Origin of the sequence: Labrys sedimenti (genome assembly GCF_034424805.1) — a bacterium.
Taxonomy (GTDB): domain Bacteria; phylum Pseudomonadota; class Alphaproteobacteria; order Rhizobiales; family Labraceae; genus Labrys; species Labrys sedimenti.
Genome location: NZ_JAXOUF010000021.1, coordinates 1 through 92,740 on the forward strand (window position 1 = coordinate 1; position 92,740 = coordinate 92,740).

Annotated in this window: 87 protein-coding genes; 32 read left to right on the forward strand and 55 right to left on the reverse strand. The window is 64.7% G+C overall.

Annotated features, from left to right (window positions below; all coding sequences use genetic code 11):
• Positions 1–115: 115 nt before the first annotated feature.
• A complete protein-coding gene (locus U1R88_RS30205) occupies positions 116–379 on the forward strand; it encodes a hypothetical protein (protein WP_322434624.1) in 264 nt (87 codons plus the stop codon).
• A 73-nt stretch (positions 380–452) separates the two neighbouring features.
• On the opposite strand, the gene U1R88_RS30210 is transcribed toward U1R88_RS30205, so the two are convergent.
• The 4 genes from U1R88_RS30210 to U1R88_RS30225 all read right to left on the reverse strand — a co-directional run bounded on the left by U1R88_RS30210 (position 453) and on the right by U1R88_RS30225 (position 5,080).
• Positions 453–1,352 carry a carbohydrate ABC transporter permease gene (locus U1R88_RS30210; protein WP_068294510.1) on the reverse strand — a complete coding sequence of 300 codons (900 nt, stop codon included), beginning with the start codon at positions 1,350–1,352 and terminating at the stop codon, positions 453–455.
• Between the two features lie 7 nt (positions 1,353–1,359).
• A complete protein-coding gene (locus U1R88_RS30215; RefSeq protein WP_322434625.1) occupies positions 1,360–2,298 on the reverse strand; it encodes a carbohydrate ABC transporter permease in 939 nt (312 codons plus the stop codon).
• 226 nt (positions 2,299–2,524) lie between these two features.
• Positions 2,525–3,841 carry an ABC transporter substrate-binding protein gene (locus U1R88_RS30220; protein WP_068294513.1) on the reverse strand — a complete coding sequence of 439 codons (1,317 nt, stop codon included), beginning with the start codon at positions 3,839–3,841 and terminating at the stop codon, positions 2,525–2,527.
• 168 nt (positions 3,842–4,009) lie between these two features.
• The gene (locus U1R88_RS30225; protein ID WP_322434626.1) at positions 4,010–5,080 is read right to left on the reverse strand and encodes an ABC transporter ATP-binding protein; all 1,071 of its coding nucleotides are present in this window, start codon (positions 5,078–5,080) and stop codon (positions 4,010–4,012) included.
• Between the two features lie 368 nt (positions 5,081–5,448).
• Here U1R88_RS30225 and hslU point away from each other — a divergent pair, with 368 nt between their 5' ends.
• Complete coding sequence (hslU, locus tag U1R88_RS30230; RefSeq protein WP_322434627.1) at positions 5,449–6,750, forward strand: ATP-dependent protease ATPase subunit HslU; 1,302 nt, start codon at positions 5,449–5,451, stop codon at positions 6,748–6,750.
• Positions 6,751–6,978: 228 nt separating this feature from the next.
• Positions 6,979–7,782, forward strand: coding sequence for a MetQ/NlpA family ABC transporter substrate-binding protein (locus tag U1R88_RS30235; protein WP_322434628.1), 804 nt, complete (start codon positions 6,979–6,981; stop codon positions 7,780–7,782).
• Between the two features lie 75 nt (positions 7,783–7,857).
• Here U1R88_RS30235 and U1R88_RS30240 read toward each other — a convergent pair whose 3' ends face one another.
• From U1R88_RS30240 to U1R88_RS30250, 3 genes are all read right to left on the reverse strand, one after another.
• Entirely contained in the window at positions 7,858–8,565 is a 708-nt protein-coding gene (locus U1R88_RS30240) for a class II aldolase/adducin family protein (RefSeq protein ID WP_322434629.1), read from the reverse strand.
• A gap of 384 nt (positions 8,566–8,949) precedes the next feature.
• Positions 8,950–9,231: a translation initiation factor IF-1 gene (gene infA / locus U1R88_RS30245; protein ID WP_068294521.1), complete on the reverse strand. Its 282-nt coding sequence runs from the start codon at positions 9,229–9,231 to the stop codon at positions 8,950–8,952.
• A 36-nt stretch (positions 9,232–9,267) separates the two neighbouring features.
• Positions 9,268–10,575 (reverse strand): DEAD/DEAH box helicase, encoded by a 1,308-nt coding sequence (locus U1R88_RS30250; protein WP_068294523.1) that lies wholly within the window; start codon positions 10,573–10,575, stop codon positions 9,268–9,270.
• A 647-nt stretch (positions 10,576–11,222) separates the two neighbouring features.
• Here U1R88_RS30250 and U1R88_RS30255 point away from each other — a divergent pair.
• Both U1R88_RS30255 and U1R88_RS30260 read left to right on the forward strand, forming a co-directional pair.
• A complete protein-coding gene (locus U1R88_RS30255; protein WP_322434630.1) occupies positions 11,223–11,570 on the forward strand; it encodes a tetratricopeptide repeat protein in 348 nt (115 codons plus the stop codon).
• Positions 11,571–11,680: 110 nt separating this feature from the next.
• Positions 11,681–13,279: an inorganic phosphate transporter gene (locus tag U1R88_RS30260; RefSeq protein WP_322434632.1), complete on the forward strand. Its 1,599-nt coding sequence runs from the start codon at positions 11,681–11,683 to the stop codon at positions 13,277–13,279.
• A gap of 188 nt (positions 13,280–13,467) precedes the next feature.
• Here U1R88_RS30260 and U1R88_RS30265 read toward each other — a convergent pair whose 3' ends face one another.
• Both U1R88_RS30265 and U1R88_RS30270 read right to left on the reverse strand, forming a co-directional pair.
• A complete protein-coding gene (locus U1R88_RS30265) occupies positions 13,468–14,190 on the reverse strand; it encodes a copper homeostasis protein CutC (protein ID WP_322434633.1) in 723 nt (240 codons plus the stop codon).
• Positions 14,187–15,101, reverse strand: a complete 915-nt coding sequence (locus U1R88_RS30270) for an ROK family protein (protein ID WP_322434634.1) — start codon at positions 15,099–15,101, stop codon at positions 14,187–14,189. The genes U1R88_RS30265 and U1R88_RS30270 overlap by 4 nt, the downstream gene beginning before the upstream one ends.
• A 194-nt stretch (positions 15,102–15,295) precedes the next feature.
• Between U1R88_RS30270 and U1R88_RS30275 the strand changes: the two genes are divergently transcribed.
• A complete protein-coding gene (locus U1R88_RS30275) occupies positions 15,296–16,285 on the forward strand; it encodes a LacI family DNA-binding transcriptional regulator (RefSeq protein ID WP_322434635.1) in 990 nt (329 codons plus the stop codon).
• A 328-nt stretch (positions 16,286–16,613) separates the two neighbouring features.
• Here the strand turns inward: U1R88_RS30275 and U1R88_RS30280 are convergent, their stop codons facing one another.
• From U1R88_RS30280 to U1R88_RS30340, 13 genes are all read right to left on the reverse strand, one after another.
• A complete protein-coding gene (locus tag U1R88_RS30280) occupies positions 16,614–17,405 on the reverse strand; it encodes a transporter substrate-binding domain-containing protein (RefSeq protein ID WP_322434636.1) in 792 nt (263 codons plus the stop codon).
• A gap of 19 nt (positions 17,406–17,424) precedes the next feature.
• Positions 17,425–18,342, reverse strand: a complete 918-nt coding sequence (locus U1R88_RS30285; protein ID WP_322434637.1) for an isoaspartyl peptidase/L-asparaginase — start codon at positions 18,340–18,342, stop codon at positions 17,425–17,427.
• Between the two features lie 8 nt (positions 18,343–18,350).
• Entirely contained in the window at positions 18,351–19,085 is a 735-nt protein-coding gene (locus tag U1R88_RS30290; RefSeq protein ID WP_068294570.1) for an amino acid ABC transporter ATP-binding protein, read from the reverse strand.
• A 1-nt stretch (position 19,086) separates the two neighbouring features.
• Positions 19,087–19,758 (reverse strand): amino acid ABC transporter permease, encoded by a 672-nt coding sequence (locus U1R88_RS30295; protein ID WP_322434638.1) that lies wholly within the window; start codon positions 19,756–19,758, stop codon positions 19,087–19,089.
• A complete protein-coding gene (locus U1R88_RS30300; protein ID WP_322434640.1) occupies positions 19,758–20,429 on the reverse strand; it encodes an amino acid ABC transporter permease in 672 nt (223 codons plus the stop codon). Before U1R88_RS30300 ends, U1R88_RS30295 begins: the two co-directional genes overlap by 1 nt.
• 263 nt (positions 20,430–20,692) lie before the next feature.
• Complete coding sequence (locus tag U1R88_RS30305; RefSeq protein WP_322434642.1) at positions 20,693–21,649, reverse strand: ABC transporter substrate-binding protein; 957 nt, start codon at positions 21,647–21,649, stop codon at positions 20,693–20,695.
• A 180-nt stretch (positions 21,650–21,829) separates the two neighbouring features.
• A complete protein-coding gene (locus U1R88_RS30310) occupies positions 21,830–22,732 on the reverse strand; it encodes an OmpA family protein (protein WP_322434643.1) in 903 nt (300 codons plus the stop codon).
• Between the two features lie 11 nt (positions 22,733–22,743).
• On the reverse strand, positions 22,744–25,443 hold the full coding sequence (locus U1R88_RS30315) for a DUF4384 domain-containing protein (protein WP_322434645.1): 2,700 nt from the start codon (positions 25,441–25,443) through the stop codon (positions 22,744–22,746).
• 10 nt (positions 25,444–25,453) lie between these two features.
• On the reverse strand, positions 25,454–25,645 hold the full coding sequence (locus U1R88_RS30320; RefSeq protein WP_322434646.1) for a hypothetical protein: 192 nt from the start codon (positions 25,643–25,645) through the stop codon (positions 25,454–25,456).
• Between the two features lie 10 nt (positions 25,646–25,655).
• Positions 25,656–27,149, reverse strand: a complete 1,494-nt coding sequence (locus tag U1R88_RS30325; RefSeq protein ID WP_322434648.1) for a DUF4384 domain-containing protein — start codon at positions 27,147–27,149, stop codon at positions 25,656–25,658.
• A gap of 8 nt (positions 27,150–27,157) precedes the next feature.
• Positions 27,158–28,762: a caspase family protein gene (locus U1R88_RS30330; RefSeq protein ID WP_162275238.1), complete on the reverse strand. Its 1,605-nt coding sequence runs from the start codon at positions 28,760–28,762 to the stop codon at positions 27,158–27,160.
• Positions 28,763–28,986: 224 nt separating this feature from the next.
• Entirely contained in the window at positions 28,987–29,913 is a 927-nt protein-coding gene (locus tag U1R88_RS30335) for a c-type cytochrome (RefSeq protein WP_322434649.1), read from the reverse strand.
• A gap of 341 nt (positions 29,914–30,254) precedes the next feature.
• The gene (locus U1R88_RS30340) at positions 30,255–30,689 is read right to left on the reverse strand and encodes a c-type cytochrome (RefSeq protein ID WP_322434650.1); all 435 of its coding nucleotides are present in this window, start codon (positions 30,687–30,689) and stop codon (positions 30,255–30,257) included.
• A gap of 446 nt (positions 30,690–31,135) precedes the next feature.
• Between U1R88_RS30340 and U1R88_RS30345 the strand changes: the two genes are divergently transcribed.
• The 12 genes from U1R88_RS30345 to U1R88_RS30400 all read left to right on the forward strand — a co-directional run bounded on the left by U1R88_RS30345 (position 31,136) and on the right by U1R88_RS30400 (position 43,754).
• Entirely contained in the window at positions 31,136–32,017 is an 882-nt protein-coding gene (locus tag U1R88_RS30345) for an AraC family transcriptional regulator (RefSeq protein ID WP_322434651.1), read from the forward strand.
• A gap of 62 nt (positions 32,018–32,079) precedes the next feature.
• Positions 32,080–33,168, forward strand: coding sequence for an alcohol dehydrogenase catalytic domain-containing protein (locus U1R88_RS30350; protein WP_068295811.1), 1,089 nt, complete (start codon positions 32,080–32,082; stop codon positions 33,166–33,168).
• Between the two features lie 195 nt (positions 33,169–33,363).
• Entirely contained in the window at positions 33,364–33,951 is a 588-nt protein-coding gene (locus U1R88_RS30355) for an acyl carrier protein phosphodiesterase (RefSeq protein ID WP_322434652.1), read from the forward strand.
• 88 nt (positions 33,952–34,039) lie between these two features.
• Entirely contained in the window at positions 34,040–34,546 is a 507-nt protein-coding gene (locus U1R88_RS30360; RefSeq protein ID WP_322434653.1) for an invasion associated locus B family protein, read from the forward strand.
• 497 nt (positions 34,547–35,043) lie between these two features.
• The gene (locus U1R88_RS30365; RefSeq protein WP_322434655.1) at positions 35,044–36,477 is read left to right on the forward strand and encodes a L,D-transpeptidase family protein; all 1,434 of its coding nucleotides are present in this window, start codon (positions 35,044–35,046) and stop codon (positions 36,475–36,477) included.
• Positions 36,478–36,615: 138 nt separating this feature from the next.
• Positions 36,616–37,239 (forward strand): PadR family transcriptional regulator, encoded by a 624-nt coding sequence (locus tag U1R88_RS30370; RefSeq protein WP_322434656.1) that lies wholly within the window; start codon positions 36,616–36,618, stop codon positions 37,237–37,239.
• A 230-nt stretch (positions 37,240–37,469) separates the two neighbouring features.
• Complete coding sequence (locus U1R88_RS30375) at positions 37,470–38,843, forward strand: FAD-dependent oxidoreductase (RefSeq protein ID WP_322434657.1); 1,374 nt, start codon at positions 37,470–37,472, stop codon at positions 38,841–38,843.
• An 87-nt stretch (positions 38,844–38,930) separates the two neighbouring features.
• Positions 38,931–39,743, forward strand: coding sequence for a class I SAM-dependent methyltransferase (locus tag U1R88_RS30380; protein ID WP_322434658.1), 813 nt, complete (start codon positions 38,931–38,933; stop codon positions 39,741–39,743).
• A 224-nt stretch (positions 39,744–39,967) separates the two neighbouring features.
• The gene (locus U1R88_RS30385) at positions 39,968–40,894 is read left to right on the forward strand and encodes a class I SAM-dependent methyltransferase (protein ID WP_322434659.1); all 927 of its coding nucleotides are present in this window, start codon (positions 39,968–39,970) and stop codon (positions 40,892–40,894) included.
• Positions 40,891–41,745: a TrmH family RNA methyltransferase gene (locus U1R88_RS30390; RefSeq protein WP_322434660.1), complete on the forward strand. Its 855-nt coding sequence runs from the start codon at positions 40,891–40,893 to the stop codon at positions 41,743–41,745. The genes U1R88_RS30385 and U1R88_RS30390 overlap by 4 nt, the downstream gene beginning before the upstream one ends.
• A gap of 10 nt (positions 41,746–41,755) precedes the next feature.
• The gene (locus U1R88_RS30395; RefSeq protein ID WP_322434661.1) at positions 41,756–42,754 is read left to right on the forward strand and encodes an Lnb N-terminal periplasmic domain-containing protein; all 999 of its coding nucleotides are present in this window, start codon (positions 41,756–41,758) and stop codon (positions 42,752–42,754) included.
• Between the two features lie 136 nt (positions 42,755–42,890).
• Positions 42,891–43,754, forward strand: a complete 864-nt coding sequence (locus U1R88_RS30400) for a hypothetical protein (RefSeq protein ID WP_322434663.1) — start codon at positions 42,891–42,893, stop codon at positions 43,752–43,754.
• A gap of 42 nt (positions 43,755–43,796) precedes the next feature.
• On the opposite strand, the gene U1R88_RS30405 is transcribed toward U1R88_RS30400, so the two are convergent.
• The 6 genes from U1R88_RS30405 to U1R88_RS30430 form a co-directional block, all read right to left on the reverse strand.
• Entirely contained in the window at positions 43,797–44,465 is a 669-nt protein-coding gene (locus tag U1R88_RS30405; RefSeq protein ID WP_322434664.1) for a class I SAM-dependent methyltransferase, read from the reverse strand.
• On the reverse strand, positions 44,462–46,084 hold the full coding sequence (locus U1R88_RS30410; RefSeq protein ID WP_322434665.1) for a Mur ligase family protein: 1,623 nt from the start codon (positions 46,082–46,084) through the stop codon (positions 44,462–44,464). Before U1R88_RS30410 ends, U1R88_RS30405 begins: the two co-directional genes overlap by 4 nt.
• Positions 46,084–46,878, reverse strand: coding sequence for an alpha/beta fold hydrolase (locus U1R88_RS30415; protein ID WP_322434667.1), 795 nt, complete (start codon positions 46,876–46,878; stop codon positions 46,084–46,086). The genes U1R88_RS30410 and U1R88_RS30415 overlap by 1 nt, the downstream gene beginning before the upstream one ends.
• On the reverse strand, positions 46,872–47,705 hold the full coding sequence (locus tag U1R88_RS30420; RefSeq protein ID WP_068295786.1) for a M15 family metallopeptidase: 834 nt from the start codon (positions 47,703–47,705) through the stop codon (positions 46,872–46,874). Before U1R88_RS30420 ends, U1R88_RS30415 begins: the two co-directional genes overlap by 7 nt.
• 133 nt (positions 47,706–47,838) lie before the next feature.
• Complete coding sequence (locus U1R88_RS30425) at positions 47,839–49,170, reverse strand: 8-oxoguanine deaminase (RefSeq protein WP_322434669.1); 1,332 nt, start codon at positions 49,168–49,170, stop codon at positions 47,839–47,841.
• A 185-nt stretch (positions 49,171–49,355) separates the two neighbouring features.
• Complete coding sequence (locus U1R88_RS30430; protein ID WP_322434706.1) at positions 49,356–50,579, reverse strand: acyl-CoA dehydrogenase; 1,224 nt, start codon at positions 50,577–50,579, stop codon at positions 49,356–49,358.
• A 79-nt stretch (positions 50,580–50,658) separates the two neighbouring features.
• On the opposite strand from U1R88_RS30430, the gene cobD reads away from it, so the two are divergent.
• The gene (cobD, locus tag U1R88_RS30435) at positions 50,659–51,672 is read left to right on the forward strand and encodes a threonine-phosphate decarboxylase CobD (RefSeq protein ID WP_322434671.1); all 1,014 of its coding nucleotides are present in this window, start codon (positions 50,659–50,661) and stop codon (positions 51,670–51,672) included.
• Between the two features lie 102 nt (positions 51,673–51,774).
• On the opposite strand, the gene U1R88_RS30440 is transcribed toward cobD, so the two are convergent.
• Complete coding sequence (locus U1R88_RS30440; RefSeq protein ID WP_322434673.1) at positions 51,775–52,491, reverse strand: glutathione S-transferase family protein; 717 nt, start codon at positions 52,489–52,491, stop codon at positions 51,775–51,777.
• Positions 52,492–52,593: 102 nt separating this feature from the next.
• Here U1R88_RS30440 and U1R88_RS30445 point away from each other — a divergent pair, with 102 nt between their 5' ends.
• The 3 genes from U1R88_RS30445 to U1R88_RS30455 all read left to right on the forward strand — a co-directional run bounded on the left by U1R88_RS30445 (position 52,594) and on the right by U1R88_RS30455 (position 55,675).
• Positions 52,594–53,493 carry a LysR substrate-binding domain-containing protein gene (locus tag U1R88_RS30445; protein ID WP_322434674.1) on the forward strand — a complete coding sequence of 300 codons (900 nt, stop codon included), beginning with the start codon at positions 52,594–52,596 and terminating at the stop codon, positions 53,491–53,493.
• Positions 53,494–53,569: 76 nt separating this feature from the next.
• Positions 53,570–54,049: an OsmC family protein gene (locus tag U1R88_RS30450; RefSeq protein ID WP_322434675.1), complete on the forward strand. Its 480-nt coding sequence runs from the start codon at positions 53,570–53,572 to the stop codon at positions 54,047–54,049.
• Positions 54,050–54,286: 237 nt separating this feature from the next.
• The gene (locus tag U1R88_RS30455; protein ID WP_322434676.1) at positions 54,287–55,675 is read left to right on the forward strand and encodes an aspartate aminotransferase family protein; all 1,389 of its coding nucleotides are present in this window, start codon (positions 54,287–54,289) and stop codon (positions 55,673–55,675) included.
• A 208-nt stretch (positions 55,676–55,883) separates the two neighbouring features.
• On the opposite strand, the gene U1R88_RS30460 is transcribed toward U1R88_RS30455, so the two are convergent.
• The 5 genes from U1R88_RS30460 to U1R88_RS30480 all read right to left on the reverse strand — a co-directional run bounded on the left by U1R88_RS30460 (position 55,884) and on the right by U1R88_RS30480 (position 60,971).
• A complete protein-coding gene (locus U1R88_RS30460; protein WP_322434677.1) occupies positions 55,884–56,780 on the reverse strand; it encodes a carbohydrate kinase family protein in 897 nt (298 codons plus the stop codon).
• Positions 56,777–57,793 (reverse strand): SIS domain-containing protein, encoded by a 1,017-nt coding sequence (locus tag U1R88_RS30465; protein ID WP_322434678.1) that lies wholly within the window; start codon positions 57,791–57,793, stop codon positions 56,777–56,779. Before U1R88_RS30465 ends, U1R88_RS30460 begins: the two co-directional genes overlap by 4 nt.
• Before the next feature lie 4 nt (positions 57,794–57,797).
• On the reverse strand, positions 57,798–58,649 hold the full coding sequence (locus tag U1R88_RS30470; protein WP_425545504.1) for a carbohydrate ABC transporter permease: 852 nt from the start codon (positions 58,647–58,649) through the stop codon (positions 57,798–57,800).
• Complete coding sequence (locus U1R88_RS30475) at positions 58,649–59,530, reverse strand: carbohydrate ABC transporter permease (protein WP_425545505.1); 882 nt, start codon at positions 59,528–59,530, stop codon at positions 58,649–58,651. The genes U1R88_RS30470 and U1R88_RS30475 overlap by 1 nt, the downstream gene beginning before the upstream one ends.
• Before the next feature lie 196 nt (positions 59,531–59,726).
• A complete protein-coding gene (locus tag U1R88_RS30480) occupies positions 59,727–60,971 on the reverse strand; it encodes an extracellular solute-binding protein (protein ID WP_425545501.1) in 1,245 nt (414 codons plus the stop codon).
• 183 nt (positions 60,972–61,154) lie between these two features.
• Here U1R88_RS30480 and U1R88_RS30485 point away from each other — a divergent pair, with 183 nt between their 5' ends.
• Positions 61,155–62,387: an ROK family transcriptional regulator gene (locus tag U1R88_RS30485; protein ID WP_322434681.1), complete on the forward strand. Its 1,233-nt coding sequence runs from the start codon at positions 61,155–61,157 to the stop codon at positions 62,385–62,387.
• Between the two features lie 73 nt (positions 62,388–62,460).
• On the opposite strand, the gene recF is transcribed toward U1R88_RS30485, so the two are convergent.
• From recF to trpS, 5 genes are all read right to left on the reverse strand, one after another.
• The gene (gene recF, locus U1R88_RS30490; RefSeq protein ID WP_322434682.1) at positions 62,461–63,585 is read right to left on the reverse strand and encodes a DNA replication/repair protein RecF; all 1,125 of its coding nucleotides are present in this window, start codon (positions 63,583–63,585) and stop codon (positions 62,461–62,463) included.
• A gap of 210 nt (positions 63,586–63,795) precedes the next feature.
• Positions 63,796–64,914: a DNA polymerase III subunit beta gene (gene dnaN, locus U1R88_RS30495; RefSeq protein WP_322434683.1), complete on the reverse strand. Its 1,119-nt coding sequence runs from the start codon at positions 64,912–64,914 to the stop codon at positions 63,796–63,798.
• Positions 64,915–65,138: 224 nt separating this feature from the next.
• Positions 65,139–65,336, reverse strand: a complete 198-nt coding sequence (locus tag U1R88_RS30500) for a hypothetical protein (protein WP_322434684.1) — start codon at positions 65,334–65,336, stop codon at positions 65,139–65,141.
• 75 nt (positions 65,337–65,411) lie between these two features.
• Positions 65,412–66,032 (reverse strand): glutathione S-transferase family protein, encoded by a 621-nt coding sequence (locus tag U1R88_RS30505; RefSeq protein ID WP_068297385.1) that lies wholly within the window; start codon positions 66,030–66,032, stop codon positions 65,412–65,414.
• 128 nt (positions 66,033–66,160) lie between these two features.
• A complete protein-coding gene (gene trpS, locus U1R88_RS30510; protein WP_322434686.1) occupies positions 66,161–67,201 on the reverse strand; it encodes a tryptophan--tRNA ligase in 1,041 nt (346 codons plus the stop codon).
• A 265-nt stretch (positions 67,202–67,466) separates the two neighbouring features.
• Here trpS and U1R88_RS30515 point away from each other — a divergent pair, with 265 nt between their 5' ends.
• On the forward strand, positions 67,467–69,167 hold the full coding sequence (locus U1R88_RS30515; RefSeq protein WP_322434687.1) for a saccharopine dehydrogenase family protein: 1,701 nt from the start codon (positions 67,467–67,469) through the stop codon (positions 69,165–69,167).
• Between the two features lie 31 nt (positions 69,168–69,198).
• Here the strand turns inward: U1R88_RS30515 and U1R88_RS30520 are convergent, their stop codons facing one another.
• Both U1R88_RS30520 and U1R88_RS30525 read right to left on the reverse strand, forming a co-directional pair.
• Complete coding sequence (locus U1R88_RS30520) at positions 69,199–69,456, reverse strand: hypothetical protein (RefSeq protein ID WP_322434688.1); 258 nt, start codon at positions 69,454–69,456, stop codon at positions 69,199–69,201.
• Between the two features lie 90 nt (positions 69,457–69,546).
• Positions 69,547–70,272, reverse strand: a complete 726-nt coding sequence (locus U1R88_RS30525; protein ID WP_322434689.1) for a DUF1223 domain-containing protein — start codon at positions 70,270–70,272, stop codon at positions 69,547–69,549.
• A 361-nt stretch (positions 70,273–70,633) separates the two neighbouring features.
• Between U1R88_RS30525 and efp the strand changes: the two genes are divergently transcribed.
• A complete protein-coding gene (efp, locus tag U1R88_RS30530; protein ID WP_068297398.1) occupies positions 70,634–71,200 on the forward strand; it encodes an elongation factor P in 567 nt (188 codons plus the stop codon).
• 168 nt (positions 71,201–71,368) lie between these two features.
• Here efp and pyrF read toward each other — a convergent pair whose 3' ends face one another.
• The 4 genes from pyrF to U1R88_RS30550 all read right to left on the reverse strand — a co-directional run bounded on the left by pyrF (position 71,369) and on the right by U1R88_RS30550 (position 74,757).
• Complete coding sequence (gene pyrF, locus U1R88_RS30535; protein ID WP_322434710.1) at positions 71,369–72,067, reverse strand: orotidine-5'-phosphate decarboxylase; 699 nt, start codon at positions 72,065–72,067, stop codon at positions 71,369–71,371.
• Positions 72,063–72,680 (reverse strand): class I SAM-dependent methyltransferase, encoded by a 618-nt coding sequence (locus U1R88_RS30540; RefSeq protein WP_068297404.1) that lies wholly within the window; start codon positions 72,678–72,680, stop codon positions 72,063–72,065. The genes pyrF and U1R88_RS30540 overlap by 5 nt, the downstream gene beginning before the upstream one ends.
• A gap of 78 nt (positions 72,681–72,758) precedes the next feature.
• Positions 72,759–73,901, reverse strand: a complete 1,143-nt coding sequence (gene queG, locus U1R88_RS30545; protein ID WP_322434690.1) for a tRNA epoxyqueuosine(34) reductase QueG — start codon at positions 73,899–73,901, stop codon at positions 72,759–72,761.
• Between the two features lie 163 nt (positions 73,902–74,064).
• Positions 74,065–74,757, reverse strand: a complete 693-nt coding sequence (locus U1R88_RS30550; protein WP_068297410.1) for a glutathione S-transferase family protein — start codon at positions 74,755–74,757, stop codon at positions 74,065–74,067.
• Between the two features lie 476 nt (positions 74,758–75,233).
• On the opposite strand from U1R88_RS30550, the gene U1R88_RS30555 reads away from it, so the two are divergent.
• The 3 genes from U1R88_RS30555 (at position 75,234) to U1R88_RS30565 (ending at position 78,490) form a co-directional block, all read left to right on the forward strand.
• Complete coding sequence (locus U1R88_RS30555; protein ID WP_322434691.1) at positions 75,234–76,445, forward strand: MFS transporter; 1,212 nt, start codon at positions 75,234–75,236, stop codon at positions 76,443–76,445.
• Positions 76,446–76,487: 42 nt separating this feature from the next.
• Positions 76,488–76,709 carry a hypothetical protein gene (locus U1R88_RS30560; RefSeq protein WP_322434692.1) on the forward strand — a complete coding sequence of 74 codons (222 nt, stop codon included), beginning with the start codon at positions 76,488–76,490 and terminating at the stop codon, positions 76,707–76,709.
• A 335-nt stretch (positions 76,710–77,044) separates the two neighbouring features.
• Positions 77,045–78,490, forward strand: coding sequence for an amidase (locus U1R88_RS30565; protein ID WP_322434693.1), 1,446 nt, complete (start codon positions 77,045–77,047; stop codon positions 78,488–78,490).
• 247 nt (positions 78,491–78,737) lie between these two features.
• On the opposite strand, the gene pheS is transcribed toward U1R88_RS30565, so the two are convergent.
• Positions 78,738–79,820 carry a phenylalanine--tRNA ligase subunit alpha gene (pheS, locus tag U1R88_RS30570; protein WP_322434695.1) on the reverse strand — a complete coding sequence of 361 codons (1,083 nt, stop codon included), beginning with the start codon at positions 79,818–79,820 and terminating at the stop codon, positions 78,738–78,740.
• Positions 79,821–80,162: 342 nt separating this feature from the next.
• On the opposite strand from pheS, the gene U1R88_RS30575 reads away from it, so the two are divergent.
• Together U1R88_RS30575 and U1R88_RS30580 are read left to right on the forward strand one after the other, a co-directional pair.
• Positions 80,163–80,507 (forward strand): metalloregulator ArsR/SmtB family transcription factor, encoded by a 345-nt coding sequence (locus tag U1R88_RS30575; protein WP_202908551.1) that lies wholly within the window; start codon positions 80,163–80,165, stop codon positions 80,505–80,507.
• Positions 80,508–80,688: 181 nt separating this feature from the next.
• Positions 80,689–81,516 carry an LOG family protein gene (locus U1R88_RS30580; protein WP_425545502.1) on the forward strand — a complete coding sequence of 276 codons (828 nt, stop codon included), beginning with the start codon at positions 80,689–80,691 and terminating at the stop codon, positions 81,514–81,516.
• A gap of 3 nt (positions 81,517–81,519) precedes the next feature.
• Here the strand turns inward: U1R88_RS30580 and U1R88_RS30585 are convergent, their stop codons facing one another.
• The 6 genes from U1R88_RS30585 to U1R88_RS30610 all read right to left on the reverse strand — a co-directional run bounded on the left by U1R88_RS30585 (position 81,520) and on the right by U1R88_RS30610 (position 86,208).
• Complete coding sequence (locus U1R88_RS30585; RefSeq protein WP_322434697.1) at positions 81,520–82,164, reverse strand: hypothetical protein; 645 nt, start codon at positions 82,162–82,164, stop codon at positions 81,520–81,522.
• 191 nt (positions 82,165–82,355) lie between these two features.
• Positions 82,356–83,771 carry a DUF6880 family protein gene (locus tag U1R88_RS30590; RefSeq protein ID WP_322434698.1) on the reverse strand — a complete coding sequence of 472 codons (1,416 nt, stop codon included), beginning with the start codon at positions 83,769–83,771 and terminating at the stop codon, positions 82,356–82,358.
• Positions 83,772–83,902: 131 nt separating this feature from the next.
• On the reverse strand, positions 83,903–84,256 hold the full coding sequence (gene rplT, locus U1R88_RS30595; RefSeq protein WP_068297422.1) for a 50S ribosomal protein L20: 354 nt from the start codon (positions 84,254–84,256) through the stop codon (positions 83,903–83,905).
• Between the two features lie 37 nt (positions 84,257–84,293).
• Positions 84,294–84,494 (reverse strand): 50S ribosomal protein L35, encoded by a 201-nt coding sequence (rpmI, locus tag U1R88_RS30600; protein ID WP_068297425.1) that lies wholly within the window; start codon positions 84,492–84,494, stop codon positions 84,294–84,296.
• Positions 84,495–84,745: 251 nt separating this feature from the next.
• Positions 84,746–85,222: a hypothetical protein gene (locus U1R88_RS30605; RefSeq protein ID WP_322434699.1), complete on the reverse strand. Its 477-nt coding sequence runs from the start codon at positions 85,220–85,222 to the stop codon at positions 84,746–84,748.
• Positions 85,223–85,266: 44 nt separating this feature from the next.
• Positions 85,267–86,208, reverse strand: a complete 942-nt coding sequence (locus tag U1R88_RS30610) for a GlxA family transcriptional regulator (protein ID WP_322434700.1) — start codon at positions 86,206–86,208, stop codon at positions 85,267–85,269.
• Positions 86,209–86,308: 100 nt separating this feature from the next.
• Between U1R88_RS30610 and U1R88_RS30615 the strand changes: the two genes are divergently transcribed.
• The gene (locus U1R88_RS30615; RefSeq protein ID WP_425545503.1) at positions 86,309–87,139 is read left to right on the forward strand and encodes an SDR family NAD(P)-dependent oxidoreductase; all 831 of its coding nucleotides are present in this window, start codon (positions 86,309–86,311) and stop codon (positions 87,137–87,139) included.
• 84 nt (positions 87,140–87,223) lie between these two features.
• Here the strand turns inward: U1R88_RS30615 and pnp are convergent, their stop codons facing one another.
• The 3 genes from pnp to U1R88_RS30630 all read right to left on the reverse strand — a co-directional run bounded on the left by pnp (position 87,224) and on the right by U1R88_RS30630 (position 91,041).
• Positions 87,224–89,371: a polyribonucleotide nucleotidyltransferase gene (gene pnp / locus U1R88_RS30620; protein WP_322434702.1), complete on the reverse strand. Its 2,148-nt coding sequence runs from the start codon at positions 89,369–89,371 to the stop codon at positions 87,224–87,226.
• A gap of 254 nt (positions 89,372–89,625) precedes the next feature.
• Complete coding sequence (rpsO, locus tag U1R88_RS30625; RefSeq protein ID WP_068297434.1) at positions 89,626–89,895, reverse strand: 30S ribosomal protein S15; 270 nt, start codon at positions 89,893–89,895, stop codon at positions 89,626–89,628.
• 237 nt (positions 89,896–90,132) lie between these two features.
• Entirely contained in the window at positions 90,133–91,041 is a 909-nt protein-coding gene (locus U1R88_RS30630) for a DUF4261 domain-containing protein (protein ID WP_322434704.1), read from the reverse strand.
• A 133-nt stretch (positions 91,042–91,174) separates the two neighbouring features.
• On the opposite strand from U1R88_RS30630, the gene U1R88_RS30635 reads away from it, so the two are divergent.
• Complete coding sequence (locus U1R88_RS30635; RefSeq protein ID WP_068297437.1) at positions 91,175–92,620, forward strand: sensor histidine kinase; 1,446 nt, start codon at positions 91,175–91,177, stop codon at positions 92,618–92,620.
• The last annotated feature ends 120 nt before the right edge of the window (positions 92,621–92,740 follow it).

Here is a 92,740-nt window from a genome sequence, read left to right on the forward strand (position 1 = left end):
AAACGCTGTTTTGCTCTCGCTCTTTGGTTCGACGCGTCTTTGCGATTCGAGATGATTCCGTCTAATCGCAAAACGCTCTAATAGCGGAGAATCCCGGTCCTGAACCGGAGGCGGCATGAAGGGCAGATTCGATCTCAGCGCCTATGACAGCGCGACGCAATTGCTGATGCATCTGGTGGTGCTGCTGGCATGCCTCGTCGCCAGCGCGCTGGTCTGCTTCGGCCTCGTCGCGGTGAGCGCGCCCTTCGTGCTGCTGCAATGGATCGGCTTCTTCACCCTCGCCAAATTCGTCTATTTCGTCGTCGCCTATGTGCTGTTCGGCGGATCTTTCATCGACCCGCTCGAACAGATGTATGAGGAGCGGCGCAACCGACGCTGACACCAACTCTTCCCTGAACCGCAGGAAAGGCGTCAGCGGTTCGGAGAACACCCGGGCCATTGGTCCGGAACTCCTACTCCTTCACCGCACCCGTCATCGACGACACGTAATAATCGACGAAGAAGGAATAGAGGATCACCACCGGCAGGGAGCCGAACAGTGCCCCGGCCATGAGGGATCCCCATTCGAAGATGTCGCCGCGCACCAGCTCGGTCAGCACTCCCACAGGCACGGTCTTGTTCTCGGAAGACTGGATGAAGGTCAGTGCGTAGATGAACTCGTTCCACGACAAAGTGAAGGCGAAGATGCCGGCCGAGATCAGGCCCGGCACCGCCAGCGGCAGGATGACCCTGACCAGGATCTGCCAGCGCGAGGCCCCATCCACCAGCGCGCTTTCCTCCAGCTCGTAGGGAATCGAGCGGAAATAGCCCATCAGCAGCCAGGTGCAGAAGGGGATCAGGAAGGTCGGATAGGTGACGATCAGAGCCAGCTTGGTATCGTAGATACCGAGCTTGAAGACGATGAAGGCGAGCGGGATGAACAGGATCGAGGGCGGCACCAGATAGGCCAGGAAGATCAGGAGGCCGACGATCCGCGATCCCCTGAAGCGGATGCGCTCGATCGCATAGGCGGCGAGCACGGAAGCGACAAGCGCCAGCGCCGTCGCGCCCACCGAGACATAGATCGTGTTGAGCAGCCAGCCTGGATAGGACGTTTCGAACAGGAGATAGCGGATATGTTCGAGGGTGGGGCCCACCACCCAGAACGGGCTGTAATTGGCATAGTCGGTCAGCTGGTCGTTGGGCTTCACCGTGGTGATCGCCATCCAGTAGAACGGGAACAGCAGCACGATGACGAAGACCAGCAGCGGCAGGTAGACGGTCACCACCCGCCGGGGCAGGCTGGAGAGATAGCCCATGCCCTCGACGTGGTCGGCGAGCGGGGCGGTAGCTTGGTTTGAGCTCATCGTCATGCCTCCGCTATTCCCCGCCGCCCTGCTGCCAGCGCCGGCGCTGCAGGCCGAAGAAGCTGAACAGGATCGCCGCCAGCAGGAAGGGCACCATGGCCACGGCGATGGCCGCGCCTTCGCCGAGCTGGCCGCCGGGAATGCCGCGCTGGAAGGAAAGCGTCGCCATCAGATGGGTGGCGTTCACCGGTCCGCCCTTGGTCAGCACATAGATGAGCTGGAAATCGGTGAAGGTGAACAGCACCGAGAAGGTCATCACCACGGCGATGATCGGTGTGAGCAGGGGCAGCGTGACATGGCGGAAGCGCTGCCAATTCGTGGCGCCGTCGAGCGAAGCCGCCTCCTGCAGCGAGGGCGAAATCGTCTGCAGCCCGGCCAGCAGCGAGATGGCGACGAAGGGAATGCCGCGCCAGACATTGGCGACGATCACCGAGATGCGGGCATTGATGGGATCGCCGAGGAAGTTGATCGGCTGCTGGATCAGGCCGAGCTGCATCAACGACCAGGAAATGATCGAGAACTGCGAATCGTAGATCCACCAGAAGGCCAGCGCCGACAGCACGGTGGGTACGACCCAGGGCAGCAGTACGATCGCCCGGAACAGCGATTTGAAAGGCAGATGCTGGTTGAGCAGCAGAGCGAGCCAGAGGCCGAGGCCGAATTTCAGGGCCGAGGCGACGACCGTGTAGACGATGGTGTTGAACACCGACAACCAGAACACCGAATCGGCCCAGAGGAACTCGTAGTTCTCCAGACCGATGAAAATGCCCTCGCGCCCGATCTTGGTATCGGTGAAGCCGAGCCAGACGCCGAGGCCCAGCGGGTAGGCCAGCAGGCAGATCAGGAACACCGCGGCCGGCAGCATGAAGAGCGTGCCAAGCATGCCCTTGCTCTGCGCCAGCCTGGCGAAGGCGGAAGGTCGCGGCCGTGGTCTCGATGTCGCGATGCTCATGAGGTGCCTTGGTGGGAGGGAAGGAGGAAGGAGGCTTTACCCCTCATCCCCCTGCCGGGACCTTCTCCCGCAAGGGGAGAAGGGGATTGTTTTGGGAGCGTCGAGCCGTAGTGAAGGTTGCTTGGTCGACCCAACCTCTCAGGATCCAGTCCCTTCTCCCCTTGCGGGAGAAGGTGGCGGCAGCCAGATGAGGGGTACAAGCACCACGATACTGCTCCTGGCGACCTCACACCCGATAATAGCGATTGGCGCGCTTCTCGGCCTGGGCCGCCGCATCCTCCGGCGACATCTGGCCGGTCACCGCGACCGCGTACATGTCGACCAGTACGTAATCGGCCATCACGCCGGCCGAGGCATAGCCGAGGGGACCGGCATAGCCATTGGGCCGCAGTGTTTCGGACGCATGCGAATAGGGCTCATGGATCGGATCGGCCTTCCAGACCGGATTGGCGGCGAAAGCCTTCAGCGCCTGGCAGCAATAGGCGCTGGATCCGCTGATCCAGGCATTCATCTGCGGTTCCTCATACATGAACTTCAGATAGGCCTTGGCCGCCTCGGGATATTTGGAATGCTTGAACAGCAGCGCCGACGTGGTCTGGTGCAGTTCGATCTTCTGCCCGACGGGACCGACCGGGAAGTTGACCGCGCGGATATCGGCCGCCAGTTCCTTGAGCTTGGCGTCCTTCTTGGCGGCGTAATAGAGCGAGACGCCATTGGCCGTCAGCGAAACCTGGCCGGCGAGGAAGGCCCGGTTGTTGTTGATGTCCAGCCAGCTCTCGGTGCCGGGAATGAAGGTCTCGTAGAGCGACTTGGCATATTTGATCGAGGCGATGGTCTCGGGCGAGTTGATGGTGACCTTGCCGCTCTCGTCGACCATCTTGCCGCCATGGCTCCACAGCAGCCAATGGGCATAGTTGTTGCCGTCGCCGACCGCCTTGCCGTGGGGGAAGCCGGCGGGCGTCCCCTTGGCCTTCAGCGCCTTGCACAATTCGAGGAAGCCGGCGGTATCCTTGGGAAACTCGCTGAAGCCGGCCGCCTTCATGTGGCTGTCGCGGTAGCAGATGGCATTGCCGATCGCCGCCAGCGGCAGGGCGATGAACTTGCCCTCACGCGTGGCATAGCCCTTCAGGCCGTCATACCAGCCGCCATATTTGCCGCCGAGATAGGTGCCGAGCTCGGTGAGGTCGGTCAGCTTGTCGGGATATTGATGGGCATCGTCGAACCAGCACAGCACGATGTCCGGACCCGAGCCGACATTGGCGGCCACGGCCGCCTTCGGACGGATGTCCTCCCAGCTTTCCTTGTCGACTCGGACCTGCACGCCGGTCGCCTCGGTGAACTTCTTGGTGTTGGCGAGCCAGGCGTCCTCGTCGCCCTGCACGAAGGGGGTCCAGCGCAGCACGCGCAGGCTGGCGCCCTCTTCGGGCTTGTAGGCGGGCTCGGCGCCCTGTGCGAAAGCCGGCCCGATGCCGAACCGGCCAAAACCGGCGGCCGCGGCGAGACCTGCGGAAGCAGTGAGCAGATCACGTCTGTTGATCGTCATCGAAGTCCTCCCTGGCAATGGCAACTTATATTTATAGGCAGATCGGCAGAACCGAGGACAACGCAGCTCTCCTGCGACGTCCATGGGAAATGGCCCGGCCTACGCTGGCACGGCGCTCATCCCGGCGGCCCGAAGGCCAAACCGTTTTCGGACGGCTGAAGAGGCCGCTCAGGCGGCCGGCTCCAGCCGACGCCCGTTTTCGGCGTCGAACAGATGGGTCGAGCCGACATCGATGGAGACATTGATGGTCTCGCCGGGCTGTGCCGCCACGCGCTCGTGGAAGACGCAGGCCACGTCCGTGCCCGCGAGCTTGGCCATCATATGGGTTTCCGATCCCGTCGGCTCGGTGACCACGACGGTCAGCGGAATACCGCCGGCGCTCAATCGCAGGCTTTCGGGCCTGAGGCCGTAGATCAGCGGCTTGTCGGTCGCCTGCCGCGGCGCCCGCGCCGGCAGCACGCTGCCATCCTCGGCGATGAAGCGGCTGGAATCGCTGGGATCCAGCTTGCCCTTGATGAAATTCATCGCCGGCGAGCCGATGAAGCCGGCCACGAACAGATTGGCCGGCTGGTCGTAGAGATCGAGCGGAGCACCGATCTGCTCGACGATGCCGTCATGCATCACCACGATCTTGTCGGCCATGGTCATGGCCTCGATCTGGTCGTGGGTGACATAGACGGTCGTCGTCTTCAGGCGCTGGTGCAGTTCCTTGATCTCGGCGCGCATGGCGACGCGCAGCTTGGCGTCGAGATTGGAGAGCGGTTCGTCGAACAGGAAGACCTGCGGGTCACGCACGATCGCCCGGCCCATGGCAACGCGCTGGCGCTGGCCGCCGGACAATTGGCGCGGATAACGGTCGAGCAGCTTGGAAAGGCCAAGGATTTCGGCGGCCGGCTTCACGCGCTTCTCGATGTCGGCCTTGCTGGCGCCCTTCAGCTTGAGCGAGAAGCCCATATTGTCGGCCACGCTCATATGCGGATAGAGCGCGTAATTCTGGAACACCATGGCGATGTCGCGCTCTTTGGGCGGCAGGTTGTTGACCACGTCCTTGCCGATGCGGATCTCGCCGTCCGAGATGTTCTCCAGGCCCGCCAGCATGCGCAGGAGCGTGGACTTCCCGCAGCCCGAGGGGCCGACCAGGATCACGAACTCGCCATCGGCAATCTCGATATCCACGCCCTTGATGACGGGGTGGGTCCCGAATGATTTCCTGACATTGACGAAGTCGACTGACGCCACGACGTTTCCCCCAAGCAAAAGGATGATGAGCCCGATCACCGCCACCAAGGCGGCATTTCTGCCTTTTCGGCCTCTTTCGGACCGTTGCGAACACCTAAAAGGCCTGCCGGAGCCGACCCACCATCGGTGCAGACGGTCCCCACAGGCGGCGGCATCCTGACGGTGGGACAAGACTCCTGTCAAGGCAAAGAGCCCATCATCCCTCACAAATCTTCAGACCAATATACCCTGGGACGGAGGTTGCGTTATCATCATACCGCCCTCGCGCCATTCGCTTCGCGCAATTGCGGGGTCGGCTTCAATTCTCGATGCTGGATTTTCGCGTTTCAGCCATTATGTAGCAGCTTTACCCTTCCTCCCGAGTGCCTATGTCCAATTTCTCCCCCCGCGAAATCGTCTCAGAACTCGACCGCCACATCGTCGGCCAGCACGACGCCAAGCGCGCCGTCGCCATTGCCCTGCGCAATCGCTGGCGCCGCCTGCAGCTCGACGAGACGCTGCGCGAAGAGGTGATGCCCAAGAACATCCTGATGATCGGGCCGACCGGCGTCGGCAAGACCGAGATTTCGCGCCGCCTTGCCAAGCTTGCCAATGCGCCCTTCCTGAAGGTGGAAGCGACGAAGTTCACCGAAGTCGGTTATGTCGGGCGCGACGTCGAGCAGATCGTACGCGATCTCATCGATATCGGCATAGCGCTGGTGAAGGCCGAAAAGCGCAAGGAAGTCCAAGCCAAGGCACATCTGGCCGCCGAACAGCGCGTGCTCAACGCCCTGGTCGGCGCGACGGCGAGCCCGGCGACCCGCGATAGTTTCCAGAAGAAACTGCGCGCCGGCGAGCTCGACGACAAGGAAATCGAGATCGAGATGAAGGACACCTCCTCGCCTTCCTTCGAGCTGCCGGGCCTGCCGCAGGGCCAAATGGGCGTCGTCTCGATCGGCGACATCTTCGGCAAGGCCTTTTCGGGGCGCACCAAGACCAAGCGCACCACGGTCAAGGACAGCTATGACCAGCTGATCCAGGAGGAGGCTGACAATCTGCTCGACCAGGAGCAGATCGTGCACGAAGCCATCCGGCAGGTCGAGAACAACGGCATCGTCTTCCTCGACGAGATCGACAAGATCTGCGCCCGGGAAAACCGCGGCGGCGCCGACGTCAGTCGCGAGGGCGTGCAGCGCGACCTTCTGCCGCTGATCGAAGGCACCACCGTGTCGACCAAGCACGGTGCAGTGCGCACCGACCACATCCTCTTCATCGCCTCGGGCGCCTTCCATGTCGCCAAGCCTTCCGACCTCCTGCCGGAATTGCAGGGGCGCCTGCCGATTCGGGTCGAACTGCAGGCACTGACCCAGGACGACTTCCGCCGCATCCTCACCGACACGGAAGCCAGCCTGATCAAGCAATATGTGGCGCTGATGGGTACCGAGAACCTTGAGCTCAGCTTCACGCCCGAGGCCATCGACGCCATCGCCGCCATCGCGGTGCAGGTGAACGCCACCGTCGAGAATATCGGCGCGCGCCGGCTACAGACGGTAATGGAACGCATCCTCGACGAGATCTCCTTCACCGCCCCCGACAAGGGCGGCGAGAAAGTGACGATCGACGCCGACTATGTGCAGAAGACGGTGGGCGACCTCGCCAAGAACACCGATCTCAGTCAGTTCATCCTGTAAAGTTCATACGGTTGGCAGCCGGTCGTGAATGCAACTGCCTGACAAGCAAGGCCGCGACCTCCCTCCCCACGAAGCTGGGGAGGGAGGTCGCGCCTCATTCTACCCAGTTTCGGCTACCCTGCCCTATCGTCTCTTGGTTCAAAGACTCTATAAATATATAATTTTTATGGATTTAATGAACTGACTTTTCTACCATCGCATCGATCCATCCCTTCGGAGAGTTTATCGATGCCTTCCTCCCTCACCCGCCGCTCCGTCCTGGCGCTGGCCGCCGCTTCCCTGTTCGCCGCACCCGCGGCCGCCCTCGCCTCATCGACACGCATCCGCATCGGCGCCACGCCCGGGCCGATGGCCGAGACCCTGGAAGCGGCCAAGCCCGTTGCCGCCAAGTTGGGCCTGGACATCGAGGTGATCGAATTTTCCGACTATGTCGTGCCCAATGCCGCGCTCGATGCCGGGGAGATCGAGGCCAACGCCTTCCAGAACCAGCCTTATCTCGACAACCAGATCGCCGACCGCGGCTACAAGATCGTCGGCATTGCCCCGATCATCAATTCACGCCTGGGTGTCTATTCACGCCGGCACAAGGCCTGGAGCGAGGTGCCCGACGGCGCTACCATCGCCATTCAGAACGACCCGACCAATGGCGGCCGCACGCTCCTGTTGCTGCGCGACAAGGGCGTGATCAGCCTCAGGGACGGCGTCGGTTACAAGCCGATCGTCGCCGACATCACCGCCAATCCCAAGCAATTGCACTTCCTGGAGGTCGACGCGGCCCAGACGCCGCGCTCCCTCGACGATGTCGATGCCGCAGCCGTCAATGCCAATTATGCCGTCACCGCAGGTCTCGATCCGACCAAGCAGGCCTTGATCCTGGAAGAACTCAAGCCGCAATACACCAACCTGATTGCCGTACGCACCACCGACAAGGACAAGCCCTGGGTGCCGCTCCTGGCGCAATCCTATCGCTCGCCCGAGGTCCGGGACTTCGTCCTGGCCAAATACAAGGGCGCCTATGTGCCGACTTGGTGAACCCCGGACATCGCAGGGCGGGGTCCCGGCAAGTCGCCGGGCGCCTCCGCCTTTACTCCGCCAGGACTTCGAAGCTTATGGCTTCTTGTCCTGCAGGCCGTAGCTCTTGAAGCCCTCGACCACCTCAGTGATCTCGCTGTCGGGCAGGATGTTCGCGCCCCCGATCTGAAGGGCGTGGTAATATTGCTTGGCCAGCGTTTCCAGTTCATGGGCCAGCCACATCGCCTTGTCGAGGCTGGAACCGACGGCGATCATACCGTGATTGGCGAGCAGGCAGCCATTGCGGCCTTCCAGGGCCTCGAGGGCGAAACGCGACAATTCCTCCGAGCCGTAACGGGCATAGGGCGCACAGCGTATGTCGGGGCCGCCGAAGGCTGCGATCATGTAGTGGATGGCCGGGATCGGCTTGTGGGCAATGGCGAGGATGGTGGACCAGGTGGCGTGGGTATGCACCACGGCGCCGGCATCCGGGCGGCCCTTGAGGATGTCGAAGTGGAAACGCCATTCCACCGAGGGCTTCAGCGGTCCTTCCCAGGCGCCATACTCGCCCTCGAAGGGCATGGCGGCGATCATCTCCGGTTCCATCTCGTGATAGGGGATGGCCGACGGGGTGATCAGCATGCGGTCGCCGCAGCGAGCCGAAATATTGCCGGACGTGCCTTGGTTGAGGCCGTTGGCATTCATCCAGCGGCATTTGTCGATGATGGCACGGCGCAGGCCCAGTTCGTCTTGGCGTGGGTCGTCTTGGCGCGGATCGTCTTGGCGCGGATCGTCTTGGCTCATGGCGGATCTTCCGGAATCGAGGCTGTGCCATCGATGCGGAAGAAGGGCCCGGGGTGGCAAGCCAAAATTGTCGAATGAGCGATATTGAGCGCAGGAAGCCGGCGCGCCGGTCTCCAGAGCCTGACTCGATAATCGCAAACAGAACCGAGGAAGGCTGAGTTTTATCATGCCCGGGCTTATCCCGGGCATCCAGATACGGCCACTGATGGAGATTGCGGCCCTAATTATACCGGACAGCTTGTCCGGTGGGGGGGCGAAGCGCTGCAATGACAAAAGTCGAGTTTTACCGACTTTTCGGTCAGGCTCCGAAGACCGGCACGTCAACCCGCGCCCTCCGGCAAAGGAGGGCGTGGGCGGGCCTGAAGACCCGCCTACCGAATCCGATCAGCGGCGGCGCATATTGCCGCCGCCGCGCTGCGGCGGACGGGGGCCGGACGAAGCGCGCTCGTCCTTGTGGCGGAAGATGATACGCCCCTTGTCGAGGTCGTAGGGCGACATCTCGACGGTGACGCGATCGCCCTCGATGGTCTTGATGCGGTTCTTCTTCATCTTGCCGGCCGTGTAGGCGATCATCTCGTGGCCATTGTCGAGCTTCACGCGGAAACGGGCGTCCGGCAACACTTCGGAAACCTCGCCTTCAAATTCCATCAGTTCTTCTTTTGCCATGTGCAAATCCTGTTGGGAAAATGGAATGCCGCGCCCTTAGGCGGCGCGGCGCTGATTGTTGCGGCCACCCGGACGCCGCGAGCGCCCCGGGCGCGGTTGGCCCGAATGAGACTTTTCCGGCTGCCCGTTGTTGCGGGGCTTGCCATTCGGCTTGCCCTGATGCGGATGGCGCGGACCGCGTTCGCCGTGCTTCTGGTCGGCTTCGAGGCCCTGCACCGGAGCGGCCACCATCAGCGGCTTCTTGGTCAGGCGCTCGATCGCCTTGAGCTCGTCGCGCTCATTGGGATCGCAGAAGGAATAGGCAATGCCGCTGCGCCCGGCCCGGGCCGTACGGCCGATGCGGTGCACATAGCTCTCGGCATCCACCGGCATCTCGAAATTGACGACATGGGTGATGTCGTCGACGTCGATGCCGCGGGCGGCGATGTCAGTCGCCACCAGGATGCGCGTGGAGCCCGAGCGGAAATCCTCCAGCGCCTTCTGGCGGGCATTCTGCGACTTGTTGCCGTGGATCGCCGCCGAGGGGATACCGGCCTTGTCGAGATGGCCCGAGACGCGGTTGGCGCCATGCTTGGTGCGGGTGAACACGATGACGCGGCTCATCGCCGGATCATTGAGCAAATGGAGCAGCAGCGAGCGCTTCACCGAGGCCGGCACGTGATAGACGTGCTGGTCGATCTTGTCGACGGTCACCACCTCGGGCGTCACTTCGACATGCACGGGATTGAGGAGGATCTCCTCGCCGAGCTTCTTGATCGTCTTCGGCATCGTAGCCGAGAACAGCAAGGACTGGCGCTCCAGCGGCGTCTCGTCGACGATCTTGAGCACGTCGCGCGAGAAGCCCATGTCGAGCATGCGGTCGGCCTCGTCGAGCACCAGGATCTCCACCTTGTCGAGGCGAACCTTGCGCTGCTGCTGCAGGTCGAGCAGGCGGCCGGGGGTGGCGACAAGGATGTCGACACCGTCGGAGAGCGCCTTGACCTGCGAACCCTGGCTGACGCCGCCGAAGATCACGGCGATGCGGAAGCCCATATGCACGCCATAGGCGCGGAAGCTCTCGTCGATCTGGATGGCGAGCTCACGCGTCGGCGCCAGGATCAGGGCGCGCACGCCCTTGGGGCCGGCGCCATGGCGCGACTTCGACAGGCGCTGCAGGATCGGCAGCGCGAAGGCGGCCGTCTTGCCGGTGCCGGTCTGGGCCAGGCCCATCATGTCGCGCCCTTCGAGAAGGGCGGGAATCGCCTTGTGCTGGATCGGGGTGGGGTTCTTGTAGTCGGCGGCGTCAAGCGCACGCAAAAGCGGCTCGGCAAGGCCGAGCGCTGCAAAAGTTACTTCGGAAGTCACATTAAATCCTTCATGCCACGCTCGTCGATCGGACAGCAGCGCGGCCACCGTCCGGGTCCGCGATCACAGCCCGTCTTCAGCCGCAAAGGCATGATGAAACGGTACGGCGATATCGCGACCCACGCGCGGATGGGAGCAGCGGAATGTTGTTGGGGACGGCCGGGAGGTGAGGCACTGCTTCTGAAAAAGCCAAAAACCAGCGCGCCGCGCGAACCCCCGAGCGGTCGTTACACGCGGTTGCTGCGCTTTTTGCAGCGCAAAGTCAAGAAAAAAGCGGAGAAAGGGCAATCGCGGCGATGGAAAGGAGGACGGAAGGCCCATCCTGGCATCACAGGCGTCTCGGCTGCTCTTCCGTTCCCGCAAGCGTGCCGCCTCCAGATGCAGGCGAGATGCCTGCAATCCCGCCGGATTCTATGCCATCGTGGGGCGCAAGCTGGCCCTCGAGCGCCTAAAGAACTGACAGCGCCCAAGCTGCAAACGTCGCCCCCCCCCCGGCCCTCTAACGCAACGTCATGGACATTCCCTGACGTTGCTGTTCATATACGCTTAGATTCTTTCGAGCGTGACTCGGGACCCTGCGGCGGATGAAGGAGGGCTTCGCCGTACTCCCGGTAGGTTCCGCCGAAATGCAAGGGCGTTCCGTCAGCATGTCCGAATCCGAAACCACGCCTGCCGATGCCAGCCCGGCAAGGCCCGACGACCGGGACTTCGACAGGGCCATCGCCGAATTCAGCAGGGCGCTCGAACGCAGCCCCGATGCCGTCGACGCCTTGTACGAACGGGCCCTCGCCTATCACCACAAGCGATCCTTCCCGCAGGCTATCGCCGATTATGACAGGGTGATCGCGCTCGACCCCGGCCATGCCGATGCCCTCTTCAAGCGCAGCGTCGTGCATCGCCAGTTCGGCGCCTTCGACAAGGCCACCGCCGATTTCGACCGGGCCGTACAGCTCCTCTGGCGCCAGCAGGCGTTTTCCCCCGCGAAAGAGGCCTGACCGACCCGCCTTCTTCCTTGCCCGCGGCGCAAGGTTAACATTTTGTCATCTAAGCTTCACGAACCCCGCCTAAGGGTCGCCAGACCATGGAAACACGGGGATGTTTGGTGATGACGGACGTTACATCGGGCCAAAGGAGCGGCCATCCGCTCGATAGGCCTAGCTCTCTCGGCAACCTGCCCAATATCGTGATCGCCCTGATCCTGCTCGGGGGCCTGGGCTATGTCTGCTACGCGCTGGTCGCCGATCTTACCGGCGCGGTGGCCGTGCCCTGGATCCTGCTCGGCCTTGCCCTGCTGATCGCGCTCGGCTTCGAGTTCGTCAACGGCTTCCACGATACCGCCAATGCGGTGGCGACAGTAATCTATACCCATTCGCTCCCCGCCGAATTCGCGGTGATCTGGTCGGGTTTCTTCAACTTCCTCGGCGTACTCACGGCGAGCGGTGCGGTGGCCTTCGGCATCATCTCGCTGCTGCCGGTGGAACTGATCATGCAGGTCGGCTCGAGTGCGGGCCTTGCGATGGTCTTCGCACTTCTGATCGCCGCCATCGTCTGGAACCTCGGCACCTGGTATTTCGGCCTGCCGGCCTCGAGCTCCCACACCATGGTCGGCTCGATCATCGGTGTCGGCCTCGCCAACCAGTTCCTGGCCCCCGCCGGCTCGGCGACCAGCGGCGTCGACTGGTCCCAGGCCAAGAATATCGGCCTTTCCTTGCTCATTTCGCCCCTGTTCGGCTTCTTCCTGGCGGGCGCCCTGCTGCTCCTGATGAAAACCGTGGTGCGCAACAAGGCCCTCTATGTCGAGCCGAAGGGCAGCAATCCGCCTCCGTTGTGGATCCGTGGCCTTCTGATCCTGACCTGCACGCTGGTCAGCTTCTTCCATGGCTCCAATGACGGCCAGAAGGGCATGGGCCTGATCATGCTGATCCTGATCGGCGTGGTGCCCACCGCCTTCGCGCTCAACCGCACGCCCGACATCAACTATCTCGAAACCTACAAGGCTGCGTCGACCGCGGCCGGTTCGGTCCTGGGCAACTACATCAAGCCGGGCGTGGCGGTCGCTCCCGCCGATGCCAAGGTCAAGGTCGCCGAGGCGGTGCGCACGCGGACCTGGAGCGACGAGACGACACCGGCCCTCAAGATCTTCATCGAACAGACCACCTCCCAGCTCTCGCCCTACGGTTCGGCCGCGGCGGTGCCCGCGGGACTGGTCTCCAACACCCGCAACGACATGTATCTGATCGGCGAGGCCCTCAAGCTGATCGATTCCAAGAAGCTGCTGCCGGTATCGGATGCCGACCTGAAGGCGATCAAGACCTATCACACCGCCACCGACAACACGACCAAGTTCATCCCGACCTGGGTGAAGGTCGCCATCGCCCTGGCCCTCGGCCTCGGCACCATGGTGGGCTGGAAGCGCATCGTCGTGACGGTCGGCGAGAAGATCGGCAAGACCCACTTGACCTACGGCCAGGGAGCCTCGGCCGAGATCGTCGCCGCGGCGACGATCGGCGCTGCCGACTATCTCGGCCTGCCGGTCTCCACCACCCATGTGCTGTCTTCGGGTGTCGCCGGCACCATGGCGGCCAACGGTACGGGGCTGCAGATGTCGACGGTCCGCAACCTGATCATGGCCTGGGTGCTCACCCTGCCCGCCTCGATGGCATTGTCCTTCGTGCTCTTCGTGGTGCTGCGCCAGATCATCTGAGACCCTGCGCCTTCTTCGTTGGAATGGCCGCCCCGGGGCGGCCATTTCTTTTCGAAGCACTGACAAAGAGTAAAAAGCGCCTGATTTGCACCGTTGCCCTGCCCCTCACCCTTACCCCCGCCCCTTGCGGGGGGAGAGTAAGGGTGAGGGGCAGCTCAATCGGGGCTGAATTCATTCGCCCGGTTGACCTAAGCTGCCGCCATCGCATCCCGGAATGACCGGACGATCTCGACGCTGGTCTGGCGCCGCCCGCCCACCGCAAAGCCGAGGCGGACGGCATCGGCGCTCCATGGCTCCCCTTCGGCCGAACAGGAGCTGTGCACCTCGGTGACGGGAAGCGCCGCCAGCAGCGCTGCAATATTGGCCGGCGTCAATCCCGAACCCGGCATGATGCCGATGCGACCTCGGGCCGCCCGATGCAGGCGCACCAATTCGTCCAGGCCCGCGGATGCGCCAGCCGCCCCGCCCGATGTGAGGATGCGCTCGAAGCCGAGCGCGATGGCCGTCTCCAGCGCGGCCGGCCGGTCAGGCACCAGATCGAAGGCGCGATGCAGCGTGGTGCCGAGCCCCCTGGCATGCACCCGCAGGCGCGACAGCAGGGCTTCGTCGAGCCGGCCATCCGGCTGGGAGGCGCCCAATACGACACCGGCCAGCCCGGCGCCGCCCGCCGCCTCGATATCGGTGAGCATGATCTCCCCTTCCCGGGCGGAGAAGACGAAATCCCCGGCCCGCGGCCTGATCATGGCATAGGCCGGGATCGGTGCCTGCGCCGCTAGGCGCATCAGGCCCGGTGACGGCGTCAACCCGCCGAGTTCGAGCGCCGAACACAGTTCGATGCGGTCGGCGCCGCCTTCGATCGCGGCTTCGAGGCTGCGGGGATCGGCGACACAGATTTCGAGCAAGGCCGTCATGGACGTTCTCCCTGATGGGCCAAGAGGGCCGCGCCTATCAATCCGGGCTCCGGCGCCAGAAGACTCGGCACCAACAGCGGCCCGCCGGATCGCCGCAGGATGCGGCGGCGCACGGCCTCGTCCAGCCTTGCGATCAGTTCCGGTACGCTGGCGAGGCCACCGCCGACCGGCACGATATCGGCGCCGATGATATTGACGGCCAAGGCCAGGGGCGAGGCGACAAGATCGACTTGGCAGGCCACCGTGCGGGCCGCGGCGGCATCGCCCGCGCGCCAGGCGCTGATGATTTCCGTGCTCTCGCATTCGTCGCCGGTGAGATGGCGATGCAGCCTCTCGAGGCCGCGCGCGCCGCCGATCGTGTCGACACACCCCTTCTGGCCGCAGCCGCAGGCAAAGCGCGGAATCACGGCCGGCGGATCGCCCGCCTCGAGCGCCGCCACCGGTCCGTGTCCCCATTCCCCCGCAAAGCCGCCGGCGCCGGCGAGGATCCGCCCGTCGATGACCACACCGCCGCCGATGCCGGTGCCGATGATGATGCCGAAGACGATGCGATGCCCACGCCCGGCACCCTGCACCGCCTCGGCGAGGGCAAAGCAATCGGCGTCATTGGCGACGTGCACAGGCACGCCTAGCCGCTCGGCCAGGTCAGGAGCCAGCCGCCGCCCGTCGATGCAGGGAATATTGGCACAGGTGATGATCTGGCTGTGCGGATCGACCACGCCGGTGATGGACAAGGCGATGACATCCCCTGCCCCAGCCGAGCCTTGCCGCCTCAGATCCGCGAGCGCACGCGCAAAGGCTTCGAAATCGTCGAGCGGCGTCGCAACCCGTGCAAAGGGATGGATCTCGCCTTGCGGCGAGGCAATGGCCGCCTTGATGGCGGAGCCACCGATGTCGAAGCAGATCGTCATTGACAGAAGAAACCTTCCAAACCGTTGTTTCCTGTATTAGGGCGTGGCGTCAGCTATGATTTCGCATTCCCCTAGAGCAAAGCGCGTTTACACAGCGACGCTGCGTTGCTCTGACTCTTTGGTTCGACGCGTCTTTGCGATTCTTGGCGATGCCGCCAAATCGCAAAACGCTTTGGAGGAGCTTATAAGGCCGCATGAGGCGCAAGGCAGCACCGACCATCAGCGACGTGGCCGCCCTCGCCGGCGTCTCCAGGGCCGTCGCCTCGCGCGCGCTCTCCGCCTCCAAACGACCGGTATCCGGCGACAAGCGCGACCGCGTCCTGGCAGCGGCCGCCGAGCTCGGCTACCGCGTCAACCTCCTGGCACAGAGCCTGACGACCAAGACCGTCAATCTCGTCGCCGTCCTGGTCAACCACATTCATGACCTTTCCGACCTCGATCTGTTCGACCTGCTGCTCGCCGAGATCCAGGCGGGCGGGCGACAGGTCATCCTGGTGCGGGTCGGCTCCACCGACAAGGTCGAGGAATTCCTGCGCCAGGGCGTGGCCTATCATGTCGATGCCGCCCTGGTGTTCTCCGATTTCGCCGATGCCGCGACGGTGAGGCGCATGTTCCGCTCCGACCTGGTGATCATGCTCAACGGCCGCCACGATCATCGCTCGCCCGCCATCATCCCGGACGAGGCCGTCGGCATCCGTCAGGCGGTTGCCGACGCCGCTGCCAAGGGTGTGAGGCGTGCCAGCCTGGTGACCGGCCGCGCGAGTTCGCTGGTTGAGCAGGCACGCATCGGCCTTTATCGCCAGGCCTTCCAGGTCCACGACATCCAGTTGCTGCGAACCTTGCAGGGCGACTATTCCTATCGTTCCGGTCACGCCCTGGCACCGGGACTGATCGAAGGCGGCCAGCCCGACGCCGTGTTCTGTACCTCCGATGCCATGGCCATGGGCATCCTCGACGTCTACCGGATGGATTTTCCGGGCAACCGGCCGGCGCGCTTCCGCCTCTATGGCTTCGACAATCTCTCTTTGCTCGATTTCGAGGCCTATCCGATCTCCTCGATCGGCTACGACAAGGCGGCCTATGTCTCCCGCATGCTGGGCCTGCTCAACGAGGCTCCGGCCGGCGGAGGCACGTTCGAGCCGGAACTGGTGCCGACCCGCTACGTGCCGCGCCTGACGGGGTGAGATAGGGCTCTTGCCACCTCGACAGGGATAGCGACGCACAAGGAAGCGCTATTGCCTTCTCCCCTTGCGGGACCTGGCACTTCCCATGGAAGTGCCTTGGGTGGCATTGCGCAGCAATGACGGATGAGGGGAGACACGTGATCTTGCCAAGTATTCGCCAACACCCTTCATCCGCCCTGCGGGCACCTTCTCCCACTAGAGCAAAGCGCAGTTTCTCCGAACCGCACTTTTCTCTAACTCTCCGTTCCGACGCGTCTTTGCGATTCTTGGTGACTCCGTCAAATCGCAAAAAACGCTATAGGGGAGAAGGGAGATGCGCCCCTCCCCTTCACCACAGGGGGGTCAGCTTGGGCGGATTGGCCTTCTCCCCCCACCATTTCTTGTAGTTGGCCTCATAGGCGCCGGACTGGATGTAGTCGGAGACGAACATGTCGAGCCAGCGCACGAATTCAGGATCGCCCTTGGCCACCGCAATGCCAATGGGATCGTTGGAATAGAGCCCCGGCAGCGTGACCAAAGAGGGGTTCTTGGTGGCGAGATAGTCGAGCAGGGATGAATCCTCGATCGCCGCGTCCACGCGCTTTTGCTGGAGCTGCAGCACACCATCGGGCGCGAATTGGTCGACATAGACGAGATTGGCGGTCGGCACCGCCTTCTTGAGGAAGCTCTCGCCGGTCGTGCCGCGCCCGACCACCACCGACTTGCCGCCGAGGTCTTCCAGCTTGGCGATGCCGGCGTCGGCCTGCACCAGGATGCGCAGGCCCGCCCGGTTGTAGGGGATGGAGAAGTTCACCGTCTTGGCCCGTTCCAGCGTGGCCGAGGTGTTGGCGACCACGATGTCGAGCTGTCCGGAGACCAGCATCGAGATGCGAGCATCGCCGGAGACGTCGGTAAATTCCACCGGCACGCCGAGCTTTTCGGCGAGAAGATTGGCGACGTCGACGTCGTAGCCCACCGGATTGTTCTGGGCGTCGCGGAAGCCGATCGGTTCTCCGCCCAGCGAGACGCCGATCCGTACGCTGCCACGCGAGCGGATGTCGTCGAGCTTGCCGGCAAACGCCGGCAAGGCGGCGCAGGCGGCGATCGCCAAACCCAGCAATACAGGCAGAATCTTCTTCATGATTGTGCACTCCCCTCTGTCAGATCGTTCTTGCCGGCCGGAGCTCTGGCTCGACCATGGTATCGTCCCACAGCCAGTAGCGGATCTCGCCCTCGCAGCAGAAATTGACCACCTCATGACGGCCCTCGGCATCGGCCGCATGGATGACCACGCCGCCGAGAAAGCCCTCGCGGAGCTCGGCGAGTTCCTCCACGGCGAGATCGACGGCCTCGCGCAGCGAGTGGCCAAGCTTGAGGGCGAGCACGATGGTGCGCGCGGTGGCGCAGCGCATGGTCATCTCGCCGGTATGGGTGCAGGCGGCGGCGCCATAGCGGCTGTCGGCATAGAAGCCGGCGCCGGGAATGGGGCTGTCGCCGAGGCGGCCCGGATATTTCCAGGCCCAGCCCGAGGTGGACGTCGCCGTATGGATGCCGCGCCGGGGATCGGCGCTGAGAAAGACCGTGGTGTCCCTCACTCGTTCCGGATCAGTGATCGCGCGCGATAAAGGCGCAAGCGGTATGTCGGGAAAACGCGCCAACTGCTCAGGCTCGAGTTCGGTTTCGAGCCGTTGGCGCCAGACGCGCCTGGAATCCTCGATCAGCACCTCATCGACGGAGAAACCGATTTCACTCGCAAAGCGCCGGGCGCCCGCTCCCGTCAGCATGACATGGGGCAGGCGTTGCATCACGGCCTGGGCCAAGGCAGCGACCGGGATGGTATCGGGTACGGCGCCGACAGCCCCCACCTCCCTCGTGGTGCCGTTCATCACGGCGGCATCGCATTCCATTACGCCCAGCATGTTGGGCCAGCCGCCATAGCCGACGCTGCGCACGCGCGGTTCCGCCTCGACCCGGCCGATGCCGGCAACCATGGCATCGAGGCTATCGGCACCGGCCCGCAGCATCTCGACCGCGAGCGGGAATCCAGGCCAGGCTTCGGCATTGGCAAGGAGCAGCATGATGGAGCCTAATCTTTCCGCATTTTCGAAAGGAATTGCGCGATGCGCGGATGGTCGCGCCCGACCTCGGGGGCGAAGAAGGCATCGGTCGGCAAATCGACCAGCAGCCTTCCATGTTCGAGGAAGACGATGCGGTCCGAGATGCGACGGGCGAATTCCACTTCATGGGTGACGAACAGCATGGTGGTGCCGGTACGGGCGAGCTTGGCCAGGATGGCCAGGACCTCCGCGGTCATTTCCGGATCGAGGGCGCTCGTCACCTCATCGAGCAAGAGATAGCGCGGGTTCATGGCGAGCGCCCGGCAGATGCCGACGCGCTGGCGCTGGCCGCCGGAAAGCTGGGCCGGATAGGAGGCCGCCTTGTCTCCCATGCCGACCTGCTCCAGCAGGACGATGGCGCGATGCTCGGCCTCGGCCCGAGCCTGGCGCAGCACTTCCAGCGGAGCCAGGGTGATGTTCTGCAGCACGGTCAGATGCGGATAGAGGTTGAAGAGCTGGAACACCGTCGCCGAGCGCTTGCGCGCCTCGGTGAGGTCCCGCGGCTTGGACACGTCGAACTCGTCGATGGTGATGCGGCCGGCGTCGAGCTTCTCCAGCCCGTTGATGCAGCGGATCAGGGTGGACTTGCCCGAGCCGGACGAACCGAGCACGGAGACGACCTGCCCGGGTTCGATGGCGAGGTCCACGCCGTCGAGCACGCGGTGCGAGCCGAAATCCTTGCAGACTTTCTCGACTTTCAGCACGTCAGATACCCCTCCAGGCGCTATGGGCCCTCAGCCTTGCCTCGTAGCGCGCGCCCAGCAGAGCCAAGGTCTTGGCCGCCGCGTAGTAGAAGAGGCCGACCACGGTCCAGACCACGAAGGGCTTGAGGGTACGCAGGTTGAGGATGTTGCCGACCTTGGTCAGGTCCATCACGCCGATCACCGAGATCAGCGAAGTGACCTGGAGCTGGTTGACCAGCAGCCCGGTCAGCGGACCGATGGCGAAGGCCGTGGCCTGGGGCGCGACGACATGCTTGAGCACTTGCCAACGGGTGAGGCCGAACACCCTGGCGGCCTCGAGCTGATCGCGCCCCACGGCGTCGATGGCGGCGGTGGCGATCACATAGACGAAAGCAGCGGTGTTGCCGGTCAGGGTGATCGACGCCGCCGTGACGGGCGTGACATTGATCTTCAGGAAGGCCGGCAGGCCGAAGAAGACCAGGAAGAGCTGCACCAGCACGGGCGAGTTCTTCAGCAACTCGGTCACCGCCGTCAGCACAGGATTCAGCCCCGGAATACGGTAGAAGCGCAATCCCGCCAGCAAGGCGCCGAGCGCGAGCCCGGCCAGCGTGGTGCCGACGAACAGGCCGAGGGAGACGCCGAGCCCCTGCGCCAGCAGCACCAGATCATAGGGCGTGAACTCGGTGTAGCGCATCAGCGGACCGCCTCCATCATGTCGCGGTTGAGACGGCGATGGATGAGGCCGATCACGAGCGAGATGAGGTAGGTCATGGCGGCATAGAGGACGAGCAGCACCGCGTAGACCTCGAAGGGACGGAAGGTGTTGGAGGCCACGATCTTTGCCGTGCCGGTCAGCTCGTTCAGCGTGATGACCGAGAGGATCGAGGAGGTCAGGATCAAATTGACGAACACCGAGCCGAGCGGCCGGATCGAGGTGCGCAGGGCAATCGGCATGACGATGCGGGTGAAGATGGTACGCTTCGACAGGCCGCTCACTTCCGCCGCCTCCAGAATACCGGTGTCGATGGCGAGAATCCCCGAGCGGATGACGTCGGAGGCGAAGGCGCCACCGGCGATGGAGAGCGCGATCACCCCGGTAGCGAAGGCGTTGAGATAGATGCCGATCTCGGGCAGCCCATAATAGAAGAAGAAGAGCTGCACGATGAAGGGGATGTTGCGGAAGAGATCGACATAGACGAAGGCGATCCGCCGCAACCACGGCGAGGCCGACGTGCGCGCGACCGCCACCAGCGCCCCGCAGACGAGGCTGCCGGCCAGGGCGAGGACACAGGCCTCCAATGTCAGCAGCGCCCCTTGGGCGAGGAAGCCGACATAGGGCGTCAGGATGGCGAGATCGAAGCGCATGCCCGCTTCTTTGCTAAGTGAAACCGGTTTCACTCTGAGTTACGAACCAGGCCAAGTCAAGCGGGCGAGGGTTATCCAGCACGACGGTCGCGTTTGCATGAAGGAGCGCAGGATGTGCGGAGTGTCAGCCTCCGGTTGACACTCCCAATCCCGCCAGATGCACGGGCAAGATGCCCGCGCGCCTGGAACGCGTCTTCTGGACAAGCCTTGCCTGCCTAGGGAAAGAAAGAGGCGGGCGGGGACGCCCGCACTCCCGGGTAGCTTCAGCGGGCGGCTTCCCAGCCCTTGTAGTTCGCCAGGTTCTCGCTGGTGATCAGCACGGGATCGAGCAGGATGACGTTCGGATCCGGCTTCTTGCCATCGATAATCCCGGCCGCCAGTTCCAGAGACTTGCCGGCCATGGCGTAGGGATCCTGCGACGCAGACGCCTTGATCATCGAGGTGCCGCTCTTGAGCTGGACCTCGATATCCGGCGCACCGTCGACGCTGGTGATGAAGAATTCGCTGCGGTTGAGCTGCTTGGCGGCGAGTTCGACGCCGATGGCAGTCGGATCGTTGATCGCGAAGACGGCATCGACCTTCTGGAAGCGGGTGAGCAGGCTCTGTGCCACCGCGAGGCCACCGTCACGCGAGCCCTTGGCGTCCTGGTCGTCGGAAAGAACCTTGATGTCTGGACTCTTGGCGAACACCTCCTTGCAGCCCTTGACGCGATCGGTCACCGAAGAGACCTGCGGCCCGTTGACGATCAGGACGCTGCCTTTGCCCTTGAGCTGGTCGACGATGTACTGGCAGGCTTCGGAGCCCGCCTTGACGTTGTCGGTCATCACGGTGACATCGGCGCCAGCCGCGGCGACGTCGAAGGCCGCCACCACGATGCCGGCAGCCTGGGCCTTCTTCACGGCCGGCAGGATCGCCTGCGGATCGACGGCATTGAGCATGATGACGTTCACGCCGGCGGCGATGAAATTGTCGATCTGGGTGAACTGCTTGTTGAGGTCGTAATCGGAGGAGACCGACGTGACTTCGGCGTTGGGATTGATGGCCTTGGCCTTGTCGGTGATGCCCTTGATCGTGGCGACGAAGAAGGGATTGCCGAGCGAACCGACCGAAATGCCGACCTTCTTCAGGCTCTGGGCCGATGCCGGGCCGGCAAGCCCCAGCGCCAGGGCCATGGCGGCCCCCGTCAGCGCGGCGCCTGCAATGCGACGTGAAAACTTCATATGGCTCTCCTCTGGAAACCCTTCCTCCTCCTGCGGCCTCTGAACCGTCAGGGAGGCAAAAGGTCCGGGAGCACCGGTCCAAAGTCAAGTGAACCTGCGGGCTGGACAGCGAAATAATCGGACAAATGCAAGACCGAGCCGCCAGCGCCGGCTGCGGGGCCGTGGAGGCCCCGCCCACCGTCACTTCACCTGGTATTCCACCCGGCGATCGAAGGAATAGAGGTCGTCGCGGCTGTATTTGGAGCGGTCGTCGGCCGCGAAGGGATCGCGGGCACCGCGCCCCTCCACCCGGATCACCAGGGTCAGGCCGCGATGGCGCAGGGCCTCGGCCACGGTCTGGGCTCGAGCCCGCGACAGGCCCATATTGTATTGGGGATCGCCGCGCTCGTCGGTGTGGCCGGTCAGGATCACCGAGCCGGCGCTCTGCGTCTTGAGGAAATTGAAGAGGTCGTCCACGGCCTTGTCGCCATCCGGCGTCAGCACCGCCTCATTGGTGTTGAAGCGGATCGGCACCGGCACGGACACCGCGGTGAAATTGCGGAAGGTCGGCACCATCACGCCTTCGGCCTGGCCCCGTACGCCGCGCGAGGAGATATAGCTGGGCGCCAGCGATTTGGCCTGATAGGCACGCTTGGCCAGATATTCCTCGATCTCGCGCGGTGGCGCCTTGGGCACGTCCTTGACATTGCGGATGTCGTTGATGGCTGCCTCATAGGCCTCCACAGCGGCCGGATAGTCCTTGCCGTCATATTTGACGTCACCCAGCGCCATCGCCACCTGCCAGGGCCGGGCGATCGCCGCCGCGCTGGCGACGGCCTGCGGACTGTAGCCCCCGCTCGCCTGTTCGCCGCCGAGCAGGACGGCAAGGGCGATCGAGCGGCGTGCCTTGGCGACATAGGCGCTGTCGCAGGTCGTATCCTTGGCGATAGCATCCGCCAGCGCCGGCAGGGCATCCGCCTTGCCGGCCCCGATCGCTGCCTTCACCTGCGCATCCAGGCTGGCGCAATCGGCCAGGGCCGCGCTTACCGCCGCCAGGCCGATGGCCGTGGCGGCGCTGAGCTTCAGGATGAAGGAGACGCCCATCCTCACCTCCCTCAACGCACCGGGATCACGATGGCGGTGGACGCGACCGACTGCTTGGCGGCGTCGGGAGCGCCGGGAGCCACCTTGTTGCCCGTCGCCTGTGCGATCTTGGCGAACTGGGCCTGCTTGCGGCTGTCATTGTCGAGGCCGGAGGCTTGCTGACGGTCCTCATTGGCTTCAACGATAATCTGGCGGGTCAGGCCCTGCTCGAAATTGGGGATCGAGGCAAAGCTGTTGGCCACCGGATCGACCGTCGTGCCGGCGATGCTGCGCGTCGCATTGCCCACGCGGCAGACCGCCACCACCTTTTCCTGGCCGGGATCGCGCAGCTTGAAGGCGAATTTAGAGCCGGAACCGCCGAGCACCACCCGCTCTCCCGCCCGGACCGCATTCTCGGTCTGGAACTTGTTGGGGAAGATGATGGTGCCGGTGCCCATCTTGTCGACATTCACCACGAAGAGGTTGCAGTCACGGGTGGAGATCACCTGCAGCACCGCCTTGTCGCCGATATTATAGGCGCTCTTGTCCGAGGTCAGCTGCAGATCGAAGGAACCGCCGGATGCCGGCTTGTCGATCGGCGGCGCCACGGCCTGAGCGCCCTCGAGCTTGGAGGTATCGAGTACGCGATCCTCGGTGGCGCCTTCCACGAATTTCAGGAAGAGCTGCTCGAACTGGTCGCGCGGCACGATACCCTGCTCCAGCCGGCGCATCAGGGCGATGGCTTCGGGGCCGGCGTCGATGAAGCGCTGCTTGAATTCCTCCGGCGGATAGCCGTATTCGGCTGCCGCGCGGCGCAGCGAGAGGTCGTCCTCATAGCGCTTGAACAAAGCGTTGGTCATCTCGACGCCGGCCAGCTTCAGCGTCGGGTCGAGGCCAGCCCGCTTCATCGCGGAGTTGAAGCGCTGGAAGTCGTCCTCGATGATCGCATCCATCTTGGCATTGTCGGGATAGAGCGAGGCGACGGTATCGCGGATATCCTTGGAGAAGGAACGGTCGGCGGTCACCGCCTTGCGCACCTCGTCCTTGGCCTTGCGCATGCCCTGGTCGTGGCAGCCCATGCAGGAAATGCCATTGGTGACCGAAAGGTCGCGCCGCGAGGGATCGCGCACGATCTGCGTCGGCCCCTTGTCGAGGCGCTCGCCGTTGGACTTATTGAGGTAATAGCCCTGGAAGCCGTTGGGCAGGGAGAAGATGCTCTCGCCGCCGTCATGATGGAAGCCGTTGGCGATACCGTCCTGCTCCGGCCCCAGCGGATGCAGGAACAGGCTCTGCTTGCCCTTCGAACCGGCGAAGTCATAGGAGGTCCAGAAATAGCCGGTGCTGATCGGATGACGCTCGATCAGGCGGTTGTTCTGCGACACGCCCGATTTCTGGAAGCCGGCGCGCTGGGCGATGAACTTGTTGATGTTGTCGGCCATCGGCACGCCGAGCTTGTCGGTCAGGCCGGGGAAGTCGTTGGGCAGCTGCAGCAGCGTATCATAGAGCGGGGGCTGGGACGCGGTGAAGGCGAACCAGTCGCCGCGCACATAAGGCAGCTCGGTGTTGGTCTGCTGGGCGATGAAGTCGTAGGCCCGCACATCCGGCTTGGCGGCGTAGGGATAGTTGGCAAGCACCGTATTCCAGTCGCTCTCCTGCCAGCCGAGGTCCTCGAGATTGATTCCCACGATGGTCTTGGCTTCGTCGACGGTGGCGAGCTTCACCACGTCGGAGCGGCGGCCGAGGCCGTTGATCAGCTTGACCAGGCCCTGGCGATAGACGTTCATCGCCTCGTCGCTGGCGCAGGCATTGTAGAGATTGGTCAGCGTGAAATAGCGCATGCCGCGCACGCGGTGATCGTCCTGCTTCTGCAGGTCGGCCGAGATCGCGGCGACGATGTCTTCGGACGTGACGAATTTGCGCCCGGTGCAGGCGGCCGCCTCCTGGTCGCCGGTGGCCTTGATCCAGGTGCGCAAGGCCTCGATATCCACCGTCGTGACTTCCGGTTTCGTGGTGTCGAACTCGTAGTTCACGTCATACGGCATCTCCTTGTTGAGCACCTGCTGGAACAGCTTGGAGCCCTCGGGATTGCCGGCCTGAACGAGGTGCGGATCCGCAGCGATCTCGTCCAGATGCAGGATATTGCCGAAATTCTTGGCCGGCTTCTCGCGGTTGAGCATGCCGTTCTGGTGGCAGCGCGAGCAATGCTTGTCCAGGACGTCGAAGGCGGCCTTGGCCACCGGATCGCTCGGCACCTTGATGTCGGCGGGAACGCCCGCAGCTGCGGCCGGTGCGGGTGCAGGCACAGGTGCCGCCGGGGCGGGAGCCGCCGCCGGTGTCGGTGCCGGGGCAGGCGCCGGCTCTGGAGCTGGTGCGGCAGCAGGCGCGGGAGCCGGTGCGGCAGGTGCAGGAGCGGGAGATGCTGCCGGAGCGGGAGCCGGGGTCGCGGCAGGGGCAGCGGCCGGCTCGGGCTCGGATTCCACCACCGGTGCGGCAGGTGCCGGCGTGGGCTTGGGCGCCTCGGGTGCGGCTACGGCCGGCGCAGGGGCAGGAGCCTCGGCCTGTGCCGGAGCGGCCGGCTTGGCGGTTGCCGGCGCCTCGGCGGCCGCAGGAGCGGCGCTGTTCTGGGTGCTGGTCTGGGCAAATGCCTGCGAGGTCGAGGCCGCCAGCCCCACCGTCAGCAGGGCGCCCGCGACCATCAGGCCGGCGATGCGCAAGGGATTGCGGTAAAACATGACGGTCTCCTCACGGGACGATTTGGCGGAAGGGAGCGGCGAAGCCGCGCCCTCCGAATTGCTTGTTGGCCTCGGCGCCTGCCACCTGCCCGGCAAGGGCCGGCCCGGGCAGGACACTGCCGGCGATGAGGCCTTTCGACGGTTTCGGCGGCATGATCGCTACCATCGGACCGGCGGTAAAGTCGTTCTGGCTGCAGGTCACGGCGAGCTCCTCACGGCACGATTTCATAGCGCATGGTCGCGACGGAGCGTCCAACCGCCTTGGCATTGGCCTTGACACTGTCCGCATTGGCGGGCCTGGCAAGGCTGTCGGCAAGTTCGGGCAGGACCTGCTCATTGACCTCATCCTGCGGGATCACATCGATCTTGCGCGTGACGAAGCCCTTCGACAGCTTTAGAGGATCGATCGCAACCAGCGCCAGGACTGTACCTTTTGTCACAGAGGTCGCATCGAAACGCACGCCGTAGCTGGCATCCGGCACCATGATTGGGCTGCCGGCACGGATGCGGCCATCCTTGCCGTGGGCGGCGGCGATCGCATTGGGGAAGAGCTGCACCACCTCGCCCTCGTCGGAGACCGACAGCAGGATCAGGAAGCCGTCCTGCGACGAGGTCACCTTGAAGCGCATGTCCTTGGTGCCCAAACGCACGGGCGAAGGTGGAAACTGCTCGACGGTAACACTGTCCGACAGCTTGGCACCCAGCAGATCGAGGATCTTGTCCGCCGTCGGCTTGCCCTGGTTGAGCGCCTCGCCGCTGCCTGTCTTGTCGGCAGCGACCTTGAGGGCGGCCCCCTCCCCCGACAGCATCGGCGTCAGGCCCATCTCGCAACGGTCGCGATGACGTCCGCAATAGGCCGATGACTGCGCCCTGACATAATCGAGCAGTTCCTGGTTCGAGACGGTGCCATTGCCATTGGCGTCGGCCAGCCCCTTCTCGATGCCATCGGCGAAGGCAGTGGTGAAGACGCCGCGATAGGCGGGCGCGGCTTCCTCGTCGACCAGGGCCGTCTGAGCGGGAGAGACCGCCTGCCACTTGACGAAATCCGCCCCCGCCGGTTCGGGCGCCGCTACCGGATCCTCGCCGAGCGTGGGCTCGACCACGATCGAGCGGGTGGAGCCGTCGAGTTGCGGCGAGCGGGCCGCCGGATTGCCGCCGCCGCTGGCTTCGACGCTGATCGCCCGCGTCACCGTGCCGGCATGGCTGGAATCGATCACTTCCGTGATCCGTCGGCCGGCAAGCCTGCCGAGTTGCCGGTCGATCTCGTTGCGGCTCAGCGCATTGCCGAAACCGCCGGGCTTGGTGGTGGCATCGAACGGCAGAAGGATGTCCTCACGCCCAGCGCCGGTCTTGGCAGACTGGCCCTGGCCGGCGAAATAGAAGAACACCCTTTCGCCCGGCTTGCTGCGGCCGAGCCAGTCCTGCAGACCGGTGCGAATGGCCGCCGTGGTGGCCTGATCGTCGACGAGGAGCTGGATGTCGCCCTGGCCGTAGCCGAGCGTACCCGTCAGCAGGGCCTGCATGCGCAGGGCATCGGCGCGAGCCCCGCCTCCGAGCTCGGCCGAAAGCTTGCTTTCCCGATAGGTATCGATGCCGACGACAAGGGCCTTGTCGGCCAGGGCCGGACCGGTGGTCACCAGGGCCGCCAAGCATACGATGATCTGGCACACGGTGATCTGGCCCGCAGCGATCCGGAGGTGCCGCATGAAGCGCATCATGGCGTCCCCGCGCTGGTGAAGACATTGGCGATGCCGACCGTGACCGACTGGCCGCTCAGGGCGTTCTTCAGCGTATCGGGCAGGTCCTGGGCGGCCTGCGGGCTCGACAATTTCTGCAGGGCGGTGTGCAGTTGGTCCAGCGGCTGGTCGGACAGGATGGCGACCAGGTGCTCGGCACCGAAAGGCGGATCGCGCACCTGCAGCGGCAGGGTGAAGGGCTTGCCGCTCCAATCCTCGTCGCGCTCGGCCTGGGAGGTCGGATAGAGGAATTCGACCTTGCCGTTGGGAGGCAGGTTGAACAGCGTCATGAAACGGTGGCTGGAGGCGGCGAGGCCCACGGTCAGCTTTTCGCCGCGATTGAAGGTACGCGAGCCGCCCGCCACTTCGAAAGGCTGGATCGAGCCGCCGGCCATGGCCTGCAGGAAGGCGATCGCCCGCCATTTGGCGACGATGCCGCCGAGACCGGAGGGCTGCACGCCTTCGGCCACGACGCCGGCCACGCGCTTTTCAACGGTGCCGGCGGCCGCGTCATAGACGAGATCGGCCCCGGCCTCGTCGCTCACCAGGGCCGCGCCGGGGGGCGCTTCGGCGAGGTTGCCATTGCGCACGGCAAGCTTGAGCTGGGTATTGGCCGCGACCTGTTCGGCAACGGCGATCGCCTTGACGATATCGTCCTGGCTCCCGGCCGGGCCGGCCGCAACGGAGCGGAAGACGGGAATGTCGCGGCTGATATCGGGGAAGGACTGCGAGACCTGCTGGCTCTGCGTCGCCTGCAGCACGAAGGCGCGCACGAAGGCGACGAGCTCCTTCTCGGTGGTCACGCCATCATGATCGGCGTCCGCCTTGCCCTCCAGCGCACGCGAAAAGGCATAGGACAGGGCGCCGCGCGGCTGGCCATCGATCGCCACCTCCGGCACCAGCTTGTCGTCGGCAACCCCCGCCAGGAAGGTGAAAGGATCGTTGGCGGCGATCTTGGTCGAGACGTCGGGCACAGGCGGGGCGAATTCCAGCAATTCCTCGCGCGAGATCTTGGCCTGAGGCGTCGCCCGGTAGGTCAAGCCCAAGGTGACCGAGCGATACATCGTGCCGGAGTTGCAGGCATCGATGACGACGATAGGATAGACCTGCCTAGCCGCTGCCTGCTTGAGCAGCACGGCCATTTCCTTGTCGACGATGCGGTTGAGGGCGCCCGGCAGCTTGGGGGCGAAGTCCGTCATCACCAGGATGTTGTTCAAGCCGTCCGGCGAATCGGGATCGTTCGGCTTGCCGGGCTCGCGCGAACCATGGCCGGCATAGGTGAAGTAGAAGGTGTCGCCGGGCTGGGCCTGATCCATCAGCTCCTTCCAGGCGGCGAGGATATTGGGCTTGGTCGCCTGCTTGTCGGTGATCAGGGTCAGCTTCTTGACGCCGGCCTTGGTCAGGGCCTGGGCAATGTCCTTGGCGTCGTTGACGGCGCCGTGCAGCGAGTTGATCGGCGCATCATAGGCGTCGATACCCACCACCAGCGCATAGGAATCGGCAGCCAGCACCGGTGAAGCGAGAACCAGCCCCACCCCGGTCAGAACGGCCCTGATCGACGTCAGAATTCTCGGCGCTCGCACCACGTATCGTCCCTACCTGCAGCAAAGCGCGCTTGTGAGAAAACGCCGCTTGGCTCTCGCTCCTTGTTTTGACGCGCTTTGCGTGATTCCTCCGGGACAGGAGCGCCCCGCCCCGGAAAACCTGCCCGGGGCGTGGTCCTGTCAATTGATCGGACCACGCTCCAGGCCTTTGTTTCAACGCATAACCCTGTCCAAAAAGCCGTGCAGCTCTTCGGAATTGTGTCCTAGGGCTTCTTCGGCGCCTTGCCCGGGATCGCCGGCAGCGTCACCAGGAAGGCCGCGATCGCCTTGCGGTCGTCGTCGCTGAGATGGCCCGTATTCTGGATCACCTCCGCCATGCTGCCACCGGCCGAATCGTAGTCAGGCGTGAAGCCATCCTTCAGGAAACTCGCGATCTGTGCCTCGGTCCAGCTGCCGATGCCGTCGGCATGGGGGGTGATGTTGGGCACCCAGCCCTTGCCTTCCGGATCGGGCCCGCCCGAGAAGCGTTTATCTGCTTCAATACCGCCAAAGGCGTTGCGCGGGCTGTGACATTCGGAACAGTGCCCCGGACCGAGCACCAGATAGGCGCCACGATTCCACTCGGCGCTCTTGGACGGATCGGGCTTGAAGGGCTTGTCGTCGAAGAACAGGAACTTCCAGCCGCCGAGCAGCCGGCGGATATTGAAGGGAAAGCCGATCGCATGCGGCTTGTCGACGGTATCGACCGCCGGCAGCGTCTTCATATAGGCATAGAGATCGCGGACATCCTCCAGCTTCAGCTTGGCATAGGAGGTGAAGGGAAGAGCCGGATAAAGGTGCTCGCCCTCGCGCCCGACGCCGCGCTGCAGGGCGTTGACGAATTCCAGCTCGCTCCAGGCGCCAATGCCTTGCTTGGCGTCGGGGGAAATGTTGGGGGCATAGAAGGTACCGAAGGGCGAGCCCAGAGCCAGGCCGCCGCCGAGCTTGAGCCGCTCTTCCTGGCCGGGGGACTTGTGGCAGGAGACGCAGCCGCCGACATTGAAGATGGTCTCGCCATTGGCGATATTCGGCTTGTAATCGGCCGTGAGAACGGAGGCTGGCAAGGGCGAGGGTTGCGTCACGAACCAGAACACGCCCAACCCGATCAGGCCAAGCACCACCAACCCGCCGAGTATTCGCTTGAGTGACATCCGGGAAAGCCCCCTTTTCCGGCTTGAACGCCATTGTCCAGGCCTGTCTCGCCCGACAGCCGCCGCCCCGGTTTTATTCCCGGTCCGCACGCGCTGCTGGATCCCCGGCCCTTATCGTCTTTTGACCCGGCCGTCCCGTTACCAGGGCGTTTTGCAATTTGAATCACCGGTTCAAATTACAAAACGCCCTGGATGTCCCCGGGTCATCGAGGCCTGGTGCGATGTGGCGAAACCGCCTGGCACCGCAGGGACGCGTTGAAAACGACATTACCGGGACGAGCCCGGCAATGTCAGCTTGAGATCAATTTTGAGTGAAGCATCCCGGCAGGTCTGCTCGAACCTCAGTTCTTCTTGATGCGGTAAGTGCCGTGGCAGGCATTGCAGTTGGAAGCGACCGTGCCGAAAGCCTTGGCGAAGCTGGCCTGATCGGCGGCGGCGAGAGCAGCGGTTGCATCGGTGCCGAGCTTGGTGGCTGCAGTCTTGAAGCCGGCCTGGTCTTCCCAGATCTTCGGCGCGGCGGTGGTCGGATCGGTGCCGCCGGTCTTGCTGTCGTCGGGGAACAGCGTGGGCAGCTTGGCCGAGTCGTCGATGTAGACCTGCAGCAACGCCTTGACCTTAGCCGCGTCGAACGGCGTCTCGCCCTTGGCGACCGCCGCCAGTTCCTTGGTGTTCTTGGCCATGGTCTTCATCAAGGCCTGGCGATCCTCGATCGGGCCAGCGAAAGCCGAGGCGGCGCCGACGGCAACCAGAGCGGCGGCAATAACGAAACGTTTCATACAGTTCTCCCTCACATGGGCAAAACGACGCGGTGGCGAATAGCACCTTTTTTTTGTTTCAATCGCAAGTGGGTAGCTTTGAATTATTTCAAATCATACGGCGGATTTTGCGCTTGACCTTCGCGGATGTCATCGCCGCGTCATGCCGGAAGATGGAAGCCCGTAGCGGGACAGGCCCTGTTGGCGCCCGACAATTGGCTGGGACTATCGATCAAAAAAGTATCGGTCTTCACATCGATGGCTGGTAGCTGGCACCGCCGCCTTGCAGTAGGCTTCCCGACACCGGGCAAACCTCGACAAAAAGATGCCAAGCTCCGGCGGCCTATAGCGTTTTGCGATTGGACGGGCGCGCCTGGAATCGCAAAGACGCGTCGAACCAAAGAGGCGGAGCAAACAAGCGTTCAGCCATGAACGCGCTTTGCTCTTGGATATGGGAGGCGAAAGGGATGGAGCCACAGCTCGAACTGGTGCAGATCCATAGCGGCGAATCCTTCATCGTCTGGGCGCATGGCTATCCCTTCCGCACGGTTCGCTGGCATTTTCATCCCGAATACGAGATTCACCTGATCACCGATACGAACGGGCACTATTTCGTCGGCGACTTCATCGGCGACTTCGTGCCCGGCAACCTGGTGATGACGGGCCCCAACCTGCCGCACAACTGGATCAGCGACGTTCCCGAGGGCACCACCATCCCGCGCCGCTGCATCGTGCTGCAATTCACCCAGACCTTCATCGAATCCTGCATCGGCGTATTCCCGGAGCTCGAGCCGGTCGCCACCCTGCTGGACGAAAGCCGGCGCGGCCTCCTGTTCCGGCCGGAGACCGGCGAAACCGCCCGCAAGATCCAGACGGCGCTCCTCAGCGCCCATGGTGCCGAGCGCATCGCCCTGTTCGTGCAGCTGCTCGGCCTGCTCACCGCCGACAGGGGCCGCAAGAATCTCACCAGCGCGGGCTATCTGCCCGACCCCTCGGCCTATATGTCCGGCGGCATGAACCGGGCACTCGCCTATGTCGGCGAACATCTCGAGGGCAATATGAGCGAAAGCGCGATTGCCGCCATCGCCGGCATGACGCCGGGCGGCTTCTCGCGCGCCTTCAAGCGTCATACCGGCATGACTTTCGTGCACTATGTCAACCGCATGCGCATCAACCTGGCCTGCCAGCTGCTGATGAGCGAGAAGAGCCCGGTGACCGACATCTGCTTCCGGATCGGCTTCAACAACCTGTCGAATTTCAACCGGCACTTCGCCCTGCAGAAAGGCATGTCGCCGAGCCGCTTCCGCGCCCTGTTCAACGAAAACCGCACCGCCACTTTCGCGGCGTGACGGCGATTTCGTCGAGCAGACCGCAACAACGAACAATCGATACCCCAGCCCAGAGGAACGCCATGCCTGCCAGCAATTCGAGAATGACGGCCATCGTCTGCCACGGCCCCGAGGACTATCGCGTCGAGGACGTCAGCCGTCCGGTGGCCGGCCAGAACGAGCTGGTCGTGAAGATCGGCGCCTGCGGCATCTGCGCCAGCGACTGCAAATGCTGGTCGGGCGCCGCCATGTTCTGGGGCGGCAAGAACCCCTATGTGAAACCGCCCGTCATCCCTGGCCATGAATTCTTCGGCTATGTCGAGGAATTGGGCGCGGGAGCCGCCGAGCATTTCGGCGTGAAGGCCGGCGACATGGTGATCGCCGAGCAGATCGTGCCCTGCGACCGCTGCCGCTATTGCCGCTCGGGCAGCTACTGGATGTGCGAGGTGCACAACATCTTCGGCTTCCAGCGCGAGGTCGCCGATGGCGGCATGAGCGAATATATGAAGTTCCCGTCCACAGCACGCGTGCACAAGATCCCGGCGGAGATGCCGCTGGCCGATGCCGCGGTGATCGAGCCCTTGTCCTGCGCCATCCACACGGTGCAGCGCGGCGACATCCAGCTTGCCGATGTGGTGGTGATCGCCGGCGCTGGCCCGCTCGGCCTGCTGATGACACAGGTCGCCCGGCTGAAGACGCCCAAAAAGCTGGTGGTGGTCGACCTGATGGAAGACCGGCTGGAACTCGCCCGCGGCTTCGGCGCCGACGTCACCATCAACCCCAAGACGCAGGATGTCGACGAGGTCGTGCGCTCCCTCACCGACGGCTATGGCTGCGACGTCTATATCGAGACCACCGGCCATCCCTCGGGCGTCACCCAGGGCCTGCAGATCATCCGCAAGCTCGGGCGCTTCGTGGAATTCTCGGTGTTCGGCAAGGAAACCTCGGCGGACTGGTCGATCATCGGCGACCGCAAGGAGCTCGACATCCGCGGCGCCCATCTCGGCCCCTATTGCTACCCGATCGCCATCGACCTGCTGACGCGCGGGCTGGTGACCTCGAAGGGCATCGTCACCCATCAATATGACCTGGCCGACTGGGACGAGGCCCTCAAGCTCGCCAACTCCACCGACTCGATCAAGGTGCTGCTGACTCCCGGATACCGCCGCTAGGCTCTGCCAACGACACGTCCAGCTCGGCGGCATCCCCCTTCCGCCCGGCGGGTCAAGGCATCGGCAGGGATCGTCCCCCGTCTTCTCTCCCAAGCAGAGGGACGAACCCTGCCCGAGGGCCGGTGCTTCTTGCGTCCCAGCGCGCCGGCCCTCATATCTTGCCGACACGGGCACCTGTCTCGCCCCCGGATCCGCATGAACTATCTCGCCCATCTCCTGCTCTCGCCGCCCGATGCGGCGTTCCGGGTCGGCAATCTCCTGCCCGACCTGCTGAGATTGCCGCAACTCGAACAGTTCGACGGCCGCTATCGCGACGGCATTGCGCTGCATCGGCGCATCGATGCCTTCACTGATGCCCACCCCCTCACGCAACGCAGCCGACAACGCCTCTGGCCGACCTTCCGGCGTTTTTCCGGCGTGATCGTGGACGTCGTCTACGACCATTGCCTGATCCAGCGCTGGGAGCGCTATCACGAACAGCCGCTGCCACTCTTCCTGGCCGAGATCAGGGCATCCCTGCCCGCGCTGCGCGAGGATTTGCCGGACAAGGCCTACAGGCGCATCGACTCCCTCACGCAATGGCTCGGAGACTATGAGACCATGGCAGGCGTCAGCACCGCCATGAGCGAACTCGGCAAGCGCCTGCGCCGGCCGGTGGAATTCGTCGGGCTCCAAGCCGCGCTGGAACGCCAGCAACAGGGATTTCTCGACGATTTCGACGCCTTCTTCCCCGATCTCCTCTCCATGGCCGAGACAGCCATGAATGGCGACGTTCAAAAGTAATCTAATTGTAATGATACCTTAGCTCCTCGTTAACGCCTGTGCCCAAAAATTGTCGTGCGGGGGCAAGAAACGAGGAATTCATGCAAACATGACTCAACTATCGATTTTCGCACTGGTCATTTTCGCTCTTTCGACCACGGGTGTACTTGCGTCATCACCAAAATCTTTAGGTGTATTCGGCAAATGGAGCACATGGTCCTATACCGATAACTCTGGGAACCACTGTTTCATCTATTCGAGTCCGATCAGCAAGGAGCCTACATCGCTCAATCACGGCGATGTTTCCTTCTTCATTCGTGCCGCCAAGCAAACGGAGGCCCGCAGCGAGGCAAGCCTGCAGACCGGCTATGGCCTTGCCGGCAATGCCGACATCGTGGTCAATGTGGGGCCCCAGCCCTTCCACATGATCTCGTCCGGCAATGGCGCCTGGCTGCGGCGGACGGGTACGCGGGAGATGGAATTCCTCACCGCGCTGAAGCAGGAGCGCACCATGACCGTCGACGCGGTCTCTGGCCGGGGCAACAAGACCCACTACGTCTTTTCGCTCGACGGCGTGACCAAGGCGATGGCCCGCCTGCGCCAGGCCTGTCCCTGAAGCGTTCTCCAGAAGAGTTGATAGACTTTTCGATTGAGAAAACACGTCGAAACAAAGAGTTAGAGAAAAATACGATTCGGAGAAATCGCATTTTTCTCTAAAGGCTCCCGTTTGGCGCGGTCTCGGCGCAAGGTCTGATAGGAAAGGCTCTGATTTTGTCATGCCCGGGGCTTCATCCCGGGCATCCAGATACCCCGTCGACTCTCGCAAGCCCCTGGATTGCCGGGACAAGGCCCGGCAATGACAAGAGTCGAGCCTGCCAGGCTTTCGCCGGCCTCCAAAGACAATCCGATCATCGTTAACGGCCACGGGAGGTCCCGTAAGGAAAGATTCACTATCCGCACGATAGTCTGGGGGCCTGTAAGTGTCTCCAGTTGCGTTTGAGTGATTTCATGACCTCCTCCTGGCTTTCCTTTTCGTTTCAGAACCGGGAGACTTCGTCCCGCCGCACTTCTTCACGAGTTGGAGGTTCGAGAACTGGATGGTCCGGCGCCCCGTTGCGTGGCCTGGTCGCCATTCGGCGCCTGGGTGCCCTCACCTCCGCCCTCGTCGTCGCCTTCGCCGTCCCGGCTTTCGCCAACGAGGAGCCCAACTATTCCCCGCGCACCTACGAGCTGACGCTCAGGGCCATCTCCGCCTATGAGGAGATCGCCGACAATGGCGGCTGGCAGGCCTTGCCGCCGGCGGCCGCCGGCCTGAGGATCGGCGCCAAGGGCAAATTCGCCAAGGCCCTGCGCGACCGGCTCACCGCCACCCGCGACCTCGACCCGTCCCTGCCCGCCAGCAGCGAGTTCGACCAGGCTACGCAGGATGCGCTCAAGCACTTCCAGGCCCGGCACGGCCTGAGCGAGACCGGCTCGGTCGGCCGCCTCACCATGCTGGCGCTCAACGTGCCGGTGGAGCAGCGGCTGCGCGAGCTCGACGCCTCCGCCAACCGCCTGGCCGCCCTCAAATTCAAGTTCGGCGAGCGCTACATCGTCTCCAACATTCCCGCCGCCGCCCTGGAGGCGGTCGACAATGGCGTGGTGGCGCGCACCTATACCACCGTGGTCGGCCGCCCCGACCGTGCCTCGCCGACGCTGCAGACCAAGGTCATCGCCGTCAACATCCTGCCCTACTGGAATGCGCCGCAGTCGATCTTCAAGGCCGACATCATGCCCAAGCTCCAGAAGGACCCGGGCTATCTCAAGGCCAACCATCTCAGGCTCTATCGCGGCCGCCAGGAGATCGATCCAGCCACCGTGGACTGGAGCAAGGCGCGTGCCTCCGATTTCCTCGCCAAGCAGGATCCCGGGGTGTGGAACTCGCTCGGCTTCCTGCGCATCGACATGCCCAACTCCGATGCCGTCTACATGCACGACACATCCCATCGCGAGCTCTTCCGCAACGATGTGCGCTTCCAGTCCTCTGGCTGCATCCGCGTCGCCGGCGCGCAGGATCTCGCCGCCTGGATCATGGAAGGTTCCGACTGGAGCGGTCAGGCCATCCAGGACCAGATCGATTCCGGCGAGCCCAAGACCATCAAGCCATCCAAGCCCATTCCCGTGGCCTGGGTCTACCTGACCGGATGGGGCGGCCCCGACGGCAGCGTGCAGTTCCGCCCGGACGTCTACAATTTCGACACGCCGGCCGATCAGCTTCTGGCCAAGGACGCCAGTGCCCAGCCCACCCCGGTGGACCGCACCGGCTCGGTGCCGGTTGCGCCGCCCAAGGCGGCGAAGCCAGCGGCACCCAAGCCCGCCGCAGCCAGACCGATTTCCGCCTCCAAGCCAGCTTCCTCCTCCATGCCCGCCGCGCCGGCCAAACCGGTCACCGTCAAGCCTGCGAGCCCCAAGGCTGTGACTGTAAAGGCTGTGGCCGTAAAGGCGACCGCTACCAAGACGGTAACGGTCAAGACCATTCCCGTCTCGGTCAGCCTGCCGGCGAACTGATCGCACGCGGCGCCTCACCGCCTTTCCGCTTGACGCCCCGGCTCCAACGCCGGGGCGTTGGGCATTTCAGGCCATAGTTTTTGATGCTCCTATAGTCATAAATTGACTAGCTTTATCAAATCTAGTAATAATATGACTATGGCAAATTTCAAACGTTCCCCCCTTGCCCTCGCCGTGCTCGCGCTTCTGATCGAGGCGCCCATGCATCCCTACCGCATGCAGCAATTGCTGAAATCACGCGGCAAGGAGGAGGTCATCAATATCCGCCAGCGCGGTTCGCTCTATCAGACCATCGAGCGGCTCGAGCGCGAAGGCTTGATCGCCCCCGGCAGCATCGAAAAAAGCGAGGGGCGGCCGGAGCGCACCATTTATGAGGCGACGCCGCTCGGGCGAACGGTTGCCGTCGATTGGCTGCGCACCATGCTGGCCGAACCTCACAACGAGTTCCCGGAATTCCCGGTCGCCATGTCCTTCCTCCCACTGCTTTCGCCGGAGGAAGTCGTCCCGCTGCTCGAAACCAGATTGGCCGCCCTGCGCAGGCGTGAATTCGAGCTTGCAGCGGAGCTGGAGACCTATCTCGCTATGCTGCCGCGCGTCGTGCTGCTGGAAAGCCAGTACATGCAGGCCGTCGTGAGCGCGGAGCGAAACTGGATCGAAGGGGTCGTCGCCGATCTCCGCTCGGGCCGGCTCGCCTGGTCGATCGAGGAACTCGAGAAGGTTGCCGCCCAGTTCGAGGGCGAACAGCCGCCCCGCCCCGGATAGAGGAAGTGCGATTTCTCAAAATCGCACTTCCTCTCTAATTCTTTGTTTTGACGCGTTTTCTTAATCGAAAAGTCTATCAACTTTTCTCGAAAACGCTTCGGGCCCTCTCTCCGGCATTCCAACCGCAACTTCCAGCCAGAGCGCGACCAACCTCGTCCGAGGCGGATGTCGCACGGCCTTCGTCGACTGTCGCCACCCGCCGGGACGCCCCGCGCGGGCAAGGAGGAACCATGTCCAATGTCCCCGAAAAACGAAATCTAAGCATCATCATCGTCGGTGCCGGCACCGGCGGCCTCTGTCTTGCCCACGGCCTCAAGCGCGCCGGCATCGCCGTCAACGTGTTCGAGCGCGACCGCACCCGCAAGGATGGGCTGCAGGGCTTCCGGGTCGGCATCGATCCCGATGGCTGCCGCGCTCTCGACGCCAACCTGCCGCCGGCCCTGTACGAGACCTTTCTGGCGACCTGCGCCGTCTCCCCGCAATGGTTCAACATGCTCAGCGAGCACTATGGCGAACTGCTGAGCCTGAAGCCCAGCCCGCCGAGGGATCCGCGCCATGGCGAGCGTTCCGTCAGCCGCATGACGCTCCGCCAGGTCCTGCTGACGGGTCTGGAGGACGTCACCCATTTCGACAAGGTGTTTTCCCGCTACGAACAGCACCCGGACGGCAAGGTCGAAGCCTTCTTCGAGGACGGTTCGAGTGCGGTGGCCGACCTGCTGGTCGCGGCCGACGGTTCGAATTCGCGCATCCGCCGGCAATATCTGCCGCAGGCCGGCATGGACGACACGCTGATCCGCTCGATCGGCGGAAAGGTGCCCGCCACGCCGGAAACCCTGGCGCTTCTCACCCCCAAGATTCATCGCGGCGTGACGCTCATCCTGGCTCCCGGGGGGTTCGGCGCCATCCTCCATGTCATGGAATTTCCCTGGGACGAGGCCGGCGCACCCAAGCAGGGCATCGGCGCGACGGACGCCGACCTGATCGCCCAATGGCCCGGCCTGCGCTTCGACAACAGCCGCGACTATATCAGCTGGGGCATCTGGGCGGCGGCCGACAAGTTTCCCGAGGACCTGCGCGCGATGAACGGGAACGCCCTGCTGGCCCTGAGCCAGCGCCTCACCGCCACATGGCACCCGGACTGGCGCAAGCTGCTGGCTGCGTCCGATCCGAATTCCCTGTTTCCGGTGGTCATCCGCACCTCGGTGCCCATCGAGGCCTGGACGCCTTCCAGCGTTACCTTGCTGGGCGATGCCATCCACACCATGACCCCGGGACGCGGGGTCGGCGCCAATACGGCGTTGCGCGATGCCGCGCTGCTGACCCGCCATCTGCAGGCGGTGCAGGAGGGCCGTTCGGGCCTGGTGGCGGCGATCGGCGCCTATGAGGCCGAGATGCGGCGATACAGCGCCGAGGCGGTCGAACGGTCACGCCGGCAGATGGACGGGCGCACGGCGATCCACAAGCCGGTGATCGGACGCATCCTGCTGGCCTGCCAGCGCACCACCATGCGCCTCATCAACGTCACGCCGCCGCTGAAGCGAAAGATGCTACGCTCGCTGGAGGGCCTTCGCGGCGGCGAACGCGAGGTGGAGGGACAGGTGTAGCCAGCAATGCCGCCCGGTCGCAACCGCGCAGGAACACGCCATCCATGCTAATCTCGCAGACTACCGAACCGACGGTGGGTGATCGCCATGTTGGAAACGGACAAGCTGTTCACGGGCTCCATCCCGGAAAATTACGACCGCTATATGGTGCCGCTGATTTTCGAGGCGTTCGCCGCGGACCTGGCGCGACGGGCCGCGTCCCTGTCGCCCATCTCAGTCCTGGAAGTCGCCGCGGGCACCGGAGTCGTCACCCGCGCGCTCGCGCCGAAACTCTCTCCCGACGCCCGTTATGTCGTCACCGACCTCAACCAGCCGATGCTCGACCATGCCGCCGCGCGGCAGGCTCCCGACAGCCGTATCACCTGGCGCCAGGCCGATGCCCTGGCGCTGCCTTTCGATGATGCCGCCTTCGATCTCGTCTGCTGCCAGTTCGGCGCCATGTTCTTTCCCGATCGGCCGGCCGCCTATCGCGAGGCAAGGCGGGTGCTCAAACCCGGCGGCCATTTCCTGTTCAACGTCTGGGATCGGATCGAGGAGAATGTCTTTGCCGATGACGTGACAAAGGCACTCGCGGAGATCTTTCCGGACGATCCGCCGCGCTTCCTGGCGCGCACGCCGCATGGCTATCACGACACCGGACTGATCTGCAGCGATCTAGAGGGTGCCGGCTTCGCCCGCGTGCTGATCGAGACGAGAGCCGAACAAAGCCGCGCCCCTTCCCCGCGGCTGCCGGCCATCGCCTATTGCCAGGGAACCCTGCTTCGCACCGAAATCGAGGCCAAGTCGCCGGGAAGCCTCGACGCGGCAACCGATCACGCCACATCCGCGATTGCAGGCCGACACGGCCTTGGCGAAGTTGCCGCCAAGATCCAGGCCCATGTCATCGTGGCCACGGTCTAGCTCACTTGAGATGAAACGCGCCAATTTGTCATAGCCGGGCTTGATCCAGCTATCCAGAAGCCCCCCCCGCTCGCCAGGCGGCTGGATTGCCGGATCAAGTCCAGCAATGGCAAAGCCCGTGCACCTTTGCCCAATGCCTGAGTGACCGCATCCGCGGAGCACCGGCACGGCAAACCGGCAAGAACGGACTTGCCGCGCGCGACAAACTCCTGTTTGGTCCGCGCATGCCCGACCCGCGAAATTCCGCCTCCCAAACCCTGCCGCAATTGCTGGTGACCCCCGGCTTCGCCGATTATCGCCTGGTCGATTGCGGTGAAGGCCGCAAGCTCGAACGCTTCGGCAAGCTCCTCGTTGATCGTCCCGAGCCGCAGGCCATGGGCCTGCGCCTGAAGCCCGAGGCCTGGGACAAGGCCGATGCCGTCTTCCTGGGCATGAATGCCGAGGACGAGGGCTCGGATGGGCGCTGGAAATTCGCCGGCAGGCCGGTCGAGACCTTCCCGGTCTCCTATCGCGGCGTCGCCTTCCACGGCCGCTTCACGCCCTTCCGCCATCTCGGCTTCTTTCCCGAGCAGGCCCCGCATTGGGACTACATGATCGAGGCTCTTCAGGCCCTGAAGCGACCGGCCCGGGTGCTCAATCTGTTCGGCTATACCGGCGTCGCCTCCCTGCTCGCGGCCAAGCATGGCGCCCAGGTCACCCATGTCGACGCCTCCAAGAAGTCGATCGGCTTCGCGCGCGAGAACCAGGCCCTTGCTGGCCTCGCCGATGCCCCGATCCGCTGGATCGTCGACGACGCCATGAAGTTCACCGCGCGCGAGCAGCGCCGCGGCTCGCAATACGACATCGTCCTGCTCGATCCGCCCAAATATGGCCGCGGCCCCGGCGGCGAGGTCTGGGACCTCTTCCGCGACCTGCCCAAGATGCTCGACCTCTGCCGCGCCGTGCTCACCGACAAGCCGGCCTTCGTGATCGTCACCGCCTATGCCATCCGCGCTTCCTTCGTGGCGGTGCACGAGCTCACCCGCGAAGTGTTCGGCGAACTCGGCGGCGACATCACCTCCGGCGAGCTCGTCGTCTCGGAGGAAGGCTCGGGGCGCCTGCTCTCGACCTCGCTCTATTCGCGCTGGAGTGCCGGCGGAGGCGCCGCATGAAGCCCCGCTTTCAACGTCCCCGCCCGGCAGCACCTGCCGCGCCCGTCTCCCGTGTCGTGACCAGCCTGACCAATCCGCTGATCAAGGACATCCGCGCGCTCGAGATGCGCAAGGTCCGCCAGGAGGCCGGCCTCTTCATCGCCGAAGGGCTGAAGCTGGTGGCCGATGCCATCGAGGCCGGCTGGCCGATCCGTATCCTGGTGCATCGCTCGGGCGAAGAAAAACCGATGCTCGCCCGCGCCATCAGGGCTACCCAGCAGGCCGGTGGCGAGGTGCTCGAGGTCACCGGCGAAATCCTGGAAAAACTGTCGCGCCGCGACAATCCGCAGACGGTGATCGGCGTCTTCGAGCAGCGCCTGGAAAAGATCGATAGCGTCAAGATCGCACGCGATCAGATCTGGATCGGGCTCGACCGGGTCCGCGATCCCGGCAATCTCGGCACCATCATCCGTACCGCCGATGCGGTCGGCGCCGAGGGTATCGTGCTGATCGGTGACACGACCGATCCCTTCGGCATCGAGGCCGTCAGGGCCACCATGGGTTCGATCTTCAACGTCCGCCTGGCGACGGCGACGCCGCAGGCCTTCCTCGCCTGGCGCAAGGGCTTCGAGGGCCTCGTGGTCGGCACGCATCTGTCCGGCACGCATGACTATCGCGAGGTCGCCTATGCCGGCCGCCCCTGCCTCCTGCTGATGGGCAATGAACAGCAGGGCCTGCCCAACGACCTTGCTGGCGCCTGCAGCCATCTCGTCAAGATCCCGATGCGCGGGCAGGCTGATTCCCTCAACCTGGCCGTGGCGACCGGCGTGATGCTGTTCGAGATCGCGCGCGGGCAGTTGAAACTGGGATGAGAAGCCGCCGATGATCGCAAGGCTCCTCAGCATCGCAGGCCGTATCGTCCTGGTGCTGGCGGCGGCGCTCGCGACGCTGTGGGGCACGCTGGCATTGTGGTATCGCCTACCTCTCGGCGAGTTTGGCCGCTATGCCGTGCCGGCCATGTGGCTCATCCTCGCTTTCCTGGCTTTGGCCGGCCTCCTCGCGGCACGCTGGCGGCTCGCTTTGCCTTTCGTCGCTGCCTTCGCTGCCCTGCTGGTGTGGTGGGCCACCATCCAGCCGACCGGCAAGGGCGATTGGGCTGATGACGTAAGCCGCCAGTTTACCGCCACGATGGAAGGGTCCACGGCGAGGCTGACCAATGTGCGTGATTTCGAGTGGCGCTCGGACAGCGACTTCACGCCGCGCTGGGACGATCGCAGCTACGATCTCGACACCATCACCGGCGTCGACCTGTTCGCCTCCTATTGGGCCGGGCCCGCCATCGCTCATACCATGCTGAGCTTCGGCTTTGCCGACGGAAGGCACCTCGTCTTCTCGGTGGAGGTCAGGCGCCGGAAGAGCGAGGTCTATTCGGCGATCTCCGGCTTCTTCAAGAATGATGAATTCGTCGTCATCGCAGCCGACGAGCGCGATGTCATCCGCGTGCGCTCCAATGTCAGGGGCGAGGACGTGCAACTCTTCTGGCTGCGTACCGGCCGGGCCGAGGCCAAGGAACTGTTCCTCTATCTGCTCTCGGAAGCCAACGACCTTGCGGCCAAGCCGCGTTTCTACAACACGGCCACCACCAACTGCACCACGGTGCCCTTCCACCTCGCCCGCAGGCTCGACCCCGGCCTGCCGCTGGATTGGCGCGTGCTGGTCAGCGGCTATCTGCCCGATTATCTCTACGACATCGGCGCCCTCAGCCATCAGGTGCCGCTCGGCGAACTGCGCAAGCTCGGCAGCATCGATGCACGCGCCAAGGCCGCCGGCGACAGCCCCGATTTTTCCACCCTCATCCGGGTCGGCGTGCCCGGCCCCTGACGGCGCAGCGGGTCCCGGGCGAGCGATGACCCGGGGCACCGGGAAGAATATCGGCGCAGCCGTCAATTGTCGTATCGTTGATGATCTGAGATTACCGCCGGCTCGAAAGGTCCGGCGGCCGAACGGAAAGAGCCGCATGCCGACAGTGGTGCCCGGGATCCTCGCCGACCAGATCAAGGCCGTTTCCAAGACGGCCTTGCCCCCCAGCCTCGCCGGCTATGCGCAGATGTGGTCCGTCGGCGTTGCCGGGCCGCTCTACGACATCTATTTCGTCGAAACCCTGGGCGGGCCGCGCACGATCGCTTTCATGAAGCTCTATTTCCGCTTCTCCTCCGAGGGCAAGGAAGGCTGGCCGGATCGCTCGGAGGCGATTGCTTTCGCCCGGCGGTGGCAGGCCGACATCCAGAAGAAATTCAATGTCAAATCCCTGACCACCACGCCGAGCGGCCGCATCGTCGGGCTGGAGTTCCATTTCGCCCAGGGACTGTTCAGCTTCGATCCGGGCGATCATTGGCTGATCGACGTGGTGAAGGTTCCGCAGGGCCAGTTCTATTCCAGCCAGGTCAAGCGGGCCCATGGCACCACCATCGGGCACACGACGCTCTCCAGCAACGACCTCGCCCCGATCACCCGGCAAAAGGACGGCCATCCCTACAAGCAGCGGCCCGCCATCCACGAATTCGCCCATATGATCGATCTGCGCGACGAATATCTGGACATTTGCGATGCCAACGGCCTGCGCGCGGACGGCCTCAAATGCAACGCGGTGCCTCGCGATCCCCGCTACATCAAGGATTACCCATCCGTCGCCAACAGCGGCGAGCAGATACGTCCTCGCCACCTGGAGACGATCAAGAACTGGACGGCCATGGCCGCGCCGCTGTCGCCCCTGGAGCTGGGCCGCCCCTCCTTCAAGGATACGTTCGACGCACTGCTCTTCCTGAAGGAGGCGCCACGCAACACGTTGAAGCCTCCGCTGAAGCTGGCGGGGGTACTGTAGTCGGGCCGAAAGGACTGGCCACCAAATTGGTGTCGCTTCTTCCTATTTCAGGGTCCACACGCTGGTCTTCTTGATCTCCAGGTCCTCGAGATCCCTGGAGACCGGCACCTGGTATGTCGCCAGCAGGCTGAGTTCATCCCTGGGCAGATAGGTCCGGCCGGGATCGCCTACCAGGATGGTGGCTCCCCGTTCGCGCCAGCCCTTGAGCCACATCAGCACTTCGGCCGAGATTTCGCGATCGTAGAAAATGTCGCCCGCCAGGACGACGTCGGCGGGACAATCATGGCGGCCGAGGACGTTCTCGCCCGAAGGCTCGATCGCCACGCCGTTGAGATCGGCATTGAGCCGGATGGCTTCCACGGCGAATTCGTCGATATCGGCGGCAAGGGCCTGCGCCGCCCCCGCCTTCATCGCCGCGATCGCCACCAGGCCCGAACCCGAGGCGAAGTCGAGCACGCGGCGGCCGGCGACATGCTCCGGATGGTCGATGATATAGCGCGCCAGAGCCTGGCCGCCGGCCCAGGCGAAGGCCCAGAAGGGCGGCGGCAGCCCCATTTCGCCGAGCTCCTCCTCGGTCTTCAGCCAGAGCGGCGTGACCTCGTCGGCAAGATAGAGGCTGATCTCCGGCGCATGCGGCACAGGCAGCGGGCGCGTATTGGCGGCGATGAAGGCTCTGCGATCTCCAATCGTATCTTTACGATTGCCGGTCACAGCCGCAACTGGCGCTCATAGAGGTCGGGCAGGTCGTTCTCGAGCAGCACGACGTCGCCGGCCTTGAGATTGGCGCCCATCCAGGCCTGCGCCGCGGCAAAGCTAGCGCATTCCACCACCTGGCCATCGGGCTTGGCCGCCTTATAGGCGTCGATGAGGTCGCGGATGCGGTCAGGGGCCACGGCCAGCAGGATGTCGACGGTATCGCCGGCCTTGGCGCCGATCTTGCGATGCTCCTCGGCATGGGCGGCGCCGAGTTCGACCATGCCCGGTGTCACCAGGATGCGTCGGCCCTCGCCGGAAACCAGCAAGGGCAGGATCTCCAGGGCCGAGGCAAAGCCCGCGGGATTGGAATTATAGGCATCGTCGACGATGACCGTGCCGTCGGCCTGGCGCTTCACCTCGAGGCGGTGGCTGATCTGCGGCGTCGAGCGCATGGCGATCTCGGCCGTCTCGGCGTCGATGTCCATGGCCAGCGCGGTGACGAAGGCAATCGCCATGTTGCTGCCGTGGTGCAGGCCGTAAAGCGGGGCGGAGAGCTGGTAGTCCTTGCCGAGATAGGTCAGCGAGACCTTCAGCCCGTCCTTTTCCTGGACGACCTCGTTGATGCGGGCTTCGCTGCCCTCGCCATTGCCGACCAGCACCATCGAGGCGCGGTGGGCATCGGTGAACTCCTTGGCGTCCTTGAAGGCGAGCACGGCATCGTTGATGATCGCCTTGCCGTTGCGCGCGATCGCGGCGGTGGGCAATTCGAACTTGGTCTTGGCCACGGTGTCGAGCGACTTGAAGCGCTCGTAATGGGCGGCTCCGACCGCCGTCACCACCGCGATGTCGGGCGGGGCGAGGCGGCAGAGGCGCTCGATCGAGCCCGGCCCATAGGCGCCCATCTCCACCACGAAATGGCGGTGATAAGGCTCCAGGCGCTCGCGTACGATGCGGGCGATGCCCATCGGCGTGTTGACCGAGCCGGGGGTGATCAGCGCCGAACCGGCGCTTTCGAGCAGGTGGCCGAGGATGTGCTTGGTCGAGGTCTTGCCGTAGGAGCCGGTGACGCCGACGATCACCGGCGAAAGGCGCTTGAGCTTTTCATGCGCCTCGTTCCAGAAACGCAGCTGGATGCGGTTCTCGCCGGGTTGCAGGATCATCACCGCCGCGACCAGGGCGAAGGGGATCGACTGGATCAGGAGCACGACCCAGACCGGCGCCACGCCGAAGCCGACCCCGACGAGGCCGATCACCAGGACCAGGGCGAAGGCGACGCGCAGGATGCGGGTAGCGCGCTGCGTCATCGCCAGCTTCTTCTTGCCCGTCTGGCGCGGATCGCGCTCGCGCCGCGCCACGACCAGCAGGATCACCGCGATGAACAGGGCGAGCACCGTGACCGGCGAGGGGTAGAGCTTGGCCATCACCGACAGGAGGACGATGGCAAGGCTCGCCTTGGTGTCGACCACCACATTGTAGAAGAGCCAGTGCAGGAAGCGCCTGCCGTCATATTCCTCCTGCTGGAAGATATGCAGATATGTCAGGAAGCGTTTCCAGGCGAAGGGAATGAAGCCGATGAGGACCAAAGCGGCGGCGAGGTAGGGCGAGTTCAGCACGGGGGCCAGTGTTTCCAGCATCAAGCCTCCAGGAGCTTGGCAACCGTATGGGCGATCTGGGGGCCGCCATCGGACAGAACGGTGTAATGGTCGAGGCCGGGCAGGATGCTGACGCTGGCGCCCGGGATGAGCCGGCCCATGCGTTCGCTCATCTCCGGTGGTGCCTGGTCGTCGAGCGCGCCGCAGATGATGCGGACGGGAATGCGGATGGCCTTGATAGCCTCGCTCTGGTCCTCGCCCACCACCTTGACGAAAACAGGGCGCATCGCACCGGCATTGCGGTAATCGGCCGAACCGAACTTGGCCTTGCGGGCCGACACATCGACGCCGAGCTTTTCGAGAAGCTTAAGCACCTTGAAGGTGCGCACGCGCAGGAAGATCTTCAGCCGGGTCATCAGGCTGCGGATGGGCTTGAGGCCATGCGAACCCACCAGCACCATGCCGTCGAGGACATCGGGATGGCGGGCCGCCAGGCGCAGGCCGACACGCCCGCCGAAGGAATGCCCGACCCAGATGCGCCTGCCGCGTGGCAGGGTCGCAAGCCATTCGGCCACGGCATCGGCGTAATCGGCCGTGTCCCAGATGCCGCCATGGCCAGTCTCGGGCGGCGCCGGGCTCTGGCCGAAGCCGGGAAAATCGATCAGCGTGTGATGGGCTGCCCGCTCCAGCGATCCGGCCAGGGCCTGGAAAGCCCGGTGATCCTGGCCCCAGCCATGGGCCCAGATGACGTGCGGAGCCCCGGCCTCGAGAGGCTTGCCCAGCGAGACGATGGCATGGGAGGCACCCTTGGCAGTGAAAGTCGAATGGGTCAGCATAGTCCTTCCGGCAGGTCCGTGGTTCCGTACCACGCAGCTTTGGGGGCGCCGGCCTGTCCTTCATCCTGCAGGGTCAGGATATGGGCCTGCGTTCCATAGTCGAAGTGCCAGAATTCGTACGCGTAGTTGGTAAAGCCCACGTTAACCATCGCATTGACCAGGATGCGGCGATTGACCAGGCGCGTATCGTCGGCAGCGATTTCGCCCCGCTGCAACAGGCGCTCATAGTGATCGGTATAGGAGCGCTCATGGGCCTCGTCGAAGCCGGCACCGTGATCGAGCATGGTACCGGTGGACGCATCCACCAGCACGACATCGACCGAGCCCCCGGTGGAATGGATCGGCCAGGTCGTTTCGTCCTCGCGGTCGAAGCGGCGCGGATCGGAGACGAAGGTACGGACGATTCCCTCCTGCTCGGCCGCGGAAAGCTCAGGACGCTCGGCCGCCACCTGCTTTTCGAAGAAGGTCCACAGGCCGGCCTGGGTCTCGATCGGCCTGTAGGCGTCGAGCACCTTGAGCCGCAGGCCGAGGCCGGAGACAGCGGCATCGACCTCGCGCACCAGGCGCGCCACGCTGGCGCGGGCCGCCACCGTCTTCACTGCACCCGCGATCGGCATGAAATAAGGCGCATTGCCGCCGTCGGTCCGGGCATACCAAGCCTCGGTGAGCAGCCCTTCCGCCGCCAGGTCGACCAGCGGCTCGTTCCAGCGCGGATCGGCACGGTCGAAGGGGATCCATCTGTATTCGACCGGCGTGCCGTTCGGATCGGGGCGGAGACGGAGGGGGGCGTGGAGATCGGGCATGGCCTGCCGATAGCAGAACGGCATGCCCAGGTCGAGGCAAAGGAAACACTGCGGCTGGGACCGCGGACGTCTCGTCCGCATCTTCCCATCCTGCAGCCTCGGTGTTTCCAAGAGCGGACGGGACGTCCGCGGTCCCAGCCGCGGCGTTTCCCGGAAATCAAAGAAACTTCGCGGCCACCTTGCCATGGGCCTCGCGCAGGGCGCCGAGGTCTACACCCACGGGCAGGCCGTCCTCGACGCGCCATTGGCCGGCCACCATCACGCGGTCGGCGCGATGGGCGCCGCAATGGACCAAGGCGGCGATGGGATGATGGGCGCCGGAAAAGCGCAATTCGTCCAGCGTATAGAGGGCCAGGTCCGCTTCGAGCCCCACCCTGATCGCGCCGATGTCGTCGCGGCCGAGACAGCGGGCGGAGCCTTCGCTGGCCCAGCGCAGGCAGTCGCGCCAGGAGACGGCCTCGGCCCCATGGGAGAGGCGGTTGATCATCAAAGCGTGGCGCACGCCTTCCATCAGGTTGGAGGAATCGTTGGAGGCCGAGCCGTCGACGCCGAGGCCGACAGGCGCACCGGCCTTTTCCAGAAGGCCCGTATGGCAGAAACCGGAGGCGAGCACGGCGTTGGAGGTCGGGCAATGGCAGACGCCGACGCCGTGGCGGCCGAGCGTGGTGCAATCGTCGGCGCTGAAATGGATGCCGTGGGCAAGCCAGGTGCGCGGCGACATCCAGCCCACCTCATCGAGGAGTTCGATCGGCCGGCACTTGTAGGTGGCGAGGCAGAAATCGTCCTCGTCATGGGTCTCGGCGAGATGGGTATGCAGGCGGCAGTCGAAGCGCTCGGCGAGGTCGGCCGTCTTGCGCATCAGCTCCTTGGTCACCGAGAAGGGCGAACAGGGCGAGAAGGCGATTTGCGTCATCGCCCCCGGACGGGTGTCGTGATAGGCGCTCGCCACGCGCTCGCAATCGGCCAGGATTGTGTCCTCGTCCTGCACGACGGAATCGGGCGGCAGGCCGCCATCCTTCTGCGACAAGTTCATCGAGCCGCGCGACACCGTCATGCGGATGCCGAGCTTGCGGGCCTCCTCGACCTCGATATCGACGGCATTCTCCAAGCCCTTCGGGAAGACATAATGATGATCGGCCGCCGTGGTGCAGCCGGACATCAGGAGCTCGACCAGCGCGAGGCGCACCGACAGGCGGAAGCTGTCGGGATCGAGGCGCGACCAGATCGGATAGAGCGTTTTCAGCCAGGGAAACAGCGGCTGGTCGCAGGCATCGGGATGGGCGCGGGTGAGCGTCTGGTAGAAATGATGATGGGTGTTGACCAGGCCGGGCAGCATGACATGCCTGGACGCATCGAAGACCTTGTCGACGGGCGAGACCGGCTCGCGCCCGGCCGGCACCAGCTCGACGATATGGCTGCCCTCGACGACGATGCCGCGCTCGGCGCCCTCGGCGAGGACGGCAAGCGGATCCTTGAGCCACAGGCGCATGAGGTTTCCTCGAAAGCTGGTCTTGGTTGCGCGCATAAGAGCGCGCCCGGCAGGCGAGGCCAAGCGGTATTAAATTGGAAAATGTTTCGCGCAGATCTTCCGGGTGCACGGGCGTCCCGCCCGTTCTTGCTGTTCCAACGATCGTGGCTCAAGAACGGGCGGGAGGCCCGTGCACCCGGAAAAAATCAGAAGAAGGCCTGGATGCCGGTCTGGGCACGGCCGAGGATGAGGGCGTGCACGTCATGCGTGCCCTCATAGGTGTTCACCGTCTCCAGGTTCTGCGCCACGCGCAGCACGTGGAACTCGTCGGCGATGCCGTTGCCGCCATGCATGTCGCGGGCAACGCGGGCGATGTCGAGGGCCTTGCCGCAATTGTTGCGCTTCATCAGGCTGATCGCCGGCGGAGCGGCGGTGTGGGCGTCGAGCAGGCGCCCGAGCTGCAGCGCGCCGAGCAGGCCGAGGGCGATCTCGGTCTGCATGTCGGCGAGCTTCTTCTGCACGAGCTGCGTCGCCGCCAGCGGCCGGCCGAACTGCTTGCGGTCGAGCGTGTATTGGCGGGCGCGGTGCCAGCAGAACTCGGCCGCACCCATGGCGCCCCAGGCAATGCCGTAGCGGGCCTTGTTGAGGCAGCCGAACGGGCCGGACAGGCCCTTGGCGTTGGGCAGCAGGTTTTCTTCCGGCACCACGGCGTCCTCGAGCACGATCTCGCCGGTAATCGAGGCGCGCAGCGAGAGCTTGCCCTCGATCTTGGGTGTGGAGAAGCCCTTGGTGCCGCGCTCGACGATGAAGCCGCGGATGACGTCGTCCAGCTTGGCCCATACCACCGCGATGTCGGCGATCGGCGAATTGGTGATCCACATCTTGGTGCCGTTGAGCTGGTAGCCGCCGGCAACCTTGACCGCGCGGGTCTTCATCGAGCCGGGATCGGAGCCGGCGTCAGGCTCGGTGAGGCCGAAGCAGCCGACGAGTTCGCCGCGGGCGAGCTTGGGCAGGTACTTCTTGCGCTGCTCCTCGCTGCCATAGGCATGGATCGGGTGCATCACCAGCGAGGACTGCACCGACATCGCCGAGCGATAGCCCGAATCAACCCGCTCCACCTCGCGGGCGACGAGGCCATAGGCGACATGGCCGAGGCCGGCGCCGCCATAGGCTTCCGGAATCGTGGCGCCGAGCAAACCGAGTTCGCCCATCTCCGACATGATCGCGCGGTCGAAATCCTCGTCGCGGTAGGCCTTGAGCACGCGCGGCATCAGCCTGTCCTGCGCGTAGTCGCGCGCGGTGTCGCGGACCAGCCGCTCCTCTTCCGTGAGCAGCGATTCGAGATCGAGCGGATCCGACCAGTCGAAGGCGTCGCTCGCCTTTTTGATCGCGTCGCTGGCGTCATGAAGCTTGATCGCCGCGTCCACCATGGCCATACCCTCCATTAAACAAATTTGGCGCGACATTGGTCGCGCTGGTTGCGGGCGTCAAGACAAGAGTGGCAGGCGAATGAGCGCAGTGGAGCATGGCGGCAATCTCGGCGAGGCACGTCGCCTCTTTCCGCAGGCCTCCGGGCCCTGGATCGATCTTTCCACCGGCATCAATCCCTGGCCCTATCCGATCCCGGCGATTCCGGCCGAATCCTGGACTGCCCTGCCCTCTCCCGACGAGGCCCGGGACTTGGAGGCCGTGGCGGCGCAGTGCTACGGCGTGCCCTTCGATGCCTGCGTAGTTGCGACACCGGGCACGCAGGCGGCCATCCAATGGCTGCCGCATCTGTTCGCCGCCGGCACGGTGAGCGTGCTGAGCCCGACCTATGCCGAACATGCCCGCAGCTGGGCGCTGGGCGGCCACCACGTGCGCGAGGCGCGTCGCTTCGAGGAACTGGCTGGTTCCGAGATCGCCGTCCTCGTCAACCCGAACAATCCCGACGGCAATTTCTTTGGCCGCGAGGAGTTGCTGGCGCTCGCCGCCGAGAAATATGCCAGGGGCGGCGCCCTCATCGTCGACGAGGCCTTTGCCGATGTGATGCCGCAGGTGAGCCTGGCCCCCATGGCCGGCACGCAAGGCCTGGTGATGCTGCGCTCCTTCGGCAAATTCTTCGGCCTGGCCGGCATTCGGCTCGGCTTCGTGCTGGCCGAGCCTTCACTGACCGGCAAATTGCGTCAGGCCATGGGGGCCTGGGCGGTTTCGGGCGAGGCCATCGCCATCGGCCGCGCCGCGCTCGCCGATATCCTCTGGCAGAACGGCACGCGCACCTCGCTGCGTGCGGCGCGCCAGAATCTCGACGAGGACCTGACCAAGGCCGGTGCGGTGATCGGCGGCACCGATCTCTATCGCCTGCTGCAGACCGCGCATGCTCCGGCCCTGTTCCGCCAGCTCGGCCAGGCCGGCATCTGGGTGCGCCGTTTCTCCGCCAATCCGCGCTGGCTGCGCTTCGGCCTGCCGCCCCATGCGGAAGCCGAGGCGCGCCTGCGCGCCGTGCTGGCCCGCTACCACAAGAACGGCACACGGGCGATGTGAGGGACTCCTGGGATCGCCGGCATCCTTGCCGGCTCTTCCTTCCGGCAAGCGACGTGTTTCCAAGAGCCGGCAGGGATGCCGGCGATCCCAGGAACGAGTGCCTCAAGCCGCGAGCCTGGCGCCTATCTCACCCAACACCTCCTCCAGCGGCAGCAGGCCGTGCATGGCGCCGCTGCCGTCGGCGGGGACGCCGTCCTCTATCGCATGGGCGAAGCACACGGCCGGATCGGCCTCCAGCCTGGCCTTCAGCGCCTGGATCTTCGGGAAGGGCGTGAGATCTACCGCCTGGTGGAACTCGGCCCAGCGCGCCACGCCGACGAAGACCGCATCGGCCAGGCTCGGCCGGTCACCGATCAGATAGGGCGCACCGCCGATCATCGCCTCGAGCTGACGATGGCGGTGGGCAACCAGGCCGCGACCGAAGGTTCGCAGTGCCTGCCTGTAATCCTCGCTGCCATCCTGCATTTCCAGCGCCACCCAGAGCGGCGTGAAGGCGCCGGTGAAGCCGGTGTTCAGGAAGCCGATAAACTGGTGCATGCGATGCGCTTCGGCGCTGCCCGGCTCGAAGCTGATGCGGCGCTCGTCGTCGCGCAGTTCGAGCCAGCGGGCGATCGCCATCGTCTCGGTCAGCACGCTGCCATCCTCTCGGATCAGCACCGGCGTTTCCTGGCGGCCGTTCACCCTGGCATAGGCCTCGGTGAGCATGTCGTCAGGCATGTGAACGCGAGTGAGGCGATAGGGCTTGCCGAGCCATTCGAAGGCGGCGACGAGGCCGAGGGAGCTGCCGGCGGGATGGCCGGCGAAAAGGATCGGTTTCATTGTCATATCTCCTGGTGGGTTGATGATGACAATATGCCTGCATGGACTTTGGACCTGTAGACTGGCATTCATGGATCTAAAGTCCATATTTGGAGACTTTGAATGTCGAACCTCAACGACTTCATCCTCTTTGCCCAGGCTGTCGAGCATGCCGGCTTTGCCGCTGCGGCCCGGCAGCTCGGCATCCCCAAATCGACGGTGAGCAAGCGCGTGGCCGAGTTGGAGGCGCGGCTCGGCGCCCGCCTCCTGAACCGTACCTCCCGCAGCTTCGTGCTGACGGACGCCGGCCGGGAGGTGTTCGAACATGCCCGGGCGGCGATGATCGAGGTCGAGGCGGCCGAAAGCGCCGTGCTGGCCCGGCGAGCCGAGCCGAGCGGCATCGTCCGCATCACCGCTTCGGTTCCCACCGCGCAATTCCACCTCGCCGCCCAACTGCCCAGGCTGGCCGCCGCGCTACCCAAGCTGCAGGTCCAGCTCCATGTCACCGACCGTTTCGTCGACCTCATCCAGGAAGGCTTCGACATCGCGCTCCGGAGCCATTTCGGACCGCTCCCCGATTCCGACCTGATGGCCCGTCCCATTCACCGGGAAGCGATCGGGCTGGTCGCTGCCCCCGCCTATCTCGCCGCCAGGGGAAGACCGGCCGCACCGGAAGACCTTGCCGGACATGACGGCCTTCTCACCCAGCCGAGGGCGCCGGTGTGGAGGCTGGCCGCGGGCGGTCAGGCGGCCGAAGTCACACCCCATGCCCGCTTCTTCGCCGACGAATCCGTCGCCTTGCTTGAAGCGGCCAAGGCCGGCCTCGGCATCACCGCCCTGCCCCGCTCGATCAGCGCGGCAGCCGTCGTCGATGGCTCCGTCGTGCCCGTGCTGCCGGACTGGCAGGCGGGCGAGGTCACCACCACGGTGCTGACGACCCATCGGCGCGGGCAACTGCCGGCCGTGCGCGCCGTGGTCGATTTCCTGGCCGGCTCCCTGCGGCCGGCTAGCTCAGGCGATTGACGCGGGTTCGGGTACCTTGCGAAACAGGACGACAAGAGGGCATCCTCCCGCCACGCAACGATATCAGGAGGAAGGCATGGCTGGGCGCGAACACCGCTACAAGGTCACGGTCGTCTGGACGGGCAATGAGGGCGAGGGCACCTCGACCTATCGCGGCTATAGCCGCGCCCACCAGATCCTGGCCGAAGGCAAGCCTGTCATCGAGGGGTCGTCCGATCCGAGTTTTCGCGGCGACGCCACGCGCTGGAACCCCGAGGACCTCTTGGTCGCCTCGCTCTCGGCCTGCCACAAGCTCTGGTATCTTGGCCTGTGCTCGCAGATGGGCGTCAACGTGCTCTCCTACGAGGACGAGGCCGAAGGCGTGATGGTCGAGGTGGCCGGCGGCGCCGGCCAGTTCGAGAAGGTCACCCTGCGCCCGCACATCGTGGTCGCCGCCGGCTCGGACCTGCAAAAAGCCCATGACCTGCACGAGAAGGCGCATGAGATGTGCTTCATCGCCCGCTCGGTGAATTTTCCGGTCGGGCATGAGGCGGAGATCGTGCTGGCAGGGACATAGAGCGTTTTTCTTTTTGGGCGTGCCGGTCGGTGGGACGATAGAGCGGACGGGACGTCCGCGGTCCCAGCCTTCGTGGTTCCGACGCGAACCTTGTCAGCGTCACGCGGGAAACGGCGCGGCTGGGACCGCGGACGTCCCGTCCGCCCCCGCCCATGCCCCATGATGGCGTATCTCCCCTTGACTTCCGCAATTTGTGATCACAAAATTGGGATCACATTTTTCGAGGAAGCGCGCATCATGACCTTGCACCAGACCAATCTCACCACAGCGGAACTGCGTGCGATCGATGCCGCGCATCATTTGCATCCCTTCACCGACACCAAGGGCCTGAATGCCGAGGGCGCGCGCGTCATCGTCAAGGCCAAGGGCGTGCATCTGTGGGATTCGGAAGGCAACCAGATCATCGACGGCATGTCGGGTCTGTGGAACGTCAATATCGGCTATGGCCGCGAGGAAATCGTCGACGTCGTGGCGCAGCAGATGCGCGAACTGCCCTTCTACAACACCTTCTTCAAGACCACCCATCTGCCGGCGATCGAGCTTTCGCGCCTGCTGGCGGAGGTGACGCCGCCGCAGTTCAGCCGGGTGTTCTTCACCGGCTCGGGCTCGGAATCCAACGACACCATCATCCGCATGGTGCGCCATTACTGGGCGGCCCAGGACAAGCCGGGCAAATCGACCATCATCGCCCGCAAGAACGGCTATCACGGCTCGACCATCGGCGGCGCCTCGCTCGGCGGCATGACGCCGATGCATGCCCAGGGCGGCCTGCCGATCCCCGGCATCGTCCATATCGCCCAGCCCTATTGGTATGCCGAGGGCGGCGACCGCAGCCCGGAGGAGTTCGGCCTGTGGGCGGCGCGTGAACTCGAGCGCACCATCGACGAGCTCGGCGCCGACAATATCGCCGCCTTCATCGCCGAACCGATCCAGGGTGCCGGCGCGGTGGTGATCCCGCCCGCAACCTACTGGCCTGAGATCCAGCGCATCTGCCGTGAGCGCGACATCCTTTTGGTCTCGGACGAGGTGATCTGCGGCTTCGGTCGCACCGGCGAGTGGTTCGGCTGCGAATATTTCGGCGTCGAGCCCGACATCATGGCCATGGCCAAGGGTATCTCCTCCGGCTACCTGCCGATCGGCGGCGTGATGGTGACGGAAAAGGTGGCCGAGGTGATCGCCAATGCCGGCGACTTCAACCACGGCTACACCTATTCGGGCCATCCGGCCTGCGCCGCGGCGGCCATCGCCAACATCAAGATCCTGCGCGAAGAGAAGATCGTCGAGCGCGTCAAGGACGATATCGGCCCCTATATGCAGAAGCAGTGGCTGGCGCTGGGCGATCATCCCATGGTCGGCGAAGCGCGCATGATCGGCCTGATCGGCGCCCTCGAACTGACGCCGAACAAGAAGGCCCGCGCCTCCTGGCCGGTGGAGACGGGCACGGTCGGCCTGATCGCCCGCGACTTCTCCTTCCAGCACGGCCTCGTGATGCGCGCCACCCGCGATACGCTGATCATCGCCCCGCCGCTGGTGATCAGCCATGAGGAAGTCGACGCCCTGATCGCCGCCGCCAAGAAGACGCTCGACGACAGCTGGGCCGAGGTGAAGCGGCGCGGATATGTGTGAGGAGTGAGAAGTCACCCCTCATCCCCCGGCCGGGACCTCTCGTCAACTCAAGAGAGTTGACGAGACCCGCAAGGGGAGAAGGGGTTTTAGTGGGTTAGGTCAAGTTCAACGGTACGGTCCCGAGTAGCGCGTCCCGAGCCAGACAAATTCCCTTCTCCCCTTGCGGGAGAAGGTGGCGGCAGCCGGATGAGGGGTGGTGGCACCGCCCTCACCGATAACGCCGCGGCCGCGTCGAAACCGCCAGCGAGGCTACCGTAACGCCGTTCGCCACCGCTCTCTCAAGATCTTCGCTCTCGGCCAAACTGGCGAAATAACCGGCCGAGAAGGTGTCGCCGGCTCCGATCGTGTCAACGACCTTTACCTGCGGGGCCGTCACCCTCACATGCTCGTCCCCGCGCCAGGCCAGGGCGCCCTTGGGCCCGCATTTGATCACCAGGCTGGCACCGGCGGGCATCGGAGGCCGTATCCTATCGGCGGCCGCCTCGACGGTTTCGGCGCCGGTGAGCCCCTTGGCCTCGATGTCGTTGATCAGGACATGCTCGCAATGGCCGATCCAGGCGTTCACCCGCGCACGAACCTCATCCGTCCAGCCGCCATCCGGCCAGCCCGTATCGAGGGCGATGCGATAGCCGCGATGCCGCAGGATGGCGATCAACTCGTCATAATCCGCAAGCAAGGCCGGTATCACGAAGGGTCCGACCAGCAGGGCCACGCAGCCCTGCCCTGCCTCGTCGAGCTGCGCCAGCACGTCCTTGAGCCCGAAGGCATGCAGATGGCCGGTGGTGGTAAAAAAGGTGCGGTCCCCGTCGGGATGTCCGATGCCGACCGAAACCGTGGTCGCCCCCTCGGCCACCGTCCAGCCCTCGGCCCGCGCCCCGAAAGGCTCGGCCAGCCAGCGGCCGAGCATGTCGTTGCCGCGGCTGGTGATCAGCCTGTAATCGACGCCAAGGGCATCGAGGGCCAGGGCCGTGTTGCCGGCGGCGCCGCCGACGCGGAATTCGCTCTCGGGCACGATCACTTCCGTGCCCGGTTGCGGCCAGGGCGCCTGCGGGCCCATTACGAGATCGACATTGACGTTGCCGATCAGAAACAGCGGTTCCCTCATAGCTCCGTCGTCACCTTGGTCGAGCGCAGGGGCTCGCCGACATGATCGACCCGGCCGGCCGCGAAGGTCACCAGGAAGGCCTGCAGCGCCGGCAGCACGGCGAAAATGGCCGCCATGCCCTCCTCGCGCGGCAGGCGGACAGTGACGGCATCGGCGATATCGGCCTCGCCGGAGAGATCGAACACCACCACCGGCGATCCGGCCGCGCGGCAGGCCGCCGCCAGCCCCGGCGCGAGGCCGGCCGAGGGGCCGGCGGCGCGCAGCAGCACGATGCCGCTCGCCGGCGACAGCATCTCCATCGGCCCATGCCGCAACTGGCCGCCTTCCAGGGCCAGGGCCGGCAGGCGGGCGAGTTCCATCACGCAGAGCGCGCCGGATTCGGCCACGCCCTGCAGCTCGGCCCGGCCGCTGAGGATGAGGGAGGTACTGGCGCTCAGAGCCGACAGCGCCGCCCCGAGATCGGGCCGGACGGGCGCGTCAAGCATGGCGAGCGCCCTTTGCGCCGGCAGGCCCAGTGCAGCAAGCACCGCCAGGTGCAGCGCGTGGCTGACCAGGAGGCTGCGGGTGGCGGCGAAGGCCTTTTCCGATCCGCCGACACCGACGAGGGCGGGCGCGCCGCGACCAAGCGCACTGTCGGCGTCGAGGGTGAGCCCGAAACGTTCCTGCCGCCCGGCGGGCCGTTCGAGAAAGGCGACGATCTCGCCCGAATTGCCGGATTGCGACACCAGCAGCACCGTGCGCTCGCGGTCGGGCTGCGGCGTGATCAGGAGTTCGGACACCACCTCAGTCTCGACCTCGATGCCAAGCCGGCGATAGAGCACGGCGGCTGCGCGGTTGACCCAGTGCGAGCCGCCCATGGCGGCCAGGGTCAGCCGGCCGGTACGGCGGATGCTGTCGGCCAGCCGCGCGGCCATCGGCCCGGCGCCATGGAAGGAGGCCAGTGCATCGGCATGCTGCCTGCTCATTTCGGCCTCGATCATCGCCAGGCCCGTGCCCGGCACGATTGTACTCATGATATCAACCCTTGACGCTGCCGGCGGTGAGCCCGGCAACCAGTGACTTTTGCAGGATGAAGGCGATCAGAACCGGCGGCAGCGCCGTCAGCAGGCCCGCAGCCGAGACCAGGCCGAAATCGGTGGCACGGCCGGCGGCGAAATCGGCGATGGTGACGGTGAGGGTCTTGGCGTTCTGGTTCGAGGTGAAGAGCAGGGCGTAGAAGAATTCGTCCCAGGCCAGCAGGATGGCGAACAGCGCCGCCGTGGCGACGCCGGCCCTGGCATAGGGCAGCGTGACCCACCACAGGGTCTGCAGCGTCGAGGCCCCATCGATCGCCGCCGCGCTCTCGAGCTCGCCGGGCACCGCATCGAAGGAGGATTTGATGAACCAGGCGGTGAAGGGCGTCAGGATCGAACAATAGACGATAATCAGGCCGAGCACATTGTTGAGCAGCCCGAGCATCGAAAGCAGAAAATAGAGCGGCAGGATCAGCGCCACGGCCGGCGTCATATAGGTGGCGAGGATGCTGTAGAGCACCACCGAGACGCCGCGATTGCGGTAGCGCGAAAAGGCCCAACCGGCCGGCACCGCCACCAGCAGCGACAACGCCGTGGCGCCGAGCGAGCTCAGCAAGCTGTTGCGCAGCGCCATCAGGAAGGCTTCGCCTGGGCTGTTGGCCTCGAAGGTGAGCAGGCGGGCATAGCGGCTGAAGTCGACGTGGCGCGGGACGAGCGACAGGGGCTTGGCGGTGAGATCCGAAGGCAGCGATATGCTCATTACACCGAGCCATGCCACCGGCGCCAGCGTCACCACCAGGAACAGGGCGACGCCGCAATACAGGAAGAAAGTTGCGATGGAGCTTCGCTGCATGATCAAGCCTCCTGCCTGCGCATCAGCCGGACGTAGAAGCCGACGAAGACCATGCAGATCAGCACCACGATGAGGGCGTAGGAGGCGCCCGATCCCACCCGCATGAAGCGGAAGGATTCCTCATAGACAAAGAAGCTCATGGTCTTGGTCGAGCTCGCCGGGCCGCCCCGTGTCATCACATAGAAGATGTCGAAGACTTTCAGTGCCTCGATCGAGCGCAGCACCAGCGCCACCAGCAGCGGCGGCGCGATCACCGGCCAGGTGACGGCCTTGAAGCGCTGCCAGGCATTGGCCCCGTCGAGCGTGGCGGCACCGTAGAGTTCCAGCGGCGCCGACTGCAGTGCGGCCAGTACGATCAACGCCACCAGCGGATAGTTCTTCCAGACATCGGCGACGATCACCGCATTCATGGCGCTGCCTTCGGTGCCGAGCCAGCTGCGATAGCTTTCCATCAGCCCGCTCTGGGTCAGCACTGCATTGAGGACGCCGAAATCGGGCTGGTAGATCAGGCGCCACATCAGGGCGTTGACGATGGTAGGCACCGCCCAGGGCAGCACCAGCAGAGCCCGGCAGAAGGTGCGGCCGCGAAATTTCTCGTTGAGCAGCAGGGCGACCGCGATGCCGAGCAGGGCCTCGGCGCTGATCGAGACGACGGTGAAATAGATCGTCCGGCCCGCTGCGGCGAGAAATTCGGAATCGCTGAAGGCGTAGGCGAAGTTCTCCAGCCCGATGAAATGCGCCGCCCCCGGCCCCGCCATCAGGCGGGTATCGGTGAAGGCCAGCCACAGGGTCATCAGGATGGGATAGCCGACCGCCGCGAACACGATGACCAGCATCGGGCCGAGCAGAAGCCATGGTGAGGGCATGCCGACACGGCCGCTCATCATCAGGCAGATTCCTTCCAGCAAGACGGGAGGGCGTATCCGCCTCCCTAAGTCGGTATTTGGCGCTTGGGCACCGAGACGAGCGCAACCTTTGTCATTGCCGGGCTTGCCCCGGCAATCCAGCTCCTCTTTCGAAGCGAAGTCCGGATGCCCGGGTCAAGCCCGGGCATGACAAAGGTCGGTGCCCACCAATCCCTTACCGGATGCGCGCGGCATCCTTGGCCGCGGCCGCGAGGGCGTCGGCGGGCGAAGTCTTGCCGGCCAGCGCGTTCTGGATCTGCGCCTGCAGGATGGTCGAGAGCTCCTGGTAGGAGGCGACAGTCGGCCGCGGCGTCATCAGGCCGATGGAGATATCGGCAGCCTTGACCAGGCTCTCCTGGCCCTTGGTGACGGCAGGATCGGTGTAGGACGCCTTCCAGATCGGCAGGCTGAGCTTGGCATATTGGTCCTGCACTGGCTTGGAGGTGAGATAGGCGATGTACTTCCAGGCAAGATCCGGCTTGGTCGAGCCGGCCGTGATGCCGAGCGCCATCGAGCCGTTCACCCCCGAAGCCGTGCTCTTGCCCTCGACGCCGGGCGCCGGCACCACGCCGACCTTGCCCACCACCTTGCTTTCGGCAGGATCATTGGCCTTGGCATACATATAGGTCCAGTTGAGCGCGAAGGCCGCGTCGCCCGCCGAGAACACCTTGCGGACGTCCTCTTCCAGATATTCCTTGGAATTGGGGTTGGAGAGGCCGTTCTTGAGGCTGTCGGCCATGTAGGTGACCGCGTCGAGCGAACCGCCCTTGTCGAAGACCGGCTTGTCCCCTTCGAAGAACTTGCCGCCATAGGCAGCCGTCAAGGTCACGTAGTCACAGATGACCGCCTCGGCCTGCGACCAGCTCCAGACGATGGGATATTGCACCAGCCCCTTGTCCTTGATGATCTTGGCGTCCTTGGCCAGTTCATCCCAGGTCTTGGGCGGCTCCTTGATGCCGGCCTTTTCGAGAATCTCGGTGTTGTAGAACAGATATTTGGTGTCGAGGATCCACGGCATGCCATAGGTCTTGCCGTCATAGTTCACGGTGGCCCAAGCCCCGTCGAACACCTTGGAGCGATCGAGATCCTTCAACCGGTCGGTGACATCGACCAGGACGCCGTTCTGCGCGAAGGCGGCCGGCCAGATCACGTCGTAGAGCACCACGTCATAGCCGGCGCCGCCGGCGGCCTTGGAAGCCACGATCTTGTCGTAGAGGGCTTCATAGGGCACGAATTCGGCATTGACGGTGACGCCGGGGTTTTCTTTCTCGAAGGCTGCCGTCATCGCCTTGACGTCGGCGTCGCTATAGGCGGCCTGCGCCATGAACAGGGCATTGAGCGTCTCGGCCGCGGCCGGCGACAATCCCGCCAGGGCCGTCATCGCCAGCCCGGCCAGCACAGACTTGTGAATTCCAGACATTGCAATCATCTCCCGCTTGCAATTCGATCAGCAGCTCATGGCCGCCCTGCATGGTTCAGGGGCGCGGAGAGTTCTCGATGGCTCTCGATCGTTTTCTGCGGCCCGGAAAATTATTAACTCAATTTGTTTGAATGTAAACATGCTGCCATAGTTGCCCGTGAAATGATGAACGGGGTGGGTGACATGGCGAGGCGCGAGGCGGACAGGACACCCCAACCAAGCCGGAGCGTTGCGGGGACCAATCTCGAATTCACCCGCTCCCACAACCGGCGCGTCGTGCTCGACACGATCCGCCGGCTGGGGCCGGTCTCGCGGGCCGAGATCGCCCGTGAGACCGCACTCACCAACCAGACGATCTCCAACATCGTCGAGGAACTGGAGCAGGCCGGCTTCGTCCTGGCCGGCGAGCCCAAGCGCGAAGGGCGGGGCCAGCCTTCCATCCCCTATGCCATCAATCCCGAGGGTGCCTGGTCGCTCGGCTTCCATGTCGACCACAGTGCCATCATCGCGGCCCTGGTCGACCTCACCGGCAAGCCGGTCGCCATCCGCGAGATTCCGGCCCAGCGCCCCTCCCCCCACAGCGCGGCGCCCGCCTTGCGGCAGCTCGCCGACGAACTGATCGGGGAAGCAGGCATCCCCGCCTCGCGCCTGCTCGGCGCCGGGGTCGCCCTGCCGGTGCGTTTCGGAGTCGGTGCCATCACCACCGCCGGTCCGACCACCCTGCCCGGATGGGACGATCCCGATGCCAGGCAGCATATCGCCGAAGCGCTCGAACAGCCCGTGCAGATCGAGAACGACGCCATGGCGGCGGCGATCGGTGAACGCCTGCATGGCGTCGCCCGCGCGATCGACAGCTTCGTCTTCCTGTTCCTGGACGAGGGGCTCGGCGCCGGCGTCTTCCTCGGCGGCCAGCCCTGGCGCGGCGCCTCGCTCAATGCCGGCGAGATCGGCCACATGATCGTGGCACCCAACGGCAAGCCCTGCCCCTGCGGCAACCGCGGCTGCCTGGAACGCTATCTTTCCCTGAGCGCGGCCCAGGAATTCCTGGCCGACAAGGAATTCCTCGCCGATCAGCCCGGTGCCCCTGCTCTCTTCGAACTGGACGGCGCGCTATCCGCCCCCGTCGAGCGCTGGGTGGCGGACGCCGCCCCGTATCTGGCCGGCGCCGTCAACATCCTGGAATCGACCCTCGATCCTGAAACCATCCTGCTCGGCGGACTTGCCCCGGCCGGCGTGCTGGCCAGCCTGATCGAAAAGGCCATGCCGTTGCCGATGTCGGTGGGTTCGCGCAGCGGCCGCAGCCTTCCCCGCCTGATGGCCGGCTCGGTGGGACATCATACCGTCGTGCTCGGCGCCGCCTCGCTGCCGATCTTCGACGAGATCAATCCCCGCTTCGACGTGCTGCTGAAGCATTGATCGTGGGGATCGCGAAAGCACCCGAGTTTTCCGAGGGGCTACTCCACCGATCAAACTCCCCTCTGATCTCCACTCAGCCCTCGATCCGGCCCGGCGTGACCCGATAGATGGCAGCCCGGTCGGCGATCGCCTCGAAGGCGGAGGGATCGGCCCCGGTCAGCCAGACCTGCGCACCGAAGCTTTCGAGCCTGTCATAGAGGGCTGCCCGCCGCATTGGATCGAGATGAGCGGCGACTTCGTCGAGCAGGACGATCGGCGTCATGCCGGCGAGACGGGCGACCAGCCGCGCATGTGCCAACACCAGCCCGAGCAGCAGGGCCTTCTGCTCGCCGGTGGAGGCGCGCTCGGCAGCGATGCCCTTGGGGCCGTGCACGACGAGGAGATCGGTCAGATGCGGCCCATCGAGCGTGCGGCCGGCGGCTCGATCCCGTGGGCGCCCCTCACGCAGGGTCTGGCGATAGCGCTCCTCCACGGCCAGCGCCGGCTCGTCCAGCACGGCATTCTCGATGACGCCGTCGAGGGCGATGCGGGCATGGGGGAAGGGCGAGGCGGGATCGATCTCCTCCTCGATCAGGCCGGCGAGACGGCGTACCGTATCGGCGCGCGAGGCCGCCACCGCAATGGCGAGGTCGGCCACCTCATGCTCGGCGGCATCCAGCCAGCGCTGATCGGCCCTGGGATCCTCGAGCAGGCGGTTGCGCGAGCGCAGCGCACGTTCGAGCGCATTGACGCGAGTGCCATGGCCGGCATCGACAGCCAGCACCAGCCGGTCGAGGAAACGCCGCCGTTCCCCGGCGGAGCCGGAGAACAGCCCGTCCATCGAAGGCGTCAGCCAGACGAGGCGCAGATGATCGGCAAAGCTTGCGGCCGAGGATACCGGCTGGCGGTCGACACGGTATTTGCGCGGACCGTTTTCAGGGCCTTCCAGCCCGGTGCCGAGCTGCGCCGGGCCGAGCGCGCCCTCGACCTCGGCCGCGACGGCAAAGCTGCCGGGCCCGTCCTCGCTGGCCATGCCCTCCAGATCCGCCCTACGCAGGCCCTTGCCCTGGGTGAACAGCGAGATGGCCTCGAGTACATTGGTCTTGCCGGCGCCGTTCTGCCCCGTAAGCACCACCATGCCGGCGTCGACGGCAAGATCGAGCCGCGGATAGGACCGGAACGAGGTGAGGATCAGGCGGGTGATGCGGGGAGAGATCATGGAAACGGCTTCCAACTCACTCAAAAGCGAGTGAGACGCGGGAGGCCTTCTCCACGAAGTGGGGAAGGTGGCCCGACGAAGTCGGGTCGGATGGGGTGCGGCCCGCTAGCTGTACCCCATCCGGATAGAACGGAGCGAGCGGGCCGCATCCCATCCGTCATTGCTTCGCAATGCCACCTTCCCCGCTACGCGGAGAAGGCAAATCGCGCCTTACACCCGCATCGGCATCAGCACATAGAGAGCGGCCGCGCCCTCGCGATCCTGCACCAGGGTCGGCGAGCCCGGATCGGCGAATTTCAACAGCGCGGTATCGCCGTCGAGCTGCGCCGCGATGTCGAGCAGATAGCGCGAATTGAAGCCGATATCGAGCGGGGTGGCGTCGTAATCGACCTCGATCTCCTCGGTCGCCGTGCCGGAATCCGGGTTGGTGACGGTGAGGACGAGGCGCCTGTCGGCCAAGGAGAGCTTCACGGCGCGGCCGCGCTCGGAGGAGATGGTCGAGACGCGGTCGACCGCCGCGGTGAAATCGGCGCGCTCGACGATCAGGGACTTGTCGTTGCCGACAGGGATGACGCGGGCATAATCGGGGAATGTGCCGTCGATCAGCTTGGAGGTGAGCACGACCGGGCCGATGGTGAAGCGGACCTTGGCCTGGGACAGCTCGACCGAGACGATGGCCTCGGCATCCTCCATCAGCTTCTGGATCTCGCCCACCGCCTTGCGCGGCAGGATCACGCCGGGCATGCCGTTGGAGCCCTCGGGCGCCGGCAATTCAACGCGGGCGAGGCGATGGCCGTCCGTGGCCACGGCGCGGATGCGCGTCTCGCCCTCGACATCGAGCGTGTGGAGATAGATGCCGTTGAGATAATAGCGCGTCTCCTCGGTGGAGATCGCAAACTGGGTCTTCTCGATCAGCTTACGCAGATCGGCAGCCTTGAGCTGGAAATTATGCGGGAACTCGCCCGCCGCCAGGTCCGGGAAATCCGAAGGAGGCAGCGTCTGCAACGTGAAGCGCGAGCGGCCGGAGCGCACGATCAGCTGGGTCGCCTCCCCGCCCCCTTCCAGCGAAACCTGGGCACCGTCGGGCAGCTTGCGGACGATATCGTAGAGGGTATGCGCCGGCACCGTGGTGGCGCCGTCCATGGTGACGTCGGCAGGAGAAGACTCCACCACCTCCAGATCGAGGTCGGTCGCTTTCAACAGCAGGCTGGCGCCCTGGGCCTCGATCAGCACGTTGGACAGGATCGGGATGGTGTTGCGCCGCTCGACGACGCGGTGGACGTGGCCCAGCGATTTGAGAAGGGCAGTCCGTTCGAGCGTAACCTTCATGGAGTGCGTCCTGGCATAGCGACCCGCAAGCGGACCGAGCTGCCGCAAACGGTGGAAAAAGGGCGAAGACCATGCAATTTGCTCGGACGAAAGGCAAGCCATCCCGCAGCTTTTTCAGGGTTTTCCCGAACATGTCGGATGTGCACCCGATCGGGATGCCGGGCGCCGCGCAGCCCGTGTCCGGCAAGGACCGATCCGAACGTCTCCAAGCAGGAGGCTGCTCGTCACAGCGTCGGCACCGGCTCCAGCAGCACCACCACGCGTTGCAGGATGGCGAGCACCGCGATGAGGATGATGAGAATACGCAGGATCTGCTTGAAGCGCCCATCCATGGGCAGGCGGTCGATCACATACATCAACAGCCAGCAGACGAGACCGATGACGACGATACCGATCAAAAGCGAGATCACACCAGACAGCATGCAGACATTCCCTGAGCGACCATGACAATCATGGTCGCTCAGTAACGCGAATGTCGGCCCCGGGGTTCCCGATCGTCAGGTCAGGGGGATCATCACCGCCTTGCGATAGGCCGGGCGCTCGGTCAGGCGCTCGTACCAGGCGGCGAGATGGGGCAGGTCCGGCCGCTCGATCGGCATGTTGAACCAGCCATAGGCGCTGCAGCCGAGCGGAATGTCGCCGATGCCGAACTTGTCGCCCGACAGATAGGGCTGGCCGGCGAGGGCCTTGTCGGCGATGGCCAGCAGGCGGCCGCAACTGTCGAGGCCCCGGGAGAGCTCGGTCTCCACCCGGTCCTGGGCGCTGCGGCGGACGACGTTCCAGAACACGTCACGGAAAGGACCGGCGATGGTCGAGGTCGTCCAGTCCATCCAGCGCTCGGCGGAAGCCTTGGCCTGGCGCGTTCCCGGCACCAGCCGGCGCTCCGCGTCCCCCTCGGCCAGATAGCGCACGATGGCATTGGATTCCCACAGCACGAAGCCGTCATCCTCGATGCATGGCACCAGCCCGTTGGGATTGAGAGCGCGATAGGCGGGATCGTTGACCACCCCGAAAGCACCGCCCGCATCGATGCGCTCATAGGCGAGCCCGAGTTCCTCGGCGCACCACAGCACCTTCTTCACATTGGAGGAATTGGTGCGGCCCCAGATCTTCAGCATGTCGGTTCCTTCCACAGAGCGTTGCAGTCCGTGCGTAACGAACGGATCAATTTGGCTCGGCCTTTGTCCCCGCCCGGTTTGACCCGGGCATGACAAAGCGGCTTTTCAATTGCTTTTCTGGCAATCCCTCACTTCGCCCGGATGAAGCCGACGATATCCTTCACCGAGGCCATGATCGGGGCGGCGATCGCCCGGGCCCGGTCCGAGCCCTCGGCCAGCACCGCGTCGATATGGCCGGGATCGGCCATCAGGCGCTTCATCTCGGCGGTGATCGGCGATATCTTGGCAACGGTGAGATCGGCGAGCGCCGTCTTGAAGGTCGAGAACTGGCCACCGCCGAACTCGGCGAGGACGTCGGCCACCGTGCGGCCGGACAGTGCCGCGAAGATCGAGACCAGGTTATCGGCCTCGGGGCGCCCCTTCAGCCCCTCCTCCTCGCTCGGCAGCGGCTCGGGATCGGTGCGGGCCTTGCGGATCTTGGCGGCGATCGTCTCGGCATCGTCGGTCATGTTGATGCGCGACAGATCGGAGGGATCCGACTTCGACATCTTCTTGGAACCGTCGCGCAGGCTCATCACGCGGGTGGCCGCGCCTTGGATCAAGGGTTCGGGCAGCGGGAAGAAACCACCCTCGAAGCCGTTGGCCGCGATGGAATCGCCGAAATCATTGTTGAACTTGGCCGCGATGTCGCGGGCGAGCTCCAGATGCTGCTTCTGGTCCTCGCCGACGGGCACGTGTGTGGCACGGTAGACCAGGATGTCGGCGGCCATCAGCGTGGGATAGGCGAACAGGCCCACCGAGGCCGCCTCCTTGTCCTTGCCGGCCTTCTCCTTGAACTGGGTCATGCGGTTGAGCCAGCCCATGCGCGCCACGCAATTGAACACCCAGGCGAGCTCGGCATGCTCGGCCACCTGGCTCTGGTTGAAGACGATATGGGCCTTCGGGTCGATGCCCGCGGCCAGGAAGGCGGCCGTGACTTCGCGGATGGCACTCGCCAGGCTCTTGGGATCCTGCCACAACGTGATGGCATGCTGATCCACCACGCAATAGATGCATTGATGGCTCTTCTGCATCTCGACGAAGCGCTGGATCGCGCCGAGATAATTGCCCAGATGCAGGTTGCCGGTCGGCTGAACGCCCGAAAAGACGCGTTCCACGAACTTCGTCATGGCCAGAGGATTCCATATTGTCCAGGCAGCTTGTTCTTGATCGAGCCACGGGCGCGATCAAGAACAAGCCGCAAGATATCGAACACGTGCACGATTTTCCGGCGAAGCCCGCCCGCGGGTCTCGCCGGAAAATCGTGCTTAGGCTAGCGCTTATGGCGGGCGCTGGCGCAAGACGCAAGTGCGGCCATCCGCTCCGGCACCGGTGCAGGGCTCCATCTTGCCGGTTTCGGCCACTGCCTGTACGCATGCAGGGCTGGAGTAGCCCGTGACCGCATCCACCTCCTCCCTGCGCGTGCTGATCGTCGGCGGCTACGGCATCTTTGGCGGGCGGCTGGCGGAATTGCTGGCCGACGAACCCCGCCTCACCCTCATCATCGCCGGGCGTTCGCTCGCCAAGGCGGAACTCTTCTGCGCCAGCCGTCCGGTGCGGGCCCGCCTGTTTCCAGCCGAGTTCGACCGCAACCAGCCGCTCCAGCCGCAATTGCAGGCCCTGAAGCCGGACATCGTCGTCGATGCCAGCGGCCCCTTCCAGAGCTATGGCAAGCAGCCCTATCGCCTGGTCGAGGCCGCGATCGCCCATGGGGCCGATTATTTCGATTTCTCGGACGGGGCCGCTTTCGTGCAGGGCGTAACCCGCCTCGACGCGGCAGCCCGGGAGCGCGGCGTCGCCATCCTGTCGGGCGTGAGCAGCTTTCCCGTCCTGACCGCCGCAGTCGTCAGGCATCTCGCCGGCGCCTTTGCGCGCATCGACACCATCCGCGCCGGTATCGCCCCCTCGCCGCATGCGGTCGTCGGCGAGAACGTGCTCAGGGCCATCGCTGGATATGCCGGCCAGGCCGTGCCGGCTCGGCGGCAGGGCCAGACCCTGCTGGTGCATCCCCTCACCGAGACCCGCCGCTTCACCATCGCCCCGCCAGGCAAACTGCCGCTGCCGAATACGCTGTTCTCCCTGGTGGAGGTGCCCGATCTCCTGCTGCTCGCCGGCCTTTGGCCGGGCGTACGCTCGGTCTGGGTCGGCGCCGGGCCGCGCCCGGAGATCCTGCATCGCTGCCTGATCGGGCTGAGCCTGCTGGTGCGCTGGAAAATGCTGCCCTCTCTCGCGCCGCTCGCCGGCCTGTTCCTCAGGGTGAACCGCATCCTGCGCTGGGGTCCCCATCGCGGCGGCATGATCGTCGAGGTCGAGGGCGCGGGACAGCGCGGCGAAAGGCTGGTTCGCAGCTGGCATCTGAGCGCCGAGGGCGACGACGGGCCCTATATTCCGGCGATGGCGATCGAGGCCCTGATCCGCCAGCGCCTCGAAGGCATCAGGCCGGAACCGGGTGCCCGTCCCGCAACGGGGGCGCTCACCTTGGGCGACTATGATCGCGTCTTCACCGGCCGGCCCTTCGCCCATGGCACGCGTGAGGTCACGGCCGAAGCGAGCCAGCCGCTCTATCCAGGCATTCTGGGCTCTGCCTATGCGAGCCTGCCACCGGCCATCCACGCCCTGCATCGGCACGAAACCAGCCATGCGGCCTCCGGCCGCGCCAGCGTCGAGCGCGGCAAGGGGTTGTTGTCGCGTCTGGTCGGCGCCCTCGTCGGCTTCCCCGAGGCCGGTGCGGATGTTCCGGTGCGCGTATCGTTCGAGATCGAAAACAAGCGGGAAGTGTGGACGCGGGAATTTGCCGGGCGCCGCTTCCGTTCGGTCCAGACCGCCGGCCGCGGCCGCAATGCCTGCCTGGTCGACGAGCGCTTCGGGCCATTCAGCTTCGGGCTTGCCCTCCTCGCCGAAGACGGCAGGCTCAAGCTCGTCATACGCAACTGGCGCTTCCTCGGCCTGAGGCTGCCGCGTTTCCTCGCCCCCTCCGGCGACAGTTTCGAAAGCGCCGAGGACGGGCGATTCAACTTCCATGTCGAGATCGCCCATCCCCTGCTCGGCCTGATCGTGCGCTACAAGGGCTGGCTGGTGGCGGAAACGCGGCGTTGATCACCAGCCGGCTGCTTGCCTCGCGCCGAGATCACATCGCCTTCATGGCCTTGTGGTGCTTTTTCATCATCTTCTTCTTGGCCATCTTCTTCATCGGCTTCTTCATGGTGTCGCCCTTCATGGCATCACCCTTCATGGCCTCGCCCTGCATTGCGTTCGGTTGCATCGTTTGCGATTGCATCGTGTTCGTCTGCGGCATCGCGTCCTGGGCCTGTGCCAAGGGGGCAGCGGCGACAGCGAGCCCCAGGCCCAGCAAGCCTGCAGAGGCGAGTTTGGCAATACGATCCATGATCCGTTCCTTTCTATGATTGCGCCTCGGCGCAGGGAAAGCCGGACGAGCCGTCCGGCGGGTCGAAGAGCTGTGACGGTTCGAGGTTCCTCAGTCGGTTGCGGCAACCTGGATGGCACCGCCATCCGGCGCCTGCAGCAGGACGGCCGTGCGCTGGCCGGCCGGCGCCCGCGCGATCGGCAGGTCGAGTGCCTCGCCCTTCCAAACGCCGAGCCGGACCAGATCGTGCACGACATTCTTGTGAGGCAGGGTGCGCCCGGCATTCTCGCCGGCGCGCACCGGCACCTCGACTTGCCTCGGGTCATAGCGCACCAGCCAGATGTCGAGTCTGGCCGGGGACGAGCGCTGGCCACCGATGACGACATGGCCGTCCGAGACGGCCAGGCTCGGACCCGCTTGCGGCCCAGCCGCGGCCGCGATCGCCACATCCACCTCGGTCAGTTCGTTGCCGACCAGGGACATCCGGCCATTCACCACCATCTGCGGGGTGAAGGGACCGCTCTGCCCAAGGGGCTTCTCATAGGCGACCTGGCGCTGGGTGTAATCGGGGCGCGCGAAGACATCCTTCCAGCCCAGCCGATCCCAATAGGTGACGCCGAAGCTCAGGGCCAGCACGCCGGGCCGCCGGCTGATCGTGGCCAGATTGGCATTGGCTGGCGGGCAGGACGAGCAACCCTGGCTGGTGAAGAGCTCCACCACGGTGAGCCGCTCTGCCTGAGCCGGCGCGGCACTCCCGAGCAGCGGCAGGACCAGGCCTAATCCCAGCAGAGCCAGCCGTGACAGGCCGGCACCCGGCCTCTTTGTCGATGCCCTCATCGATAGCCTCATCAGTATTCGACCCGAGAGAGGTCGCTTCCCAGGGTTATTCGTCGGCAGATCGTCATCCGTTACACGCTCACGCCCTCGTGATGACGTGGCGTTGCGATCGAAAAATCCTGGGAAAGTGCGTGACAAGGCACGAATTCGCTGCTGTTTCGCCGATTCCCGGCGCTTCACGCTTTCGTTCGGCGGCGGGGCGGTGTAAGAGGCGCCCACAATCGTTCCTAGGGCAAAGCGCGTTTTGATGAAAACGCGCCTTTTCTCTAGCGCCTTGGTTCAACGCGTTCTTGCGATTTGGGGTGATTGCGCCAGATCACGGAAACGCTCTAGCTCACTTGAAAAGTTTCAGGACATCATCGTGAAGGTCATCGCCAGCCAGATCCGCAAGGGCAACGTCGTCGAGATCGACAATCAGCTCTACGTCGTGCTCAAGGCCGAGAGTTTCTTCCCGGGCAAGGGCACGCCCACCACCCAGATCGACATGCGCCGCCTGTCGGACGGTGTGAAGACCGTGCAGCGCTACCGCACCACCGAGCAGGTGGAGCGCGCCTTCATCGAGACCAAGTCGCACACCTATCTGTATGAAGACACGCATGGCTACGCCTTCATGAACATGGACAGCTATGAGCAGGTCTCGGTGCCCGCCGACGTGATCGGCGAGCAGTCGGTCTATCTGGCCGAGAACATGGAATGCCAGATCAGCCTGTATAATGGCGTGCCGGTGTCGATCGAACTACCCGCCCGCGTGGTACTGGAAGTGACGGAGACCGAGCCGGTGACCAAGGGCCAGACGGCCTCCTCTTCCTACAAGCCCGCCACCCTCTCCAACGGCGTGCGCACCACCGTGCCCCCGCATATCAGCGCCGGCACCCGCGTGGTGGTCATGACGGAAGACGGCTCCTACGTCGAACGCGCCAAGGACTGATCCGGAGCGCGGACTTCTCAGCGACTCGCTAAGTCCGCTCTTGGAAACATTGAACTCAAAGGAAAGGGCGCAGCCGATGAGGTCTGCGCCCTTGTTGTTTTGATTGGTGTTTTCAAGAGCGGACATCGCGACATGTCTTCATGTCGCTGAGAAGTCCGCGCTCCAACTCTATACCGCCGCCGCGATCTCCGCCTGGATCGCCTCGGCCGCCGCCTTGGGATCGGGGGCCGCCACGATGGGGCGGGCCACCACCAGATGGTCGGCTCCGGCACGGATGGCGTCGCCGGGCGTCATCACCCGCTTCTGGTCGCCGCTGTCGCTGCCGGCGGGGCGCACGCCCGGGGTGACCAGCAGCATGCCGTCACCCACCCGGTTGCGGGTCGAGGCGACCTCCTCCGGCGACATCACCAGGCCGGGCACGCCGCTCGCCATGGCCTGGGTCACCCGTTGGGCCACGAGTTCGCCGACCCCCTTGCCATAACCAGCTTCGGCCAGGTCGGCATCGTCGTAGGAGGTCAAGACGGTGACGGCGAGAATCTTCAGATCCGAGCCGCGGGCGCCTTCGACGGCGGCGCGCATCGTCTGGGGAAAGGCATGGATGGTGAGGAAGGTCATGCCCATGCCCGCAATGGCCTCGACCGCCTTGGTCACGGTGTTGCCGATGTCGTGCAGCTTCATGTCGAGGAAGATCTTCTTGCCCGAACGCGCCAGGTCCTGGGCGAAGGGCAGACCGCCATTGAAGACGAGCTGATAGCCGATCTTGTAGAAGGTCACGCTGTCGCCGAGCTCGGTTACCAGGGCCTCGGCCTTGGCGACGCTGTCGACATCCAGGCCACAGATCAGGCGGTCTTTCGTGTTCAAATCAATTCCTCAGGAGTTGGCGGTAGGTCCAGACGCGGGCGGGCGGCACGTTGCGCCAGATCCTGGGCGAGGCCTGCCAGGTGAAGAAGGCGTTCTTGGTGGGGATCGGCGAGGCCAGCGAATAGGTGAACTGGATGAAGGCGGCATCGGGCTGCATCAGCGTGAAGGCCTGCGACAGGAGGTCGAGGCGCTGGCGCTCCGGCTTGGTCAGCAGCGGCAGGCCGCAGACCACCGCCGCCGCCTTGTTGGGAAGCCGGCCTTCGAGGGTCTTGGCCAGGGCATAGGCATCCCCCTGCACCACCGTCGCCTTGGGAAAACGCTGCGACAGGAGATCGCAAAATTGCGGGCTGTATTCGACCAGGACCAGCCGGTCCTCGGCGACGCCTCGCTCGACCAGTGCCTGGGTGATCGGCCCCGTGCCGGGCCCGATCTCCACCACCGGCCCTTCCGAGGCAGGATCGACGCAATTGGCCATCGCCTTGGACAGGAAGGGGCTGGAGGGGGTGATCGACCCCATCTGGAGGGGCTTTTCGGTCCAGCTTCGGAAAAACTGGGCGGCTTCACCGAAACGTCTGGATGGCTTGCAATTGTCACGTCGCGCGCCGCCCTTGTGGACCATCGGCCTGCTCCTTGCTTGCCCCGTTCGCATCGCTATTGGCGAACGCCGCCGCCGTCAAGCGGTCCCTGCGTCCGCCCTTCAATATAAGGCATCCTGATGCATCGGCGCCGCATGGCCCGCCGCCTGCCATTCCGCCTTCACATCGGCATCGGTTTCATCGTCCCGGCGCCAGGCTTGGCCAGCGAGGCGGGACGGGGCGAGTCTGGCGAGCGCCCAGACCGCCATGGCGCGCACCAGCGCCGATTCATCGCCCAGGAGACCCTCGGCCACCTCGATCAGGCCCGCATCGCCGGAATTGCCGATGGCGATCAGCACGTTGCGGATGAAACGGTCGCGCCCGATGCGCTTCACCGGGTTCTTGGCAAACAGCGCCCGGAAGGCCGGATCGTCCAGGCGCGCCAGATCCGCCAAGCGCGGGGCTCGCAATTCCGCGCGCGCCTTGAGCTTGTGTTCTCGGGCCGTCACCGCGAACTTGTTCCAGGGGCAGGCCGCCAGGCAATCGTCGCAGCCATAGATGCGATTGCCGATGGCCTCGCGGAACTCGGCCGGGATGGGTCCCTTGTTCTCGATGGTGAGATAGGAGATGCAGCGCCGGGCATCGAGCCGGTAGGGCGCGGGAAAGGCAGCAGTCGGGCAGGCATCGAGGCAGGCCCGGCAGGAGCCACACCGGTCCCGCTCCGGCGCATCGGCCTCGATCTCGGTGGCGCTGAAGATCGAGCCCAGAAACAGCCAGGAGCCGAAGTCCCGGCTGACCAGATTGGTGTGCTTGCCCTGCCAGCCCAGGCCCGCCGCGGCGGCCAGGGGCTTTTCCATCACCGGCGCGGTATCGACGAAGACCTTGAGCGGTGCTCCTGTCACCTCGCCCCACCAGCGCCCCAGGCTTTTCAGCCGTTTCTTGATGACGTCGTGATAGTCGTCGCCCTGGGCATAGACCGAGATCAGCCCGCCGGAACGATCCGAAAGCCCCGCCATCGGATCACGGTCGGGCCCGTAATTGACGCCCAGCATGATGACGCTGCGCACCTCCGGCCAGAGCGTGGCGGGGGCGCCGCGCTGATCGGCACGCTCCTGCATCCAGCCCATCTCGCCATGGAACCCTTCCTCGAGGAAGTGGCGCAGGCGGGCAGGCGCCTGGGGGATGGCGTCGGGCGTGGTGATGCGAACGACATCGAAGCCTTCCGCTTCGGCGCGCTGGAGGAGTTCTGTCTTGAGGGCGTTCACGGCGACCTCCTTGCGCGAGGCCACCGGCACCCGGGGAGCGGCCCCTCCGCAAAGTTCAAAAGCACCGACGCCGTCATCCCCGGCACGGCCGCAGGCCGTGGGAAAGGGATCCAGGGGCCGCGGGCAACGGAATGCGGGCACCCCCAAGGCGGAAAGTACCAAGCTAGAAATCGAGATCCGCATAGGTTGCCGAAGGCGGCGTGCCCCGCAGCGTCTCGGCCAGGAGCGGGCGGAAGGACGGGCGCGACTTGAGGCGCGCATACCATTCCTTGGCGGCCTGGTCCTCGTCCCAGGGCACGTCGCCGAGATAGTCGACGATCGACAGATGCGCCGCAGCCACGAAATCGGCGTAGGAGAGCCTGTCCCCCGCCAGCCAGTTCCGCCGCCGCACCAGATATCCGACATAGCGCAGATGATAGCGCACATTCGATTTGGCCGCACGGATGGCGGCCGTGTCCGGCGAGGAGCCGCCCTCGCCGATCGGCAGGAAACGCTTCAGGATCTTCTCGGTGATCAGATATTCACTGACCTCGGCATAGAATTTGATGCTGAACCATTCGATCAGGCGGCGGGTCTCCACGCGCGCCCTGGCGTCGCGCGGCAGCAGGCGCTGCTCGCCGAGGGCATCGCCATAGGCTTCGTCGAGATATTCGCAGATCGGCGAGGCGCCCGGCACGATCAGGCCGGTGGCGTCGATCATCACGGGAAGCACGCCCGCCGGATTCATGTGCAGGAAGGCCTCGCGCCGCTCCCAGGGCTTTTCCTCGACCAGATCGGTCGCCACGTCCATTTCGCTGAGCACGAGGCGGATGAAGCGCGATTGCGGGTCGACAGGATGATGAAAAAGCTTGGCCATTGAACCGTGAATCTGGAAACCGCGGATGGAGGCCCGGATGGGGCGAAGCGGATAACCGGTATACCCCCCCGTACAACCGCCCGGCAACCGCCTTGCGTGAATAGAACACAGGCTCTGCGGTTGGCGGCGGAAAATGGGCGGTGGCGGTTAACGAAAAATTGACGTCGGCGGGGCCCGGCATTTCGTTTCCCTCGGCCTGCCGCAGGGCTGCCCGCCAAGCCAAATTCCGTCCACCAGATCCGTCATTACACCATATGGCGAAATAAATTATAGATCAGAGATACGGCACTGATGAGGATGGATAAATCTCGCAATCTGCGATCGGCCCAGCCTGCCATCACCAATCTATCCATCTGTTATGCCATTCCCCAGAGGTAATATTGGAAGCATTGACACGGAGCGATTCAAGCGCGAATTGTTACAAAAAATTAACAAACAATAGTGTGGGACGAAATCGCGCCGCAAGGAGCAAGATCATGCCGGTTGACATGACCGACGGCAAAGCCATCCGCAGCCTCATTCCGGCACGCATGGACCGACTGCCCTGGGCTCGTTTCCACTGGATGGTCGTGGTGGGCCTGGGGATCAGCTGGATCCTCGACGGCATCGAGATCCAGCTCGTTTCGGCCTCCGGCTTCAAGCAGAGCCTGGGCATGTCGAGCGCGGAAGTCGGCTTCGCGGGCACGATCTATCTGATCGGCCAGGTGGTCGGCGCGCTCTTCTTCGGCCGCCTGACCGATCGCTGGGGCCGCAAGAAGCTCTTCATCATCACCCTGGCGATCTATCTCGTCGGCTCCGGCGTGGCGGGTTTCGCCTGGACGCCCTGGTTCCTCTATCTCTGGCGCTTCGTGGCGGGCCTCGGCATCGGCGGGGAATATACTGCGATCAACTCGGCCATCGACGAACTCATCCCGGCCAAATATCGCGGCCGGGTCGACATTGCCGTCAACGGCACCTACTGGGCCGGCGCCATGCTGGGCGCGATCGGCAGCTTCTATCTGCTCGACCACACCTTGTTTGCCGAGAATATCGGCTGGCGCATCGCCTTCTTCATCGGCCCGGTGCTCGGCCTGATCATCATCTTCCTGCGCCGGCACATCCCCGAAAGCCCGCGCTGGATGGTGACCCATGGTCAGGCCAAGGAAGCGGAAACCATCGTCGATGACATCGAGGCCGGCGTACGCGCGCAAGGCGTCACCCTGGCCCCTGTCGACGAAAGCAAAGCAATGTATGTCAAGCCGGAGGAATCGGTCCCCTTCTCCAAGCTGGTGGACGTCTTCTTCCGCGAATATCCCTCGCGCACCTTCCTCGGCATCACCATGATGGTGACGCAGTCCTTTCTCTACAACGCGATCTTCTTCACCTACGCCCTGGTGCTGCAGAACTTCTACCATCTCAACGAGTCGCAGACGGCGCTGTATTTCTTCCCCTTCGCCATCGGCAACCTGATCGGCCCGCTGCTGCTGGGATCGCTGTTCGACACCATCGGGCGGCGCAAGATGATCTTCTCGACCTATGTGCTGGCAGGGCTGGTCCTGCTCGTCTCGGCCTATCTGTTCAAGCAGGGCAGCCTGAGCGCCAACACCCACACATTGTTCTGGTGCATTTCCTTCTTCTTCGCCTCGGCCGGCGCCTCCTCGGCCTATCTCACCGTCAGCGAGATCTTTCCGCTGGAAGTACGCGGCTAGGCGATTTCCTATTTCTTCGCCGTCGCGCAGATCGTCGGCTCGATGGGCCCGCTGATCTTCGGCTACCTGGTCGGCGACGGCACGCAGCGCGACCCGCTGTTCTGGGGCTATGTCGTCGGTTCGGTGGTGATGATCTTCGGCGGCGTGGTCGCGCTGATCTATGGCGTCGACGCCGAGGGCAAGGGGCTGGAGGACATCGCCGACCCGCTGACCAAGGTCAGCGTCACCGTCGAAGGCGCCCTCGGGCCGCAGGCGCTGCGGTAGAGTGGCGCACCGGGCGCGTTCAGCCATGAATGCGCCCGAGCGGCCGAGATCGGTTCATCGAAGCCCGTCATTGCGAGCGAAGCGAAGCAATCCAGGGGACCGGCGTCCCGCACTGCAGACATCGTGGATTGCTTCGCTTCGCTCGCAATGACAAGGCGGGTATTGCGGCGACATCAAGAGAAAACCTCCACCCCGCCGATCGGCCTAGCCCCGTGACAGCCAAATGTGGCGCGGCGGACAAGGCAAGAGATCGTGGAAGGAGAGGCATCCAATTCCGTTCCATTTCCTTCCAGACTGGCGGCCACCGCAGGCCGATCGAAGAAATGGGTGAGGAAATGGCTGCCGCTACGGAGGATCTCGTCAAGCTCTATGCTCAGTCCGATGCTTTGGCGCTCGGAGAGCTGGTGCGGACCAAGCAGGTCAAGGCTTCGGAACTGGTGGAGACGGCGATCGAACTCGTCGGCCGTCTTGATCCCAAGCTGAACAGCGTCGTCATTCCGACCTTCGACGTCGCTCGCGAGGTCGCCGAGGCACCGGGCTCCGGCCCGTTCGCCGGCGTGCCCTTCCTGCTCAAGAATTTGGGCACGCAATGGAAAGGCACGCCGCTGACCTCGGGGCTCTCCTATCTCCAGAACTATGTCTGCCCCGCCGATTCCGAAATCGGCGGCCGCATGCGGGCCTCCGGCCTCGCGCCGATCGGGCGCAGCAACACGCCCGAATATGGCTGGTGCATTTCCACCGAGCCGCGCCTCTACGGCCCTACGGTCAATCCCTGGAATCCGGCTATCACCGCCGGCGGGTCGAGCGGCGGCTCGGCCGCTGCCGTCGCGGCCCGCATCGTGCCGATCGCCGACGCCTCCGATGGCGGGGGCTCGATCCGCGTGCCGGCCTCCTGCTGCGGCGTGGTCGGCCTCAAACCCTCGCGCGGGCGCGTCAGCTATGGGCCCTTCGATGCGGATCTGTGGTTCGGCTGCATCTATTTCCTGTGCAACAGCCGCAGCGTGCGCGACACCGCCGCCTTTCTCGACGTGGTTGCCGGCAATCTGCCGGGCGATCCCTATACGGCGCCGCGCCCTGAGGAGAGCTGGCTGTCGCTGCTCGCCAGGCGCCCCAAGGGGCTGAAGATCGGCTACACGCTCACCGCCCCCTTCGGCGAGCCCTATGCGCCCGAGGTGAAGGCGGCCGTCGAGGGCGCCGTCAAGCTGCTGGAGAGCCTCGGCCATTCGACCGAGGAATATCGCTTCGAGGTCGATCTCGAGGAGGCCTGGTGGCGCTACAACGACATCATCGCCGTCGAGACTTCCACCGAATTCACCCAGCACGCCCAATTCGCCGGTCGCCCGCCGGAGGAGGCCGATCTCCAACCCTTCAACTGGTCGATGCTGGAATACGCCAAAACCCTGTCGGCGACGCAATATTCGGCCAGCATCGGCGCCGTGCGCAAGGCGGCCCAGCGTATCGCCACCGAGCTCGCACCCTTCGACGCCTTCATCACGCCCACCTTGACGCAGCCACCGCGTCCCGTCGGCTACTGGTCGATGGAGGACGGCGATCGCGAGCGCTATCTGGCGCGCTGGTCGGATGCCGCCTTCATGTTCGCCTTCAACATTTCCGGTCTGCCGGCGATGTCGGTGCCGCTCGGCATGGCCGACGGCAACAAGCCCGTCGGCATCCAGTTCATCGGCCGCCACGGCGACGAGGCGACGATCCTGCAGCTCGCCGCGCAGGCGGAGGAAGCCGCCCCCTGGATCGGGCGCAAGCCGCAGGTGTGCGCGATCTGACGAGGCAGCACGTCCGCAGCCAAGCCGCTTGAGGAGCAACTATCCCTCCCCGACTTCGGGGAGGGTGGCCCGGCAAAGCCGGGTCGGGTGGGGGCGAGTGGCGCGATTTCGCCATTTTCCGGCCTGCCAGCGCCACGCTCCCCCTTCCGGCGCCGCTACGCGGCGACACCTTCCCCGAAGTCGGGGAAGGATTGACCACGTTTCTTTCTGATAGCGATTCCGGCTTGCCTCGATCGGTCCTGCGACCTCAGGCCGTCAGACCGCCGGCCAGGCTCGGCAGGTCGAAGGGGCGGAAGCCGAAATGGGAGAGCCAACGCACATCGGCGTCGAAGAACGGGCGCAGGTCCGGCATGCCATATTTCAGCATGGCGATGCGATCGATGCCCATGCCCCAGGCGAAGCCCTGATACTCGTCGGGATCGAGGCCGCAATTGCGCAGCACGTTCGGATGAACCATGCCGCAGCCCAGGATCTCCAGCCAGTCCTCGCCCTCGCCGAAGCGGATCTCCCCACCCTTGCGCGAGCACTGGATGTCGACTTCCATCGACGGCTCGGTGAAGGGGAAGAAGGAGGGGCGGAAGCGCATCTTCACCGAAGGCACTTCGAAGAAGGCGCGGCAGAACTCCTCCAGCACCCACTTCATGTGGCCGACATGGCTCACCTTGTCGATCACCAGCCCCTCGACCTGATGGAACATCGGCGTGTGAGTCTGGTCGCTGTCATGGCGATAGGTACGGCCGGGCACGACGATGCGGATCGGCGGCTTCTGGCTCAGCATGGTGCGGATCTGCACTGGGCTGGTATGGGTGCGCAGCACCTTGCGCTCGCCATTCTCGTCGGGCGCCAGGAAGAAGGTGTCATGCATCTCGCGGGCAGGATGGCCGGGCGGGAAGTTGAGCAAAGTGAAGTTGTATTCGTCCGTCTCGATATCCGGACCCTCGGCGATGGCAAAGCCCATATCGGCGAAGATCGCGGTGATCTCGTCGATCACCTGGCTGATCGGGTGGATGCGGCCGAGTTCGGTGCCGCTCTCGCGCACCGGCAGCGTCACATCGACGGCCTCGGATACCAGGCGCGCCTCCAGCGCCGCCGCCTTCAGCACGGTCCTGCGCTCGGCCAGGGCCGCGGTGACGCGGTCCTTGACCACGTTGATGGCCGCGCCGGCCTCCCGGCGCTCTTCCGGCGCCATCTTGCCGAGGGTGGCCAGGCGCTCGGAGATCGAGCCCTTCTTGCCCAGCGCCGAGACACGCACGGCCTCCAGGGCCGCCTCGTCGGCGGCGGCGGCAATCTCGGACAACAGGGTCGCTTCCAGGCTGGTCAGGTCGTTCATCGTCACTTCCTCAAATCGAGGTGCCTTCTAGCCTATTTCGGGCAGAAAAGGGAACCGCATTCGACAGATCAGACAACGCGGATTTGCACCACCGAATAACGGTTTTTCGCTCACATTGCCGAAGAAAGCGGGAATAACCGGACACCGAGACCCCGGTCGAAATGCCGCCCTCAAAGCCTGGCGAACGGCTACCGCACGCTTCCCATGCGCATTTTCAATCCACCCGGCCGGCCATCTGAATCATTCACGTATTCAACAATTAGCTAATTAATCAATATTGCAAATATTTAAAATTTCGTGATATCAAAGGCTTGCAGGTAGCCAAACCAGAACGGCGGACGGATGATGACGGTCGACAAAGTCTTCGAAGCGCTTTCCTCACCGCCGCGGCGGCAGATTCTGGCCGATCTGTCGAAGGCTGACATGACCGCCGGACAAGTGGTCGAAACGCTCGCCGATGCGATGACGGCGCCGGCGGTTTCCAAGCATCTTTCCATCCTGGAGAATGCTGGCCTGGTCCGGCGCGAGAGGCGCGGCCAGAACGTCAATTACGGCCTCAGGCGCGACACGCTCGCCAACACGCTTTTTGAATTCCTGTCCGCTTTCGAACCCGCCGCCAAGCCCGACGGCGCCGACTCGGCGCTCGAACGCATCCGCCGCAACATGCTGTCGGGGCGTGGGCTCTAGAGCACGTCGCCGGTGCGCGGGCATCCTGCCCGTTCTTCTTCGCCGGTAACCCTCGTGTCTCCAAGAACGAGCAAGATGCCCGTGCGCCCAGGAATTTCCCCTGCAACCGCCGGGCTCTTGCGGTGTCGGGCGCAACGGCTCAATAGAGTCGGACTGTCATATCCTTTGATGCAAGGTTTCCATGCCCACTCCCGACAACTCCGCGCCCACCAACATGCTGTCCACCGTCGAGGCCCTGGCCCCCGAGACGCGCGCGAAGGTCGATGAATTGCAGCGAACCGAAGCGCCCGCCTACCGGCTGGCCGCACTCGACCCCGACTTCATGCTGGGCGACTCGACCCGCGGCGTGCGCTTCCAGCTCGAATATGCCAAGGCGCAGGAGGGGATGAAGGCGGCCCATATCCGCTCGACCATCGTGGTGTTCGGCTCTGCCCGCGTCAGCGAGAGCGCACCGGGCAATCGCGGCCGCTGGTACAAGGAGGCCCGCGACTTCGGCTATATCGCCTCGCGTCGCGGCGGCGCCCTCAACGAGGATGGCGGCGGGCGCTTCAACGTGATCGCCACCGGCGGCGGGCCCGGCATCATGGAAGCCGCCAATCGAGGGGCGAGCGAAGCCGGCGCTCCCACCATCGGCTTCAACATCACCCTGCCGCACGAGCAATATCCCAACCCCTACACCACGCCGTCCCTCACCTTCCGCTTCCACTATTTCGCCATGCGCAAGATGCACCTCGCCATGCACTCGGCGGCATTGGTGGTGTTTCCGGGCGGCTTCGGCACACTCGACGAATTGTTCGAGATCATCACTTTGCGCCAGACGGGCAAGATGTCCTTCTGCCCGATCGTGCTGATGGACAAGGCCTATTGGACCAGGATCATCAATTTCGAAGCGCTGGTCGAGGAAGGCTTCATCAAGGCCGAGGACCTGACCCTGTTCGACTTCGCCGAGACGGCAGAGGAATGCTGGTCGATCCTGGAGCGCAAGGGTCTGACGGCACCGAGCGAGTAGAATTCAGGACGGGTCGAATTCGGCCTTGGCGCACCAATCGAGCCGCTCGGGCTTGAAGGCGGGCTTCTTGCCGTAGATGTCACCCATCTCGGCAACATAGGCTTTCTCGACCTCCGCCAAATTCCTGTAGAAGGGCAGCGGCTCGCAGGGGCGGGCCAATTGCCAATCCTTGCTGTCGAGGGGGTAGCGTTCGCCCTTGACCACGAGGGCGCCCGATATCTTCAGTACCGAGCCATCCGGCGCCACATGGATTTTGCCTTCCCGGCTTACCGCTACGTCGCGATTGGGCCCGTCGATGACGTTGGGAGACAGCATCGCCGTGACGGCAAGAGCGAGGCTGCCGTCTTCCCGGTAACAATAGGTCGCAAAACGCGCCAGACCGTCGATATAATCGGCGGTGGACAATACCGAGCGGCTCCCGGTTGCGCCGGCACGATTGTCCCAGAAGGAAAAATCATCGCCATAGCCGTTGAAGAAGCTGCGGCGCCAGCCGAGCCATGCCTGGGGATTGTCCTTCATCAGCGCCTGGCAGGCGGCCCAATCCGCGTCGATCCCGGCCAGAGCCTTGGTATCAGGCCGTTCGGCGGCGCGAACCGAGGCCGTTGCCGTCACGACGGCGATCACGGCCAGAGACATCCATACCCGCATGCGTACCCCCTGAGCGACGTGCAGAGCCTTGCGACGCTAGGCCGGGCCGGGTCGCCTCGCCATATCCGTGGGAACAACCGGCACAACCACGATCGGGCGAGAATTCCGGGTGCACGGGCATCTTGCCCGTTCCTGGAAACGCAGCGCTTGCGGAATGAGAAGAACGGGCAGGATGCCCGTGCACCCGGAAATCACCGCGCGACGGCCGCCCAGAAACTGGCCTTACGACCGTGCTTCTTGCTCAGATAGGCACGCCAGTCGGCATGGCTGAGCCGTCCCAGCTTCGCCAAAGCCTCCGGGTCGAGCCGCGTGGCGAGATCGTCCAACCTAGCTAGATAGGCGGCGCCATGGCCATAGGCCGCCGATTTTCCCTTCGCCAGGATCTCCTCGACCAGGGCACGATAAAGCAAGCTCGCTGCAAGAGGCTGCGCCTCCTGCAGCCTGTCCGCCACCGACTGCAGCACCTGATAGTGGCTGCCATCCCAGACCAGCCCGAAATCGAGCACCAGCCGGGCGGCGTAGTCCAGCCGCGGCCATTCCGCCAGGAAATAGAGGGCGCGGTAGCGTGTTTTGGCGGCCAGGGCATGGGCGAAGGCCTTGTCGAGCACCTCGAACTCGGCGAAATCATCGAGCTTGGCCAGAAAAGCGCGCAGGATGACGGGATCGAGCGTCGTCTCGAAGGTTGTCCAGCGCAGATCCTGGGCTTCCTGCCCGCGCCCGAGTGCCTCCAGGATTCTTGCCTTGAGGCCGATCCGGGCAGGCAGGCGGAAATCGCGTCGCACCACGCCATCCGCAAGATCCAACGCGTCGGCATAGGCAAGCCGGGACGGCTCCCCGACATCCAGCCAGGACAGAGCCTCCTCCGCCCGCCCGGCGGCAAGCAGTTTCTCGGCGACGGCAAGCCCGTCACGGGCCTCGCTGGGCTTCTCGTTCTCCAGGGCGATCCAGCCATCGAGGTCTTCGCGACTGTCGGCGATGGCCTGGCGCAATTCCCGATAGGGACGAGCCATATAGGCCGGTTGCAGCGCCGCGACCTTGTCCGCCAACAGGCGATCCCATCGCTCCAGATCCGTCGCCGAAGCCCGCTCCAGCAGGGACGCGATCACGGCAGGAGCGATGTCGCCGGCCTTGTCGGCGAGAGCCATCACCCTGTCGGGCAGGCCGGCGAGGTCGGTCGGGGTCAACCGGGTCGCCAACGGCCCCAAGGCCGCAACCGCTTCGCCATAGAGGTCCTCGAGCCGGCTGGAGGACAGGGCCCGCGCGAAAACGCTCCCGGCGGTCGCGATGAAGCGCAGCAGGAGATCGACCGCAAGCGAGGGCGAACCAGGGCCGATCTCACCGGTGATGCTGGCCAGTGTTGCCGCCAGGTCCTTTTCGAATTCCTTGATCTTGGGCCAGTCGATGAAGGAGCGCACCTTCTCCAAGGCCGAAAGGCGCCGCTCCACCAGCTTGGCCACCGCTTCGGGCCCCTGGACCCCGGCGAGCGCCGCGATTACCCGCTTGCGGAAGGCCGGATTGACCTGCGTCTCCTCGAAAATCAGCCCGGCCAGCTTGGCCGGCCCGAGGTCGGCGAGGGTCGCTGCCGTGAACTTCGATTTCGCTGCCATGCTGGCACCTCCGAATCGCTGCCGAGCCTTGCCTCAGTGTGCAAGCTTCGACGCGGTTCGAAAGCCCAAAAGAAAAACCCGCCACGTTGCCGCGGCGGGTTCTTCGAAAAACGTCTTCGGCAAGGTACCGCTCAGGCGGCAGCCTTGACCTTCTCGACCAGGGCCTTGAAGGCTTCCGGCTCGCGGATGGCGAGGTCGGACAGCACCTTGCGGTCGATCTCGATGCCGGCCTTGGCCAGGCCCGCGATGAACTTCGAGTAGGTCAGGCCGAGCTCGCGGACAGCGGCGTTGACGCGCTGGATCCACAAAGCGCGCATGTTGCGCTTCTTGAGCTTGCGGCCGATATAGGCGTATTGCATCGAACGATCGACCGCCTGCTTGGCGATACGGATCGTATTCTTGCGGCGGCCGTAAAAGCCCTTCGCCGCGTCGAGTGTCTTCTTGTGCTTCGCATGGGACGTAACGCCCCGCTTCACGCGTGCCATCTGCTGATCTCCTTAAGGTTTCGCGTTGCCGTGGCGATCAGCCGTTCGGCAGGAAATACTTCTTCACGTTGTCGCCGTCCGTCTTGAAGAGGACGCGCGTGCCGCGAAGCTTACGGATCTGCTTGTTGGTACGCTTGATCATGCCGTGGCGCTTGCCCTGCTGAGCGTGCACCACCTTGCCCGATCCCGTGATCTTGAAGCGCTTTTTAGCGCCCGACTTGGTCTTCATCTTGGGCATTTTGCTCGTCTCCGAATAAAAAAGGCGCCGAAACCTTTTGGGTTCCGCCACCGGTAAGCCGTGTGCTTTTTGAAAAGCGCCCGAGCCAACAACATCGCCACGGCAGCCCTTATCAGCCGGTCGATGCGGGGAAGCCGGGTCTATAGCGACAAGCGGGGAGAAAAGCAACAGGCCGGGCGGCCCCAGCCTCCGATTTCAGCGCATTTTACGGGCATTGAGTGGCTCCCAGCAAAAACGCCATAGCGTCGATTCTATCCGCATTTGCGATAGCTGTGCACCAGCGGTGTCTTCTCGCCGTCGACGGTCGCATGGGACACCGTCGCCAGCTCCTTGCCGATCTTCACCAGAATGACGGTGTAGTCGAAGGTTTCCCCCTCGCTGTCTTCCGAAACCTGCAGCCGCCAGGTCGGGGGGTCCTTGGCGATCTGGGTGACGGAGCGGGCCCGCCCGATGCTGCCCTCCTCCGTCCATTCCTCACCGTCGACCGCAATCCGTATCGGCTCCTCGCCCCGCAGATCCTTCTTGCTGGCACAGCTCTCGACGTCGCGGGTCCATATACCCTGCGCCTCGGCGGGAAAGGCCACGCCGGACTTGTCCTGCGCAGCCGCAGCCGAAGATGCGAGGCAGGAAACGGCAAGGAGCAGAAGGCGCAGATGACGTCGCATGAACTTCTCCGGATGATCGGCCGGCTCTTCCGCCGCCGCCCGGCTCGTCTCTAGCACGGCCATGCCCGCTTTCAGGATACGTCCGAAACAATCGAGCACCGACACCGTTACGTCGCAGCGCCCTTGGCCAACCTCCGGATCGCCTGCGGCGGCTGGCCGAAGGCGCGCAGAAAGGCCCGCCGCATGCGCTCGCGGTCGGCAAAGCCGGTCTCCCGCGCCACGATGTCGATGGGATGGAGGGTCTGCTCCATCATCAGCCGCGCTGCCTCGACGCGCAAATTCTCGACGGCCTTGGCCGGCGACTGGCCCGTCTCGGTGCGAAAGGCGCGGCTGAACTGGCGCGGACTGAGATGGGCGACCTCCGCAAGCTGTTCCACCGAAAGCGGCGCGTGCAGGTTGCGCCTGGCATAGGTGAGCGCGGTCTGGATGCGGTCCGACTTCGCGTCGAGATCGAGCAGGTTGGAATGCTGCGACTGGCCGCCACCGCGCCGGTGATAGAGCACGAGTTGCCGCGCCACGGTGCGGGCCAGTTCGGCGCCATGATCCTCCTCGACCATGCCGAGGGCGAGATCGACACCCGCGCTCATGCCGGCCGAAGTCCAGATCTGGCCGTCGGCGATGAAGATGCGGTCTTCATCCACCTTGACCCGCGGGAAACGGACCTGCAGGTCGCGCGTCCACAGCCAATGGGTGGTCACCCGCCGGCCGTCGAGGAGCCCGGCCTCGGCGAGCACGAAAGCGCCGGTACAGATCGAGGCGACGCGGCGCGACAGCCCCGGCGCCCGGCGCACATAATCGATGACATCAGGCGTCGGCGGATCGACATCGGGCGTGCCGCAGACCATGAGCGTGTCGAATTCGGGCTCGTCGAAGCGAAGACTGTCGATCGTAGGGCCGACGGAGCTTCGCACGGGTCCCCCGCTCTCCGAGACGATGGCGATGTCATAGAGTGTCTTGTCCGCCGCGTAGTTGGCGAATTCGAAGGCCGAAAGCGCGGCAAAGCTCATCATCTGGAAATTGGGCGAAATCAGAAAGCCGACGCGTTGCATGAGCGCCTCCATTCTTGTCCTGAAAGGTGGCATATATGACATTTGAGACAAAAGCCAGTGGATCTAGTCTCCAGCCATTGCAACCCATGGAGATTTTCCCATGTCCTCCTCCAAAGTGTCCGCCACATCCAAAGGCACCGTGCTGATCACGGGTGCGTCCTCCGGCATCGGCGCCGTCTATGCCGACCGCCTCGCCCATCGCGGCTATGACCTGATCCTCGTCGCCCGCAGCGAGGACAAGCTCAAGGCCCTCGCAGACCGCCTCGGCAAGACGACCGGCCGCGAGGTCCGCACCCTCGCCGCCGACCTCAACGCCAGGGAAGGCCTCGCCGCTGTCGAGGCTGTGCTGAAAAGCGACAAGAGCATCACCGGGCTGGTCAACAATGCCGGTTTCGGCAGCGCCGCGCCCCTGCTCCAGGCCTCGGTCGAGAAGATGGAGGACATGATTGGCCTCAACGTCACCGCGCTCACACGGCTGACCTATGCGGCAGTCCCCGGGCTGGTCGAGCGCGGGGGCGGCACCATCGTCAACATCGCTTCCATCGTGGCGATCGCGCCGGAATTGCTGAACGGGGTCTATGGTGGCAGCAAGGCCTATGTGCTCGCCTTCAGCCAGAGCCTGCACCATGAACTGGCCGACAAGAACATCCGCGTCCAGGCCGTCCTGCCCGGCGCCACCGCCACCGATTTCTGGAACGTCCTCGGCGTGCCCGTCGAGCAATTGCCGGAAAGCGTCGGCGTGATGTCGGCCGAGAACATGGTGGACGCCGCCCTCGCCGGCCTCGACCAGGGGGAACTCGTCACCATCCCGGCCCTGCCTGACATCGCGGACTGGGCCAGCTTCGAGGCGGCCCGCAAGGCACTGTCGCCGAACCTCTCCCATCCCCGGCCGGCCGCGCGCTATCGGGTCACGCAGGCCAGCGCCGCCTGATAGCGCCAACGAGAGTTGTCATCAGACAGCAAAAAGGGCGGCCCGCCGGGCCGCCCTTTCGATTCACTGGCGTGAAATCCCGCCTTACTCGGCAGCGGCTTCGCCGTCGGCCTTGGCCTTCTTCTCCAGGTCTTCGCCGGTGGCCTGGTCGACGGCCTTCATCGACAGGCGCACCTTGCCGCGCTCGTCGAAGCCGAGCAGCTTGACCTTGACCTTGTCGCCTTCCTTGACCACGTCGGTGACCTTGTTCACGCGGTTCGCAGCCAGCTGCGAGATGTGAACCAGGCCGTCCTTGGCGCCGAAGAAGTTGACGAAGGCACCGAAATCGGTGGTCTTGACCACGGTGCCGTCATAGATCGCGTTGAGCTCGGGCTCGGAAGCGATCGACTTGATCCAGTTGATCGCGGCCTTGATCGCCGTACCCGAAGCCGAGGCGACCTTGATGGTGCCGTCGTCCTGGATGTCGACCTTGGCGCCGGTCTTCTCGACGATCTCGCGGATGACCTTGCCGCCCGAACCGATCACTTCGCGGATCTTGTCGACCGGAATGGTGATCACTTCGATGCGCGGGGCATGCTCGCCGAGTTCGGCGCGGGCGCCGGACAGGGCCTTGGCCATCTCGCCGAGGATGTGGAGGCGGCCGCCCTTGGCCTGCTCCAGAGCGACCTTCATGATCTCTTCGGTGATGCCGGCGATCTTGATGTCCATCTGCAGCGAGGTGATGCCGCCTTCGGTGCCGGCCACCTTGAAGTCCATGTCGCCGAGATGGTCCTCGTCACCCAGGATGTCGGAGAGCACGGCAAAGCGCTCGCCTTCCAGGATCAGGCCCATGGCGATACCGGCGACCGGAGCGCGCAGCGGCACGCCGGCATCCATCAGCGCCAGCGAGGTGCCGCAGACGGTGGCCATCGAGGACGAGCCGTTGGACTCGGTGATCTCGGAGACGACGCGGATGGTGTAGGGGAACTCGTGCTGCGGGGGCAGCATCGGGTGGACGGCGCGCCAGGCCAGCTTGCCATGGCCGATCTCGCGGCGGCCGGGCGAACCCATGCGGCCGGTCTCGCCCACGGAATAGGGCGGGAAGTTGTAATGCAGCATGAAGCGCTGCTTGTAGGTGCCCTCGAGGCTGTCGACATACTGCTCGTCGTCGCCGGTGCCGAGCGTGGCGACGGCGAGAGCCTGGGTCTCGCCGCGGGTGAACAGGGCCGAGCCATGGGTGCGCGGCAGGATGCCGGCTTCGGCAACGATGGCGCGGACGGTCTTGACGTCACGGCCGTCGATGCGGGTGCCGGTGTCGAGGATGTTCCAGCGCACGACCTTGGCCTGCAACTCCTTGAACACCTCGGCGATTTCCTGCTTGGTATAGGCAGGATTCTCGACGCCTTCCGGCAGGAAGTGCGCGACGACCTTGGCCTTGGCGGCATCCACGGCCGCATAGCGCTGCTGCTTGGCGGTGATCGCATAGGCGGCGCGCAGATCGGCCTCGACCACGCCGAGCATGGCCTTCTCCAGCTCGGAACGATCGGCGGGCTGGAAGTCGCGCGGCTCCTTGGCGGCCTTCTCGGCCAGGCGGATGATCGCCTCGATCACCGGCTGGAAGCCCTTGTGGCCGAGCATCACGGCCTCGAGCATGGTCTGCTCGGAGAGTTCCTTGGCTTCCGATTCCACCATCAGCACGGCGTCGGCGGTACCTGCGACCACGAGTTCGAGCGAGGATTCCTTCATCTCGTCGATGGTCGGGTTGAGCTTGAGCGCACCGTCGACATAACCGACGCTGGCGGCACCGACCGGGCCCATGAAGGGCACGCCCGACAGGGTCAGGGCGGCGGAAGCTGCAACCATCGACAGCACGTCGGTGTCGTTGATCAGGTCATGCGACAGCACGGTGACGACGACCTGGGTGTCGTTGCGATAGCCGTCGACGAAAAGCGGGCGGATCGGGCGGTCGATCAGGCGGGAGATCAGCGTCTCGCGCTCGGAGGGACGGCCCTCACGCTTGAAATAGCCGCCGGGGATGCGGCCGGCCGCGAAGGCCTTTTCCTGGTAGTTGACGGTGAGCGGGAAGAAGTCGACGCCGGCTTTCGGCTCCTTGGCCGAAACCACCGTGGCCAGCACGGTCGAGTCGCCATAGGTGGCAAGCACGGCGCCATCGGCCTGACGGGCGATCTTGCCGGTTTCGAGGGTCAGCTTGCGGCCGGCCCATTCCAGCTCTTCGCGATAAATTGTGAACATTAAGGATCAATCCTACTCTTGTGGATCGACCGGACGAGGCAGGGCGTCAACCAATGGCGCCTGAAACAAAAGCGGCCATCGCAAGATGGCGGGAAGCATCCTGACGTTCAACGTCCGAGGGGTGCTTCCTGCGATCCTGCCATGGCCTGCTGCCTATCCGGTCTGTGGGCTTTCGCGCCGGCCCCATGCCGCCGCGTCCCGGTCTTGAAATGGAACAGCCCGAAAGGCATGGAGCCTTCCGGGCTTGATCGGTCTTAGCGGCGGATGCCGAGACGAGCGATGATCGACTTGTAGCGCTCTTCGTCGCGCGACTTGATGTAGTCGAGCAGCGAGCGGCGCAGGGCCACCATCTTGAGAAGGCCACGACGGGAGTGGTTGTCCTTCACATGCGACTTGAAATGGCCGGTGAGATTGGTAATGCGCTCGGTGAGGATCGCGATCTGGACTTCCGAGGAACCGGTATCACCGGCCTTGGCGCCATATTCCTTGATGAGCGCGGTCTTGCGCTCTTGGCTGATCGACATCGGGTCGTCCTTTCATGAAGCATCGCCGCGCGGAGCGCGCGATTGCCGATACCGTCTTGCGACGAAGGGGCCATCTGGCCAGGATCGCCATCCACCAAGGCCCGGCCGGGATGTCGTCCAGCGGGGTCGGCGGGGGCGGGCAAAAACCAGCGCATGAGCGCCGGGATGCGGCCCTATAGTCGAAGCGCGGCCAAAAAGCCAGAAAAAAGCAAAGCTGGGCAGTGAAAACGCCCACTCCTATTGCGAAGCACCCGGACGGTTGATTTCACCGGAACCGATGATACTCGCCACCAGGACCTTATCGGGCCCGTGCAGGAAATATTCCTGCGATGTCGGATCGCGCAATTTCAGATAATTGCCCTCGCCGATCTGCATCGTGTGTCCGGCCGCCATCTGGGCGCCGCTTTGCAGCATGTAGTCCCAGATATTGTTGATGAGATCGCTATAATGACCGCCCTCATGATGCCCCTCCGCCAAGACGGCAAAATCGGGCAGGCCGAACTTCTGGGCGCCATAAGTGCGCATCCAGACGCCCTTCGTTCCCTCCACCTCATATTTCACAAAGCCGCAATAGAGCATCGTCAGGGGCAAGGACTGCAACAGCCCCCATATTTGATCGGAAGGAGCCGATTTCAGAAAACCGCTCGGCAACGACGTATGTCCCAGTTCGTTCAACGTCCCGACCGCGCCAAAATCGGCCAGCGCCTCCGCAATCATGGCCAACACCGCATATTGCGTGCGCATGGGCGTATCGCCGTCGCCCGCATACCAGAGCAGGACGTGGCTGTCGGCACGGCGAATGGTTTCTTTGAGTTCCTGTGCGTAATGGGCCGGCGCGACGCACATCTCCAGATGCTGCTTCGGGAAGGGGGCGTTGACGCCGAACATGCGCACGCCATGTCCGCCCCATTCGACGAAACCAAGCAGATCCAGCCCAGGTTGGAACTCGCATTTTGCCTCCCTCGTGGAGGCATCGAACTGCTGCAGGCGCTGCGCAAGAGCCGCAGCCGGGACGTTCAGCGAGCCAGAAAAGACCACTTGCAAAGCCGCCCCTTGCTGCCCCTCCTTGGAAACCGGCTTGTCATCGCTGCGCTGCGGGGTCGGCTGTTTCTTCCCTCTGCCGAAAAAGCGGGACAGCACACTCACGTTCGACCCTCCTCAGCCCTGCCCGTCTCGACTTCATGGCGCAGGTTCGCAGGCCTGGCAAGCTCGGCCGCAACTTCTGCGGGCCGGGTTCATGGCACTGGCGACGCTCCCTAAATTCCGTTAAGGCAAAGGCGTGCCCCGTTCCACCACCACCAGCCCCCCGCCCGGCAACAGGCCCGGCCGCTTCGGACTGTCGGCCCGCCTGCTCGTCCTCACCATCCTGTTCGGCCTGCTGGCCGAGGTGCTGGTCTACCTGCCGGTGGTGGCGAACTATCGGCGCAATTGGCTTTCCAACCGCATCGCTTCCGCCATCACCGCCGCGCTGGTGCTGGAAGCGGCGCCCGACGGCATGGTTTCCGATGATCTCGCCCGGCAGATCCTTGCCTCGGTCGGCGCCAAGATGGTGGCGTTGAAGACCGACGACAGCAAGCGGCTGCTCGCTTCCTCCGACATGCCGCCCACCGTGGCCATCGCCACCGATCTGCGCAGCCTCACGGCGATGGAGGCGATCGGCGACGCGCTCGATACGCTGCTGGCGCCCAAGGGACGCTTCATCCGCGTCGTCGGCGACGCCCCCATGCACGGGCAATATGTCGAGATCGTCGTCGACGAGACGCCGCTCCAGCAGGGCATGTACGATTTCGCCCGGCGCTGGCTCGTGATCACGCTCGCCATTTCCACCATCACCGCCGGCCTGATCTATCTCACCCTCAGCTTGTTCATCGTGCGCCCGATGCGCCGGCTCACCGGCGCCATGATGCGTTTTGCCGCCGATCCCGAGGATGAAGCAGGCGTGATCCGCACGTCCGGCCGCAGCGACGAAATCGGCATGGCGGAACGCGAATTCGCCGCCATGCAGCGCCAGCTCCACGGCATGCTGCAGCAAAAGAGCCGGCTGGCGGCGCTGGGCCTGGCCGTCTCCAAGATCAATCACGACCTGCGCAACATGCTGGCGGCCGCGCAGCTCTTTTCCGACCGCCTGACCGAGACCGACGATCCCATCGTGCAGCGGTTGGCGCCGAAACTGATCCAGACCATCGGCCGGGCCATCGCGTTCTGCCAGTCGACGCTGTCCTATGGGCTCGCCTCCGAACCACTGCCCACGCGACGGCGGATCGCCCTCGCCCCCATCGTCGCCGATACGCGCCAGTTGCTCGGCCTCGGCGAGGCGAACGATCGGCTGACATGGGTGGAGACGCTCGAGCCCGACCTCCAGATCGATGCCGACGCCGATCAGCTCTCACGCGTGCTGCTCAATCTGTGCCGCAATGCCGTGCAGGCCCTGGACGGCCATGTCGCGCCCGACGCCTCGCCGAACCGGATCGAGATCGGCGGGCGGCGGAACGGTGCCGTCGTGACCATCGACGTGGCAGACAATGGTCCGGGCGTCTCGGTGAAGGCCGGCCAGAAGCTATTCGAGGCCTTTTCGGGCTCCACACGCCCCGGCGGCTCCGGCCTCGGCCTCGCGATCGCCGCCGAACTCGTACGCGCCCATGGCGGCACGCTCTCTCTGCTCGAGCAGACGGCGGACCGAGGCGGTGCGACGTTTCGGATCACCATTCCCGACCGCCCGGCTTGAAGCATCGGCAACGCGCCGGCAGGGACGATCGCGACGCGGCGCGCTAGGTGACCGACTCATAACTTCGTATCCAGATACGGATTGAAGCGAGTTGGATTGAAGCGAGAAAGTTGTCGTCGC

Excerpts from the sequence above, each read along its gene's own strand:
- U1R88_RS30560 (WP_322434692.1), top strand. The coding sequence starts at position 76,488 with ATGGGCCCGCTGATCTTCGGCTACCTGGTCGGCGACGGCACGCAGCGC.
- U1R88_RS30270 (WP_322434634.1), bottom strand. The coding sequence starts at position 15,101 with ATGACGATCTGCTTCGACATCGGTGGCTCCGCCATCAAGGCGGCCATT.
- U1R88_RS30485 (WP_322434681.1), top strand. The coding sequence starts at position 61,155 with ATGGCGAGGCGCGAGGCGGACAGGACACCCCAACCAAGCCGGAGCGTT.
- U1R88_RS30445 (WP_322434674.1), top strand. The coding sequence starts at position 52,594 with ATGTCGAACCTCAACGACTTCATCCTCTTTGCCCAGGCTGTCGAGCAT.
- U1R88_RS30565 (WP_322434693.1), top strand. The coding sequence starts at position 77,045 with ATGGCTGCCGCTACGGAGGATCTCGTCAAGCTCTATGCTCAGTCCGAT.
- U1R88_RS30385 (WP_322434659.1), top strand. The coding sequence starts at position 39,968 with ATGCCCGACCCGCGAAATTCCGCCTCCCAAACCCTGCCGCAATTGCTG.
- U1R88_RS30520 (WP_322434688.1), bottom strand. The coding sequence starts at position 69,456 with ATGGATCGTATTGCCAAACTCGCCTCTGCAGGCTTGCTGGGCCTGGGG.
- U1R88_RS30260 (WP_322434632.1), top strand. The coding sequence starts at position 11,681 with ATGACGGACGTTACATCGGGCCAAAGGAGCGGCCATCCGCTCGATAGG.
- U1R88_RS30310 (WP_322434643.1), bottom strand. The coding sequence starts at position 22,732 with ATGGGCGTCTCCTTCATCCTGAAGCTCAGCGCCGCCACGGCCATCGGC.
- U1R88_RS30455 (WP_322434676.1), top strand. The coding sequence starts at position 54,287 with ATGACCTTGCACCAGACCAATCTCACCACAGCGGAACTGCGTGCGATC.
- U1R88_RS30210 (WP_068294510.1), bottom strand. The coding sequence starts at position 1,352 with ATGACGATGAGCTCAAACCAAGCTACCGCCCCGCTCGCCGACCACGTC.
- U1R88_RS30325 (WP_322434648.1), bottom strand. The coding sequence starts at position 27,149 with ATGCGGCACCTCCGGATCGCTGCGGGCCAGATCACCGTGTGCCAGATC.
- U1R88_RS30580 (WP_425545502.1), top strand. The coding sequence starts at position 80,689 with ATGCCCACTCCCGACAACTCCGCGCCCACCAACATGCTGTCCACCGTC.
- rpmI (WP_068297425.1), bottom strand. The coding sequence starts at position 84,494 with ATGCCCAAGATGAAGACCAAGTCGGGCGCTAAAAAGCGCTTCAAGATC.
- U1R88_RS30305 (WP_322434642.1), bottom strand. The coding sequence starts at position 21,649 with ATGAAGTTTTCACGTCGCATTGCAGGCGCCGCGCTGACGGGGGCCGCC.
- U1R88_RS30295 (WP_322434638.1), bottom strand. The coding sequence starts at position 19,758 with ATGCGCTACACCGAGTTCACGCCCTATGATCTGGTGCTGCTGGCGCAG.
- U1R88_RS30450 (WP_322434675.1), top strand. The coding sequence starts at position 53,570 with ATGGCTGGGCGCGAACACCGCTACAAGGTCACGGTCGTCTGGACGGGC.
- cobD (WP_322434671.1), top strand. The coding sequence starts at position 50,659 with ATGAGCGCAGTGGAGCATGGCGGCAATCTCGGCGAGGCACGTCGCCTC.
- U1R88_RS30265 (WP_322434633.1), bottom strand. The coding sequence starts at position 14,190 with ATGACGGCCTTGCTCGAAATCTGTGTCGCCGATCCCCGCAGCCTCGAA.
- U1R88_RS30605 (WP_322434699.1), bottom strand. The coding sequence starts at position 85,222 with ATGGCCGTGCTAGAGACGAGCCGGGCGGCGGCGGAAGAGCCGGCCGAT.
- U1R88_RS30575 (WP_202908551.1), top strand. The coding sequence starts at position 80,163 with ATGATGACGGTCGACAAAGTCTTCGAAGCGCTTTCCTCACCGCCGCGG.
- U1R88_RS30340 (WP_322434650.1), bottom strand. The coding sequence starts at position 30,689 with ATGAAACGTTTCGTTATTGCCGCCGCTCTGGTTGCCGTCGGCGCCGCC.
- pheS (WP_322434695.1), bottom strand. The coding sequence starts at position 79,820 with ATGAACGACCTGACCAGCCTGGAAGCGACCCTGTTGTCCGAGATTGCC.
- U1R88_RS30370 (WP_322434656.1), top strand. The coding sequence starts at position 36,616 with ATGGCAAATTTCAAACGTTCCCCCCTTGCCCTCGCCGTGCTCGCGCTT.
- U1R88_RS30275 (WP_322434635.1), top strand. The coding sequence starts at position 15,296 with ATGAGGCGCAAGGCAGCACCGACCATCAGCGACGTGGCCGCCCTCGCC.
- U1R88_RS30380 (WP_322434658.1), top strand. The coding sequence starts at position 38,931 with ATGTTGGAAACGGACAAGCTGTTCACGGGCTCCATCCCGGAAAATTAC.
- dnaN (WP_322434683.1), bottom strand. The coding sequence starts at position 64,914 with ATGAAGGTTACGCTCGAACGGACTGCCCTTCTCAAATCGCTGGGCCAC.
- U1R88_RS30220 (WP_068294513.1), bottom strand. The coding sequence starts at position 3,841 with ATGACGATCAACAGACGTGATCTGCTCACTGCTTCCGCAGGTCTCGCC.
- rpsO (WP_068297434.1), bottom strand. The coding sequence starts at position 89,895 with ATGTCGATCAGCCAAGAGCGCAAGACCGCGCTCATCAAGGAATATGGC.
- U1R88_RS30345 (WP_322434651.1), top strand. The coding sequence starts at position 31,136 with ATGGAGCCACAGCTCGAACTGGTGCAGATCCATAGCGGCGAATCCTTC.
- U1R88_RS30400 (WP_322434663.1), top strand. The coding sequence starts at position 42,891 with ATGCCGACAGTGGTGCCCGGGATCCTCGCCGACCAGATCAAGGCCGTT.
- recF (WP_322434682.1), bottom strand. The coding sequence starts at position 63,585 with ATGATCTCTCCCCGCATCACCCGCCTGATCCTCACCTCGTTCCGGTCC.
- U1R88_RS30465 (WP_322434678.1), bottom strand. The coding sequence starts at position 57,793 with ATGAGTACAATCGTGCCGGGCACGGGCCTGGCGATGATCGAGGCCGAA.
- U1R88_RS30585 (WP_322434697.1), bottom strand. The coding sequence starts at position 82,164 with ATGCGGGTATGGATGTCTCTGGCCGTGATCGCCGTCGTGACGGCAACG.
- infA (WP_068294521.1), bottom strand. The coding sequence starts at position 9,231 with ATGGCAAAAGAAGAACTGATGGAATTTGAAGGCGAGGTTTCCGAAGTG.
- U1R88_RS30255 (WP_322434630.1), top strand. The coding sequence starts at position 11,223 with ATGTCCGAATCCGAAACCACGCCTGCCGATGCCAGCCCGGCAAGGCCC.
- U1R88_RS30555 (WP_322434691.1), top strand. The coding sequence starts at position 75,234 with ATGCCGGTTGACATGACCGACGGCAAAGCCATCCGCAGCCTCATTCCG.
- U1R88_RS30440 (WP_322434673.1), bottom strand. The coding sequence starts at position 52,491 with ATGAAACCGATCCTTTTCGCCGGCCATCCCGCCGGCAGCTCCCTCGGC.
- U1R88_RS30240 (WP_322434629.1), bottom strand. The coding sequence starts at position 8,565 with ATGAGCCAAGACGATCCGCGCCAAGACGATCCGCGCCAAGACGACCCA.
- U1R88_RS30205 (WP_322434624.1), top strand. The coding sequence starts at position 116 with ATGAAGGGCAGATTCGATCTCAGCGCCTATGACAGCGCGACGCAATTG.
- U1R88_RS30315 (WP_322434645.1), bottom strand. The coding sequence starts at position 25,443 with ATGTTTTACCGCAATCCCTTGCGCATCGCCGGCCTGATGGTCGCGGGC.
- U1R88_RS30540 (WP_068297404.1), bottom strand. The coding sequence starts at position 72,680 with ATGGTCCACAAGGGCGGCGCGCGACGTGACAATTGCAAGCCATCCAGA.
- U1R88_RS30415 (WP_322434667.1), bottom strand. The coding sequence starts at position 46,878 with ATGCTGACCCATTCGACTTTCACTGCCAAGGGTGCCTCCCATGCCATC.
- U1R88_RS30420 (WP_068295786.1), bottom strand. The coding sequence starts at position 47,705 with ATGCCGTTCTGCTATCGGCAGGCCATGCCCGATCTCCACGCCCCCCTC.
- U1R88_RS30375 (WP_322434657.1), top strand. The coding sequence starts at position 37,470 with ATGTCCAATGTCCCCGAAAAACGAAATCTAAGCATCATCATCGTCGGT.
- U1R88_RS30410 (WP_322434665.1), bottom strand. The coding sequence starts at position 46,084 with ATGCTGGAAACACTGGCCCCCGTGCTGAACTCGCCCTACCTCGCCGCC.
- pnp (WP_322434702.1), bottom strand. The coding sequence starts at position 89,371 with ATGTTCACAATTTATCGCGAAGAGCTGGAATGGGCCGGCCGCAAGCTG.
- U1R88_RS30235 (WP_322434628.1), top strand. The coding sequence starts at position 6,979 with ATGCCTTCCTCCCTCACCCGCCGCTCCGTCCTGGCGCTGGCCGCCGCT.
- hslU (WP_322434627.1), top strand. The coding sequence starts at position 5,449 with ATGTCCAATTTCTCCCCCCGCGAAATCGTCTCAGAACTCGACCGCCAC.
- U1R88_RS30475 (WP_425545505.1), bottom strand. The coding sequence starts at position 59,530 with ATGAGCGGCCGTGTCGGCATGCCCTCACCATGGCTTCTGCTCGGCCCG.
- U1R88_RS30615 (WP_425545503.1), top strand. The coding sequence starts at position 86,309 with ATGTCCTCCTCCAAAGTGTCCGCCACATCCAAAGGCACCGTGCTGATC.
- U1R88_RS30350 (WP_068295811.1), top strand. The coding sequence starts at position 32,080 with ATGCCTGCCAGCAATTCGAGAATGACGGCCATCGTCTGCCACGGCCCC.
- U1R88_RS30430 (WP_322434706.1), bottom strand. The coding sequence starts at position 50,579 with ATGGTGGACGCGGCGATCAAGCTTCATGACGCCAGCGACGCGATCAAA.
- U1R88_RS30300 (WP_322434640.1), bottom strand. The coding sequence starts at position 20,429 with ATGCGCTTCGATCTCGCCATCCTGACGCCCTATGTCGGCTTCCTCGCC.
- rplT (WP_068297422.1), bottom strand. The coding sequence starts at position 84,256 with ATGGCACGCGTGAAGCGGGGCGTTACGTCCCATGCGAAGCACAAGAAG.
- U1R88_RS30335 (WP_322434649.1), bottom strand. The coding sequence starts at position 29,913 with ATGTCACTCAAGCGAATACTCGGCGGGTTGGTGGTGCTTGGCCTGATC.
- U1R88_RS30425 (WP_322434669.1), bottom strand. The coding sequence starts at position 49,170 with ATGCGCCTGTGGCTCAAGGATCCGCTTGCCGTCCTCGCCGAGGGCGCC.
- U1R88_RS30505 (WP_068297385.1), bottom strand. The coding sequence starts at position 66,032 with ATGCTGAAGATCTGGGGCCGCACCAATTCCTCCAATGTGAAGAAGGTG.
- U1R88_RS30500 (WP_322434684.1), bottom strand. The coding sequence starts at position 65,336 with ATGCTGTCTGGTGTGATCTCGCTTTTGATCGGTATCGTCGTCATCGGT.
- U1R88_RS30610 (WP_322434700.1), bottom strand. The coding sequence starts at position 86,208 with ATGCAACGCGTCGGCTTTCTGATTTCGCCCAATTTCCAGATGATGAGC.
- U1R88_RS30525 (WP_322434689.1), bottom strand. The coding sequence starts at position 70,272 with ATGAGGGCATCGACAAAGAGGCCGGGTGCCGGCCTGTCACGGCTGGCT.
- U1R88_RS30480 (WP_425545501.1), bottom strand. The coding sequence starts at position 60,971 with ATGTCTGGAATTCACAAGTCTGTGCTGGCCGGGCTGGCGATGACGGCC.
- U1R88_RS30390 (WP_322434660.1), top strand. The coding sequence starts at position 40,891 with ATGAAGCCCCGCTTTCAACGTCCCCGCCCGGCAGCACCTGCCGCGCCC.
- U1R88_RS30460 (WP_322434677.1), bottom strand. The coding sequence starts at position 56,780 with ATGAGGGAACCGCTGTTTCTGATCGGCAACGTCAATGTCGATCTCGTA.
- U1R88_RS30280 (WP_322434636.1), bottom strand. The coding sequence starts at position 17,405 with ATGAAGAAGATTCTGCCTGTATTGCTGGGTTTGGCGATCGCCGCCTGC.
- U1R88_RS30285 (WP_322434637.1), bottom strand. The coding sequence starts at position 18,342 with ATGCTGCTCCTTGCCAATGCCGAAGCCTGGCCTGGATTCCCGCTCGCG.
- U1R88_RS30360 (WP_322434653.1), top strand. The coding sequence starts at position 34,040 with ATGACTCAACTATCGATTTTCGCACTGGTCATTTTCGCTCTTTCGACC.
- U1R88_RS30215 (WP_322434625.1), bottom strand. The coding sequence starts at position 2,298 with ATGAGCATCGCGACATCGAGACCACGGCCGCGACCTTCCGCCTTCGCC.
- U1R88_RS30395 (WP_322434661.1), top strand. The coding sequence starts at position 41,756 with ATGATCGCAAGGCTCCTCAGCATCGCAGGCCGTATCGTCCTGGTGCTG.
- U1R88_RS30590 (WP_322434698.1), bottom strand. The coding sequence starts at position 83,771 with ATGGCAGCGAAATCGAAGTTCACGGCAGCGACCCTCGCCGACCTCGGG.
- U1R88_RS30355 (WP_322434652.1), top strand. The coding sequence starts at position 33,364 with ATGAACTATCTCGCCCATCTCCTGCTCTCGCCGCCCGATGCGGCGTTC.
- trpS (WP_322434686.1), bottom strand. The coding sequence starts at position 67,201 with ATGACGAAGTTCGTGGAACGCGTCTTTTCGGGCGTTCAGCCGACCGGC.
- U1R88_RS30550 (WP_068297410.1), bottom strand. The coding sequence starts at position 74,757 with ATGGCCAAGCTTTTTCATCATCCTGTCGACCCGCAATCGCGCTTCATC.